Annotated in this window: 105 protein-coding genes and 2 pseudogenes; 64 read left to right on the forward strand and 43 right to left on the reverse strand. The window is 59.4% G+C overall.

Features of this window, described 5'->3' with window-relative positions; genetic code table 11:
* Positions 1-422 precede the first annotated feature (422 nt).
* A complete protein-coding gene (locus TU80_RS07955; RefSeq protein ID WP_225441876.1) occupies positions 423-767 on the forward strand; it encodes a hypothetical protein in 345 nt (114 codons plus the stop codon).
* Positions 764-2356, forward strand: a complete 1593-nt coding sequence (locus TU80_RS07960) for a relaxase/mobilization nuclease domain-containing protein (protein ID WP_057004220.1) — start codon at positions 764-766, stop codon at positions 2354-2356. Before TU80_RS07955 ends, TU80_RS07960 begins: the two co-directional genes overlap by 4 nt.
* Positions 2357-2373: 17 nt before the next feature.
* Here the strand turns inward: TU80_RS07960 and TU80_RS07965 are convergent, their stop codons facing one another.
* The 3 genes from TU80_RS07965 to TU80_RS07975 form a co-directional block, all read right to left on the reverse strand.
* Entirely contained in the window at positions 2374-2925 is a 552-nt protein-coding gene (locus TU80_RS07965) for a hypothetical protein (RefSeq protein WP_057004221.1), read from the reverse strand.
* Between the two features lie 61 nt (positions 2926-2986).
* Complete coding sequence (locus TU80_RS07970; RefSeq protein WP_057004222.1) at positions 2987-3472, reverse strand: hypothetical protein; 486 nt, start codon at positions 3470-3472, stop codon at positions 2987-2989.
* A 27-nt stretch (positions 3473-3499) separates the two neighbouring features.
* Entirely contained in the window at positions 3500-4330 is an 831-nt protein-coding gene (locus TU80_RS07975; RefSeq protein WP_057004223.1) for a TIR domain-containing protein, read from the reverse strand.
* A 314-nt stretch (positions 4331-4644) separates the two neighbouring features.
* Between TU80_RS07975 and TU80_RS07980 the strand changes: the two genes are divergently transcribed.
* The 11 genes from TU80_RS07980 to TU80_RS08030 all read left to right on the forward strand — a co-directional run bounded on the left by TU80_RS07980 (position 4645) and on the right by TU80_RS08030 (position 23299).
* Positions 4645-6234, forward strand: a complete 1590-nt coding sequence (locus TU80_RS07980) for a peptide chain release factor 3 (RefSeq protein WP_057004224.1) — start codon at positions 4645-4647, stop codon at positions 6232-6234.
* A gap of 296 nt (positions 6235-6530) precedes the next feature.
* Positions 6531-6749 (forward strand): hypothetical protein, encoded by a 219-nt coding sequence (locus tag TU80_RS07985; protein ID WP_232566240.1) that lies wholly within the window; start codon positions 6531-6533, stop codon positions 6747-6749.
* Between the two features lie 459 nt (positions 6750-7208).
* Entirely contained in the window at positions 7209-8234 is a 1026-nt protein-coding gene (locus TU80_RS07990) for an ABC transporter ATP-binding protein (protein ID WP_057004226.1), read from the forward strand.
* Positions 8231-9022: an ABC transporter permease gene (locus TU80_RS07995; RefSeq protein WP_134939554.1), complete on the forward strand. Its 792-nt coding sequence runs from the start codon at positions 8231-8233 to the stop codon at positions 9020-9022. The genes TU80_RS07990 and TU80_RS07995 overlap by 4 nt, the downstream gene beginning before the upstream one ends.
* Positions 9022-9804 (forward strand): ABC transporter permease, encoded by a 783-nt coding sequence (locus TU80_RS08000; RefSeq protein WP_057004228.1) that lies wholly within the window; start codon positions 9022-9024, stop codon positions 9802-9804. The genes TU80_RS07995 and TU80_RS08000 overlap by 1 nt, the downstream gene beginning before the upstream one ends.
* A gap of 32 nt (positions 9805-9836) precedes the next feature.
* Positions 9837-15947: a non-ribosomal peptide synthetase gene (locus TU80_RS08005; RefSeq protein ID WP_082643814.1), complete on the forward strand. Its 6111-nt coding sequence runs from the start codon at positions 9837-9839 to the stop codon at positions 15945-15947.
* On the forward strand, positions 15904-16857 hold the full coding sequence (sbnA, locus tag TU80_RS08010; protein WP_057004230.1) for a 2,3-diaminopropionate biosynthesis protein SbnA: 954 nt from the start codon (positions 15904-15906) through the stop codon (positions 16855-16857). Before TU80_RS08005 ends, sbnA begins: the two co-directional genes overlap by 44 nt.
* A gap of 50 nt (positions 16858-16907) precedes the next feature.
* Positions 16908-18659 carry a non-ribosomal peptide synthetase gene (locus tag TU80_RS08015; protein ID WP_057004231.1) on the forward strand — a complete coding sequence of 584 codons (1752 nt, stop codon included), beginning with the start codon at positions 16908-16910 and terminating at the stop codon, positions 18657-18659.
* Positions 18660-18662: 3 nt separating this feature from the next.
* A complete protein-coding gene (locus TU80_RS08020) occupies positions 18663-19949 on the forward strand; it encodes a condensation domain-containing protein (RefSeq protein WP_057004232.1) in 1287 nt (428 codons plus the stop codon).
* A gap of 47 nt (positions 19950-19996) precedes the next feature.
* Positions 19997-21007: a 2,3-diaminopropionate biosynthesis protein SbnB gene (sbnB, locus tag TU80_RS08025; protein ID WP_234427220.1), complete on the forward strand. Its 1011-nt coding sequence runs from the start codon at positions 19997-19999 to the stop codon at positions 21005-21007.
* A gap of 60 nt (positions 21008-21067) precedes the next feature.
* Positions 21068-23299 (forward strand): PhpK family radical SAM P-methyltransferase, encoded by a 2232-nt coding sequence (locus tag TU80_RS08030; protein WP_057004234.1) that lies wholly within the window; start codon positions 21068-21070, stop codon positions 23297-23299.
* A 32-nt stretch (positions 23300-23331) separates the two neighbouring features.
* Here TU80_RS08030 and TU80_RS08035 read toward each other — a convergent pair whose 3' ends face one another.
* The 12 genes from TU80_RS08035 to TU80_RS08095 all read right to left on the reverse strand — a co-directional run bounded on the left by TU80_RS08035 (position 23332) and on the right by TU80_RS08095 (position 41155).
* Positions 23332-23763: a DUF2087 domain-containing protein gene (locus TU80_RS08035; protein ID WP_057004235.1), complete on the reverse strand. Its 432-nt coding sequence runs from the start codon at positions 23761-23763 to the stop codon at positions 23332-23334.
* An 825-nt stretch (positions 23764-24588) separates the two neighbouring features.
* Entirely contained in the window at positions 24589-25560 is a 972-nt protein-coding gene (locus TU80_RS08045) for a peptide ABC transporter ATP-binding protein (RefSeq protein WP_057004237.1), read from the reverse strand.
* A complete protein-coding gene (locus tag TU80_RS08050; protein WP_046488134.1) occupies positions 25560-26528 on the reverse strand; it encodes an ABC transporter ATP-binding protein in 969 nt (322 codons plus the stop codon). Before TU80_RS08050 ends, TU80_RS08045 begins: the two co-directional genes overlap by 1 nt.
* Before the next feature lie 10 nt (positions 26529-26538).
* Complete coding sequence (locus tag TU80_RS08055; protein ID WP_026139829.1) at positions 26539-27450, reverse strand: ABC transporter permease subunit; 912 nt, start codon at positions 27448-27450, stop codon at positions 26539-26541.
* A gap of 10 nt (positions 27451-27460) precedes the next feature.
* On the reverse strand, positions 27461-28471 hold the full coding sequence (locus TU80_RS08060; RefSeq protein WP_046384710.1) for an ABC transporter permease subunit: 1011 nt from the start codon (positions 28469-28471) through the stop codon (positions 27461-27463).
* A 76-nt stretch (positions 28472-28547) separates the two neighbouring features.
* Positions 28548-30146, reverse strand: coding sequence for an ABC transporter substrate-binding protein (locus tag TU80_RS08065; protein WP_057004238.1), 1599 nt, complete (start codon positions 30144-30146; stop codon positions 28548-28550).
* Positions 30147-30226: 80 nt separating this feature from the next.
* Entirely contained in the window at positions 30227-31621 is a 1395-nt protein-coding gene (locus TU80_RS08070; RefSeq protein ID WP_057004239.1) for an OprD family outer membrane porin, read from the reverse strand.
* Between the two features lie 169 nt (positions 31622-31790).
* Positions 31791-33335, reverse strand: coding sequence for an ABC transporter substrate-binding protein (locus TU80_RS08075; protein ID WP_411828465.1), 1545 nt, complete (start codon positions 33333-33335; stop codon positions 31791-31793).
* A gap of 363 nt (positions 33336-33698) precedes the next feature.
* On the reverse strand, positions 33699-35327 hold the full coding sequence (locus TU80_RS08080; protein ID WP_057004240.1) for an ABC transporter substrate-binding protein: 1629 nt from the start codon (positions 35325-35327) through the stop codon (positions 33699-33701).
* Positions 35328-35585: 258 nt separating this feature from the next.
* Positions 35586-37187 carry an ABC transporter substrate-binding protein gene (locus TU80_RS08085; RefSeq protein ID WP_046384705.1) on the reverse strand — a complete coding sequence of 534 codons (1602 nt, stop codon included), beginning with the start codon at positions 37185-37187 and terminating at the stop codon, positions 35586-35588.
* A gap of 92 nt (positions 37188-37279) precedes the next feature.
* Positions 37280-40051: a hypothetical protein gene (locus TU80_RS08090; RefSeq protein ID WP_186355021.1), complete on the reverse strand. Its 2772-nt coding sequence runs from the start codon at positions 40049-40051 to the stop codon at positions 37280-37282.
* Between the two features lie 393 nt (positions 40052-40444).
* Entirely contained in the window at positions 40445-41155 is a 711-nt protein-coding gene (locus TU80_RS08095) for an SIMPL domain-containing protein (RefSeq protein ID WP_017845432.1), read from the reverse strand.
* 204 nt (positions 41156-41359) lie between these two features.
* On the opposite strand from TU80_RS08095, the gene TU80_RS08100 reads away from it, so the two are divergent.
* The 3 genes from TU80_RS08100 to TU80_RS08110 all read left to right on the forward strand — a co-directional run bounded on the left by TU80_RS08100 (position 41360) and on the right by TU80_RS08110 (position 45000).
* Complete coding sequence (locus TU80_RS08100; RefSeq protein WP_017845431.1) at positions 41360-42622, forward strand: ATP-binding protein; 1263 nt, start codon at positions 41360-41362, stop codon at positions 42620-42622.
* The gene (locus tag TU80_RS08105; RefSeq protein WP_004372278.1) at positions 42615-43175 is read left to right on the forward strand and encodes a response regulator transcription factor; all 561 of its coding nucleotides are present in this window, start codon (positions 42615-42617) and stop codon (positions 43173-43175) included. Before TU80_RS08100 ends, TU80_RS08105 begins: the two co-directional genes overlap by 8 nt.
* A 100-nt stretch (positions 43176-43275) precedes the next feature.
* Positions 43276-45000 carry an ABC transporter ATP-binding protein/permease gene (locus TU80_RS08110; RefSeq protein ID WP_057004242.1) on the forward strand — a complete coding sequence of 575 codons (1725 nt, stop codon included), beginning with the start codon at positions 43276-43278 and terminating at the stop codon, positions 44998-45000.
* Between the two features lie 198 nt (positions 45001-45198).
* Here the strand turns inward: TU80_RS08110 and TU80_RS08115 are convergent, their stop codons facing one another.
* Positions 45199-45636 carry a Z-ring associated ZapG family protein gene (locus tag TU80_RS08115; protein WP_003171734.1) on the reverse strand — a complete coding sequence of 146 codons (438 nt, stop codon included), beginning with the start codon at positions 45634-45636 and terminating at the stop codon, positions 45199-45201.
* 147 nt (positions 45637-45783) lie between these two features.
* Here TU80_RS08115 and TU80_RS08120 point away from each other — a divergent pair, with 147 nt between their 5' ends.
* The 3 genes from TU80_RS08120 to zapE all read left to right on the forward strand — a co-directional run bounded on the left by TU80_RS08120 (position 45784) and on the right by zapE (position 48967).
* Positions 45784-46413, forward strand: a complete 630-nt coding sequence (locus TU80_RS08120; RefSeq protein WP_026139827.1) for an alpha/beta hydrolase — start codon at positions 45784-45786, stop codon at positions 46411-46413.
* Between the two features lie 24 nt (positions 46414-46437).
* Entirely contained in the window at positions 46438-47793 is a 1356-nt protein-coding gene (locus tag TU80_RS08125) for a tryptophan--tRNA ligase (protein WP_057004243.1), read from the forward strand.
* Positions 47794-47872: 79 nt separating this feature from the next.
* On the forward strand, positions 47873-48967 hold the full coding sequence (gene zapE / locus TU80_RS08130; RefSeq protein WP_046384701.1) for a cell division protein ZapE: 1095 nt from the start codon (positions 47873-47875) through the stop codon (positions 48965-48967).
* A gap of 129 nt (positions 48968-49096) precedes the next feature.
* On the opposite strand, the gene TU80_RS08135 is transcribed toward zapE, so the two are convergent.
* Complete coding sequence (locus tag TU80_RS08135) at positions 49097-50017, reverse strand: GlxA family transcriptional regulator (RefSeq protein WP_169850558.1); 921 nt, start codon at positions 50015-50017, stop codon at positions 49097-49099.
* A gap of 220 nt (positions 50018-50237) precedes the next feature.
* Here TU80_RS08135 and TU80_RS08140 point away from each other — a divergent pair, with 220 nt between their 5' ends.
* Entirely contained in the window at positions 50238-51374 is a 1137-nt protein-coding gene (locus TU80_RS08140) for an acyl-CoA dehydrogenase family protein (protein WP_057004244.1), read from the forward strand.
* Positions 51375-51488: 114 nt separating this feature from the next.
* Here TU80_RS08140 and TU80_RS08145 read toward each other — a convergent pair whose 3' ends face one another.
* Positions 51489-52529, reverse strand: coding sequence for an NADP(H)-dependent aldo-keto reductase (locus tag TU80_RS08145; protein WP_057004245.1), 1041 nt, complete (start codon positions 52527-52529; stop codon positions 51489-51491).
* Between the two features lie 248 nt (positions 52530-52777).
* Here TU80_RS08145 and rplM point away from each other — a divergent pair, with 248 nt between their 5' ends.
* The 8 genes from rplM (at position 52778) to TU80_RS08185 (ending at position 58573) form a co-directional block, all read left to right on the forward strand.
* Positions 52778-53206, forward strand: coding sequence for a 50S ribosomal protein L13 (gene rplM / locus TU80_RS08150; RefSeq protein WP_010568039.1), 429 nt, complete (start codon positions 52778-52780; stop codon positions 53204-53206).
* A 14-nt stretch (positions 53207-53220) separates the two neighbouring features.
* The gene (gene rpsI, locus TU80_RS08155; protein ID WP_003171743.1) at positions 53221-53613 is read left to right on the forward strand and encodes a 30S ribosomal protein S9; all 393 of its coding nucleotides are present in this window, start codon (positions 53221-53223) and stop codon (positions 53611-53613) included.
* Between the two features lie 267 nt (positions 53614-53880).
* On the forward strand, positions 53881-54474 hold the full coding sequence (gene petA / locus TU80_RS08160) for a ubiquinol-cytochrome c reductase iron-sulfur subunit (RefSeq protein ID WP_026139825.1): 594 nt from the start codon (positions 53881-53883) through the stop codon (positions 54472-54474).
* On the forward strand, positions 54474-55685 hold the full coding sequence (locus tag TU80_RS08165) for a cytochrome b (protein ID WP_017845421.1): 1212 nt from the start codon (positions 54474-54476) through the stop codon (positions 55683-55685). The genes petA and TU80_RS08165 overlap by 1 nt, the downstream gene beginning before the upstream one ends.
* The gene (locus TU80_RS08170) at positions 55685-56464 is read left to right on the forward strand and encodes a cytochrome c1 (RefSeq protein ID WP_017845420.1); all 780 of its coding nucleotides are present in this window, start codon (positions 55685-55687) and stop codon (positions 56462-56464) included. Before TU80_RS08165 ends, TU80_RS08170 begins: the two co-directional genes overlap by 1 nt.
* Before the next feature lie 146 nt (positions 56465-56610).
* Positions 56611-57228: a glutathione S-transferase N-terminal domain-containing protein gene (locus tag TU80_RS08175; RefSeq protein WP_010568030.1), complete on the forward strand. Its 618-nt coding sequence runs from the start codon at positions 56611-56613 to the stop codon at positions 57226-57228.
* 17 nt (positions 57229-57245) lie between these two features.
* Positions 57246-57665 (forward strand): ClpXP protease specificity-enhancing factor, encoded by a 420-nt coding sequence (locus TU80_RS08180; protein ID WP_017845419.1) that lies wholly within the window; start codon positions 57246-57248, stop codon positions 57663-57665.
* A gap of 158 nt (positions 57666-57823) precedes the next feature.
* Entirely contained in the window at positions 57824-58573 is a 750-nt protein-coding gene (locus tag TU80_RS08185) for a FadR/GntR family transcriptional regulator (protein ID WP_017845418.1), read from the forward strand.
* On the opposite strand, the gene TU80_RS08190 is transcribed toward TU80_RS08185, so the two are convergent.
* From TU80_RS08190 to TU80_RS08200, 3 genes are all read right to left on the reverse strand, one after another.
* Positions 58570-58764, reverse strand: coding sequence for a hypothetical protein (locus tag TU80_RS08190; RefSeq protein ID WP_032804233.1), 195 nt, complete (start codon positions 58762-58764; stop codon positions 58570-58572). The two genes, TU80_RS08185 and TU80_RS08190, sit on opposite strands and share 4 nt — an antisense overlap.
* Positions 58765-58903: 139 nt before the next feature.
* Positions 58904-59266: a hypothetical protein gene (locus TU80_RS08195; protein ID WP_057004246.1), complete on the reverse strand. Its 363-nt coding sequence runs from the start codon at positions 59264-59266 to the stop codon at positions 58904-58906.
* A 114-nt stretch (positions 59267-59380) separates the two neighbouring features.
* Positions 59381-60544, reverse strand: a complete 1164-nt coding sequence (locus tag TU80_RS08200) for a hypothetical protein (protein WP_046384695.1) — start codon at positions 60542-60544, stop codon at positions 59381-59383.
* 223 nt (positions 60545-60767) lie between these two features.
* Between TU80_RS08200 and kdgD the strand changes: the two genes are divergently transcribed.
* From kdgD to TU80_RS08225, 7 genes and pseudogenes are all read left to right on the forward strand, one after another.
* Positions 60768-61679, forward strand: a complete 912-nt coding sequence (kdgD, locus tag TU80_RS08205) for a 5-dehydro-4-deoxyglucarate dehydratase (RefSeq protein ID WP_017845414.1) — start codon at positions 60768-60770, stop codon at positions 61677-61679.
* 54 nt (positions 61680-61733) lie between these two features.
* Positions 61734-63179 carry an aldehyde dehydrogenase family protein gene (locus TU80_RS08210; RefSeq protein ID WP_057004247.1) on the forward strand — a complete coding sequence of 482 codons (1446 nt, stop codon included), beginning with the start codon at positions 61734-61736 and terminating at the stop codon, positions 63177-63179.
* A 99-nt stretch (positions 63180-63278) separates the two neighbouring features.
* Positions 63279-63389 (forward strand): annotated as a pseudogene (locus tag TU80_RS33785) (hypothetical protein); the annotation flags it as partial.
* Positions 63390-63488: 99 nt separating this feature from the next.
* A pseudogene (locus tag TU80_RS33790) lies at positions 63489-63599 on the forward strand (hypothetical protein); the annotation flags it as partial.
* A gap of 316 nt (positions 63600-63915) precedes the next feature.
* Positions 63916-65280 carry an MFS transporter gene (locus TU80_RS08215; protein WP_046384693.1) on the forward strand — a complete coding sequence of 455 codons (1365 nt, stop codon included), beginning with the start codon at positions 63916-63918 and terminating at the stop codon, positions 65278-65280.
* Positions 65281-65292: 12 nt separating this feature from the next.
* Positions 65293-66846 (forward strand): galactarate dehydratase, encoded by a 1554-nt coding sequence (gene garD, locus TU80_RS08220; protein WP_046384692.1) that lies wholly within the window; start codon positions 65293-65295, stop codon positions 66844-66846.
* A gap of 237 nt (positions 66847-67083) precedes the next feature.
* On the forward strand, positions 67084-68025 hold the full coding sequence (locus TU80_RS08225) for an AEC family transporter (RefSeq protein ID WP_046384691.1): 942 nt from the start codon (positions 67084-67086) through the stop codon (positions 68023-68025).
* 27 nt (positions 68026-68052) lie between these two features.
* Here the strand turns inward: TU80_RS08225 and TU80_RS08230 are convergent, their stop codons facing one another.
* The 6 genes from TU80_RS08230 to gatC form a co-directional block, all read right to left on the reverse strand.
* On the reverse strand, positions 68053-68436 hold the full coding sequence (locus TU80_RS08230; protein ID WP_017845409.1) for a carboxymuconolactone decarboxylase family protein: 384 nt from the start codon (positions 68434-68436) through the stop codon (positions 68053-68055).
* Complete coding sequence (locus TU80_RS08235; protein WP_057004248.1) at positions 68433-69479, reverse strand: calcium/sodium antiporter; 1047 nt, start codon at positions 69477-69479, stop codon at positions 68433-68435. Before TU80_RS08235 ends, TU80_RS08230 begins: the two co-directional genes overlap by 4 nt.
* 58 nt (positions 69480-69537) lie before the next feature.
* Complete coding sequence (locus tag TU80_RS08240; protein WP_046384689.1) at positions 69538-69909, reverse strand: septal ring lytic transglycosylase RlpA family protein; 372 nt, start codon at positions 69907-69909, stop codon at positions 69538-69540.
* Positions 69910-70066: 157 nt separating this feature from the next.
* Positions 70067-71512, reverse strand: coding sequence for an Asp-tRNA(Asn)/Glu-tRNA(Gln) amidotransferase subunit GatB (gene gatB / locus TU80_RS08245; RefSeq protein WP_017845406.1), 1446 nt, complete (start codon positions 71510-71512; stop codon positions 70067-70069).
* A gap of 10 nt (positions 71513-71522) precedes the next feature.
* Complete coding sequence (gene gatA, locus TU80_RS08250) at positions 71523-72974, reverse strand: Asp-tRNA(Asn)/Glu-tRNA(Gln) amidotransferase subunit GatA (RefSeq protein WP_057004249.1); 1452 nt, start codon at positions 72972-72974, stop codon at positions 71523-71525.
* A 16-nt stretch (positions 72975-72990) separates the two neighbouring features.
* Positions 72991-73278, reverse strand: a complete 288-nt coding sequence (gene gatC, locus TU80_RS08255) for an Asp-tRNA(Asn)/Glu-tRNA(Gln) amidotransferase subunit GatC (protein WP_017845404.1) — start codon at positions 73276-73278, stop codon at positions 72991-72993.
* 210 nt (positions 73279-73488) lie between these two features.
* Between gatC and mreB the strand changes: the two genes are divergently transcribed.
* The 8 genes from mreB to tldD all read left to right on the forward strand — a co-directional run bounded on the left by mreB (position 73489) and on the right by tldD (position 84675).
* The gene (mreB, locus tag TU80_RS08260) at positions 73489-74526 is read left to right on the forward strand and encodes a rod shape-determining protein MreB (RefSeq protein ID WP_002555108.1); all 1038 of its coding nucleotides are present in this window, start codon (positions 73489-73491) and stop codon (positions 74524-74526) included.
* 140 nt (positions 74527-74666) lie between these two features.
* A complete protein-coding gene (mreC, locus tag TU80_RS08265; protein ID WP_082643815.1) occupies positions 74667-75764 on the forward strand; it encodes a rod shape-determining protein MreC in 1098 nt (365 codons plus the stop codon).
* Positions 75764-76252: a rod shape-determining protein MreD gene (gene mreD, locus TU80_RS08270; RefSeq protein ID WP_046384686.1), complete on the forward strand. Its 489-nt coding sequence runs from the start codon at positions 75764-75766 to the stop codon at positions 76250-76252. Before mreC ends, mreD begins: the two co-directional genes overlap by 1 nt.
* 51 nt (positions 76253-76303) lie before the next feature.
* On the forward strand, positions 76304-76900 hold the full coding sequence (locus TU80_RS08275) for a Maf family protein (protein WP_057004251.1): 597 nt from the start codon (positions 76304-76306) through the stop codon (positions 76898-76900).
* 70 nt (positions 76901-76970) lie between these two features.
* Entirely contained in the window at positions 76971-78428 is a 1458-nt protein-coding gene (gene rng / locus TU80_RS08280) for a ribonuclease G (RefSeq protein ID WP_046384684.1), read from the forward strand.
* A gap of 75 nt (positions 78429-78503) precedes the next feature.
* Positions 78504-82319, forward strand: coding sequence for a YhdP family protein (locus TU80_RS08285; protein WP_057004252.1), 3816 nt, complete (start codon positions 78504-78506; stop codon positions 82317-82319).
* Between the two features lie 48 nt (positions 82320-82367).
* A complete protein-coding gene (locus TU80_RS08290) occupies positions 82368-83216 on the forward strand; it encodes a carbon-nitrogen hydrolase family protein (RefSeq protein WP_046384682.1) in 849 nt (282 codons plus the stop codon).
* 16 nt (positions 83217-83232) lie between these two features.
* The gene (gene tldD / locus TU80_RS08295) at positions 83233-84675 is read left to right on the forward strand and encodes a metalloprotease TldD (RefSeq protein WP_057004253.1); all 1443 of its coding nucleotides are present in this window, start codon (positions 83233-83235) and stop codon (positions 84673-84675) included.
* Between the two features lie 45 nt (positions 84676-84720).
* Here the strand turns inward: tldD and yjgA are convergent, their stop codons facing one another.
* Positions 84721-85242 (reverse strand): ribosome biogenesis factor YjgA, encoded by a 522-nt coding sequence (gene yjgA, locus TU80_RS08300; protein ID WP_010567685.1) that lies wholly within the window; start codon positions 85240-85242, stop codon positions 84721-84723.
* Positions 85243-85350: 108 nt separating this feature from the next.
* Here yjgA and pmbA point away from each other — a divergent pair, with 108 nt between their 5' ends.
* The 6 genes from pmbA (at position 85351) to TU80_RS08330 (ending at position 90606) form a co-directional block, all read left to right on the forward strand.
* Entirely contained in the window at positions 85351-86697 is a 1347-nt protein-coding gene (pmbA, locus tag TU80_RS08305; RefSeq protein ID WP_017845992.1) for a metalloprotease PmbA, read from the forward strand.
* A 148-nt stretch (positions 86698-86845) separates the two neighbouring features.
* On the forward strand, positions 86846-87241 hold the full coding sequence (locus tag TU80_RS08310) for a hypothetical protein (RefSeq protein WP_057004254.1): 396 nt from the start codon (positions 86846-86848) through the stop codon (positions 87239-87241).
* On the forward strand, positions 87234-88610 hold the full coding sequence (locus TU80_RS08315; protein WP_017845990.1) for a class II fumarate hydratase: 1377 nt from the start codon (positions 87234-87236) through the stop codon (positions 88608-88610). The genes TU80_RS08310 and TU80_RS08315 overlap by 8 nt, the downstream gene beginning before the upstream one ends.
* Before the next feature lie 27 nt (positions 88611-88637).
* Entirely contained in the window at positions 88638-89066 is a 429-nt protein-coding gene (locus TU80_RS08320; protein WP_017845989.1) for a DUF2753 family protein, read from the forward strand.
* 1 nt (position 89067) lies between these two features.
* A complete protein-coding gene (locus tag TU80_RS08325) occupies positions 89068-89679 on the forward strand; it encodes a superoxide dismutase (protein WP_057004255.1) in 612 nt (203 codons plus the stop codon).
* 33 nt (positions 89680-89712) lie between these two features.
* Positions 89713-90606: a ZIP family metal transporter gene (locus TU80_RS08330; protein WP_057004256.1), complete on the forward strand. Its 894-nt coding sequence runs from the start codon at positions 89713-89715 to the stop codon at positions 90604-90606.
* Between the two features lie 38 nt (positions 90607-90644).
* Here the strand turns inward: TU80_RS08330 and TU80_RS08335 are convergent, their stop codons facing one another.
* From TU80_RS08335 to TU80_RS08380, 10 genes are all read right to left on the reverse strand, one after another.
* On the reverse strand, positions 90645-90917 hold the full coding sequence (locus TU80_RS08335) for an HPr family phosphocarrier protein (protein WP_046384677.1): 273 nt from the start codon (positions 90915-90917) through the stop codon (positions 90645-90647).
* A 16-nt stretch (positions 90918-90933) separates the two neighbouring features.
* A complete protein-coding gene (gene rapZ / locus TU80_RS08340) occupies positions 90934-91791 on the reverse strand; it encodes an RNase adapter RapZ (RefSeq protein WP_017845985.1) in 858 nt (285 codons plus the stop codon).
* 2 nt (positions 91792-91793) lie between these two features.
* The gene (ptsN, locus tag TU80_RS08345; RefSeq protein ID WP_057004257.1) at positions 91794-92258 is read right to left on the reverse strand and encodes a PTS IIA-like nitrogen regulatory protein PtsN; all 465 of its coding nucleotides are present in this window, start codon (positions 92256-92258) and stop codon (positions 91794-91796) included.
* 12 nt (positions 92259-92270) lie between these two features.
* Positions 92271-92576: a ribosome hibernation-promoting factor, HPF/YfiA family gene (gene hpf / locus TU80_RS08350; protein ID WP_017845983.1), complete on the reverse strand. Its 306-nt coding sequence runs from the start codon at positions 92574-92576 to the stop codon at positions 92271-92273.
* Between the two features lie 75 nt (positions 92577-92651).
* Entirely contained in the window at positions 92652-94145 is a 1494-nt protein-coding gene (locus tag TU80_RS08355) for an RNA polymerase factor sigma-54 (protein WP_026139902.1), read from the reverse strand.
* A 197-nt stretch (positions 94146-94342) separates the two neighbouring features.
* A complete protein-coding gene (lptB, locus tag TU80_RS08360) occupies positions 94343-95068 on the reverse strand; it encodes an LPS export ABC transporter ATP-binding protein (RefSeq protein WP_017845981.1) in 726 nt (241 codons plus the stop codon).
* The gene (gene lptA, locus TU80_RS08365) at positions 95068-95601 is read right to left on the reverse strand and encodes a lipopolysaccharide transport periplasmic protein LptA (protein ID WP_046384676.1); all 534 of its coding nucleotides are present in this window, start codon (positions 95599-95601) and stop codon (positions 95068-95070) included. The genes lptB and lptA overlap by 1 nt, the downstream gene beginning before the upstream one ends.
* A complete protein-coding gene (gene lptC / locus TU80_RS08370) occupies positions 95588-96160 on the reverse strand; it encodes an LPS export ABC transporter periplasmic protein LptC (RefSeq protein ID WP_046384675.1) in 573 nt (190 codons plus the stop codon). Before lptC ends, lptA begins: the two co-directional genes overlap by 14 nt.
* Before the next feature lie 8 nt (positions 96161-96168).
* Complete coding sequence (locus tag TU80_RS08375) at positions 96169-96693, reverse strand: KdsC family phosphatase (RefSeq protein WP_017845978.1); 525 nt, start codon at positions 96691-96693, stop codon at positions 96169-96171.
* Positions 96694-97668 carry a KpsF/GutQ family sugar-phosphate isomerase gene (locus TU80_RS08380; protein ID WP_017845977.1) on the reverse strand — a complete coding sequence of 325 codons (975 nt, stop codon included), beginning with the start codon at positions 97666-97668 and terminating at the stop codon, positions 96694-96696.
* A 314-nt stretch (positions 97669-97982) separates the two neighbouring features.
* Between TU80_RS08380 and TU80_RS08385 the strand changes: the two genes are divergently transcribed.
* The 10 genes from TU80_RS08385 to hisC all read left to right on the forward strand — a co-directional run bounded on the left by TU80_RS08385 (position 97983) and on the right by hisC (position 106213).
* On the forward strand, positions 97983-98792 hold the full coding sequence (locus TU80_RS08385; RefSeq protein WP_003171811.1) for an ATP-binding cassette domain-containing protein: 810 nt from the start codon (positions 97983-97985) through the stop codon (positions 98790-98792).
* The gene (mlaE, locus tag TU80_RS08390) at positions 98792-99589 is read left to right on the forward strand and encodes a lipid asymmetry maintenance ABC transporter permease subunit MlaE (RefSeq protein WP_017845976.1); all 798 of its coding nucleotides are present in this window, start codon (positions 98792-98794) and stop codon (positions 99587-99589) included. The genes TU80_RS08385 and mlaE overlap by 1 nt, the downstream gene beginning before the upstream one ends.
* The gene (mlaD, locus tag TU80_RS08395) at positions 99589-100056 is read left to right on the forward strand and encodes an outer membrane lipid asymmetry maintenance protein MlaD (RefSeq protein ID WP_017845975.1); all 468 of its coding nucleotides are present in this window, start codon (positions 99589-99591) and stop codon (positions 100054-100056) included. Before mlaE ends, mlaD begins: the two co-directional genes overlap by 1 nt.
* Before the next feature lie 11 nt (positions 100057-100067).
* Positions 100068-100715 (forward strand): MlaC/ttg2D family ABC transporter substrate-binding protein, encoded by a 648-nt coding sequence (locus tag TU80_RS08400; protein ID WP_046384674.1) that lies wholly within the window; start codon positions 100068-100070, stop codon positions 100713-100715.
* Complete coding sequence (locus tag TU80_RS08405; protein ID WP_017845973.1) at positions 100712-101017, forward strand: STAS domain-containing protein; 306 nt, start codon at positions 100712-100714, stop codon at positions 101015-101017. The genes TU80_RS08400 and TU80_RS08405 overlap by 4 nt, the downstream gene beginning before the upstream one ends.
* Before the next feature lie 114 nt (positions 101018-101131).
* The gene (locus TU80_RS08410; RefSeq protein WP_057004258.1) at positions 101132-101371 is read left to right on the forward strand and encodes a BolA family protein; all 240 of its coding nucleotides are present in this window, start codon (positions 101132-101134) and stop codon (positions 101369-101371) included.
* A 23-nt stretch (positions 101372-101394) separates the two neighbouring features.
* Complete coding sequence (murA, locus tag TU80_RS08415) at positions 101395-102660, forward strand: UDP-N-acetylglucosamine 1-carboxyvinyltransferase (RefSeq protein WP_017845971.1); 1266 nt, start codon at positions 101395-101397, stop codon at positions 102658-102660.
* A gap of 156 nt (positions 102661-102816) precedes the next feature.
* On the forward strand, positions 102817-103452 hold the full coding sequence (gene hisG / locus TU80_RS08420; protein WP_017845970.1) for an ATP phosphoribosyltransferase: 636 nt from the start codon (positions 102817-102819) through the stop codon (positions 103450-103452).
* A 379-nt stretch (positions 103453-103831) separates the two neighbouring features.
* Positions 103832-105157, forward strand: a complete 1326-nt coding sequence (hisD, locus tag TU80_RS08425; protein ID WP_017845969.1) for a histidinol dehydrogenase — start codon at positions 103832-103834, stop codon at positions 105155-105157.
* Between the two features lie 3 nt (positions 105158-105160).
* On the forward strand, positions 105161-106213 hold the full coding sequence (hisC, locus tag TU80_RS08430) for a histidinol-phosphate transaminase (protein WP_057004259.1): 1053 nt from the start codon (positions 105161-105163) through the stop codon (positions 106211-106213).
* Positions 106214-106343: 130 nt separating this feature from the next.
* Here hisC and TU80_RS08435 read toward each other — a convergent pair whose 3' ends face one another.
* On the reverse strand, positions 106344-107618 hold the full coding sequence (locus TU80_RS08435; protein WP_017845967.1) for a uracil-xanthine permease family protein: 1275 nt from the start codon (positions 107616-107618) through the stop codon (positions 106344-106346).
* Positions 107619-107620: 2 nt separating this feature from the next.
* A complete protein-coding gene (gene upp, locus TU80_RS08440; protein WP_017845966.1) occupies positions 107621-108259 on the reverse strand; it encodes a uracil phosphoribosyltransferase in 639 nt (212 codons plus the stop codon).
* 163 nt (positions 108260-108422) lie between these two features.
* Between upp and TU80_RS08445 the strand changes: the two genes are divergently transcribed.
* The 4 genes from TU80_RS08445 to TU80_RS08460 all read left to right on the forward strand — a co-directional run bounded on the left by TU80_RS08445 (position 108423) and on the right by TU80_RS08460 (position 110451).
* Positions 108423-108980 carry a hypoxanthine-guanine phosphoribosyltransferase gene (locus TU80_RS08445; protein WP_010567709.1) on the forward strand — a complete coding sequence of 186 codons (558 nt, stop codon included), beginning with the start codon at positions 108423-108425 and terminating at the stop codon, positions 108978-108980.
* Positions 108981-108983: 3 nt separating this feature from the next.
* Positions 108984-109451, forward strand: a complete 468-nt coding sequence (locus tag TU80_RS08450; protein ID WP_057004260.1) for a WbuC family cupin fold metalloprotein — start codon at positions 108984-108986, stop codon at positions 109449-109451.
* 35 nt (positions 109452-109486) lie between these two features.
* Complete coding sequence (locus TU80_RS08455) at positions 109487-109972, forward strand: hypothetical protein (RefSeq protein WP_046384672.1); 486 nt, start codon at positions 109487-109489, stop codon at positions 109970-109972.
* Positions 109973-110163: 191 nt separating this feature from the next.
* Positions 110164-110451, forward strand: coding sequence for a PA4642 family protein (locus tag TU80_RS08460; protein WP_017845962.1), 288 nt, complete (start codon positions 110164-110166; stop codon positions 110449-110451).
* Between the two features lie 62 nt (positions 110452-110513).
* Here the strand turns inward: TU80_RS08460 and mqo are convergent, their stop codons facing one another.
* Together mqo and TU80_RS08470 are read right to left on the reverse strand one after the other, a co-directional pair.
* The gene (mqo, locus tag TU80_RS08465; RefSeq protein WP_057004261.1) at positions 110514-112022 is read right to left on the reverse strand and encodes a malate dehydrogenase (quinone); all 1509 of its coding nucleotides are present in this window, start codon (positions 112020-112022) and stop codon (positions 110514-110516) included.
* A gap of 718 nt (positions 112023-112740) precedes the next feature.
* Positions 112741-112974, reverse strand: a complete 234-nt coding sequence (locus TU80_RS08470; RefSeq protein WP_046384669.1) for a hypothetical protein — start codon at positions 112972-112974, stop codon at positions 112741-112743.
* A 193-nt stretch (positions 112975-113167) separates the two neighbouring features.
* Here TU80_RS08470 and TU80_RS08475 point away from each other — a divergent pair, with 193 nt between their 5' ends.
* Positions 113168-113752, forward strand: a complete 585-nt coding sequence (locus TU80_RS08475; protein ID WP_046384668.1) for a YajG family lipoprotein — start codon at positions 113168-113170, stop codon at positions 113750-113752.
* Positions 113753-113807: 55 nt separating this feature from the next.
* Here the strand turns inward: TU80_RS08475 and TU80_RS08480 are convergent, their stop codons facing one another.
* The gene (locus TU80_RS08480) at positions 113808-114017 is read right to left on the reverse strand and encodes a hypothetical protein (RefSeq protein WP_017845958.1); all 210 of its coding nucleotides are present in this window, start codon (positions 114015-114017) and stop codon (positions 113808-113810) included.
* Positions 114018-114145 lie beyond the last annotated feature (128 nt).

The following is a 114145-nucleotide window of genomic DNA, read 5'->3' on the forward strand; positions in this document are numbered from 1 at the left end:
TCTCGGCGGGTTTGCTTGCGCTTGCCGGCGTACTCAAAGTCGGAAAAGCTCATCTGGCTCATGGGCGGCTCGGATCAGGTGTTGCGGGGATTCTCGCATAACTGAAGGCTTGTTCGGAGATTCCCTAAGCGCAAATGTTCTAGGGAACATTTTTGCTAAGGGATTAGACGCAACGTTTCGCCGTTGCACACGATCAGGGAGACTTCGGCTCTCCCTGAACCCATCGAGTAAGGGGCACTTCGTAGCCCCTTGCGACCCTTGATCAGGACTTTCGCGCCCTGAACCACGACCGGGTTTCGGCCCGGTGCCGACCAAAGAGAGATGTCAGCTCTCCCTTTGGAATTCCATCGACCACTGCGCGGTGCTGAAGACGAGAGGAAACCAGGAGGCGACGGCTTTTTAGGAGCAGCTATGTTGGCGGCATGACCAGATCAAAGAAAAAACGCGATGCGCCGATCTCTTACCGCCCACCCGAAAGGTTGCGCGATGAGTTTCACGCGCGGGTGCAGAACTCAGGTCAGTCCATTAACGGCTATATCACCGAGGCTATTTTCGGCAGGGCCGCTCCCCGGTCTAAACGCGTTTCGCCGCTGGATCAAAAGATGATTGCCATGCTGCTGTCGCAAGCAGCCCGCATTAACGACCGGCTGGAGCAAGCTGGCCGCTCGTCCACTGATAGCGATCCCAGCCTGATTTTCCAGGAGTGCCGGGATGAGCTCGCTGAAATCAGGAGCTATCTGATGCTGGCCTTGGGGAGGGACCCATGATCCCTTTCGCGTCGCAGCGGGGAAGTGGCCAAGACCTCGCCACTCACCTTCTAAATGCCTACGACAACGAGCTGGCAGAGGTGGCTGATCTGCGAGGAGCCATTGCCGGGGATCTGCACGGTGCTTTCAAAGAGTGGCAGGTGCAGGCCGATACGTTGACCCGGTGCGAGAAGTATCTCTACAGCCTGTCGATCAATCCTGATCCCGCGCAGGGGCCGTTGACGCGCGATCAGTACCTGGACTATATCCGGCGTACCGAGGATGTCCTGGGGTTAGGCGATCAACCCCGCGCGGTGGTGTTCCATATCAAGGATGGTCGTGAGCACTGCCATGTGGTCTGGTCACGGATTGATGCTGATAATCAGAAAGCTGTCCATCTGGCTTTTGACCGGGACAAGCTGATGCGGGTGACGCGGGGTTTCGCCCGTGATCACGGTCTGACGCTTCCCGAAGGGTATGAAAAATCCAGGAAGGTCGGGCAGATCTCCCTTTACGAGCAGGCGCAATTACGGCAGACCGGGCTCTCCAAAGAAGACCATAAGCAGCAGGTTACGGAGGCCTGGCAACAGAGTGACGACGCCCGCTCGTTCGTGCATGCGCTCGCCGAACGGGGCTACATGCTGGCTACCGGAAACCGTCCCTATGTTCTCGTCGATCTTTACGGCAACGTGAACGCGCTGCCAAAGCTCATTGATGATAAGTCCATCCGTACAAAGGACATCCGTGAGTTTCTTGAGAAGGAGTTCCCGTGTGAATCACTGCCGACCGTTCAGGAGGCTGAGAAGCTTGTTGCGGCGCACCGCAAGCTGATCGAGCGAGCCGTTAAGGAAGATAACTACGCCGACCGGCTCGCCGAACTGAAGCACGGCCAGATGGAGCGGCGGCGCGCGATAGAGCACGAGCGAGAAGCACTCAAGCACCGCCAGCATTGCCTGCGTCTTGCGCAGCAGGAAAAGCACCGGGCAGAGCGGGACAATCTGCGTACAGGCCACCTTGCCATGATGAAAGCCGTTCGCCGGGAGCGGTATCAAAACCGCCCCACGGGCTTGTCTGAGTTCTTGGGCCGGGTCAGCGGTGTCAATTTCTTGCGCCAGAAATTGCACCACTATCAAGATGCCAAACGCGTTCGCGCTCATCTCGAACAGCAGGCTCAGCTGAAAGCTCGCCAAACACAGGATGCCAAGATTCTGGATTTCCGCCTCAAGCTTCAGGCATTCGGCATTGAACGCAAGGCAGCATCCCTTGAAAAAGTGGATAGACGAGAGCTGGCCGCATTCATGCGGGATAACAAGCGCGATCAGCGTGTCAGAGCTCGTGGCGAGGATGGTGTTATGCCGTCATTGGTTGAAATCGTTGATGTTGATCTTGCGCAAAACGAAAAAGCCGCCCCTGATGTGCTCGCGGCTTTTGAGAAGGCAAAGCGAGAACCAAAAAGAGAAGTTCCCGATCTTATGGCGGCGTTTGAGCGGGCTACCGCTGTATTCCGCAAGGATAGACGGGAGCAGCGCGAAGGAGATGGGCCGGAGAGATCTCGACCGCTAACGCCACCACCTCACCGCGAGGGTCATGAGCCTGATCGAGAGCGGTGACTTGTTAACGTGTTATTTTATTTGGCGTCGTAATGTATCCATTGCATCCGGGCGTCTGAGGCAATCAGATCATAGCGCTCGACGAAGGAATCTATTTTTTCGCGCTGCTCGTCGTATGTTAAGCACCACTTCCCACAGGCACTACCTACCACTTGAATTAATGAATAAAGATTGTAGTAGCCTGTTTTCTCTTGATCCAATTTTACATCTGGATGCATTTCGCCGATGTAGGCAACTAAGGCCCTTTCTTTACCGTCAACTACTTTTCTGGAACTCAAACTGCTCATGTGAAGGAGCGAGTTTCTGTGCTCCCATAACTCCTCCGCAGTAATGCCAAGAGTTTTTATTTCTGAAAACTCTTTTAGCCATTTTATGAAAGTGTTCTCTTTAATGTTGCCGTATTCTATGTAGCTTATTGAGTCTATAGCCACCACCAGCAATTTCGAAGCAGAGACGTAATGCTTTGCGTTGAAAAGAATTCGTACAGGCTGGAAGAAATCATCATTCAAAAGACGCGTGAAGTCGAATCCCTCGTCGTTGAAGTATTTTCCAAAGTAATCGACAGACATATCTAGTGTCTCCGCTTAATAGGTGTGATGGTAAAGATCTTGAGTGGCCGGTTTTATTTTTCTACATGCATCTCAGTAAGAATGATGTTGCGTTCCTGAAATTTTGTTCTTGCTCGCGCAATTCGTAATGCCATTTCGCGCCATGGAATAAATTATTCCTCAGTCTGAATACTACACCTAAGCAGCCTATCAATATTGTTTTTTCATCGGCGCTATCATCTTGTAGTGCTGCAATGATTTCCGGCGGGTTGTTGCTGAGTTCAATATGCAGATTATTAAATCTATAGTTAAGTTGTCCGTTTTCGATGTAGCGCTGCTTTAAATAATGAAGATATGCATTTGTATTGCATTTTTCGATAGCGCCCTGCATCTCAAGGCTTTCGGCAAGCGCCCTTATTGTGGTCATGTTTCCGAAGCCATTCAATCTGGTGCCCTCAAAAAAACTCCAGATTAGAGAGAAGTCGGCTATAGCGTCGCGTTCCTCTAACGATAATTGGCCAAAGCCGGGAGCTTGCTTTGAGATCCACTCTAAAATTTCAGGGCTCATAAAATATTCCTTCAAGAGAGAGAAACGTCAAATAAGTTTATTCATGTCGATGTCATACCCAGACTGTTTCATTTCCTTGGCAAGCTGCAAATGCCATGCTGAAGCCTCATCCAGGCTTATATAGACGACACCGCTTATGTCGTTGGGAAGCTCCAGCTTACCATCGACAAGTGCGGCCACGTTTTGCCGTCCCAGTTTTCCGATCAGATATCCGTGCTCAAACACTACGTTCTGGCGGGCGCGTAGATTTAGATTGTCAGCTGCTGATTTTACGTTTCCCACATCGTCGGGGGTGTAAAGAACTACGGCAAAACCTACGTCAGAGTAGTGTTCTATTTTTTCAATAATAGTCCGTCCAGAGCTAGCCTTCTCATGTAGAATGACTGCTTCGAACCCGAGTTTTTCAATAAATCTGGCGGCTTTGTTTTGAGCACTTTCATCGTGGCCATGCACAATAAAAATCTTCTTCTGATTGCCGGTGTTTTTAGATGATTTTGACGTGGCTTCTTTCTTCAATGTCTTTTTGTAACCAACTGCACCTTCAATGAAATCATCCGTTACATCTTTGGCGCGACCGATTGCCTGGTACGTATAGGACGGGCCACCAATGAATGCTACAGAAGATTGTTGGTCATCAAATTTAACCTGGGCGATAAAGGACTCAATTGTTTTCTCGCTTTCGGAGATTTTTATTCTTTCTAGATCGTCTGGTTGTACAGTTTTTCCATTAATGATGATTGGCGAGCCTTGCTCATAAGGCTCAACAAATCGTGATATTAACTGTTCCTTAGTAAGGTCGGTTTTGTATTCGCCATAATATTGGTCCGACTTTGGTTTCACAATCACATGATAGTACATCGCTACAATTATCCTTTTGGGCAATCAGCATTAGAGTGTCTGTAGTTTCTTTGTACGGTGCCGCTACAGACGTTTCTTGGACGCTACCTATTTGCCATCATGCTGTCCACTCTCATTACCGGCAGCATTCCGAGCGGCTCAGCGCTTGCTACTGGCAGGCGTGAGGGGGGCGTCGCGCCCGATTGACTGCTGTCTCGGGCATTCCCCATCACCATTTGGTACAATGCGCGGTTCTCTGTGTTGGCCTTTGCAATCGGCCAAAGGTACTTTTTTAACTGTGTACATATCAGCGTACACAATCGAGATTTTAAGCGATGTCCGATAGTAAAATTGTCAATGAAGTCAACGCCAGACGCACGTTTGCCATCATTTCCCACCCCGATGCCGGTAAAACCACCATCACCGAGAAGCTCTTGCTGATGGGCAAGGCGATCGCAGTGGCCGGCACGGTGAAATCCCGCAAATCCGACCGCCATGCCACCTCCGACTGGATGGAAATGGAAAAACAACGGGGTATTTCCATTACCACGTCGGTCATGCAGTTCCCGTATCGCGATCACATGATCAACCTGCTCGACACCCCGGGCCACGAAGACTTCTCCGAAGACACCTACCGCACCCTGACCGCGGTGGACTCGGCCTTGATGGTCCTCGACGGCGGTAAGGGCGTCGAGCCACGCACGATTGCGTTGATGGACGTCTGCCGCCTGCGCGACACGCCGATCGTCAGCTTTATCAACAAACTCGACCGCGACATCCGCGATCCGATCGAGCTGCTCGACGAAATCGAAGCAGTGCTGAAGATCAAGGCGGCGCCGATTACCTGGCCGATCGGTTGCTACCGCGACTTCAAGGGCGTGTACCACCTGGCCGACGACTACATCATTGTCTACACCGCCGGCCACGGTCACGAACGCACCGATGTGAAAATCATCGAGAAGCTCGACTCCGACGAAGCCCGCGCCCACTTGGGCGATGAGTACGACCGCTTCGTCGACCAGCTGGAACTGGTGCAGGGCGCCTGCCACGAGTTCAACCAGCAGGAATTCCTCGACGGCCAACTGACCCCGGTGTTCTTCGGTACCGCATTGGGCAACTTCGGTGTCGACCACGTGCTCGACGCCGTGGTGGACTGGGCCCCGCGCCCGCTGGCCCGGGTCGCCAACGAGCGCACCGTGGAGCCGGTGGAAGAGAAATTCTCGGGCTTCGTGTTCAAGATCCAGGCGAACATGGACCCCAAACACCGCGACCGTATCGCCTTTATGCGAATCTGCTCCGGCAGGTACGAAAAAGGCATGAAGATGCGCCACGTTCGCACCGGCAAGGACGTGCGAATCGGCGATGCCCTGACGTTCTTCTCCTCCGAGCGTGAACAGCTCGAAGAAGCCTACGCCGGCGACATCATCGGCTTGCACAACCACGGCACCATCCAGATCGGCGACACCTTCACCGAAGGCGAAACGCTGGGCTTCACCGGCATCCCGCACTTCGCCCCGGAACTGTTCCGCCGCGTGCGCCTGCGCGACCCGCTGAAATCCAAGCAACTGCGCCAAGGCTTGCAGCAACTGGCGGAAGAGGGCGCGACCCAGGTGTTCTTCCCCGAGCGCAGCAACGACATCATCCTCGGCGCCGTCGGTGTGCTGCAGTTCGATGTGGTCGCCAGTCGCTTGAAAGAGGAATACAAGGTCGAATGCTCCTACGAGCCGATCACCGTGTACTCCGCGCGCTGGATCGAGTGCAGCGATAAGAAGAAGTTGGAAGAGTTCTCCAACAAAGCCGTGGAAAACCTCGCGGTCGACGGCGGCGGTCACCTGACCTACCTGGCGCCGACCCGGGTCAACCTGGCGCTGATGGAAGAGCGCTGGCCGGATGTGAAATTCCGTGCGACCCGCGAGCACCATTAAGCTCTGAGCGGTTGATGGAAGGGCGAAGCTGTCATGGCTTTGCCCTTTTTTATGTCTGCCGAAAATCCAAAATGTGGGAGCAGGCTTGCCTGCGATGCAGGCACCTCAGTCCATCAGGCACACCCAGTGGATGCCATCGCAGGCAAGCCTGCTCCCACAGTCAGGTTTTCATTAGTCAGGGGAATTGGCGCTAACCCCGCTTCCGGTCTAGCGTTTCGACTACGACACCCACTCACCGACGGAAATAGGAGACAAGGGGGCGTATAACTAAACGTGCCATTCCCCTGGTGCTACTGGTGTCCTTGGGGATCTCAAGCGCCGGGGCACATGGGCTGCAACTGGCCGACGCCGGAACGCCCCAGTGGAAAGACACTGGCCCCGTCACCAAGAAAAAACAGAAGGAGGTCAACTCCGGCGGCTGGCAGCCGCAGTCCCAACCCGCGCCCAAGGAGGATGCGGAAAACCCTTATAATGAAGGCGAAGACAGTGAAACCTACGACGATGGCGACAGCTAGTCGTAAATTCCGGGCAATAGAAAACCCCTTCTTCCCCGGCTGATGCGCAACAAGGGAGAAGGTTTTTTCAACGGATCAAAATCACGCTGTAGGATTTTTCTGTACGATCTTTCCCTGTCATTTGTGGTTCTACTCTTCTTTTGCGTGACCTCGCGTTTTGCTCTCGACGCTGAAGTCACTATCGATTAGTTTCTAATCCATTGGCAAATCTGAAAAAGCAAAGAGCCGCGGGCTAGAGTGTTCCGCGTTACTATCATCGAGTCTGGCTTCATTAATCGATGGGCTTGCGCGAGATGTCAATCAAGCGTCGATAAGTGCAATCATAAATCAGTACTGTGAATTCAGAATTTAAATGTGTAATAACGTTTCTTGATGACGTGGATCGGTGCGTGATATTCAAGTCGGCGTTGAAACGATATGCGCAATGGATAGCTCATTTTCTTCAAGGTCTCGCATGCGATGGATTATATTAGTGTAAAAAATTTGTCCAAAACCTACCTGATTAAAGAGCGCTCGGAAGGGCCGCTCGGTTGGCTGACAAGTCTGGTATCTCCCAAGAGTTCAGAGAAGACGGCTGTTGACGATATTTCATTTACGGTCAAGCAGGGTGAGGTCGTAGGCTTTCTCGGACCGAATGGCGCAGGTAAAACCACTACATTGAAAATTCTGTCGGGGCTGCTCTATCCGACGGCAGGACAAATATCGGTTCTCGGTTATCAACCACAATTGCGGAGCAAGGAATTTCTCAAGTCCATCTCGCTGATCATGGGGCAACGTCAACAGTTGATCTGGGACTTGCCGGCCATGGAAACTTTCCGGCTGAATCAGAAGATATTCGAAATCTCCGATGAACAGTTCAAGCAGACCTATGGCTATCTGGATGAATTGCTTAAGGTATCGAAGTTGGCCAAGGCGCCGGTGCGAACCCTGTCGCTTGGCGAAAAAATGAAGTGTGAGCTGGTCGCATCGTTACTTCATGACCCCAAGGTTCTTTTTCTCGACGAGCCGACTATCGGACTCGATGTCGGGGTGCAAAGGATAGTTCGTTCATTTATTCGGGACTATGGCCGCGAGCGCAATGTGAGCGTTCTGCTGACGTCGCATTACATGCAGGATATTGAAGCCCTGTGTGAGCGAGTCGTTGTCGTTTCCGATGGCAAGATCTCCTTCGATGACACCCTGGAGTCGCTGCGTAAACGCATGTCGGATCACCGTATCATTACGGTGGAATTGTCTGAAAGCGTTATGGCTTCGGCACTTGGCCGGTACGGTCTGGTGCGCTCCGCAGACGGCTTTGTGCATGAGTTGCTGGTGCCGGCTGCCGAGGTGGTGGGTGTCTGTTCGCAGGTTCTGGCCGAGCAGCCGGTCATCGACATTTCCATCGGTGATCCACCGATCGAAGAGGCTCTGCTGAAGCTGTTCATGGCCTCTCAGGCCGACGCCGGGCAAAAGGTCAAGGGTGCGCCCGGGGAGTATGTCGCGTGAGCCGGTTTGCCATGAAAGTCGCAGGCGTTGCGCGCACAGCCATTCGTCGCAAGGTTGCGCATCGCGCAGAGTTGTTTGTATTGGTACTCGCCTCTTTGGTGCCGTTATTCATGATGGTCATCTGGATGGGCATTGCAAAGGATGCCGCACTGGAAGGTTTTACCCCGGCCAGGTTTGCCGCTTACTTTGCGCTGGTATTTCTGGTTGGCGAAATCGTCTCCAGTACAGCTGCTGAAGAAGTAGAGAGTGACATTCATTCGGGGGATATTGGCAGTTTCCTGTTGAAGCCGTTCAATATTGCCTTCTATTACTTTCTGGGTGAAATGGCTTCGGCGATGGTCAGAGTCATACCGATATTTTTCCTGGTGGCTGGCGTATTCCTATTTTCCGAAGCGGGTAAGTATTTGCACCTGAGCTATCTGATGCCTGCACTGCTCGGAGTCATACTGGGTTTTGCCATCAACTATTTACTTTATTTCATCGGCGGGCTTGCGGCGTTCTGGTCCGATCAGGCAAGTGCCTTTGATCTGGTGTTGACTTACATGCTCACGCTGTTTGGTGGGGTCCTTGCTCCGTTGACGCTTTATCCGGGCTGGATGCAGTCGGTACTTGAGTGGTCACCGTTCCCTTACATTATTAACTTTCCAATCAGAATCATCATGGGCGAGTTGACAAACGAACAGTTGGTTAATGGATTACTATTTCAGGTTGTGCTGGTTGCTGCACTTTCGTTGTTGGCTAATTTTATCTGGGCCAAAGGTGTAAAACGTTATTCGGTGTTCGGATAATGAAGACGTTGAGCGCAGTCAAGGCGCTTCTGACAGCAAGGTTGCAGGCCAATATGAAAGACCGCGTGCCGGTCTTTGTCAGCCTGTTGAATACAGCCCTACTGGGATTGTCCGTTTATGTCGTGATTGAGATTTTCTTTGGGAATGTCGAGACAATTGGTGGCTGGAATAAACAGCAGTCGATTGTGTTGTATGGTGCCTTTATCCTTATTCGCTCCTTTGTACAAATGGTGGTATTGCCCAACTGCGAGGCCGCCTCGAAGTTGATCATCAGCAAGTCCATTGATACTTATTTGTCCAAACCGGTTGATGTGCAAACCATTCTGGCCTTTGGGCAGTTGCGCCTCTGGCATATTTTCGGGGTCCTGCTGGGGCTGGGTCTGATGCTGGGTGGCAGTCATGCGCAAGGGCAACTGACATTGCAGACGCTCGGCGCTTTCTTGGTCTTCATGGTCCTCGCGTGTGCGCTGGTTTATTCGGTCTGGTTCAGCATTGCCAGTCTGGCGTTCTGGACCAAGAAAACCGGCAACATTTCCCACCTGTTGTTTATGTTTCTGACCACCGGACGGTTCCCGTCCGGCGCGTATCCGGAGTGGATCCAGGTCGTGATCATGACCGTAGTCCCTGTCTTTTTCATCATGGAAGTGCCCGCGCAATCAGCGATGGGGATGACGACGGGGCGGTCTTTGGCGGGCGCTGTACTGGCGACTCTGGCCTTCTTGCTGTTGTCTCGATTGCTTTGGCATTGGGGGGTCAAGAAATACCTTCGAGAGGGCGCCTGACACTCGCAACACCGAAATTTAGACCATAAGACATGGATGATATGGACAACTTTCTGGATTTATTCGCCGACCAGGTTCGGTGGGCGCCTGGCGCCATTGCAGCTTCGGATGGCTGCGACAGCCTGAGCTATCAAGACCTTGACGAGATATCCGACGGCTTCGCCCGCAGGCTGAGCGCGGCATCCGTCAAGCCCGGCGACATTGTCGCCATCGGTCTGGAACGGGGGCTTGGATTTCTGGTTTCGATGATCGGCCTGTTCAAGATTGGTGCCGCTTATCTGCCACTGGATCGCTCGCTGCCGCTGGATCGGCGGGCCTACATGCTGGAGCAATGCAGTTGCCGCTACCTGATAGCGGAGAACGACAGCCAGTTGCTGTTCGACGGCATTGCTCTTCTGACCATGCCCGGCCAACTCGACGAACTCAAGGGTGGCGCACTGTTCGGGCGTTGCGTACTGAAAGACGACAGCCTTGCTTATGTGATTTTCACCTCTGGCTCCACGGGGATGCCCAAGGGGGCTATGGTCCATCACGCGGGAATGCTCAATCACCTGCTGGCCAAAGTCGAAGACCTGGGGATGCACAAGGCCCCCAACGTGGCGCAAACGGCACCACAGAGTTTCGATATCTCCGTCTGGCAATTCCTCGCGCCGCTCATCTGCGCCGGACGAACGGCAATTCTGACCCGTTCGGAGTTTCTGGATCTGGATCGCCTGGGTGCGCGGATCGTGCACGATGAAATCGATATCCTGCAGGTGGTGCCGAGCCATCTGCTGGCCATTCTGGATGCGATCAGTGTGGATGCGCAGAATGCGCGCTTCGATCGTCTGAGCTGCCTGGTCGCTACGGGCGAAGTGCTGCCCGTTTCGCTTGCCCGACGCTGGTTGGCGACCAAGCCTCATGTGCCATTGGTCAATGCCTATGGGCCGACTGAGTGCAGTGATGATGTGACCCACCACGTTATCTCCCGGATGCCTTCTGCTGATCACGCCATTCCGATCGGGCGGGCGGTACGCGGTGTTCGGCTGGTGGTGCGTGACGCTGACCAGGTGGCGTTGCCCGTGGGCGAAGTCGGGGAACTCTACGTCGAAGGGATTGCGGTGGGGCTGGGCTACATCGGTCGCCCCGACCTGACCTCCAAGGCGTTTGTCACCGTCGACGGCCAGCGAGCCTACAAGACCGGCGACCTCGTCAGTTATGATGATGAGGGTGTCTTTCACTATCACGGTCGAACCGATGATCAGGTCAAGGTACGAGGTCACCGAATCGAACTGAGCGAGGTCGAATTCGGCATTTTGCGGCTGCCTTACATCAAACAGGCGGCAGTGGTGCTCAACACTTCGCACCCCCGAGCCTTTCTGACGGCTTTCCTCGTCGAGCAGGAGGGCGCCGCAACCGATCTCGACACGCTGCGTCTGGATTTGCGTGAGCTCTTGCCGGAACACATGATTCCATCCGAGTTCCGCGTGCAGTCGTCTCTGCCCGAAACGCCCAATGGCAAAATCGACAAGAAAAAACTCACCGCTATCGCCAATCAAACACCGGCGCCTGACACGTTACAGAGCGTTGCGGCAACGACGTCTGGCGGCGGACGGGAACTGCTCGAGACCTGGCGTGATTTGCTGTGTAACCCGACGTTGCAACCCGTGGACGATGTTTTCAAACAGGGTGCCGATTCGATTCTCGCCTTGCAGTTCATTGCACGGGCGAAGTCCCTGGGACATGCCTTCACGCTGGGGGATGTCTTCCGCAACCCGACCACGCTGGGGCTGCTCAAGGTGGCCAGAACCCAGGCCGGCCCCGCCGTTGCCGGGGGCGTAAACCATCTGCACCTGCAACCGGCGCAGGGTGATTCGTCATCGTTCAAACCGGTTTCGCAGGCACAGAAGGGTATTTACGTTCAGTCGCTGCGAACCCGTCATCGCACCACTTACGTTCTGCAGTTTGTGTTCCTTATGGTGCTGCCCGATGACGGCGTCGCGCTGGAAGAAGGGTGGCGCAAGGCTCATCAACACCATGAACTGTTGCGTAGCGCGTTCGTTCTGGCGCCGTCGGGCCAGCCGGTGCGCGTCGTTGCCGAGGACGCTCCTCTGAGATGGTCGCGGACCTCTCTTGTGCACCTCCATCAAGTGCAGCAGCGCCAGTACATCAAAGACTTCCTCATCGAGGACAAACAGAGCGGTTTCGAGCTGGATCAGCCCACGCTTTATCGATTGCATCTGTTCCATCTGGGGGGCAACAACTATCAGTTTGTCCTCAGTGCGCATCATCTCGTGCTTGATGGCGCATCGATTTTTTCGCTGATGAGCGAAGTATTCTCGGGTTTGCCGGCGGCGCCGGATGCGTTTCCAACCTATATCGACGGTCAGGAAAAATTCCACCTGCAACCTCAGGATCAACAGCGCTGGGCGGATCTCCTCGAGCCTTTCGAGGTGCCGGTCTGCGTCGCTGACAAGCTTGTCGAGCCCTCCTTGAAACCGGTGCAACATCAACTCTTCGAAAGACGTCTGCCCGCGACTCTTGAACAGGCCATCGTGCGTCTCTGTGGCCGTGCCGGGGTCACGATTGCTTCGGTTGCGGCAACGGCCTGGGCCATGGCGCTCAATGCAGTAAACGGCGGGCAGCACCAGTTGTTCGGAATGATCGTTTCGGGACGCGCCGACACCGGGGTTGGCCTGGATGACATCGGGATGTACGCCAATACCTTGCCGATGCCCTTGGCACTGGCGGCGGCGCAGAATCCCGAGGTCAGCCTGCAGGCCGCAAGTGCACGCATCGCCGAGTTGCTTCGCTTCGAATCGATTTCGATGAACGATACGTTGTTCAGTACGCGTTCGCGGTTTGCCAACGGCGCGTTTGATACGGTGCTCAACGTCGAGACGCTGGCAAACTGGGCTGCGCTGGAGGCCCCCGGCGTCACGGTCGAACTCACACAGGTGACGGACCTCACCGAGTTTGTCTTTGCCGTTGAAGTCCTCAGCACCGGCGATGGCATCACTGTGGATTTCATTCGCGATCCCGAGCATGTATCCAAGGAACGGGCAGAGCTGCTGTGTGAACATTTTCTCAGTGCACTGACGTATATCTGTGAAGCACAGCGCCCGTTGCAGGAGTGGCAGAACTGGCAAGGCGTGCCCGTGGTCGGGGATGACGCTCCGGTTGCGATAGAACTGCCCCCGTCTTCCTCGCAGCACACGCCTTTCGACACGCTGGTGCTGGCTGCCACGCGTGCGATCATCGGCAGTGACTCGATCACCCTGAAGCAGAATTTCTTCTCGGCAGGCGGTGACTCGATCAGCGCGCTGCAACTCATTGCACGTCTGAGAAGCGAGGGGATGACGATTGATCTTGATCGCATCTTTGCCAGTCGATCGCTAGCCGAAATTGCCCAGGCTGTGCGGCTGCTGCAGAGTGCGGCCAGCGGGGAAAGCGATCCGCCGACCGGCGCAACGGCGCTGGTGCCGGTACAGCGTTGGTTTGCCGAACAGCGACTGGTCAATGCTGCCCATTGGTGTCTCGGCACGGCGATCGAGATTCACCGTCCCGTTGCGGCCGACACCCTGCTCATGGCGACTCGCAAGATACTCGAGCGCTATCCGGTACTGAGCGCGCAGTTCAAAGTCGATCAAGGATTCGCCCAGACCATTCCGGCGAGTCCGGTCGATGCGCAGGCCAGTTGCAGGACAGTACAACTGGCGGCAACGATCGATCAATCACTGGAGTCTATCCGGGCCGTGCTGGATGAATCCCTGTCCGGTCTCGACCTCGAACAGGGCGATCTGTTTCGCGCGGTGCTGTTCCGTACCCCGGATCCCGATGTCAGTCTGCTGGTACTGGTGGCGCACCACCTGGTGGTCGATGCGGTGTCCCTGCGCATCCTCGTCGAGGACTATCTGCACCTTTGCGCAGGCACCGCGGTGCCAGCGCGGGTCACCTCGTTTCGGGGGTGGGCGCAGCAGTTGGCGAGGGACGGGCAGGTCTTCAAGAATGAGGTTCTGGCGCAGACTGCCTACTGGTCACGGGTCATCGAAACGGTTCCGGCCGCGATACCTTTTGACCTCAACCGGCGAGCGTCGGGGCGCACCGCAATACTGTCCCGCGGACTGAGCAGCGCAGCAACCAGTGCATTGATCCGGGAGGTGCCTGCGGCTTACAACACCCGTATCAATGACATCCTGATCTCGGCACTGGCCCGGGCGTTTTCCGCCTGGCGCGCGAGTCCGGACATTGCAATCAACCTCGAAGGACATGGTCGCGAAAGCATCCTGGAAGGCGTCGACGTATCCCGCACGATCGGCTGGTTCACGTCGGTGTTCCCGGTGTGTCTGCATGACCCTCAAGAGGGACTCGGGAGTCTGATTCAGGCAACCAAACGCACACTCGCGGACATCCCGCAACGAGGTGTCGGGTATGGACTGCTGCGTTATCTGTTCAATGAGTCCCGGGTGATTCCTGCTGCCGAACCCATGGTGCAGTTCAACTACCTCGGGCAGTGGGACAACGTATCGTTTGACGATCCGGATGTGTCGATGCCATCTGCCCAAGTCTTGAGTCTGGTTGATCAGGTGTCGGTGGACCCGCGTAACGGACGCCAGCATGCACTGGAGATCGAGGCACGGATTGCCCAGGGTCGATTTGAAATCGACTGGTATTACGACGACGGGATCCTGTCGCCGCAGGAGGCCGAAAGTCTTGCGACGCACTACGTCGATGCACTGACGCAAATCATCGAGCATTGCACAGCGGGCGCCGTGGTGCGCGTGCCTGGCGACTATCCGGATGTCGATCTGACAGATGATGAGTTGCAGTCGCTGATTGCCAGCGCCGGCGCCATACCGGTGGATATCTATCCCTTGTCACCGACGCAAGAGGGGATCCTGTTCCAGCACCTGATGAGCGATGACGACACCTATACCCTGCAATACGTCATGGACATCAACGGTGAGGTCGACATCAGCGTGCTCGAAGCGGCCTGGCAATTGCTAGCCGAGCGTCATCCGATCCTGCGCACGGGGTTCTTCTGGGATGCGGTGGCGGGCCCGGTGCAATATGTGGTTCCAGAAGCAAGTTGCAGCTGGCAGGTTATCGCACACAGCGGCGGGTCGACAGAGCATGAACGGCTGATGCACGACGATCGCTCGCGGATCTTTGATCTGGCGACGCCTGCGCTGACCCGCTTCACGTTGCTGTCCAGGGGTTCGCAGACCTACAAGTTGATCTGGATCTACCATCACATCCTTCTGGATGGCTGGTGTGTGGCCAAGGTCATCAAGGCGCTGTTTGCCCTCTACGATCAGATGATCTGCGGCGTGCAGCCCGAGCCGGCGTTCAGCCATGTCTATCGCGATTACATCGAGTGGCTGGCCAATCAGCATGAACGGGAGAAACGTCCGTTCTGGCGACGTTATCTGGCGGGCGTCAGCCCCACTCTGTTCTCCAGTCCGGTTGCCTATCAGCCGTCCTCGCCTGCGGATCACAACGTCTATCGCTTCAACCTCGGGCGCGACCTGTCGGACGGCATCGAGCGATTCAGCAGCGGGCTGGGTGTGACCGTTGCTGTGCTATTCCAGCGTATCTGGGCGCAGATCCTGGCAGAAAACACTCAGAGTCTCTCGCCGGTTTTCGGCTGGGCGATTTCGGGACGGCCTGCAGACCTTGAGGGCTCGCAAGACATCATCGGACTCATGACCTCAATCGTCCCGTGCAAGGTTGATGTACGCGCGCCGCTCTCGGCCGAGGCTCTTCGGCAGTTGCAGCGCAGCAGTGCAGCGCTGCAGGACGAAGGGCATATCTCGATGAGTCATTTCCAGAATGCTGCCGGCCTTGGCCAGGAGGCATTGTTTAATACCGTTCTGGTGGTCGAGAACTTCGAGCTTCAGGACAACCTGCCGGTCGGTGATCGCTACCGGCTGAGCAATCTGCAATGGGTCGAGAGGTCAGAGTTTCCTTTGGTTCTCGGTCTGGTACCGGCAGATGATTTTCTGATCGAACTCAACTTCAACCCCGAAAAATTCTGCGTTGCGCAAATGGCCGATCTTCAACAACGGATTGTTTTCCATGCGCGTCAAATGTCTTCTCTTGGAAATGGATACCTCGAGCATGATGCAAATTTACAGTGCGAATCAGTATCACAAGCTGGATAACTTTATTGGTGATGTGCCGGTCTACCTGAAAATAGAAGGGTTGAATCCGGCCGGGTCGATAAAACTCAAGACTGCAATCTCGCTGATCGAAGAAAGTGAGCGCCTGGGGCTGCTTTCACCCGGGCGAAAAGTCATCGAGTCCAGCTCGGGAAATCTCGGTGTCGCGTTATCGATGATCTGTGCGCAGCGCGGTTATCCGTTTACCTGCATAACCGACCCCAACGTCAACCAGGTCAGCGTCAACCTGATGAAGGCTTATGGGGCCGAAGTCATTGTTTGCGACACCCGCGATCGCAATGGCGGTTTTCTCGGCGCGCGCATTGCTCTGATTCAGGAAATGATCCGTCAGGATCCGAGGTATTTCTGGACCAATCAGTACGCCAACCCGGCCAATCCGTTGGCGCACTACAACAGGACTGCGCCGGAAATCCTGCAGCAGCATCCCAACTGCAAGTGGTTGTTTGTCGGTGCCGGCACCACCGGGACGCTTGTCGGTTGCGCGCAATATCTGCGTGACCATGCGCTGGATGTAAAGCTGATTGCCGTCGATACCGTGGGGTCGATCAACTTTCAGGAAGTGCCGAAGAAACGCCTGATTCCCGGTTTGGGAACGAGTCGGCGCCCGGAAATTCTCGATCGCGATCTGGTCGGGCATATCGAGTTCGTCGATGAGGTCGAGACGATCCGCATGTGCCGCAGTGTTGCGCTGGACTACGGCCTGCTGGTCGGTGGTTCCACGGGGACCGTTCTGGTTGCGCTCAAGCGCTTGTGGAAACAGATTCCGGCTGGCGACGAAGTTGTCGTGATCAGTCCCGATATGGGCGAACGGTATCTCGAAACGATCTATTCGGATAAGTGGTGTGACGCCAACTTTGGCAGCCAGATGTATCAACACGCAATGGTGGGTTGAGTCTCGGCGGTGCATTGGTTGATGTTTTCTCAGAGCGGAAGGAACCTAGCTTGTCACAACTACAATTTCCCCCGAGCGGTATCGCGCAAACACAGATCTTTCTCGATCAATGGGCCCGCGTCAGCCACGATCTCAAGGATGCACTCGCCATGGAAGATGGCGGTGTTTCATATACCTATGCCGAAGTGGACGCAGACAGTCAGCGGATCGCGGCCTATCTGGCACACCACGCGATTGGTGCCGGCGCGATAGTTGTCATTGGTTGTCCGCGCGGCAAGGATTTGCTGGTGGCCTTGCTGGGCGTCATGAAGAGCGGCGCAGCCTTCGTTCTGATGGATCTGGACGCCGCGCCAGCGCGCTTGTCCGTCCAGCTGGACGCTGCCACTGCGAAGCTGGTTCTGGTCCCTGACGGGTACAGGGTCGGCGACAATCGCGCTCTGGCCGCTGAAAAGGTCGTGACCCTCGGTCAGGTTCGCGATGCCGAGCAGTCCCTGCACTTCGAGCCACCGCGGATAATGCCACAAGACCTGGCGTATGTCATCTTCACTTCGGGCTCTACCGGGCAACCGAAAGGGGTACGGGTTTCGCACCGGGGCATCCCTAACCTTGCGCGTCATGCATTGCCATACGGCATCACGCAGGGCACTCGGGTGCTGATGTTTTCTCCTGTGTGTTTCGACGCGATCATCGCCGAAATCGTCATGACCCTGTTTGCCGGCGGCTGTCTGGTCGCGGTCAGCGACCATGAACTGCGGGACTTCGACTGCCTGCAAGACTTGCTGTGCAATCGTCGGATCGACGTCGCCACGTTGCCGCCATCACTGGTGTCGATGTTGCCGGCCGAGCTGCCGATCAGCCTGAGTACATTGATCGTGGCCGGCGAGAGGTGCAGCAAGCAAGTGATTGCAAACTGGGCGGGCCGAACCCGACTGATCAACGCCTACGGGCCTTCCGAAGCAACCGTCGCGACAACGGTCAAACTCTGCAACCTCGAGACCTCACCCGCGAATATTGGTCAGGCAATTTCAAACGTCACGGTGCGCCTGCTCGACGAGACGCTGGAAGAAGTACCGGATGGCGAACTCGGCGAGATCTACATCAGCGGAGTGAGTGTTGCCTTGGGCTATCTGGACAATCCGGACTTGAGTGACGCACGGTTTGTCCGTGGTCTGGACGGTGATGACAGCCTGAGCTTTCGCACTGGCGATTTCGCCAGGCGCGATGTGAACGCAGACATCCTATTCGAGGGCCGCAAGGACGATCTGCTCAAGATCAACGGAAACCGCGTCGAGCTTGCGGAGATCGAGGCCTGCGCCACGGCCACAGGGCTCGTTCGAAGTTGCCATGTCTGTTGCGTCGATGCTGACAACTCGGGTGTGAGCATCGCGCTTTTTGTCACCCCGTCGGACAAGGTTGATGGTTCGCAGCTGAGGGCCAGAATCAGCGCCGAGTTGCCGATTTACTTCATGCCTGCGCGCATCCTGGTTCTGGATGAGCTCCCGAGTAATCCGGCGGGCAAAGTCGATCGGGCTGCGTTGATCGCGCAGTTGGGCGAGGTGACCGACGAAGGCGGAGCGGCCGAGGCCATGAGCCCTCAGGAGGAAACCCTGGCGTTGATCTGGGCGCAGATTCTTGGTCGTCCGATCGATAACCGTGAGGCGAACTTCTTTGCCCTGGGCGGCAACTCTCTTCTAGCGATGCGTCTCGTCGCACTAATGAAACGCAGTGGTATTCAGATCAATCTCAAGCGCGTGTTTGGCGCTCCGACACTGGCGCAAATGGCCTGTCTGATCAAGGAGTAGGTGATGACGGGCAAAGGATTGAATCCTTATCAACGCTATTACTGGAGTGCATCGAGCGCTTACGATCTTACGGAAACAGCCTGCGTAAGCATCGGGTTTGTGCTGGACGGGCCATTGCACATTGCGCAGTTCAGCAGCGCGGTGGATACGGTGGTCAATCGCCACGAACAGTTGCGATCGCACTTCCACGAAACACCCGAGGGTGCGCGACGGTTTCCCGGAGCACCGGTACGCGATGTACTGAGCGTAGACAGCGAGCCGTTCGAGTTATCCCGGCTGGAGGACTGTATCGAGGACCTGTGCCGGCGGCCGCTTGATCTGAAGGTGGACATACCGTTCAAGGCCTATCTGAAAAAGCTCGGACATGATCGTCATTTGTTTGCGCTGATCATTCACCACATCGTTGTCGACTCATGGTCGCTGGAAGTGATCCTCGACGATCTGGCGACCGCCTACAACGGCGCGATATCCGTCGCGCCGGAACCGTTGCTGGAGCCACTGAGCTTCGATCATGAAACGCTGGCAATGCCTTTGGAACATGATGAGTATCAGCGCCAGGCGCAGTTCTGGCGTGAGTATCTCAAGGGCGCGAAGATTCCCCTGATTCCGGACTTGCTGACCGGCGAGAGTGCGCAAGGCAAATCGACCTTCGATGTGATGACCCCAGGTGCCGAAGTCCATGGGGCCATCAACCGACTCTGTCATGCGCTGGATGTCACTCCCTTTGTGGTTTACACCGCAGCGGCGTCCATCGCTCTCGCAGGTTTTTGCGCCAGCAACGATTTGTTGATTCAGACCAATGTGACGCCGCGCTGGACGGAGGGCACGCAAACCGTTGTCACCTATCTGTCTGCGCGCATTCCATTACGGGTACGTGTTGATTCGAAACTGTCGTTGCAGACTCACATTCTCAATGTCGCTGATTCCCTCTACGAAACCTTCGACAGCGTCGGTCTTTCGATCGGCGAAATCATGGCCGAATCTGACATCACCCAGAGCCTGCCGATTCATATCGGTGCCGAAAGCCCGTTTGAAGGTTGGGACCTGGAAGGCGTCGCCGTCTCCCAGGTCCAGCTGCCCGACTATCAGCCGTGGCCGCTGTTCATGTGGGTGCCTGTCACGGCTGACCAGTGCTTTATCAAGCTGCAATACCAGGCCGACCGAATTTCACCTGAAAACATGCTGAATCTAAAACACCTGCTGAACGAAACGTTAGATCAATTCTGTCTCCTGGAGGCCGAAGTAAGCGCTCGTGACACAGCGGTTTTAAAACACGAAGCCATTCAATGAGACCTCCCATGAAAGACTCCCAACACCTGTCATCCCATGCATTGACCGTGGTTTCCGGTTCGCAGATCGCCAACCTGATGCCTGCGTTGCGCCAAGACATTCTGCGTCTGGTCGAAGAGACCTACCTGCAGCACGACGCTGGCCTGACCAACAACCCCGACAGCTATTTCCTGAGGTTCGAGGAGCGTCAATCGGATCGGATCATTGCCCTGCCTGCTGCGATTGCCAATGACACGCCCATTTCGGGCATCAAGTGGATTGCCAGTTACCCGAAGAACATTGAGCGCAATCTGCAGCGCGCCTCGGCCGTCCTGCTGCTCAACGATTACGAAACGGGATACCCGGTGGCTTGCCTGGAAGCCTCGCAAATCAGTTCGGCCAGAACGGCGGCTTCAGCGGTGGTCGCCGCGCGGGCGCTGGCGGCGGATCCGAAGAAAGCACTGAAAATCACATTCGTCGGCGCCGGAGTCATCTCCCGCGCGATCTTTGATTTTTTCATGGCCGATGGCTGGAAGTTCGATCAGGTCACCGTTTGCGATCTGGACGCAGCGTCGGCCACCGAGCTTTGTCACCACGTTGAAGCGGGGACGGGCCAGCAAGCGCTTTTCGTCGAGGACTGGAAGGTTGCGATCAGCGCTGCCGACATCGTTGTTTTCGCCACCAACGCCGGTACGCCTTACGTGTCGGGAGATGATGCCTTCGCCCCCGGCCAGATCATTTTGAATGTCTCGCTGCGCGATATCAGCCCGGACATCATCTGGCAGGCGTTCAACGTCTTCGATGACGTGGAACATTGCATGAAGGCCAATACCTCGCCCCATCTGGCGGAACTGAAATACGGCGACCGCTCGTTCGTGCATGGCACGCTCGCGCACATCCTGAACAACCCGAGCTTGATTGACCGCTCGCGTTCGCTGATTTTTTCACCATTCGGGCTGGGGGTTCTGGACCTAGTGGTGGGACAACTTTTCGTCGACAAGTGCCTGGCGGCCGGTGCCTATACCAATATCGCGGACTTCATTCCCGATACGCGACGTTGGGCCGTGTCCCACGGCTGAACGACTCAAGGCGCATAGACGCGAGCCTTCGCACGTTCCATTCCAGGGAGGAGTGACCCGATGCAGAACAAAAAATGCATGATCATCGGCTTCAATGATTTCTCGTTTGACGACTATTGTCAGATGCTCGATCAACTAGCACCTGAGGCGGCAGCGAAACGTGACTTACGCCTGGCGTTTGTCAATTACGAAGGCTCGCGGTTTCACGCATTGGGCGTGCTGAACAAGACACGTGAGCGGCAGGGGCTGGCAAACCTGAACCTGAACAATGCCGACTTTCTGTGGCCGGTGGTGATGGTGCTGGGGACCTATCTCGAAAAGCACGGCCTCGCCTTTGACTACGTCAATCTGTTTCAGAACGAGAAGGACGTCCTGGGGCAAAAACTGGCGTCCGGCATGATCAACACGGTGGTCATCACCACGACCCTCTATGTGATGCCCCATCCGGTGCAGGAAATCGTCGACTTTGTGCGCGCCCGCGCTCCCCAGGTGCAGATCATCATCGGCGGCCCTTATATCAGTGGTTTGTTCAAGGCGCACGATCGCGAGATGCTAGGTGATTACCTGAGTGTTCTTGGCGGCGATATCTATATCAACAGCAATGAAGGCGAAGACACGCTTCGCCAGGTGCTGGAGGCGCTCAACCAGAACCGTTCGGTTATCGGTTTGAGCCGCACGGCAGCGCTCGACGGCGATACATGGGTGTTCGGTGCGGATGAGCCGGAATACAACGAGCTGAAGGAGAACTTCGTCAATTACAGGTTGTTCGAACCGCGCGGCATCGGGCGTTTTCTGTCCACGCGTACAGCTAAATCCTGTCCGTACGCCTGTGCGTTCTGCGGGTTTCCCCAGCGCGCCGGCAAGTACCGTTACCTGTCCACCAGCGATGTAGAACGCGAACTGGACGCGGTGAAGGCGATTGGCACCGTGGATACGCTGACGTTTCTGGATGACACATTCAATGTGCCCAAACAGCGATTCCGGGAAATCATGCAGATGATGATCGACAACCAGTACAACTTTAAGTGGAACTCCTTCTACCGCTCTGATCAGGGCGATCCGGAAACCATCGCGCTGATGGCGCGCGCAGGGTGCGAAGGGGTTTTTCTGGGTATCGAGTCGGCTTCCGACAAGATGCTTGCGCTGATGCGCAAAACGTCACGCCGCAAAAACTATGAACAGGCCATCAACGCATTCCGCTCGGTGGGCATTGCGACTCACGCCTCGTTCATCATCGGCTTTCCAGGGGAAACCCTCGACACGGTGCAAGAGAGCCTGGACTTCATCGAAACCTTTCGGCCGGATACATTCCGTGCACAGGTCTGGTACTGCGACCCGTTGACGCCCATCTGGAATGACCGAGAAAAATACGGCATCACCGGGTCGGGCTTCGACTGGTCGCATGACACGATGAACAGCGAACTGGCCGCCTCCATCACCGAGCGGTTCTTTCTCACCGCTCAACACTCTACATGGTTGCCGCAATTCGGCTTTGAGCAGTGGAGTCTGTTTTACCTTCATCGCCAGGGAATGGAGCAGGGCAATATCCTCGGGTATCTGGACGGCTTCAATGCGGCAGTCAAGCATCAACTGTTGCACGGTGATGACGCTGAGTTGCCCGCCTCGATCATTGACTGCTTCAAATTCAGTTCCCACCTGCCTGCGCAGAGTCCTGCGGTGCCGCAGCCCGGGTTATCGATGGAGTCGGCGACGCACTTCAAGGCGGCCGAGGCCCGCTTGCAGGCTTGGGTCGCGTGGCTGGACCCACAGAATCTCGGATCCTTGCCGGTGAACACCGGTGAGCAGACGAAGACAGTGCTGAGCCGGCCCGAGTGCATGGTCAGTGGTAGCGATCAGACCGTCGCCTGGATCGTGACTTTTTTGAAACACGCTTTTAGCGTTCTGCAGGGCGAGCGATTTCTGGTGCACTACGTCGTCGAAGGAAACGCCCGGCTGATGGCGGTCGACGATGTGGGCGGCTGCAGTGAGGCGGCTCTGTACGATCGTGTCGCGACATCACTTGTCCAGCCGTCGGTGCTCGATAGCCATGACAACTATCTGCTGTTACGCAATTCACGGTTGAGTGCTTGCGGCATTGTTTTGCGTCAGCCGGTTCTGCGGGTGTTCGTTGACGATGTCGTCGCCCCTTCGTTCGACAGCGGGCTTTACATGCACTTGCTGCTGCCGAGTACCGGACAGGTTCGGGTACTGAGCAACTTTGTCCGATGGGCCCCCGAGCTTCACGCCGCGAATGCGCTTACCGAGCAGGCCGTGTTCGTCAGAGTGCAATAGACCATACCAGGGAGCGCTCCTCCCTGGTCTCCTCAGCCTTGCAGCGCTGCTTTCTTACGCTCCTCGCGGGCGCGGGCAGCCGTCAGCAGTTGCTCGGCGATGCGCAGTTGCAGACGCTCCTCGATGAGGCGGATGAACAGTGGATGGCCGGAAATGGCTGAATCGAGTTCATAACCGCGTCCGTCGGGTTCCCGCATCCAGTAATGGCCGTCAATCAGCGTACGCCGCAGCTCCACCACATCGCTGCGCAGCATGGGGGCGTACTGGGTTTTCCATTGATCCAGCTGCGCGGTCGCGTCGCGCTCGCTATGGCGTTCGCCGGGTTTGAGCGCGGCGCTTATATACAAGAGCATGACCGCCAGCTCCTGACGACTCAGCCGTCCCAGGGTCAAACCGTTCTTGCTGCTCAAGCGCGTAAGAGTCTCGACGAACTGTTCAAAATCCGTTGGAAGTTCCTTGTCCAATGTTTTGCTCCTTGGGTATGAAAAGGTTCCCGCAGTTTAGCGTGTGTGCCTGACACGAGTTAGCCAGTATGGCGGCTGCCGTGCAATGTTGCGTGGGGCTGCCCGCAAAAGAAAACCCCTTCTGCCTCGACTGATGCGCAATCGAGGTAGAAGGGGCTTGTTTAATGCTTCAATTACAACTCAAGCTGCCTCTTATCAAACATAAAATAAATTGCTGATTTTAAAAGATTAAATTTCTCAATTGAACCTGGAGTTTCACATTCAAAGATCGTTCCCACGCAGAGCGTGGGAACGATCCCCTCAGCCGCCAAAATCCGCAACATTCGACTTGGAATTTTATAGGTGCCCCAGTTTTCTGCGCGACAGCGCTAAGTCGAAGATTTGGCGGGGACTCCCACATTTTTGGTCTCCAGCAGGCATGTGGTTGGCGAGAAGTCGGCATCGGGTTTAGTGTGTATTCACCGACTGTAAAGGAGACCACCGTGCGAATGGCTCAACGCGTAATCCCTCTGGTGTTGCTGGCCGCCCTGGTGCTGACGGCCCTGGCGGGCGCGGGCGCGCCCTAGTGGAAAGACACCGGCCCCGTCACCAAGAAGAAACAGAAGGAGGTCAACTCCGGCGGCTGGCAGCCGCAGGCCCAACCCGCGCCCAAGGAGGATGCGGAAAACCCTTATAACGACGGCGAAGACAGTGAAACCTACGACGACGGCAACAAATAATCCACGCAAAAAAAAGCCCCTCCCGCCAGGCTGATGCGCAACCTGACGGGAAGGGCTGTAGAACGCTGTGTCACCGCGCCCCCCACAGGGGAGTGCGACGCTCGTTTCAGGCGACGAACTGCTCCGCATAGTGGCAAGCCACCTGGCGGTTATCCAACTCCCGCAACTGCGGCTCCTCGCTGCTGCACCGCGCCGTCGCATACGGGCAGCGCTTGTGGAAAGCGCAGCCGGACGGCGGGTTCAGCGGGTTGGGCAACTCGCCGACGATCTTGATCTTCGGCTTGTTCGGGTCCGGGTGGATGGTCGGTGTGGCCGACAGCAGCGCCTGGGTGTACGGGTGCAGGGGGCGCGCGTAGATGTCGCCCTTGGGGCCGACTTCCACCGGGCGCCCGAGGTACATCACCATCACGTCGTCGGCGACGTGTTGCACCACCGCGAGGTTGTGGGAAATGAACACGTAGGCGGTGTTGAATTCCTGCTGCAAATCCATGAACAGGTTGAGCACCTGGGCCTGGATCGACACGTCCAGTGCCGAGGTCGGCTCATCCGCCACCAGCACTTTGGGTTGCAGCATCATCGCCCGGGCCAGGGCGATCCGTTGGCGCTGGCCGCCGGAGAACATGTGCGGGTAGCGCTGATAGTGCTCAGGGCGCAGGCCCACCTGCTTCATCATCGCCTGGACCTTTTCGCGGCGTTCGGCGGCGGACAGGTGGGTGTTGATCAGCAGCGGTTCAGCCAGTTGGTCGCCGACTTTCTGCCGCGGGTTCAACGAGGCATACGGGCTCTGGAATACCATCTGCACGTCTTTGCGCAATTGCTTGCGCTGCGCCTTGTCGGCGCCGGCGACTTCCTGGCCGGCGATTTTCAACGAGCCCGACGACGGCTCTTCAATCAGCGTCAGCGCACGGGCCAGGGTGGATTTGCCGCAGCCCGACTCGCCCACCACGGCGAGGGTCTTGCCGGCTTCCAGTTCGAAGGACACGCCATTGAGGGCGCGCACGGTGGCGTGGCCCTTGAACAGGCCTCGGGACACTTCGTAGTGACGGGTCAGGTCGCGGGCGGTAAGAACGACGGCCATTACGCCACCTCCTGGTTCAAGGGGTAGAAGCAGCGCGCGAGGCTGTTCGATTTAGGGTCCAGGCCCGGGCGGGTCTGGCGGCAGCTGTCTTGCACGTAGGGGCAACGCGGCGACAACAGGCAGCCTTGCGGGCGGTCATAACGGCCGGGCACGATGCCGGGCAGCGTGGCCAGGCGCGCGGCACCGAGGCTGTGTTCCGGAATCGCCTTGAGCAGTGCTTCGCTGTAGGGGTGCGCCGGAATGTCGAACAGTTGCGGTACCTGGCCGACTTCCACGGCTTGGCCGGCATACATCACACACACGCGCTGGGCGGTTTCCGCGACGACCGCGAGGTCGTGGGTGATCAGCACCAGGCCCATGTTCTGCTCTTTCTGCAGGGCCAGCAGCAGGTCCATGATCTGGGCCTGGATGGTCACGTCCAAGGCGGTGGTCGGTTCGTCGGCGATCAGCAACTTCGGCTCGCCGGCAATCGCCATGGCGATGGCCACGCGTTGGCTCATACCGCCGGACAGTTGGTGCGGGTAGGCATCCATCCGGCTGGCGGCGCCGGGGATCTCGACTTTTTCCAGCAGTTCGATGGCACGCTTGCGCGCTTGCTTGCCGGACATCTTCAGGTGCAGGCGCAGCACTTCTTCGATCTGGAAACCCACGGTGTAGCTGGGGTTCAGCGCGGTCATCGGGTCCTGGAACACCATCGCCAGGTCTTTGCCGACGATCTGCCGACGCTGGCGGTTGCTCAGCTTGAGCATGTCCTTGCCGTCGAAGTTCAGGGCGTCGGCGGTGACGATGCCGGGGTGTTCGATCAGGCCCATCAGCGCCATCATGGTCACGGATTTACCCGAGCCCGACTCGCCCACGATCGCCAGGACTTCGCCTTTGTCGACGCAAATGTCGAGGCCATCGACCACCGGCACGGCGGTCTTGTCGCCGAAGCGCACGTTGAGATTCTTGATTTCTAACAGTGACATGGGAATCTCCTCAGGCGGCGTTCTTGAGTTTCGGGTCCAGCGCGTCGCGCAGGCCGTCGCCCATCAGGTTGATTGCCAGCACGCTGAGCAAAATGGTCAGACCCGGCAGGCTCACGACCCACCAGGCGCGTTCGATGTAGTCACGGGCCGAAGCCAGCATGGTGCCCCACTCCGGCGTTGGCGGTTGCACGCCCAGGCCGAGGAAGCCCAGCGCGGCGGCATCGAGGATCGCCGAAGAGAAACTCAAGGTCGCCTGCACGATCAGCGGCGCCATGCAGTTGGGCAGCACGGTGATGAACATCAGGCGCGGCAGGCCGGCACCGGCCAGGCGGGCGGCGGTCACGTAGTCGCGGTTGAGTTCGCCCATCACCGCAGCGCGGGTCAGACGCACGTAGGACGGCAGCGACACGATGGCGATGGCGATCACGGTGTTGATCAGGCCAGGGCCGAGGATCGCGACAATGGCGACGGCCAGCAGCAGCGATGGCAGGGCCAGCATGATGTCCATCAGGCGCATGATGGTCGGGCCGAGCAGGCGCGGGAAGAACCCGGCGAACAGCCCGAGCAGGATGCCCGGAATCAGCGACATCACCACCGACGACAAACCGATCAGCAGCGACAGGCGCGAGCCTTGGATCAAGCGCGAGAGCAAGTCACGGCCGAGTTCGTCGGTGCCGAGCAGGAACTGGATCTGCCCGCCTTCCAGCCACGACGGCGGGGTCAGCAGGAAGTCGCGATATTGTTCGCTGGGGTTATGCGGCGCCACCCACGGGGCGAACAGCGCGCAGAACACGATCAGCAACATGAACAGCAGGCCGGCAACCGCACCTTTGTTCTTGGAGAAGGCTTGCCAAAATTCTTTGTACGGCGACGGGTACAGCAGGCTCTGATCGACTGCTGACACTGGAGTAGGTGTGGTCATGGTCATGATCTCAGCGCTGGTGACGGATACGTGGGTTGACGAAGCCGTAGAGGATATCCACCACGAAATTCACCAGGATCACCAGGCAGGCGATCAGCAGGATGCCGTTTTGCACCACCGGGTAGTCCCGCGCGCCAATGGCTTCGATCAGCCATTTGCCGATGCCGGGCCACGAGAAGATGGTTTCGGTCAATACCGCACCGGCCAGCAGGGTGCCGACTTGCAGGCCGACCACGGTGAGCACCGGGATCAGCGCATTCCGCAGGCCATGCACGAACACCACACGCGCCGGCGACAGGCCTTTGGCCTTGGCGGTGCGGATGTAGTCTTCGCGCAACACTTCGAGCATCGACGAACGGGTCATCCGCGCAATCACCGCCAGCGGGATGGTGCCGAGCACGATGGCCGGCAGGATCAGGTGGTGCAGGGCGTCCCAGAACGCATCTGGCTCGTTGGCCAGCAGGGTGTCGATCAGCATGAAGCCGGTGCGCGGCTCGATGTCGTAGAGCAGGTCGATACGCCCGGAAACCGGGGTCCAGCCCAGGCTCACCGAGAAGAACATGATCAGGATCAGGCCCCACCAGAAGATCGGCATCGAATAGCCCGCGAGGGAGATGCCCATCACCCCATGGTCGAACAGCGATCCTCGCTTCAAGGCCGCGATCACCCCCGCCAACAGGCCCAGGATACCGGCGAACAACAGGGCGGCCATGGACAGCTCCAGGGTCGCCGGGAAGAGTGCGGTGAACTCGGTCCACACGCTGGTGCGCGTGCGCAGGGATTCGCCAAGGTCGCCTTGGGCCAGCTTGCCGATGTAGTCCAGGTACTGCGCATACAACGGCTTGTTAAGGCCAAGGCGTTCCATTGCCTGTGCGTGCATCTCGGGGTCGACCCGGCGTTCGCCCATCATGACTTCTACGGGGTCGCCTGGAATCATGCGGATCAACGCAAACGTCAGCAACGTGATGCCGAAGAAGGTGGGGATCAATAACCCCAATCGGCGGGCAATAAAACTAAACATCTTGTGGTGTACCTCAATCAGCCGGTTAGGCAGGTTCGACACCGTCAACGTCGACGGTGTCGAGCGTTCTTCTTATTTACTTCACCTGGGTGGTGGCGAAGTTATTGGTACCTAGAGGGCTTTGGGTAAAGCCCTCTACGTTTTTGCGCATAGCGGCGAACAGTTTCGGGTAAGCCATGGGAAGCCATGGTTGGTCCTTGTCGAAAATGTCCTGTGCTTGTTCATAGAGTGCAGCGCGCTGGGTGGGTTCAGCGATGGCTCGCGCCTTGTCGATCAGGTCCTGAAATTCCTTATTGCACCAACGGGCGTAGTTTTCGCCGTTCTTGGCCGCATCGCAACTCAGGTTGGGCGTGAGGAAATTATCCGGGTCGCCGTTATCACCTACCCAGCCTGCGGAAACCATGTCGTGCTCACCCGCTTTGGCGCGCTTTAGCATCTCGCCCCACTCCATGACCTTGATGTTGACCTTCAGGCCAACCTGGGCTAGATCCGCCTGCATACGCTGGGCGCCCATCATTGGGTTGGGGTTGGTCGGGCCGCCGTTGGCGCGAGTGAACAGGGTGAACTCGGTGCCTTCCGGCACGCCGGCTTCCTTGAGCAGGGCGCGAGCCTTGTCCAGGTCACGTGGCGGGTTTTTCAGCTTGTCGCTGAAGCCCAGCAGCGTTGGCGGATACGGGCCGGTGCCCACGACTGCGTTGCCTTCGCCAAACAGTGCTTTGGTATAGCCGGCCTTGTCGAACGCGATGTTGATCGCATGGCGCACCCGCGCGTCGCTCATGTATTTGTGGGTGGTGTTCAAGGCAGTGTAGCTGGTGGTCATGGCCGCCAGTCCATCGATCTTCAGGTTCGGGTCTTTCTTGATGCTCGGGATGTCGTCGGGCTTCGGATACAGCGCGATCTGGCATTCGTTGGCCTTGAGCTTCTGCAGGCGCACGTTGTTGTCGGTGGTGATCGCCAGGATCAGCGGGTCGGCCGGCGGCTTGCCGCGGAAGTAGTCCGGGTTGGCCTTGAAGCGCACCTGGGCGTCCTTGGCGTAGCGGGTGAAGATGAACGGGCCGGTGCCGACCGGCTTGGCGTTGAGGTCATCGGTCTTGCCGGACTTGAGCAACTGGTCGGCGTATTCGGCCGAGTGGATCGACGAAAACGCCATGGCCAGGTCGGCCAGGAACGGTGCTTCCGGACGGGTCAGGGTGAAGACCACGGTGTGATCGTCGGTCTTCTCGACGCTCTTGAGCAGTTCCTTGAAGCCCATGCTTTCGAAGTACGGGTAGCCCACGTTGGACTTGGTGTGCCACGGGTGTTTCGGGTCCAGCTGGCGCTGGAAGCTCCAAAGCACGTCGTCGGCGTTCAGGTTGCGCGTGGGTTTGAAGTAGTCGGTGGTGTGGAACTTGATGTCGTCACGCAGGTGGAAGGTGTAGGTCAGGCCATCGGCGCTGATTTCCGGCAGGGCCTTGGCCAGCGCCGGGATCACTTCGGTGGTGCCGGGCTTGAAGTCCACCAGGCGGTTGAACAGGGTTTCGGCGGCGGCGTCGGCGGTGACGGCCGTGGTGTACAGGACCGGATCGAAACCTTCCGGGCTGGCTTCGGTGCAGACCACCAGCGGTTTGGCCGAAATGCCGACCGCCACGCTCAACAGCGCAGCGGCAATGGCAGCTTGTAACGGGAGCATGTTCATTCGGAGCCCTCTGCAATCGATGGGACCAGACGAGCATAGAGGGCGGGCTCGTCCTGAGCCCGCCGTCTACCTGGCGCTGATTAAAGGATGTTGAACGGGATGGTGGTGACCAAACGGAACTCTTTGATGCTGCCGTCGGACTGGAACTCACTGCCACGGTGCTCAACGTAGGTCGCACGAATGGCCGTGGCTTTGAGTGGGCCGCTCTGGATTGCGTAAGAGGCGCCTACACCGTATTCCTGGTGTTTTTCGCCGTCTTGGCTCTGGATGCCGTCATAGGCGAACTTGGCCCGACCACCGTTGCCGGTGTAGTGGGTGCCGTCGATGCCCCAGCCGCGCGCCGAGTAAGCGTTGAACTTCAGGCCTGGCACGCCGTATTCGGCCATGTTGATGGCGTAGGCGATCTGGAAGGACTTCTCGTTCGGGCCGTTGAAGTCCGAGGTCAGGGAGTTGGCCAGGTAGATGCCGTTGGTTTCGTGCAGGTAGTCGAAGTACTCGTTACCGTTCACTTCCTGGTACGCGAAGGTCAGGCTGTGCGCCTGATGGGTCAGGCCGAGCGACAGCGAGTAGGTGTCGTTGTCGATTTCGCCCATCAACTTTTTGCCTTCGTCGACGGTCTTGTAGTAGTTCAGGCCGGTGGTCAGGCCCAATACCGAGCTGTCGCCCAGTTCATGGGTCGCGCCGAAGTAGTACTGGTTCCAGAAGTCTTTGACGTTGGCGGCGAAGATGCTGGTTTTCAGGCTTTTCAGCGGCTGGTAGTTCAGGCCCAGGGTCGACACCTTGTCGGTTTCAGCGCCGTTGCCGTATTCACTGCGGAATTTCGACAGGCTCTGTTCGGTACGTGGCGAAACGCGGTCGAACACGCCGCCCTGGAACGACAGGTTACTGAACTCTTCGCTGTTGAAACTCACCCCTTCGAAGCTCGAAGGCAGCGCACGGTTGCCGATGGTATCGACGATGCCGCTGCTGAAGTTCTGGCGACCGGCGGTCAGGGTGGTGTTGGAGACGCGGAACTGCACGTTGGCCAGGCCCAGTTTGCTCCACTGGTCGACTGCATCGCCGTTGGAGTCGGCCAGGGTACGGTTGGAGCCGCCCTTGATGTCACGCTTGCTGCGGTCCAGGACCAGTGCGTTGTAGACCGCCAATTCGGTCTTGACGCCCACGGTACCCTGGGTGAAACCCGAGCTGGCGTTGAGGATGGTGCCCTGTACCCAGTTGGTACGATTGCGGTCGGTGCGGGTTTCGCCGTGCTTCTTGTACTCGAAGGTGCCCCCACGGTACTTGCTTTCATGGGAGTACCAGTTACGCGTGGTGCCGCCCAGGCTGAAGTCCTCGATAAAACCCTTGGCTTCGCTTTGAGCGCTGGTGCCGGCCAGTGTGGTGGGAACGAAGTCCTGGCTCTGGGTTTCCGCGTAAGCGGTCGCCGTGATGCTGCTGATGGCCAGGGCCAGAAGCGCTTTGCTGCTCAGTTTCATGGGTGAAGCTCCTTTGGTTCTCTTTTTTTATGCCGGTCTTTTAGGTGATCCGGCTATTGGTGTGTAACTCGTTCAAGCATTTGCAAACGTTTGCTGTAGGAAATTTCCCAACAGAAGGCTGCAAGTTTGCCGGAGAGTGTTATCCACTCCCCGCAATCCGGTTATTTTCTTATGGGGTGATACTGACGCCCGAGAACACGTTGCGGCCGAAGGGGCTCACTTGGAAACCTTCGACTTTGGCGCTTAACGGCTGGTTGACCGTCGAGTGGGCGACTGGCGTGATCGGCACCTGCGCTTTGAGCAGTTGCTGTGCCTGTTTGTACAGAACAGTCCGTTGTTCGCGGTCGGTGACGACCTTGGCTTGCTTGATCAGCTTGTCGTATGCCGGGTCGCACCACATGGAGTAGTTGTTCCCGCCGATGGCGTCGCAGCTGTAGAGGGTGCCCAACCAGTTGTCCGGGTCGCCGTTGTCGCCGGTCCAGCCGATCAGGCTGATATCGTGCTCACCGTTCTTGGTGCGCTTGATGTACTCGCCCCACTCGTAGCTGACGATCTTGACCTTGAGGCCGATCTTGGCCCAGTCGTTCTGCAGCATCTCGGCCATCAGCTTGGCGTTGGGGTTGTACGGCCGTTGTACCGGCATCGCCCACAGGGTGATCTCGGTGCCTTCCTTCACGCCGGCGGCCTTGAGCAGTTCCTTGGCTTTTTCCGGGTTGTAGGCGGCGTCTTTGATGCTGTCGTCGTAAGACCACTGCGTCGGTGGCATGGCGTTGACCGCCAGTTGCCCCGCGCCCTGGTACACGGCGTTGAGGATGCTCTGCTTGTTCACCGCCATGTCCAACGCCTGACGCACTTCGAGCTGGTCGAACGGTTTGTGGCGCACGTTGTAGGCGATGTAGCCGAGGTTGAAACCTGGCTTGGTCAGCAGTTGCAGCTTGGGGTCGGCCTTGAGAGCGTCGACATCCGCCGGACGCGGATGCAGGGTGATCTGGCATTCGCCGGCCTTGAGCTTTTGCACGCGCACCGACGCGTCGGTGTTGATGGCGAAGATCAACTGGTCGAGCTTGACCCGGCTCGGGTCCCAGTACTGTTTGTTGCCGGCGTAACGGATCTGCGAGTCTTTCTGGTAGCGCTGGAAGACGAACGGGCCAGTGCCGATCGGCTTCTGGTTGATGTCGCTGGGCTTGCCCTGCTTGAGCAACTGCTCGGCGTATTCGGCCGACAGAATGGAGGCAAAGCTCATGGCGATATTTTGCACGAACGCCGCGTCGACCGAGTTCAGTGTCATCACCACGGTGTGCGGGTCGGTTTTCTCGACCTTGGCGATGTTCTTGTTCAGGCTCATCCCGTTGAAGTACGGAAACTCGGTGGGGTAGGCCTTGCGAAATGGATGGTCGGGGTCAAGCATGCGGTTGAAAGTGAACAACACGTCGTCGGCGTTGAAGTCCCGCGTGGGCTTGAACTCTTTATTGCTGTGGAATTTCACCCCTTCGCGCAGGTGGAAGGTGTAGGTCAGGCCATCTGGCGAAATATCCCACTTGGTTGCCAGCCCCGGTACGACGCTGGTCGCGCCCTTTTCAAACTCAACGAGGCGGTTGTACAGCGGCTCGGCCGCATCGTTGTCGGTGGCGGTGGTGTACTGCGCGGTGTCAAAGCCCGCCGGGCTGCCTTCAGAGCAAAACACCAGGCTCTTTTTTTCGGCGGCGTGGCCCATCGTGGCCACAGCCAGCAGGCTGGTGCCAAAAATTGCGGATAGAACGGTGGTATGGCGCATGACGATCCCGATCCTTGTTTGTAGTTGTCATCAGCGAGCAATCCCCCCGGCATACGGCCAGGGGGACATCACTGATTCCACGCACAGCAAGTGCCCATCAGATTGGAGCCTCTGCTGTCCTACGACGTTAGGGGTCGAGGACTTCGCAGTAAATGCGCAAAATCTGACTGACCTTGTAGGCAACGGAGCCGCGAATCGAAGTTCATTGCCGTAGGACGGCAGCGAGCGCGAATGTGGTCTGTTTCCTACTGGCCTGGCGGATGCAATAACGGCGACGTTATGAAACGTCGCCGCCATCGTTCCTTACTTGCCGCTCACGCTCACGCCGTAGAACGAGTTCAGGCCAAACGGGCTGATCTTGAAGTCCTGTACGGTGTTGCGCATGGGTTGATACACCGTCGAGTGCGCGATAGGTGTCATCGGGACTGCATCTTTGAGGATGTGTTGCGCCTGCTTATACAGCTCGGTGCGTTTGGCCACATCCGAGGTGGCCTTGGCTTCTTTCACGATGCCGTCGAATTTCTTGTCGCACCATTTGGAGAAGTTGTTACCGGACAGCGAGTCGCAGCCGAACAGCACGTTCAGCCAGTTGTCCGGGTCCCCATTGTCGCCGCTCCAGCCAATGATCATGGCCTGGTTCTCGCCGCCTTTGGAACGCTTGATGTACTCGCCCCATTCGTAGCTGACGATGTTGACCTTCAGGCCGATCTGTTTCCAGTCGTTCTGCAGCATCTCGGCCATCAGCTTGGCGTTCGGGTTGTACGGACGCTGGACCGGCATGGCCCACAGGGTGATCTCGGTGCCGTCCTTGATCCCGGCTTCCTTGAGCAGTTCCTTGGCTTTGGCCACGTCGTGCGGGGCATCTTTGATGGTGGTGTCGTAGGACCACTGGGTCGGCGGCATGGCGTTGACCGCCAATTGGCCCGCGCCCTGGTACACCGAGTCGATGATCTGCTGCTTGTTCACCGCCATGTCCAGCGCCTGGCGCACGCGCAGGTCGGACAGCGGGTTAGGCGCGGTCTGGCCCTTGAGCACCGGCATGACGTTGTAGGCGATGTAGCCCAGGTTGAAACCGGCCTGGTTGGGCAGTTTTAAGTCCTTGTCGTCGCCCAGTGCCTTGAGGTCGGCCGGACGGGGGAACAGGGTGATCTGGCATTCGTTTTTCTTGAGCTTCTGGATACGCACCGACGGGTCGGTGGTGATGGCGAAGATCAGGTTGTCGATCTTCACGTCTTCAGGTTTCCAGTAGTCCTTGTTGCCGGTGTAACGAATGTTCGAGTCTTTCTGGTAGCTCTTGAACACGAACGGGCCGGTGCCGACAGGTTTCTGGTTGATGTCCTGCGGCGTGCCGTTTTTCAGCAGTTGCGCGGCGTACTCGGCCGACTGGATCGACGCGAAGCTCATCGCCAGGTTCTGGATGAAGGCGGCGTCCACGGTGCCAAGGGTGAACTTGACGGTGTGGGCATCGACTTTCTCGATGTTCTTGATGTTGGTGTCCATCCCCATGTCCGTGAAGTACGGGAACTCGGTGGGGTAGGCCTTACGGAACGGATCGTCTTTGTTGATCATCCGGTTGAAGGTGAACAGTACGTCGTCGGCCGAGAACTCGCGAGTGGGCTTGAAGTACGGGGTGGTGTGGAACTTGACGCCTTCGCGCAGGTGGAAGGTGTACGTCAGGCCATCCGGGGACACGTCCCAGCTGGTGGCCAGGCCAGGAACGACGGCGGTGCCGCCACGTTCGAACTGGCTCAGACGGTTGAACATGGTTTCGGCCGAAGCATCGAAGTCTGTTCCGGTGGTGTACTGGCCTGGATCAAAACCGGCCGGGCTCCCTTCGGAGCAGAACACCAGGTTAGTCGCCGCTTGGGCGAAAGGCGCTGCGGCCATAAGGCCAGCGCTAACAAGTAACGGAATGACTGCGTGTTTAAGCATGTTGGCCTCATGATTTGTTGTCATTTTTGGTAGTGAGGGCGACCTCGTGAGTCGGCCTGCGGATACTTATGCAGGGGCCATACCCATTGCAAGATGCTGAACGGTTGCAAGGATGAAAGAGTGGTACGAACGTACAAGAATGTCGCAAATATGAAAGTTTCGACATAAATGCGTACATTTGGAGGGCTTTTTCGGTGCCGCACGAGCACTAAAAAGGCCCAACCGAGGCGTGTTATGCACTCGATTGGGGCGTTGCTGTTACTTATCGAGACTCACGCCGTAGAACGGCGTCAGGCCAAAGGGGCTGATTTTGAAGTCCCGCACTTCCTTGCGAAGTGGCTGGAAAACCGTCGAGTTCGCAATAGGCGTTATAGGTACTTGTTCTTTAAGGATTTTTTGTGCCTGCTGATACCACTTGATACGCTGCTCGCGGTCGCTGCTGACCTTGGCCTGTTGCACCAGCTTGTCGTAGGCCGGGTTACACCATTTGGCGTAGTTGCTGCCCTTCACCGCGGCACAGCTGTAGAGCACGCCGAGCCAGTTATCCGGGTCGCCGTTGTCGCCGGTCCAGCCGTAAATCATCGCATCGTGCTCGCCATTCTTGGCGCGCTTGATGTATTCGCCCCACTCATAGCTGACGATGTTGGCCTTGATGCCGATGTTGGCCCAATCCTGTTGGATCATTTGTGCTGACATTCGCGCATTCGGATTGGACGCGCGTTGTACGGTCATCGCCCACAAGTTGATGGTCGTACCGGGTGCAACCCCTGCTTCTTTTAGTAGCGCCCGCGCTTTGGCCGGGTCGAAGGGGGCATCCTTGATCGTCGGGTCATAAGACCACTGCGCCGGAGGCAATGCGTTCTGCGCCAGTTGCCCGGCGCTCTGGTACACGGCCTTGATGATCGCCGGTTTATCGATGGCCATGTCCAGGGCCTGGCGCACCTTGAGTTGATCCAGCGGCGGATGCGTCACGTTGTAGGCCAGAAAACCCAGGTTGAACCCTGCTTGCTGCAACACGCGCAGGTTGGGGTCTTGTTTCATCACCTCGATGTCGGCAGGGCGCGGGTAACCGCTGACCTGGCATTCGCCGGCCTTGAGTTTCTGCAGGCGCGACGCGGCGTCCGGGGTGATCGCGAACACCAGGTTGTCGAGCTTCACATCCTCGGGTTTCCAATACTGTTTATTGGCGACGTAGCGAATCTGCGAGTCCTTTTGGTAACGCTTGAACACAAAAGGCCCGGTGCCCACCGGTTTTTGGTTGATGTCTGCGGCGTTGCCGGTCTTCAGCAGTTGCGCGGCGTACTCGGCCGATTGCACCGAGGCGAAACTCATTGCCAGGTTCTGTACGAACGAGGCATCGACGTTGTTCAGGCTGAAGCGCACGGTGTGCTCGTCCAGTTTGTCGACGCTTTTGATCGTGGTGTTCAAACCCATGTCGGTGAAATACGGCGACTCGGACGGGTAGGCCTTGCGAAACGGGCTGTCGGCATCCAGCAGGCGGTTGAAGGTGAACAACACGTCATCGGCGTTGAAGTCGCGGGTGGGCGTGAAGAAATCGGTGGTGTGGAACTTGACGCCATCACGCAGGTGGAAGGTGTACGTCAGGCCGTCGTTGGAGACCTCCCAACGGGTCGCCAGGCCGGGTTCGACCTCGGTGCCGCCGCGCTTGAACTGGGTCAGACGGTTGAACACGGTTTCGGCGGAGGCATCGAAATCGGTGCCGCTGGTGTACTGGCTGGGGTCGAAGCCGGCGGGGCTGGCTTCGGAGCAGTAGACCAGGGTGCTGGCCGCCTGGGCCATGGGCATAAAGGCCAGCAGGCCGGCAGCGAGGAGCAGCGGTTTGAAGATGGTTCTTTCCATGGAGACCCCTGAAGTGGCGGCATATGGCTGCCCAAACGAAAACGACGGTCCCCGAGGTTACCGCCGTTCAGGTTTATCAGGTAGGGGCTCACTTATATATGTGTTGGCGTCGACACTTCAATCAGGGTTGGCGCGGACGGGTCGATGGTGTAAGTGTCACCACTCAGTTCATTACTTTCACGTATCGTGAATGCCCGCGTGCTGGTGATATCCAAGTCTCGATTAGGTACTGTGCCGTCTTCGGTTCTGAGTTTAAGAACCCATTTGGTCGTGGCCTTGACCGTGTGCGTATTCAGTGAAGGATCATACTCTATGATGAAATGTTTTTGACCTGCCGAAACACCGTAGTTGTCTTTAAGTTGCGGTGGCATTAATTCCAGATAGGCTGGATGCGTGGCGCCTTGGTGAGCCACCTCTGAAATACGCGCTCTCAGATCAGCGTCGGGAATAGTCTCTTCAAGTACGGCCAGCCTGCTTTGTATGGTTTCATGTGCTTCGCCTCCCCTGAAATCAAGTTCGGTTCGCACGATATGACCATTCTCTCTTTTTATGATGGAGTAAATTTCTCGGTTCAAGTCAGGCGCAAAACTTTCGGAGTATCCAGTGTCAGGTTTGGCTCTCTCTCCTTCGGTGACGGCGAAATTACCGTCGTCGATTGTCCAGGAAACAGACAGTTTTCTTTTTATGTTTGAGCCTTCTTCGTACACGTCGTCGTAGAATCGGTAGTTTTTGCTTTCGTCCAGGTTCAAGTAGTCGTCAAACTTCTCGGCGCCGAGAATTTTCGAGCCCTTATCATCAACAAAGCGCTCTGAGAACTTGGGGGTGGATGTTGATTCGGTGCTGGGGGTTGGCGAAGGCGAGCGCTGCCATGGCCATTTCACTCCGCCATCGCCACTCGCGGACTTCCACTGCCCAGCACCTGCAGCATGGACCGTCAGCACGGGTTTGCGAGTGCCTGGGTTAATGACTTGAACATAATTGTCGCTGAGTTTGAAATCGCTTCTGATCTCATACACGTTGCTCGAACCTGTGCCGTCGGTATAGCGGATAAACCATTGATCCTCACCGCTGGTTTTATTCTTGACCTGATAAATACCTTTCGCATTGGGTTGGATATGTTCAATAAGTTGCTCACCGTTCGGCATTGCATGCTCGCTGATATTCTCCGATTCGCTGGGGCGCAACAAGTTGACCTCAGGCTCTAGAGTATGGGAACGCGGAACTTCAGCGTCATTGCTCGATACCTTGGGGGTTCGCACCAAATCAATGTCGTTCGAACGCTCGTTATATTCCCAGCTGTAGCGTTCAACGACCGGGGTCTTACCTAAACCAGACTCCAGCCCTATTGTCGCAAGTTCGTGTCCCAGTTGCAGAGTTGATATCACCGCTGCGGCAGTGCCGCCAACCCGATCATTGGCGGTCATGCCATAGATCGAGTCATGGGCGCCGAAAAAAATATTGCCTGCGTTGCCGACGACGGGGATATAACCGAAAGTATTACCCCAAAAGTCCTTCGCAGCCTTCCAGCTTTGTTGCGTGGAACCAAACACCTCAGTTTGGTCGGACCATACTGAATTGTTTGTGTTCACCTCTTGGTATTTACCTGCAAGACCCGAATCCAGATTGCCGTATTTCAACCGGTAATCGCCACCTCGCGATTCGGTATAGTTGAATGTCTCTGCCACTGGCACGGCTTTATCGGCGAATATACTGGAATACCCTGGGTAGGTTGCATGAGGGTCGACAATCAAATTGTTGAGTACGTCCCCCGCCTTGGGCCAATGTGCATCTGTGCCGCCTTGCCGGTCGCTGGCGTTGAAACTGCGCTGCACATTTTCCCGGTTGTCTTTTGCCCAGTTGGCAAAATCCGCATCGCCGTGTATTTCACGAACTGCGCCGTTCTTCAAATCAAGCATCAAACCCTTGTTGGGCCGATGCTCATAATTGCCGTCAAAAGGGGTATGAGGAATAAATGCATAGCCTGCCAGTGGATAGCCGTAGATGTTGGGAATAATGACTTGTGCATTATTTTCTAATGTACGCTTTACGGCCGCTTGGCTGGCAGGCGTGAGTTTTTCAAAACTGTCTTTATTATTCGCCAGGCTCTGCAAGGTGCCCCGTACAACATAGGCGTCTGCTTTCCCTGAACGTATCGCCAGTGCTCCCGACTCGTGGCTCATGGGCTTGGCTATTTCATGTGTCCAATGATTTTGAAGATTCTGCCCGTGCAATTCCAAGTCGGCGACCTTGCTGCGGTCTTGTGGCGCGATCTCCATGAACTGGAAGTTGAGCGGGCCTCCTCGCTGCACTTTGTCGTGCGCAAAAGCACCCGCCGCGATTTCCCATGCAAAGTAAGTGCGTTTTTCGGTGTCGGTCAGCACCTCGGGTTTTCCGACCCCTTTGTAGGAGGTGAACGTCACTGTGATTTTTTCATGCGGGTCGTACCCGGCCGCCATTAACCCTCCGCTAAAGTAACCAGCAGGTTCGAGGAACTGGCGAGTCTTCTGAAATTTGATGTTGCGTTCGCCTTCGTTACCACGTTCTATCGTATTTGTCTGCGTGACGACGCGCCCGGCATAGGCATCAATGCGCTGCGTGCGCTCCCGCTGCGTATAGCTCGCCGTTGGTGGAGAAGGGGAGACTGATCCAAAAATGACTTGCTTGGAAAAATCAAATTCGTTTTCAGGCGTAGGACCTTTAATCGGTGTGTCGCCCGCTGAAACGCCAAGCGTTCCCTGAGGCGTATTAGTTTGTGACGAAGTTGAGGTCTCAACTTCTCGTTTTTGACGATTATGTACAGGAGTAGGCGGGATAAACGGAGCGTTGGTAGTGACGGCAAGTGGCGGTAGGGATGACGGACACATATTTATTCTCGGCTGATTTTATTCATGAGTTTCATGAGGTTAATTATCTGGCGCGAAGCAATAGCATTCGATACGCGACACTGCTTTATGGCGCCTTTCAGTGGTTTGGTTTTTCTCTAAGTGCTGTTGAGTTACATGAGTGCTGTAGGGCGGCGGATGAAGCCTTTATAACTGGGTGGCGGCATGGCTACTAAAGGTTCCCATGCCTGCTTTATGCTCTGTGACGTAACGACAGTAGCTTTGTGGGGTGCCTACAACTTTAGAAAGAAGTCTTATGCCAAGATATGAGCGACCCACTTATGATTCAAAATGTTTAGATGAGTTGAATGAAACTGCTCGCGAAAAAAAACGGCGCCAGCCTTGTCGGGCCGCGCCGTTTTTTGTTGATAAGACTTATTGCAAGACTTCGATGACCCCGTCGGCGCTCATGCTCACTTGACTGGTCCCCGCCTCAACTTCCGGCGTCGGCGCCGAATCCATCATGGCGGCTTTCATCATCATCCCGCCGCGTGCGTAAGGTTGTGGATAACCATTGGTGTTGAAGTTCAGGTTGACGATCTTATAACCCTTGCCGCCCAACGCATCGGTGGCCAGTTGGGCGCGAGCCTTGAATGCGCTGACCGCGTCCTTGAGCAGGGCGTCTTCGCTGGACCTGCGCGTGGTGTCAGCGATGGCGAATTCCATGTTTTGCATTTTCAGGGTGTTGAGCAACTCGCCGGTGAGCTTGGACAGCGCCGGGAAGTCTGCGCTCTCCAGGCGCAGTTCGGCGCGTTCACGCCAACCGGTGATCTTCTGGTTCTTATTGTCGTAGATCGGGTAGCTGTTGCGGCTGCCCTGACGCAGGGTCACGGCCTTGACTTCGCGGGCCTGGCCCAGGGCCTGGTTCATGGTGGTGGTGATGTCGGCGGCGAGCTTGGCGGGGTCGGCGTTCTGGGATTCGGTATAGAGCGTCACGATCATCTTGTCGCGGGCCACTTCCTGGCTGACTTCGGCGCGCAGGGCGATCTGGTTGTAATGCAACTCATCGGCGGCGACGGCCGGGAGGCTGGCCAGGGTGCTGGCGCTGAGGGTGAGAGCGGCTGCGTTGCGAATGAAACGGGACATGGAAGCTCCTTGGATTGTTCGTATCGGTATGACTGTAGACGGTGGTGCCAGGTTCTTCGGGTTTACACATTCACTACAAGTTGTCGCAGTGCCGACGAACGGTCATTCAGCGCGCCTGCGTCAAAGAGCCACACGCGCCGTGTCTGCCGGTCGGCTTCGTTTATACTCCTGCCGATCCGCCTGCAGCGCTCACCGGGAGAGCTCATGCTCGCCGCCGTAAAACTGACTTCCGCCACCCGCCAGAACCTCTGGCGCCTGACGTTCATTCGCACCTTGGTATTGGCCGCGCAGGCCGGTTCCGTCGGGCTTGCCTATTGGTTCGACCTGCTGCCGCTGCCGTGGCTGCAACTGAGCGTGACCCTGGGTTTTTCCACCGTGTTGTGTGCGTTTACCGCCATCCGGTTGCGTACCACCTGGCCGGTGACCGAGTTGGAATACGCCCTGCAGTTGGCCTGCGACCTGTTTATCCACAGTGTGTTGCTGTATTTCTCCGGTGGTTCCACCAATCCGTTCGTTTCGTATTACCTGGTGCCCTTGACCATCGCGGCCGTGACCTTGCCGTGGCGCTACTCGGTGATACTCTCCGGCATTGCCCTGACCCTGTACACCTTGCTGCTGGCGCAGTTCTACCCGTTGCAGACGTTCCCCATCGCCCGGGAAAACCTGCAGATCTACGGGATGTGGCTGAGCTTCGCGCTGTCGGCCGCAGTCATCACCTTTTTTGCTGCGCGCATGGCCGAAGAACTGCGCCGCCAGGAAGAATTGCGCGCCATCCGCCGCGAAGAAGGCCTGCGCGACCAGCAACTGCTGGCCGTCGCGACCCAGGCCGCCGGTGCGGCCCATGAGTTGGGCACGCCCCTGGCGACCATGAGCGTGCTGCTCAACGAAATGACCCAGGACCATCACGATCCGGCGCTGCAAGAAGACCTCGGCGTGCTGCGCGAACAGGTCAAGCAGTGCAAGCAAACCTTGCAGCAACTGGTGCGCGCCGCCGAAGCCAACCGCCGCCTGGCGGTGGAGATGCAGGACGTGACCCAGTGGCTCGACGAAGCCCTGAACCGCTGGCACCTGATGCGCCCCGAAGCCAGTTACCGTTTCCACCTGCTGGGGCAGGGCAGCGTGCCGCGCATGGCGCCGCCGCCGGACCTGACCCAGGCCCTGCTCAACCTGTTGAACAATGCCGCCGATGCCTGCCCCGAAGGCCTGGAAGTGCAGCTGGACTGGGACACGGAAAACCTCACCATCAGCATTCGTGACCACGGCGCAGGCGTGCCGCTGGCTATTGCCGAGCAGATCGGTAAACCTTTCTTTACCACCAAGGGCAAAGGCTTCGGCCTCGGCCTGTTTTTGAGCAAGGCCAGCGTGACCCGCGCGGGCGGCTCAGTGAAGCTCTATAGTCATGAGGAAGGCGGCACGCTCACCGAGCTGCGCCTGCCCCGTGTCGCACGAGGAGATATCGATGAGTGATGAGATCCAAGTCGAAGGCGAAGAACTGCCGCACCTGTTGCTGGTAGATGATGACGCTACCTTTACCCGCGTCATGGCGCGTGCCATGAGCCGTCGCGGTTTCCGCGTCAGCACCGCGGGCTCCGCGGAAGAGGGCCTGAGCATCGCCCAGGCCGACCTGCCGGACTACGCCGCGCTCGACCTGAAAATGGACGGCGACTCCGGCCTGGTGCTGCTGCCCAAGCTGCTCGAACTCGATCCGGAAATGCGTGTGGTGATCCTCACCGGTTATTCCAGCATTGCCACCGCTGTCGAAGCCATCAAGCGTGGCGCCTGCAACTACCTGTGCAAACCGGCGGACGCCGACGACGTGCTGGCCGCCTTGCTCTCCGAGCATGCCGACCTCGACACCCTGGTGCCGGAAAACCCGATGTCGGTGGACCGCCTGCAGTGGGAACACATCCAGCGCGTGCTGACCGAGCATGAAGGCAATATCTCGGCCACCGCCCGCGCGCTGGGCATGCACCGGCGTACCCTGCAACGCAAGCTGCAGAAGCGCCCGGTACGGCGCTGAACGCCGGCTGAACAATCTACTTCAGGCCGCACGGCGCCTTGAACCGATGCTCTATGATCGGTTCAAACGCCTGCCATCTATTTCCTACCGAGCCTGAACGATGAATCAGAACGCTGAGTATTCCGCGGTCAACGACGCGGTGCGTGGGCACTTTTTTCGCCGAACCTGGGCGATGATCACGCCCTATTGGCGCAGTGAAGAAAAGGGCAAGGCATGGTTGCTGTTGTTGGCGGTGATTGGTTTGTCGCTGTTCAGCGTCGCGATCTCCGTGTGGATCAACCACTGGTACAAGGATTTCTACAACGCCCTGGAACATAAGGACACGGCGGCCTTCTGGCAACTGATCGGCTATTTCGGCGGCATCGCTGCGGTGGCCATCCTCGGTGCGGTTTATCGCTTGTACCTGACCCAGATGCTGACCATCCGTTGGCGGGCCTGGTTGACCGAAAAACACTTCGCACGCTGGCTCAGCGACAAAAACTACTACCAGTTGGAGCAGGGCGGTTATACCGATAACCCGGACCAGCGGATCTCCGAAGACCTCAATAACTTCACCTCCAGCAGCTTGAGCCTCGGCCTGGGCCTGCTGCGCAATGTGGTCAGCCTGGTGTCGTTTTCGATCATCCTGTGGGGTGTGTCGGGCAGCATCGAAGTGTTCGGTATCACCATTCCCGGCTACATGTTCTGGTGTGCATTGCTCTATGCCGCTGTGGGCAGTTGGCTGACGCACCTGATCGGGCGTCGCTTGATCGGGCTGAACAATCAACAACAACGCTTCGAGGCGGATTTGCGCTTCTCGATGGTCCGGGTCCGCGAGAATGCCGAGAGCATTGCCTTGTACAACGGCGAGCCCAACGAAAATCGCCGTTTGAGCCAACGCTTCGGCCGGGTCTGGCATAACTTCTGGGACATCATGAAAGTGTCCAAGCGCCTGACTTTCTTCACCGCCGGCTACAGCCAGATCGCAATCATCTTCCCGTTCATCGTCGCCGCGCCGCGCTACTTCACCGGCAAGATCGAGCTGGGCGAGCTGATGCAAATCAACTCGGCGTTCGGCAACGTCCAGGAGAACTTCAGCTGGTTTATCGGCGCGTACACGGAGCTGGCCAGTTGGCGCGCCACCAGTGATCGTCTGCTGAGTTTCCAGCAGGCCATGAGCGATAACGAGCAGCGCCCCGCAGCCATCGACGTGCGCCCGGAAGGCGAGCGCCTGGTGGTAGAGAAGCTCGGCATGGACCTGGCCGATGGCCGCCACTTGCTCGCCGGCGCCGACATGGTCGTCGAGCCGGGCCAGCGCCTGATGCTCAGCGGGCGTTCCGGCAGCGGTAAAAGTACGTTGCTGCGTGCCATGGGCCAGCTGTGGCCGGCGGGCCATGGCAGCATCCGCCTGCCGGCGGCGCGTTACCTGTTCCTGCCGCAGAAGCCGTATCTGCCGATCGGCACGTTGAAGGCCGCGTTGAGTTATCCACAGGACGACGGCGTGTACATGGACGAACGTTATGCACAGGTCCTGGAAACCTGCCGCTTGCCGCATCTGGTCGCGCGGCTGGACGAAGCCAACCACTGGCAGCGCATGCTCTCGCCCGGCGAGCAACAGCGCCTGGCCTTTGCCCGTGCGTTGTTGTTCGCACCGCAGTGGCTGTACATGGACGAAGCGACATCGGCCATGGATGAAGAGGATGAGGCGACGTTGTACCAGGCGTTGATCGATGAGCTGCCGGGGCTGAGCATCGTCAGCGTCGGCCATCGCAGCAGCCTCAAGCGCTTCCATGGGCGGCATGTGCGGATCGAAAGCGGCCACCTGCAAGAACAACCCGTGTCCTGAGGGCCGTACTCGGTCAGTGTGGGAGGGAGCTTGCTCCCGATAGCAGTGTGTCAGTCAGCCTATATATCAACTGATCCGCCGCTATCAGGAGCAAGCTCTCTCCCACAATGGCATCCCCGCTGGTCTGGAGATTGAGGCCCAACAAAAAGCCCGGCTGATCATCGATCAGCCGGGCTTTTTTACAGCGCCTGAAAAGACTTACTTCTTCAAGCCGTAATGCTCATCCAGCATGCCAGGGGCGTTCGGCGTTTTTGGCGCGTAGTCCCGTGGCGGCTCCTGGTTTTCCCGTGGCGGGGTCAGGCGTTCCCGTGGGGTTTGCGGTGCATCGGAATGCAGCGCGGCCAGCAGGCGCTGACGGGTGATGTCGTCGAGCGCCAGGCGGTTGGCGCCGTCGGCGAGGTGATCCTGTACTTCCTGGTAGCTCTGGGTGAGCTTCTTGACCAGGGTCGCGGTGCTGTTGAAGTGGGTAACAACCTCGTTCTGATAACTGTCAAAACGTTCCTGAATGTCATCCAACTGACGCTGCGTGCGGTTAGGCGCGGCATTCGGCAGCAAGCGAGCAACCAGGAATCCAATGGCGACACCGGCAACCAGGGCAAGAGTCGGCAACAACCAAACTAAGAGCGAGTGTTCCACGAGTCCTTCCTCTATAAACGGCTTTGCTTTACGTTAACGGCTCGGACCTGCGCTGTATACCGCGATTAAGCTCGCAATGATGCCATGCACAGACTTTTAGCTAGACGAGTCGACCCTTTGAGAGGTCACGGAGTTCATTCCTTGCTCATGCGTGAAACCCCTGTTTTGATCGATGGCCCGGTAGGCCAATTGGAAGCCCTGTACCTGGATCAGCCCGCGCCACGTGGCCTGGCGCTGATCTGCCACCCTAACCCGGTGCAGGGTGGGACCATGCTCAATAAAGTTGTTTCGACCCTGCAACGCACCGCCCGCGATGCCGGTTTGATCACCTTGCGATTCAATTACCGTGGCGTCGGTGCCAGCGCCGGCACCCATGACATGGCCAGCGGTGAAGTGGACGATGCCGAAGCGGCCGCCACCTGGTTGCGCAAGAAACACCCCGACCTGCCGATCACCTTGCTCGGTTTTTCGTTTGGTGGCTATGTCGCCGCCAGCCTCGGCGGTCGTCTGGAAGCCAAGGGCGAAAAGCTCGCGCACCTGTTCATGGTCGCCGCCGCGGTGATGCGCCTGGGCGATGCCGACCTGCTGCCGCAGAACTGCCCGCTGACCCTGATCCAGCCGGAAACCGACGAAGTGGTCGACCCGCAATGCGTCTACGACTGGTCCGCCGCCCTGAAACGCCCCCATGAGCTGCTGAAAGTGGCAGAATGCGGACACTTTTTTCATGGCAAGCTCACCGATCTCAAGGATCTGGTGCTGCCGCGCCTCTCGAATTGATAGCAGTCTGATAAGCGATTACCCATGACGACTCGTACCCGTATCCTCACCGGCATCACCACCACCGGCACGCCGCACCTGGGCAACTACGCCGGTGCGATCCGCCCGGCGATCCTTGCCAGTCAGGACGCCAATGCCGACTCCTTCTACTTCCTGGCCGACTACCACGCCCTGATCAAATGCGATGACCCGCAGCGCATCCAGCGCTCGCGTATGGAAATCGCCGCGACCTGGCTGGCCGGTGGCCTGGATGTGAACCGGGTGACGTTCTATCGCCAGTCCGACATTCCCGAGATCCCCGAGCTGACCTGGCTGCTGACCTGCGTCGCCGCCAAGGGCCTGCTCAACCGCGCCCATGCCTACAAGGCGTCGGTGGACAAGAACGTGGAAAACGGCGAAGACCCGGATGCGGGCATCACCATGGGCCTGTACAGCTACCCGGTGCTGATGGCGGCGGACATTTTGATGTTCAACGCGCACAAGGTGCCGGTGGGCCGCGACCAGATCCAGCACGTGGAAATGGCCCGCGACATCGGTCAGCGCTTCAACCACCTGTTCGGCAACGGTAAAGAGTTCTTCACCCTGCCCGAGGCGGTGATCGAAGAAAGCGTCGCCACCTTGCCGGGCCTGGACGGTCGCAAGATGTCGAAGAGCTACGACAACACCATCCCGTTGTTCACCAGCGCCAAGGACATGAAAGACGCGATCTCGCGGATCGTCACCGACTCCCGCGCGCCCGGCGAAGCCAAGGACCCGGACAATTCGCACCTGTTCACCCTGTACCAGGCGTTTGCCAGCAAGGCCCAGGAACAGGAATTCCGCGCCGAGTTGCTGCAAGGCCTGGGCTGGGGCGAGGCGAAGAACCGTCTGTTCCAACTGCTGGACGGGCAACTGGGTGAAGCCCGTGAGCGTTACCACCAATTGATGTCGCGCCCGGCGGACATGGAAGACCTGCTGCTGATCGGCGCCCAAAAAGCCCGCGCCGTGGCCGCGCCGTTCCTCGCCGAGCTGCGTGAGGCCGTTGGCCTGCGTTCGTTCGTCAACCAGGCCGCGGCGCCGGTCAGCACCAAGAAAAAGGCCGCGAAAGCCGCGCGCTTCGTGAGTTTCCGCGAAGACGACGGCAGCTTCCGCTTCCGCCTGTTGGCGGCCGATGGCGAGCAACTGCTGCTGTCGCGCAACTTCGCCGACGGCAAGGCGGCTGGCGCCGTGACCAAGCAATTGCAAAGCGGCGCCGCGCTGGACGTGCGCCCTGAAGCCCTGAGCTTCAGCGTATGGCTGGACGACGCTGCGGTTGCCGACAGCGCGCCATTCGCCGACACCGCGTCGCGCGATGCCGCCATCGAAGCCCTGCGCGTCGCGCTGACCCCCCTCGAGGATTAACCCGACCAAGGGTTGATTGCCATTATCCAGGGCCGTCGTTACAGTGACGGCCCGTTTTTGTTGCCTTGCTAACGAAATTATGACGCCCCTAGAACGATATCAAGCTGATCTGAAACGCCCTGAATTCTTCCATGACGCGGCCCAGGAAACGGCGGTGCGTCATTTGCAGCGTCTGTACGAAGACCTGGTCGCGGCCTCGCAGAGTAAGCCAGGGATGCTCGGCAAGCTGTTTGGCAAGAAAGACCGCACGCCGGTCAAGGGCCTGTACTTCTGGGGCGGCGTGGGTCGCGGCAAGACCTACCTGGTGGACACGTTCTTCGAAGCGCTGCCGTTCAAGGAAAAGGTCCGCACGCACTTCCACCGCTTCATGAAGCGCGTCCATGAAGAGATGAAAACCCTGCCGGGCGAGAAAAACCCGTTGACCATCATCGCCAAGCGGTTCTCCGCAGAGGCGCGGGTGATCTGCTTCGATGAGTTCTTCGTCTCCGACATCACCGACGCCATGATCCTCGGCACCCTGATGGAAGAGCTGTTCAAGAACGGCGTGACCCTGGTCGCCACCTCGAACATCGTGCCCGATGGCCTGTACAAGGACGGCCTGCAACGCGCGCGCTTCCTGCCGGCCATTGCGCTGATCAAGCAGAACACCGAGATCGTCAACGTCGACAGCGGCGTCGATTACCGCCTGCGGCACCTGGAGCAAGCGGAGTTGTTCCACTTCCCGCTCAACGACGCGGCGCAAGATAGCCTGCGCAAAAGCTTCCGCGCCCTCACGCCGGAATGCACCCAGGCGGTGGAAAACGACAAGTTGATCATCGAAAACCGCCAAATCATCGCGCTGCGTACCTGCGATGACGTGGCCTGGTTCGACTTCCGCGAACTGTGCGACGGCCCGCGCAGCCAGAACGACTACATCGAACTGGGCAAGATCTTCCACGCCGTGATCCTCAGTGGCGTGGAGCAGATGAGCGTCAGCACCGACGACATCGCGCGCCGCTTTATCAACATGGTCGACGAGTTCTACGACCGCAACGTCAAGTTGATCATCTCGGCGGAAGTCGAGCTCAAGGACCTCTACACCGGCGGTCGCTTGAACTTCGAATTCCAGCGCACCCTGAGCCGCCTGCTGGAGATGCAATCCCACGAGTTCCTGTCGCGGGCGCACAAACCCTAAGCACGACGCAGTAAAAAGTGTGGGAGGGGGCTTGCCCCCGATAGCGGTGTATCAGTGCCAGATGTACTGACTGATACACCGCTATCGGGAGCACGCTCCCTCCCACATTTTGTCTCTGTACAGCCCTGATTACGCGGCTTGCTGGAACTGCTGGCGGTACTGGTTCGGTGACAGCTCGGTGTGCTGCCTGAACAGCCGCGCAAAGAAACTCGCATCGTCGTAGCCCACCTCATAACTGATGGTCTTGATGCTCTTGCGGCTGCCCGAGAGCAGCCCTTTCGCCGTCTCGATGCGCAAGCGTTGCAGGTAATGCAGCGGCTTGTCGCCGGTGGCGGTCTGGAAGCGGCGCATGAAGTTGCGGATGCTCATGCCGTGCTCCCGGGCCACGTCCTCGAAGCGGAACTTGTCGGCGAAATGCTCTTCGAGCCAGTGCTGGATCTGCAGGATGATCACATCCTGGTGCAGCTTCTGCCCGCCGAAACCGATCCGTCCCGGCGAATAGTTGCGCTGCACTTCGTAAAGAATATCGCGGGCCACGGCCTGGGCGATGTTGGCGCCGCAGAAGCGTTCGATCAGATAGATATAGAGGTCACAGGCCGAGGTGGTGCCGCCGGCGCAGTACAGGTTGTCGGCGTCGGTCAGGTGCTTGTCCTGGTTGAGCTGGACCTTGGGGAAGCGCTCGCTGAAGGCAGTGAAGAAACGCCAGTAGGTGGTCGCCTCCTTGCCATCGAGCAGCCCGGCTTCGGCCAGCCAGAACACCCCGGTCGCTTCGCCGCAGAGCACCGCGCCGCGGGCGTGCTGTTCGCGCAGCCACGGCAGCACTTGCGGGTAGCGCGTACTCAGGGCATCGAAGTCATCCCAGAAGGCCGGCAGCACGATGATGTCGGCGTCTTCCAGGCCGCCGTCCACCGGCATGATCACATCACTGAAGCTGCGCACCGATTGCCCGTCGGGGCTGACCAGGCGCGTTTCGAACGCTGGGGTCAGGCCCAGGCCTTGTTGTTTGCCGTAACGCAGGCTGGCGAGGTGGAAGAAATCCTTGGCTTGCATGAGGGTGGAAGCGAACACCCGATCAATGGCCAAAATGCTGACGCGCCGCAAGGGCGTGGAGATTTGGTTAGACATAATTTCATTTATTCTTATAGGGGAAAGTGGTCACCAGACGGCTGGATCGTCTTATTTTTTGTCGCATGTGTCCAGTGTCCTGTGACGCCTTCGCGGCATAGGCTCTGTGGTTCGTCTTTGTCCGACAATCCACGCAGGTGACCTCATGATCCCCAGAACGTTGTTCAGCCCGGAACACGAACTCTTCCGCCAGAGCGTGCGTACCTTCCTTGAAAAAGACGCTGCGCCGTTCCATGCGCAATGGGAGAAGCAGGGCTATATCGACCGTGCGCTGTGGAACAAGGCCGGCAAGGCGGGGATGTTGTGTTCCCATCTGCCGGAGGAGTACGGCGGCCTGGGCGCGGACTTTCTCTACAGCGCGGTGGTGATCGAAGAAATCAGCCGCCTGGGCCTGACCGGCATCGGTTTCTCCCTGCATTCGGACATTGTCGCGCCGTATATCCTGCATTACGGCAGTGAAGCGCTGAAGCACCAATACCTGCCCCAATTGATCTCCGGCGAGAAGGTCACGGCCATCGCCATGACCGAGCCGGGCGCCGGGTCCGACCTGCAAGGGGTCAAGACCACGGCGGTGCTGGACGGTGATGAGTATGTGATCAACGGCTCCAAGACCTTTATCACCAACGGTTTTCTCGCCGATCTGGTGATCGTGGTCGCCAAGACCGACCCCAAGGCCGGCGCCAAGGGCACCAGCCTGTTCCTGGTGGAGGCCGCTACGCCGGGCTTCGACAAGGGCAAGCGCCTGGAGAAGGTCGGCATGAAGGCCCAGGACACTTCGGAGCTGTTCTTCCAGGATGTCCGTGTGCCCAAGGAAAACCTGCTGGGCCAGGCGGGCATGGGCTTCGCCTACTTGATGCAGGAGCTGCCGCAGGAGCGCTTGACCGTGGCGATTGGCGCGCTGGCGTCAGCCGAAGCGGCGCTGCAATGGACCCTCGACTACACCCGTGAGCGCAAGGCCTTCGGCAAGGCGATTGCCGACTTCCAGAACACCCGCTTCAAATTGGCGGAGATGGCCACCGAGATCCAGATCGGCCGCGTGTTCGTCGATAAGTGCCTGGCGTTGCACCTGGAGGGCAAGCTCGACGTGCCCACCGCCGCCATGGCCAAGTACTGGGCCACGGACCTGCAATGCAAGGTGCTCGACGAGTGTGTGCAATTGCACGGCGGCTACGGCTTCATGTGGGAATACCCGATCGCCCGCGCCTGGGCGGATGCGCGGGTGCAGCGGATTTATGCGGGGACCAATGAGATCATGAAGGAGATTATTGCGCGGGCGCTTTGATTTCGATGGTGTGGCTGAGGGCCTCATCGGGGGCAAGCCCCCTCCCACGTTTTACTGGGTTCACACGGCTAAGTGTGGGAGGGGGCTTGCCCCCGATAGCGGTCTAGAGATCAATCAAGGTGCTGGATTAGGATGATCCTTCTGAATCGCCTCAATCCCCTCCAGCACCTCTTTCGACAGTTTCAGGTCAGCGCTGGCAAGGTTGCTGTCCAGTTGCTCCAGGCTCGTCGCACCAATGATGTTGCTGGTCACGAACGGCTGCTGCGTGACGAACGCCAACGCCATCTGCGCCGGGTCCAGGCCGTGTTTGCGGGCCAGGGCCACATAACGGCTGCACGCTGCTTCCGACTGCGGGTTGAAATAGCGGCTGAAGCGGCTGTATTCGGTCAGGCGGGCTTTTGCCGGGCGCGCACCGCCTTCGTATTTGCCGCTGAGCATGCCGAATGCCAGGGGCGAATAAGCCAGCAGACCGCACTGTTCGCGAATGGCGATTTCCGCCAGGCCCACTTCAAAGCTGCGGTTGAGCAGGTTGTAGGGGTTCTGGATCGACACCGCGCGGGTCCAGCCGCGGGCTTCGGCCAGGGCGAGGAACTTCATGGTGCCCCACGGCGTTTCGTTGGACAGACCGATGTGGCGGATCTTGCCGGCCTTCACCTGCGCGTCCAGCGCTTCGAGGGTTTCCTCCAGCGGCGTCAGGTCGTCTTCGTCCTTGTGCTTGTAGCCCAGCTGGCCGAAGAAGTTGGTGCTGCGCTCCGGCCAGTGCAACTGGTAGAGGTCGATCCAGTCGGTCTGCAGGCGCTTGAGGCTCGCATCCAGGGCTTCGACGATGTGCTGGCGGTTGTGGCGCAGGTGGCCGCCGCGGATATAGTCGATGGTGTTGCCGGGGCCGGCGATCTTGCTGGCGAGAATCCAGTCGGCGCGGTCGCCGCGGCTTTTGAAGTAATTCCCGATGTAGCGTTCGGTGGTGGCATAGGTGTCGGCCTTGGGTGGCACCGGGTACATTTCCGCCGTGTCGAGGAAGTTGATCCCCGCGGCCTTGGCCCGTTCGATCTGCGCGAAGGCCTCTGCCTCGCTGTTCTGCTCGCCCCAGGTCATGGTGCCCAAGGCTATCGCGCTTACGTGCAGATCGGTACGGCCCAGCTGTCGATAATCCATCGGGTGCTCCTTCGGGGAAAACAATCATAAAAGCAGGTTGAATTTTTTTTCGCAATCTGCATAATTGCCCACCTCTTTCTGCAGTGGAAGTGATGCGCCGCCTGCCGAAGAATCTTGCCGTTGAACGGACGCGCCGACCCGAGCCCCCGATAGCGTCTGTATCCGGCTGCCTTTGACTTGTCAAAGTACGCACTATTCAGTAAGATCCGCCGTCTAATTTACAGGGCGGCCCCTGAGGCTATTAAAGAATGACAACTTTTACTGCAAAACCGGAAACAGTTCAGCGCGACTGGTTTGTCGTCGACGCCGCTGGTCAGACTCTGGGTCGTCTGGCCACTGAAGTCGCCAGCCGTCTGCGTGGCAAGCACAAGCCTGAATACACCCCTCACGTTGACACCGGTGACTACATCGTGATCATCAACGCTGAGCAGGTACGTGTTACCGGCAACAAAGCGCAAGACAAAATGTACTACCGTCACTCCGGTTTCCCAGGCGGCATCAAGTCTTCCAATTTCGAAGGTCTGATCGCCAAGAAGCCTGAGGCCCCGATTGAAATCGCGGTTAAAGGCATGCTGCCGAAGGGCCCACTGGGTCGCGATATGTTTCGCAAGCTGAAAGTCTATGCGGGCGCTGCTCACCCTCATGCTGCTCAGCAGCCCCAAGAACTGAAGTTTTAACGGAATAGTTCATTATGTCGGCGACTCAAAATTACGGCACTGGCCGTCGCAAAACCGCAACCGCACGCGTTTTCCTGCGTCCGGGCACTGGTAACATCTCGATCAACAACCGCACTCTGGACAACTTCTTCGGCCGCGAAACTGCCCGCATGGTAGTTCGTCAGCCGCTGGAATTGACCGAGACTGTTGAAAAGTTCGACATCTACGTCACCGTTATCGGTGGCGGTGTAAGTGGTCAAGCTGGCGCAATCCGCCACGGTATCACTCGCGCTCTGATGCAGTACGACGAAACCCTGCGTGGCGCTCTGCGCAAAGCTGGCTTCGTGACTCGTGATGCTCGTGAAGTTGAACGTAAGAAAGTCGGTCTGCGTAAAGCGCGTAAGCGTCCGCAGTACTCGAAGCGTTAATTCGCTTTACGTTCCACAAAAAACGCCCAGCCTCCTTACGGAGCTGGGCGTTTTTTATTGCCTGCTATTTATGCATAAATTTCGGCGTGACAACTTGCCACAGCCGTAGACCCCCTATACTACAAGGCTTGGAGCTGGAGCTCCGGGTAATTCCCTTGTCAGGGGTGGGGCTTTTCATTACCATTCGGCAAAATTTTTATAAGTTCAGATTTAATACTTAGTAGACGCCTGATTTAACAGGCCAAAAAGCTGATGGGAGAGGACTGAATGAGCAATGACGGCGTGAATGCAGGCCGGCGTCGCTTCTTGGTAGCAGCCACATCCGTGGTGGGTGCTGCAGGAGCGGTGGGGGCTGCGGTCCCGTTCGTGGGGTCATGGTTTCCCAGTGCCAAGGCGAAAGCCGCAGGTGCACCGGTGAAGGTGAATATCAGCAAGATCGAGCCAGGCCAGCAGATGATTGCTGAGTGGCGCGGTCAGCCGGTCTTCATTGTTCGTCGAACGGAGGAAATCCTGGGAAATCTGAAAAAGATCGAAGGCCAGTTGTCTGACCCCAAATCTGAGTTTTCCGACCAACCCGCCTACGCCAAAAACGAAGCACGTTCGATCAAGCCAGAGATTCTGCTGCTGGTCGGGCTGTGTACCCACCTGGGATGCTCACCTACTTTCCGCCCTGAAGTGGCGCCGGTCGACCTGGGCAAAGATTGGGTCGGCGGCTATTTCTGCCCCTGCCACGGTTCGCACTACGACCTGGCCGGACGCGTCTACAAGTCGCAACCTGCTCCACTGAACCTACCCGTGCCTCCGCATAACTACGAATCTAACGACATCATTGTCATTGGCCTCGACAAGGAGAACGCGTGATGAGTAAGTTCATGGATTGGGTGGATGCGCGCTTCCCCGCCACCAAAATGTGGGAAGACCATCTCAGCAAGTATTACGCGCCAAAAAACTTCAACTTCTTCTACTTCTTCGGCTCCCTGGCACTGCTGGTGCTGGTCAACCAGATCGTCACCGGCGTCTGGCTGACCATGAGCTACACCCCTTCGGCGGAGGAGGCATTCGCTTCCGTCGAATACATCATGCGTGACGTCGAGTACGGCTCGATCCTGCGCCTGTTGCACTCCACCGGCGCCTCGGCGTTCTTCATCGTGGTCTACCTGCATATGTTCCGTGGTTTGCTCTACGGTTCGTACCAGAAGCCTCGTGAGCTGGTGTGGGTGTTCGGCATGCTGATCTACCTGGCGCTGATGGCTGAAGCCTTCATGGGCTACCTGCTGCCGTGGGGCCAGATGTCGTACTGGGGCGCCCAGGTGATCATCTCGCTGTTCGGTGCGATCCCGGTGATCGGCAACGACCTGACGCAGTGGATCCGTGGTGACTACCTGATCTCGGGCATCACCCTGAACCGCTTCTTCGCCTTGCACGTAGTGGCCTTGCCGATCGTGATTCTCGGCCTGGTGGTGCTGCACATCCTGGCGCTGCACGAAGTGGGTTCCAACAACCCCGACGGTGTGGACATCAAGAAGCACAAGGACGAGAACGGCATCCCGCTGGATGGCATCCCGTTCCACCCGTACTACACCGTGAAAGACATTGTCGGTGTCGTCGTGTTCCTGTTCGTGTTCTGCTCGATCGTGTTCTTTTTCCCGGAGATGGGTGGTTATTTCCTGGAAAAACCTAACTTCGAACAGGCCAACGCCTTCAAGACACCTGTGCATATTGCCCCGGTCTGGTACTTCACGCCGTTCTACGCGATCTTGCGGGCGATCCCCGACAAGCTCATGGGCGTAATCGCCATGGGTGCGGCCATCGCGGTGCTGTTCGTGCTGCCTTGGCTCGACCGAAGCCCGGTCAAGTCCATGCGCTACAAGGGCTGGCTGAGCAAGATCTGGCTGTGGGTGTTCTGCATTGCGTTCGTGATTCTGGGTGTACTGGGCGTACTGGCGCCAACCCCTGAGCGCACGTTGCTGTCGCAGGTTTGCACCTTCCTGTACTTCGCCTACTTCATTCTGATGCCGTTCTATACCCGGCTAGAGAAGACCAAACCGGTTCCGGAAAGGGTGACTGGCTGATGAAAAAATTATTCGTTGCATTGATGCTTGCGGCGCTGCCGCTACTGTCCTTCGCTGCCGAGCAAGGCCCTGAGTTGGAAAAAGTCGCTATCGACGTGTCTGACAAAGCGGCCATGCAGGACGGCGCACGCACGTTCGCCAACTATTGCATGGGTTGCCACAGCGCCAAGTTCCAGCGTTACGAGCGTGTTGCCGATGACCTGGGCATCCCGCACGAGGTGATGCTCGACAAGCTGGTGTTCACCGGCGCCAAGATTGGCGACCACATGAATATCGGCATGCAACCAGCGGACGCCAAGAACTGGTTTGGCGCTGCGCCGCCCGACCTGACTTTGGTGGCGCGGGTTCGCGGCACCGATTGGCTCTACGGCTACCTGAAATCCTTCTACGAAGACCCTGCGCGTCCATGGGGCGTGAACAACGTGGTGTTCCCGAACGTCGGTATGCCTAACGTTCTGGTCGGCCTGCAGGGTCGCCAAGTGATAGGATGCAAGCAGGTTCAGGTAGTCGAGGGCGGCAAGAAGCAATTTGACCCGTTGACCGGCACGCCGCTGACACATGAAGCGTGCGATCAACTGACCATCGTGCCCAAGTCCGGCGCGCTGAACGAAGAGCAGTTCGACGAGAAGGTCAAGAATCTCGTGACCTTCCTGGCCTACTCGGCCAACCCGGTCAAACTGCAGCACCAGCGCATTGGTACGTATGTCTTGCTGTACCTGGCTTTCTTCTTCGTATTCGCTTATCTGCTCAAGCGCGAATACTGGAAGGATGTGCATTGATCCAACCGTAAGCAATTGCTGTTAATCTTGCGCGCCCAGCGGCATCTCTAACCCGTAGCGACCTGGTCATCAGGTACTACTGAGATGCTCTCTGGGCGCGCTCGTTTTTGAGCTTTCGATAATTTCAACAAGCGAGGAGGACCGCCATGGGCGTGACCAATCGGTTGGCCTGTTACTCCGACCCCGCCGACCACTATTCCCACCGAGTACGCATCGTGCTCGCAGAGAAGGGTGTCAGCGCCGAGATCATCAGTGTGGAGGTGGGTCGTCACCCGCCGAAGCTGATCGAAGTGAACCCTTACGGCAGCTTGCCCACCCTGGTCGATCGTGACCTGGCGTTGTGGGAGTCAACCGTGGTGATGGAATATCTGGATGAGCGTTACCCGCATCCGCCTTTGCTGCCGGTGTACCCGGTGGCGCGTGCCAACAGCCGCCTGCTGATCCATCGGATTCAGCGCGACTGGTGCGGGCTGGTGGATTTGATTCTGGATTCGCGCAGCAAAGAGGCGGCCCGTGTCGTGGCGCGCAAGGAATTGCGCGAGAGCCTGACGGGCGTTTCGCCATTGTTCGCCGACAAGCCTTTTTTCCTCAGTGAGGAACAAAGCCTGGTGGATTGCTGCCTATTACCCATACTCTGGCGCTTGCCGATTATGGGCATTGAACTGCCGCGGCCGGCCAAGCCGCTGCTTGATTACATGGAGCGCCAGTTTGCGCGTGAGGCTTTCCAGGCGAGTCTGTCTGGTGTCGAACGCGATATGCGCTAAGGCTTAAGGAGCCGTTGATGAACTCCAGTCGACCCTACCTGGTTCGCGCGCTCTATGAGTGGATTGTGGACAACGATTGCACCCCGCACATGCTGGTCAATTCCGAGTTTCCTGCGGTTCAGGTTCCGCAGGGTTTTGCCAGCGACGGGCAGATTGTGCTGAACGTATCGCCCAGCGCAGTGCGCCACCTGCACATGGACAACGAGGCAGTCAGCTTCGAAGGGCGTTTCGGCGGTGTGCCGCATACGCTGTACGTGCCGATTGGCGCCATCCTCGGGATCTACGCCCGGGAAAATGGCCAAGGCATGGTGTTCGATCTGGAGTCGCCTTTCGAGGATGACGAAGCGATCGACGGGGAAGACGGCGATGATGTGCCGCCACCGGATACCGAGCCACCGCGTCCAAGCGGCCGGCCGAGTCTGAAAGTGGTGAAGTAAGCGGCTTTTGCCTTCGGGCGCGGCTGAAAAATGCCTCGGCGGTTGCCGGGGCATTTTTTTGCCTGGCCGTTGTAGATGAAAGTCATGCCTGGAACGGTGATCGTACAACCGCCATGGGCTATGATGCCTGTTCAGTTCACCAAGAAAGATGACCCAACATGGAAAACACCAACACCGCCCCTCGTCTTCCCCGCAAGCGCCGCAGCCTTGCCCAGGAATTGGTCACGGTGTTGTCCGAGCAGATCCGCGACGGCCAACTCAAGCGTGGCGACAAACTGCCTACCGAATCGGCGATCATGGACGCCCATGGCGTCAGCCGCACGGTGGTGCGTGAAGCCATCTCACGCTTGCAGGCGGCGGGGCAAGTGGAAACCCGTCATGGTATCGGCACCTTTGTCTTGGATACGCCAAGCCCCAGCGGTTTCCGCATTGACCCGGCCACCATCGTGACCCTGCGCGATGTGCTGGCGATCCTGGAGCTGCGTATCAGCCTGGAAGTGGAATCCGCGGGCCTGGCCGCGTTGCGCCGCAGCGACGAACAACTGGCCGGCATGCGTGCCGCCCTCGACGCCTTGAATGAAAGCGCCGCCCATGCCGGCGATGCGGTGGCGTCGGACTTCCAGTTCCACCTGCAGATTGCCCTGTCCACCGGCAACCGTTACTTCACCGACATCATGACGCACCTGGGCACCAGCATCATTCCGCGTACCCGCCTGAACTCGGCACGCCTGGCCCAGGATGACCAGCAGCACTACATGAAGCGCTTGAGCCGCGAGCACGAAGAAATCTACGAAGCGATCGCGCGCCAGGATTCGGATGCGGCGCGGGCGGCGATGCGCTTGCATTTGACCAACAGTCGCGAGCGGCTGCGCCATGCTCACGAAGAAGCAGAGGCGCAGCGGGGTTAAGGGTAGGTCACGACCTCAAGCGCCACATCAGTGATGGGCTCGTTAAGATCGAACGGGACGGTGAGGAATCGTTTAACTACCTCGTATTGGGTAGCGGCACCTTCAAATTCGAGAATGTCTCCTTTGTAAATCACGCCATCAAAGGTGATCTGCTTTTTTTTGCCGTCCGGCATATTGAGCTCGTATTTCATGGTCTTCACACGCCAGTGTTGGAGGGTGGAGTGTTGCTTTATCTGCATGCGCAAACGGCCGTGAATACCGGTCCAGATACGTCCCCGGGGCAGGTCTGGTGCCTGCGACGAGAGCGATGCGGTGCGGATAAGCGCTGTGTCACTGCGAGACCGTTATCATCAACGGATCAGAATAGAACCTTCCCGATTCGCTGTTTATCGCGTATCGCACCTGCACCGTTTGGTTGACGAATTTCTTCAAGTCATCGGCAGCGATATCGAGCTTGAGATTCGACTCCTTCACGTAATCTTCCTTGTTGGGGTCGTACTGTCCGGCGTTCTTTTCCTGCCCTTCGGCTTCCGGGGACTCGGGGTCCGGTCCTACGATGATAGATACCTGGGCGCTTGCGGAAACCTCATTGGGCTCGGGGATGGAAAACTCTATGCGTGCGCCGCTTGCCAGGCTCACTTGAGCCGGGCAAGAAGCGTCGCCGCCGACAAGGCTCGGGGCTTTAATGGCCATGATTGAGTGCTCCTTTGCACAGAAGCCAGAGAGCCTGGCTCCTATGCGGGGTTATCGCCCTCGTTGAAAATCGGCGTAACTGTTAGAAATCACAGTCACGACAAACGGTACGGCTCAAGCCGGCGTATTGGGTGTGTAGTCCTTCAGCAGCAAGTACGTACTCCACCCCCACCAATCAGCGGTCCAGTGTTTGTCGTTCAGGTCATTCACGTCCTTGCGTCGCAGCACCTTGTCGCCTTCCATCTTGAACAGCGGCGAAAAGTTATTCGCCGGGTTCTGTGCTGCATTCAGGTCCGGCACATACAGCGGCGCCTTGAAGGTGGCCGGGGAGGGCGCGACACCGCTGATAAACGCGTCGAAGACCTCATCGGCCGACGCCTGCACGGCGCGTTTGACCTGCGCCCGGTTGGCCGCGTCGCCGGCGTCGAAATAGCGTTTATCGCCGTAGGCATGCCATTCGTCACCGACTGCATTGCGCACCTTGAGCCCGAACTTGCTGTCTTCATCGTGCATGAAGCGACTGATCAGCGAGCCCAGCTCCCCAGGCGTCACCACGGCGGCCAGCTGTTTGCGCGGCACGCGCAGGTGGCCGGCGGAAAACAGATCGGTCAAGAAGTGATCGGCAAAACTGTTCATCGCATAGGCCAGCTCCAGCGCCTGGTCGGTGCCGCTTTGATGGGCGATGACGGCTTGTTGCAGCGCCGCCGTATGCCCGGCCAGGTAAGCCGACAACGCCCATTCGCCAAAGTGGTCGGCGTTGTCCGCCGCCAGCTTCAAGTAGCGGCCCAGGGGGAACAGTGCCGAGACCGCGCTGCCGCCGCCGGTGATGCGGTTCCACTCTTCAGACAACGTATCTCCGAGCAAGGCGTAGGCGTCGTGGGCGGATTTGCCGTCCTTGATCGCCTGGTTGACCGCGTTGATCTCCTTTTGCATCACCGCCAGGATCTTGTGTGCTTCCTCCCGTGACGCCGGCAGTCCTGCCAGTGAGTTGAATGCGGCGTTAAAGCGTTGCACGCGTTCGGCAGGCGAGGCGCCATCACTGATGGGTTGGCCCGGGATGCCATAAAAGTCACCGCCCAGGGCGATCACTTGCCCGTAAGTCAGCGCCAGGCCGTTGGGCAGGTGCAGCTCGACGAGTCGGGCGGCAATCGCCGGGGCGTCTTTGGCGAAGCGCAACAGTGTGTCGTCGCCGATGGCAGTGTGTTCACCGCCTTCGAAACGCAGGGAGGGTAGGTTTTTTGCGGGTGCTGCGGGTGCTGCGAGTTCAAGACCGGACATGTTAGCTCCTTGCTATGTCGTAGGAATCTTCCTTTATTACTGTATGTATATACAGCTATTCGAGCATAGAGGAAAAAACTCCTACGTCAATGCGCTCTCTCTCAACAGGCGGTTCGATGAATTGCAGTTGACGAAATATTTTATGGTTGTACGATGACGTATGACATAAGCAAAACCAACAACAACCTTTCGCCAGAAAGTCTTTGCCCAGGGTGTTCGAATAATGAATCCACAAGAACTGAAGTCCATCCTCTCCCACGGTCTGCTGTCTTTTCCCGTGACCGATTTCAACGCCCAGGGTGATTTTCACCAGGCCGGCTATATCAAACGTCTGGAGTGGCTGGCCCCCTACGGCGCCACTGCGTTGTTCGCCGCCGGCGGCACCGGTGAGTTTTTCTCCCTCGCGGCCAGCGAATATTCTCAGGTTGTGAAGACCGCGGTGGATACCTGCGCCACCAGCGTGCCGATCCTCGCCGGTGTCGGCGGTTCGACCCGCCAGGCCATCGAATACGCTCAGGAAGCCGAGCGTCTCGGTGCCAAAGGCTTGCTGCTGCTCCCGCACTATTTGACCGAAGCCAGCCAGGACGGGGTTGCCGCCCACGTGGAAGCGGTGTGCAAGTCGGTCAAGATCGGCGTGGTGGTTTACAACCGCAACGTCTGCCGCCTGACTGCGCCTTTGCTGGAGCGCCTGGCCGAACGTTGCCCGAACCTGATCGGCTACAAGGACGGCCTGGGTGACATTGAATTGATGGTGTCGATCCGCCGTCGTCTGGGCGACCGTTTCAGCTACCTGGGCGGCCTGCCGACTGCAGAGGTTTACGCCGCTGCCTACAAGGCCCTGGGCGTGCCGGTGTATTCCTCGGCGGTGTTCAACTTCATCCCGAAAACTGCGATGGATTTCTATCACGCCATCGCCCGCGACGATCACGCCACCGTCGGCAAGATCATCGATGACTTCTTCCTGCCGTACCTGGACATCCGTAACCGCAAGGCCGGCTACGCGGTGAGCATCGTCAAGGCGGGCGCCAAAATCGTTGGCTATGACGCCGGCCCGGTTCGCACGCCACTGACCGATCTGCTGCCGGAAGAATACGAAGCCCTGGCCGCGCTGATCGACAAGCAAGGCCCGCAATAACTTATCTATAAGGCCGCTGAGCAATCAGCGGCCTTTTGCGTCAGGAGAAGATTCGTGTCCCAAGCCAAACGTTTTGAAAACTACATCAACGGCCAATGGGTGGCTGGCGCTGATTATTGTGTCAACCTCAACCCGTCGGAGTTGTCCGATGTCATTGGCGAATATGCCAAGGCGGATGTCGCCCAGGTCAACGCTGCCATCGATGCCGCCCGCGCTGCGTTCCCGGCCTGGTCGACGTCCGGTATCCAGGCTCGCCACGACGCACTCGATAAAGTCGGCAGCGAAATCCTCGCCCGGCGCGAAGAGCTCGGCACGCTGCTGGCTCGGGAAGAGGGCAAGACCCTGCCTGAAGCCATTGGCGAAGTGACCCGCGCCGGTAATATCTTCAAGTTCTTCGCCGGCGAGTGTCTGCGCCTGTCCGGCGACTACGTGCCGTCGGTGCGACCGGGCGTCAATGTCGAAGTCACCCGCGAAGCCCTCGGCGTGGTCGGCCTGATCACCCCGTGGAACTTCCCGATTGCCATCCCCGCGTGGAAAATCGCTCCGGCCCTGGCCTACGGCAACTGCGTGGTGATCAAGCCGGCGGAGCTGGTGCCGGGCTGTGCCTGGGCCCTGGCAGAAATCATCTCCCGCGCCGGTTTCCCCGCCGGTGTGTTCAACCTGGTGATGGGCAGCGGGCGGGTAGTGGGCGATGTGTTGGTCAACAGCCCGAAAGTCGACGGCATCAGCTTCACTGGTTCGGTCGGCGTCGGGCGTCAGATCGCGGTCAGTTGTGTCTCGCGCCAGGCCAAGGTGCAGTTGGAAATGGGCGGCAAGAACCCGCAGATCGTTCTCGATGACGCCGACCTCAAGCAAGCCGTCGAGCTGTCGGTACAGAGCGCGTTCTATTCCACCGGCCAGCGTTGCACCGCCTCCAGCCGCTTGATCGTCACCGCCGGTATTCACGATCAGTTCGTCGCGGCCATGGCCGAGCGCATGAAGTCGATCAAGGTCGGCCACGCGTTGAAAAGCGGTACCGACATTGGCCCGGTCGTCTCCCAGGCCCAGTTGGACCAGGACTTGAAATACATCGACATCGGCCAGTGCGAAGGTGCGCGGCTGGTGAGCGGTGGCGGCCTGGTGACCTGCGACACCGAAGGCTACTACCTGGCGCCGACGCTGTTCGCCGACAGCGAGGCGGCCATGCGGATCAGCCGCGAAGAGATCTTCGGCCCGGTGGCCAACGTGGTGCGCGTGGCGGACTACGAGGCGGCGCTGGCCATGGCCAACGACACCGAGTTCGGTTTGTCGGCGGGCATCGCCACCACCTCGCTGAAATACGCCAACCACTTCAAGCGCCACTCTCAGGCCGGAATGGTGATGGTCAACCTGCCGACTGCCGGCGTGGACTATCACGTTCCGTTCGGTGGGCGTAAAGGTTCATCCTACGGTTCGCGTGAGCAAGGTCGCTATGCGCAAGAGTTCTACACCGTGGTGAAAACCAGCTACATCGGTTCGTAACACTGTAGGAGCGAGCTTGCTCGCGAAAAATCTCAACGAATACGCAGGCATTCAGGGGGCACGCGGTGCCTTTGAGTTTTTCGCGAGCAAGCTCGCTCCTACAACGTTCCGTTCGGTGGGCGTAAAGGTTCATCCTACGGTTCGCGTGAGCAAGGTCGCTATGCGCAAGAGTTCTACACCGTGGTGAAAACCAGCTACATCGGTTCGTAACACTGTAAGAGCGAGCTTGCTCGCGAAAAATTTCAACGAATACGCAGGCATTCAGGGGGCACGCGGTGCCTTTGAGTTTTTCGCGAGCAAGCTCGCTCCTACAACGTTCCGTTCGGTGGTCGTAAAGGTTCATCCTACGGTTCGCGTGAGCAAGGTCGCTATGCGCAAGAGTTCTACACCGTGGTGAAAACCAGCTACATCGGTTCGTAACACTGTAGGAGCGAGCTTGCTCGCGAAAAATTTCAACGAATACGCAGGTATTCAGGGGGGCACGCGGTGCCTTTGAGTTTTTCGCGAGCAAGCTCGCTATGCGCAAGAGTTCTACACCGTGGTGAAAACCAGCTACATCGGTTCGTAACACTGTAGGAGCGAGCTTGCTCGCGAAAAATTTCAACGAATACGCAGGTATTCAGGGGGCATGCGGTGCCTTTGAGTTTTTCGCGAGCAAGCTCGCTCCTACAGGGGCAGCGTCCAGCAACACATAAATATCACCCGCAAAAAAAATAATTAGTGGGAGTACTTCTACATGCAAGCGACCAAACCGACCCATGTCCGCTATTTGATCCTGCTCATGCTGTTTCTGGTGACCACGATCAACTATGCCGACCGGGCCACCATCGCAATTGCGGGTTCCAGCCTGCAAAAAGACCTCGGCATCGACGCGGTCACCCTCGGTTACATCTTCTCTGCATTCGGTTGGGCCTACGTGGCCGGGCAAATCCCCGGCGGCTGGCTGCTCGATCGGTTCGGCTCGAAAAAAGTCTATGCCCTGAGCATCTTCACCTGGTCACTGTTCACCATATTGCAAGGCTATGTCGGTGAGTTCGGTGTCTCCACGGCAGTCGTGGCGCTGTTCATGCTGCGCTTTATGGTGGGTCTGGCCGAAGCGCCATCCTTCCCGGGTAACGCGCGCATCGTGGCCGCCTGGTTCCCCACCGCCGAACGCGGCACGGCCTCGGCGATCTTCAACTCGGCGCAGTACTTCGCCACGGTGCTGTTCGCGCCGCTGATGGGCTGGATCGTCTACAGCTTCGGCTGGCAGCACGTGTTTATCGTGATGGGCGTGATCGGCGTCCTGTTCTCGCTGGTCTGGCTGAAAGTTATCCACAGCCCGCGCCAGCATCCGCTGATCAACGAAGCCGAGTTCAATCACATCGCGGCCAACGGTGCGATGGTCGATATGGACCAGGACAAGGGCAAGGGTAAGAAAACCGACGGTCCGAAGTGGGATTACATCCGCCAGTTGCTGACCAACCGCATGATGCTCGGCGTGTACCTGGGCCAGTACTGCATCAACGGCATCACCTACTTCTTCCTGACCTGGTTCCCGGTGTACCTGGTGCAGGACCGCGGCATGACCATTCTCAAGGCCGGGTTCATTGCCTCATTGCCGGCGATCTGCGGGTTTATCGGCGGTGTGTTGGGCGGGGTGATCTCCGACTACCTGCTGCGCAAAGGTCATTCCCTGACCTTCGCCCGCAAGGCGCCGATCATTGGCGGCCTGCTGATCTCCAGCAGCATCGTGGCCTGCAACTACGTGGATATCGAGTGGATGGTGGTGGGCTTCATGGCCTTGGCCTTCTTCGGCAAAGGCGTTGGCGCACTGGGTTGGGCGGTGGTGTCCGACACCTCGCCGAAACAGATCGCCGGGCTCAGTGGCGGCCTGTTCAACACCTTCGGTAACCTGGCGTCGATCACCACGCCGATTGTCATCGGTTACATCATCAGCACCACCGGTTCGTTCAAATGGGCGCTGGTGTTTGTCGGCGCGAACGCGCTGGTGGCCGTGTTCAGTTACCTGGTGATTGTCGGCCCGATCAAACGCGTGGTGCTCAAAGAGCCGCCAAGCCAAGGGCCTGAGTTGACCAACCTTACCCAAGCGCATTCCTGAAGGGGCCGTGTGATGCAGTTGATTGAACATGCCGACTCGCCGCGCTCGATTCGTTTGCACGAGCGCGACAACGTGGTGATCGTGGTCAATGACCAGGGTGTACCGGCCGGGACCGAGTTCCCGGACGGCCTGGTGACCGTGGATTTCATTCCACAAAGCCACAAAGTGACCCTCGAAGATATCCCCGAAGGCGGTCGGATCATTCGCTACGGCCAAACCATCGGTTACGCCCTGGCGCCGATCCCGCGTGGCAGTTGGGTGCAGGAAGATCAACTGCGCATGCCCACCGCGCCGCCGCTGGACAGCTTGCCGCTGTCCACCGAGGTGCCAGCGGCCCAGGCGCCGCTGGAAGGCTTTACCTTCGAGGGCTATCGCAATGCCGACGGCACCGTGGGCACGCGCAATATCCTCGGCATCACCACCACCGTGCAGTGCGTCACCGGTGTGCTGGACCATGCGGTCAAGCGCATCAAGGACGAGTTGCTGCCCAAGTACCCGCATGTCGATGACGTGGTGGCGTTGACCCACAGCTACGGCTGCGGGGTGGCGATCACCGCGACGGATGCGTATATCCCGATCCGCACCGTGCGCAACCTGGCGCGCAACCCGAACCTGGGGGGCGAAGCCCTGGTGATCAGCCTGGGCTGCGAGAAATTGCAGGCCGGGCAGGTGATGCACGACAACGACAGCTCCGTCGACCTGAGCGAACCGTGGCTGTATCGCCTGCAGGATTCCAGCCACGGGTTTAGCGAGATGATCGAGCAGATCATGGCCCTGGCCGAGGTGCGCCTGAAGAAGCTCGACCAGCGCCGCCGGGAAACCGTGCCGGCGTCCGAGCTGATCCTGGGCATGCAGTGCGGCGGCAGTGATGCGTTTTCCGGCATCACCGCCAATCCGGCGCTGGGGTTCGCTTCGGACTTGTTGCTGCGAGCGGGGGCGACGGTGATGTTTTCCGAAGTCACGGAGGTGCGTGATGCCATCTACCTGCTGACTTCTCGTGCGCAAACCAAGGAAATCGCCGAGGAACTGGTACGGGAAATGGACTGGTACGACCGTTATCTGGCCAAGGGCGAGGCGGATCGCAGCGCCAATACCACGCCGGGGAACAAGAAGGGCGGGTTGTCGAACATTGTCGAGAAGTCCCTGGGCTCCATCGTCAAGTCCGGCAGCAGCGCGATCAACGGCGTGCTCGGCCCGGGTGAACGCTTCAAGGGCAAAGGCTTGATCTTTTGCGCCACGCCGGCCAGCGACTTCGTGTGTGGCACCTTGCAACTGGCGGCGGGGATGAACCTGCATGTGTTCACCACCGGGCGTGGCACGCCTTACGGGCTGGCGATGGCGCCGGTGGTGAAGGTCTCGACCCGCACGGAGCTGGCGCAGCGCTGGCCGGACCTGATCGATATCGACGCCGGGCGCATCGCCACCGGGCGTGCGAGCATTGAGGAGTTGGGGTGGGAGTTGTTCCACTTCTACTTGGATGTAGCCAGCGGCAGGAAGCAGACGTGGGCGGAGCAGCACAAGCTGCATAACGACATTACGTTGTTCAACCCGGCGCCGATTACCTGAGACCGAGTCGCCGTTATCGGGGGCAAGCCCCCTCCCACATAGGGTCTGCGGTGTTCATCCGTTGTGTGTCTGACGCAGATTCAGTGTGGGAGGGGCGGTGCGACGACTCGACTTGCCCCCGATAGCGGCGACCCTATGTGGGAGGGGGCTTGCCCCCGATAGCGGTCTATCAGGCGCCATTGGGCCGTATGGCTTATCATTAGCCCCCTAACGACGCCCACCAAGGTTCTCCCCGGCATGCTGGCTATCTTCCTCACCACCCTCACCATCACCGCGCCGGTGTTTGCCATGTTGTTCCTCGGTGTGCTGCTCAAGCGCATCAACTGGATCAACGACAGCTTTATCCACACGGCATCGTCCCTGGTGTTCAACGTCACCATGCCGGCGCTGCTGTTTCTCGGCATCCTGCATGCCGACCTGCATTCGGCGCTCAAGCCGGGTTTGCTGATCTACTTCGCCGTCGCCACGCTGTTGAGCTTTGCCCTGGCCTGGGGCTGGGCGATTTTGCGCTGCAAGCGTGAAGACCGGGGCATCTACACCCAGGGCGCGTTTCGCGGCAACAACGGGGTGATCGGCCTGGCGCTGGCGGCCAGTATGTACGGTGATTACGGCATCTCCCTCGGCGCGATCCTCGCGGCGCTGGTGATCCTGTTCTACAACACGCTGTCGACCATTGTGCTGGCGGTGTACAGCCCGGTGATCAAGTCCGACCCGTGGAGCATCTGCAAAAGTGTGCTGGCCAACCCGCTGATCATCAGCGTGATTGCGGCCGCGCCGTTCGCCTATTTCCAGATCGGCTTGCCGGGCTGGCTGGAAAAATCCGCGCAGTACCTGGCCGACATGACGTTGCCGTTGGCGCTGATCTGCATCGGCGGCACCTTGTCGCTGGCGGCGTTGCGCAAGAGCGGCAACATGGCGCTGAGCGCGAGCTTGATGAAGATGGTCTGGCTGCCGGTGGTCGCCACCCTGGGGGCGTGGTTGCTCGGGTTTCGCGGGCCGGAACTGGGGATTCTGTTCCTGTACTTCGGCGCACCGACGGCGGCCGCGAGCTTTGTGATGGCCAGGGCGGCGCAGGGGAATCATGAGCTGGCGGCGGCGATTATCGTGATCACCACCTTGATGGCGGCGGTGACCACGAATATCGGGATTTTTGTGTTGCAGGCGGGCGGGTGGATCTGAGCTGTGCCGGTGATAGCTACCTGACCATCACTGCTTGTCCGCCTGATACGCCTCAATCACTTCCTGCGCCGCGCGAAACGCCTCGATCGCCGCCGGCACACCGGCATACACCGCGCAATGCAGCAGTGCTTCGCGGATTTCTTCGACGGTGCAGCCATTGTTCAGCGCGCCGCGCACATGGCCTTTGAGTTCCTGCGGGCACTTGAGCGCGGTGAGGGCGGCGAGGGTGATCAGGCTGCGCGTCTTCAGCGGCAAGCCTTCGCGGTTCCACACGCTGCCCCAGGCATGTTCGTTGACGAAGTCCTGCAGCGGCTGGGTGAATTCGGTGGCGTTGCCCAGGGCGCGATCGACGAACGCATCGCCCATCACCTGACGACGCATTTCAACTCCGGGCTTTTTCTGATCGGTCATTGCGATTCCCTCTTGTGTTGGCGGCGCCAGGCTCGCAGCGTGCTGAACAACAGGAAAGCCACCAGCACTGGCAGGACGTAATACAGCATCAGTTGTTCAAGTTTGTTGGCCAGGCCCATGCCGGTGGTGAACGCCATCACATGCAGCCCATACGCCAGGTACAAGCCCAGCAGCACCAGGCCTTCGGCACGGGTCACGCGGTAGCCGGTATAAAACACCGGCAGGCACAACACCACCACGCCGAGCATCACCGGCAGGTCGAAATCCAGGGCATTGGGCGACACCGACAGCGGCGAGGGCGCGAGCAGGGCGGTCAGCCCCAGTACGCCCAGCAGGTTGAACAGGTTGCTGCCGATCACGTTACCCACGGCGATATCCCGCTGACCGCGCAGGGCCGCGATCAGCGAGGTGGCCAGGCACGGCAGTGAAGTGCCGACGCCGATCAGCGTCAAGCCGATGATGCGTTCCGACAGGCCCAGGTCGCTCGCCACATCCACCGCCGCACCCAGCAACAAATGCCCGGCCAGCACCAGCACCAGCAAGCCGCCGAACATCAGCAATACGCTGCTCAACCAGGGCGCCTTGGCCACCGTGTCCAGCGTGCGCGGGCGCCGTGAATGGCGGGTCTGGTAGTGCAGCACGCCGAGGTAGGCCAGCAGGGCCGCGAGCAGCAGCGAACCGTCGAGTGGCGTCAGTTCTTCATTGGCCGCCAGGGTAAACACCAGCAGGCCGGCGAGGATCATCACCGGGATATCCAGGCGCACCAGTTGCCGCGAGACCCGCAGCGGAATGATCAGCGCCGACAGGCCCAGGGTGACGAGGATGTTGAAAATGCTGCTGCCGATCACACTGCCCACGGCAATGTCGGTATTGCCGGCGAGGGTGGCTTGCAGGCTGACGGTCATCTGCGGCGCACTGCTGCCGAAGGCGACGATCGTCAGGCCGATGATCAGCGGGCGGACCTTGAGGCTGGCAGCCAGGCGCACCGCGGCGCGCACCAGGATTTCGGCGCCGACGATCAGCAGCAGCAGGCCGCTGATCAATTCGATCAGGCTCCAGGGCGAGAGGGCGGTTAATCCGAAAATGGCCAGGGCTCCGTCGTCAATTGCTCAGGGCTTGCACACGAACCCGTGCGGTGCCGCTGCTCAGCATGCCCAGTTGCGCGGCGGCCTGGCGCGACAGATCGATTAGCCGCCCACGGGTGTGCGGGCCGCGATCATTGATGCGTACCACCACGGATTTGTCGGTATCGAGATTGGTCACCTTGACCTGCGTGCCGAAAGGCAGGCGCCGATGGGCGGCGGTCAGGGCGTTCTGGTTGAAGGGTTCACCGCTGGCGGTTTTTTTGCCATGGTGCTTGGCGCCGTAGTAAGACGCGGTGCCGGTTTCGTCGTAGCCGTTGGGGTCGATGAGGCTGCTGGCGCAACCGGCCAGCAAAGAGAACACGGCTAAAAGGCCAAGTAAGCGCTTCATTCAAGGTATCCCCTTATCAAATGTGGGAGGGGGCTTGCTCCCGATAGTGGAGTGTCAGTCATTGGTGTTTTGACTGAATCACCGCTATCGGGAGCAAGCCCCCTCCCACAGGAGGTCCGAGTCGAGCATGAAATCTCACTCGGCCCTTTCATCGCGATCAGCCTTCGAGCTTGCTTTTCAGCAGTTCGTTCACCTGTTGCGGGTTGGCCTTGCCCTTGGAGGCTTTCATGGCCTGGCCGACAAAGAAGCCGAACATTTTGCCGCGCTTGGCTTCGTCTGCCGCGCGGTACTGTTCGACCTGCTCCGCGTTGGCCGCGAGCATTTCATCGAGCACCGCCGAGATGGCGCCGCTGTCGGTGACTTGCTTGAGGCCGCGCTTCTCGATGATCTCGTCGCTGCTGCCCTCACCGCTGGCCATGGCTTCGAACACAGTCTTGGCGATTTTGCCGGAGATGGTATTGTCTTTGATGCGCAGCAGCATGCCGCCCAACTGCTCGGCCGAGACCGGTGCTTCGTCGATTTCCAGGCCCTGTTTGTTCAGCAGGCTGCCCAATTCCACCATCACCCAGTTGGCCGCCAGCTTGGCGTCCCCGGCGATGCTCACGACTTTTTCAAAGTAGTCGGCTTGCTCACGGCTCGACGCGAGGACGCTGGCGTCGTAGACCGACAGGCCGAACTGCGCCTGGAAGCGCTCGCGTTTCTGCGGCGGCAATTCCGGCAGGGTGGCGCGCACGTCATTGAGGAACGAGTCCTCGATGACCACTGGCAACAGGTCCGGATCGGGGAAGTAACGGTAGTCGTTGGCTTCCTCTTTGCTGCGCATGGCGCGGGTTTCGTCTTTGTTCGGGTCGTACAGGCGAGTTTGCTGGATCACCTTGCCGCCGTCTTCGATCAGTTCGATCTGGCGACGCACCTCGGTGTTGATCGCCTTCTCGATGAAACGGAACGAGTTGACGTTCTTGATCTCGCAGCGGGTGCCGTACTCGACCTGGCCCTTTGGCCGGACCGACACGTTGCAGTCGCAGCGCAGCGAGCCTTCGGCCATGTTGCCGTCGCAGATGCCCAGGTAGCGCACCAGCGCGTGGATCGTCTTGACGTAGGCCACGGCTTCCTTGGCGCTGCGCATGTCTGGCTCGGACACGATCTCCAGCAGCGGCGTGCCGGCGCGGTTCAGGTCGATGCCGGTGGCACCGTTGAACTCTTCATGCAGGCTCTTGCCGGCGTCTTCTTCCAGGTGCGCGCGGGTTACGCCGACACGCTTGATGGTGCCGTCTTCCAGCGGGATATCCAGGTAGCCTTTGCCGACAATCGGCAACTCCATCTGGCTGATCTGATAGCCCTTGGGCAGGTCCGGGTAGAAGTAGTTCTTGCGCGCGAACACGCTGTGCTGGCCGATCTCGGCGTCAATCGCCAGGCCGAACATCACCGCCATGCGTACCGCTTCCTGGTTCAGCACCGGCAACACACCGGGCATGCCCAGGTCTACCAGGCTCGCCTGGGTGTTGGGTTCTGCGCCGAACGTGGTGGCGCTACCGGAGAAAATCTTCGATTGGGTGGCGAGCTGGGTATGAATCTCCAGCCCGATCACGACTTCCCATTGCATAGTGTTCTCCTCAGAAGCCGGTAGGGGTGCGAGTGTGCCAGTCGGTGTTCAACTGGTACTGGTGCGCCACATTGAGCAGGCGGCCTTCCTGGAAATACGGGGCAAGCAATTGCACGCCGACCGGCAGGCCATCGACGAAACCGGCGGGCATGGACAAGCCCGGCAAGCCCGCGAGGTTGGCGGTGATGGTGTACAGGTCTTCCAGGTACTCGGCGATCGGGTCGCCGGTCTTGGCGCCGATCTTCCAGGCCGGGTTCGGCGTGGTTGGGCCGAGGATCACGTCGACTTCTTCGAACGCCGCCATGAAGTCGTTCTTGATCAGGCGACGGATTTTTTGCGCCTTGAGGTAGTACGCGTCGTAGTAACCGGCCGACAGGGCGTAGGCACCGACCATGATCCGGCGCTGCACTTCGACACCGAAGCCTTCGCCACGGGAACGTTTGTACAGGTCGTTGAGGTCTTTCGGGTTTTCGCAGCGGTAACCGAAACGCACGCCGTCGAACCGCGACAGGTTGGAAGACGCTTCGGCCGGCGCGATCACGTAGTACGCCGGAATCGCGTGCTGGTTGTTCGGCAGGCTGATTGGCTTGATCACGGCGCCGAGCTTTTCCAGCTCCTTGACGCTGTTGTGGACCAGTTCGGCGATACGCGGGTCGAGGCCGGCGCTGAAATATTCGTTCGGTACGCCGATGCGCAGGCCTTTGAGCGAGGTATTGAGGCTGGCGCTGTAGTCCGGCACCGGCTCGTCGACGCTGGTGGAGTCCTGTGCGTCGAAGCCCGCCATACCTTGTAACAATATTGCGCAGTCTTCGGCAGTGCGTGCCAGGGTACCGCCCTGATCAAGGCTGGAGGCATAGGCGATCATGCCCCAGCGGGACACGCGACCGTAGGTCGGCTTCAGCCCGGTGAGGTTGGTGAACGCGGCGGGCTGGCGGATCGAGCCGCCGGTGTCGGTGGCCGTGGCCGCCGGCAGGAAGCGCGCGGCAACCGCCGCCGCCGAACCACCGGACGAGCCGCCTGGCACGCAGTCCAGATTCCACGGGTTTTTCACCGCGCCGTAGTAGCTCGACTCGTTGGCCGAGCCCATGGCGAATTCGTCCATGTTGGTCTTGCCCAGGGTCACGGCCCCGGCGGCGGCCAGCTTGGACACCACGGTGGCGTCGTAGGGCGCCTTGAAGTTGTCGAGCATCTTCGAGCCGCAGCTGGTGCGAATGCCCTGGGTGCAGAACAAGTCCTTGTGGGCGATCGGTGCGCCCAGCAGCGCGCCGTTCTCACCGTTGGCGCGACGTGCGTCGGCGGCCTTGGCCTGGCTCAAGGCCAGCTCCTCGGTGATGCTGATGAAGCTGTTGACCTTGGGGTCGAGCTCGGCGATACGCGCCAGCAAGGTCTTGGTCAGCTCTTCGGAAGAAAACTTTTTGTCGGCGAGACCGCGGGCGATCTCGGCCAGAGTCATGTGATGCATGAAAGGCTCTTTCCCTTTAGTCGATGACTTTCGGAACCAGATACAGGCCGTTTTCGACCGCTGGCGCGATGGACTGGTAGGCCTCGCGATGATTGACTTCGGTCACGACGTCTGCGCGCAGGCGCTGGGTGGCTTCCAGCGGGTGAGCCAGGGGCTCGATGCCGTCGGTATTCACGGCCTGCATTTGGTCAACCAGCCCGAGAATGCTGTTCAGGGCTGCGGTGGTCTGTGGAAGATCGGCATCATTCAGGCCAAGCGAGGCCAGATGTGCGATTTTTTCCACGTCGGAGCGTTCAAGCGCCATGGGATTCTCCAGTGGAAAACAGAACGGAGGGCGTCCGTGTGTTAGATTGTCGGAACACTACCGCATTTCTACGGTCATATGGCCGCGATTGTGGGGGTTGGTGCGTAGAAAGTCGGCCAATTTAGCACATTGGCGCCTTGCCCAAAATCCCTGTCGTTGTTAGAGTTTGCCGCACTTTTTTACCCACGCGTTGCCTAGGGTCCTTTCCCCATGTTCAAGAAACTGCGTGGCATGTTTTCCAGCGATCTTTCCATTGACCTGGGCACTGCCAACACCCTTATTTACGTGCGCGAGCGCGGTATCGTCCTGAATGAGCCATCGGTTGTGGCTATTCGGACCCATGGTAATCAGAAAAGTGTCGTTGCCGTCGGCACCGAGGCCAAGCGCATGCTCGGCCGAACACCAGGCAATATCGCGGCCATTCGTCCGATGAAAGACGGCGTGATCGCCGACTTCAGTGTCTGCGAGAAGATGCTGCAGTACTTCATCAACAAGGTTCACGAAAACAGTTTTCTGCAGCCCAGCCCTCGTGTGCTGATCTGCGTACCGTGCAAGTCCACCCAGGTGGAGCGTCGTGCCATCCGTGAATCGGCCCTTGGTGCCGGTGCCCGTGAAGTGTTCCTGATCGAAGAGCCGATGGCTGCTGCGATCGGTGCCGGCCTGCCGGTTGAAGAAGCGCGCGGTTCGATGGTGGTGGATATCGGTGGTGGTACCACTGAAATCGCCCTGATTTCCCTGAACGGTGTGGTGTATGCCGAATCCGTCCGTGTGGGCGGTGACCGCTTCGACGAAGCGATCATCACTTATGTGCGTCGCAACTACGGCAGCCTGATCGGCGAATCCACCGCCGAGCGCATCAAGCAGGAAATCGGTACCGCTTATCCGGGCGGCGAAGTGCGCGAAGTTGATGTGCGCGGTCGCAACCTGGCCGAAGGCGTGCCACGTGCCTTCACCCTGAACTCCAATGAAGTGCTCGAGGCTCTGCAAGAGTCCCTGGCCACCATCGTTCAGGCGGTGAAGAGCGCGCTGGAGCAATCGCCGCCGGAGCTGGCTTCCGATATCGCCGAGCGTGGCCTGGTACTGACCGGTGGTGGCGCCTTGCTGCGCGACCTCGATAAGTTGCTGGCCCAGGAAACCGGCCTGCCGGTGATCGTCGCCGAAGACCCGCTGACCTGCGTCGCCCGTGGCGGTGGCCGTGCACTGGAAATGATGGATAAACACACCATGGACCTGCTCTCCAGCGAATAAGTGATTGCTGGTAAGCCCATGTTTCGCCCGCAGGCAGCACTTTGCAGTGCTGCCTGTTGGCGTTTATCTTCTTCAATCTGCATCCAGGCCGGTTAGATGCCGTATGAATAGAGAGAACATTTGCCTGGGAGGAGCGGCCTATTAAACCGCTTTTCGCCAAAGGCCCCTCATTGGGCGTGCGCTTATTGGTGCTGGTCGTGCTTTCGGTCGCGCTGATGGTGGTCGATGCTCGCTTTGCACTGCTCAAGCCCGTGCGTAGCCAGATGTCGCTGGTGTTGATGCAGACTTACTGGATCACCGACCTGCCGCAACGTCTCTACCAGGGCGTGGCCAGCCAATTCGGCAGCCGCACCGAGCTGGTCGCCGAGAACGAAAAACTCAAGACTGAAAACCTGCTGCTGCAGGGGCGCATGCAAAAGCTGGCGGCCCTCACCGAGCAGAACGTTCGGCTGCGCGAGTTGCTCAACTCCTCCGCACTGGTCAACGAGAAGGTCGAAGTCGCCGAGTTGATCGGCATGGACCCCAACCCCTTTACCCATCGCATCATCATCAACAAGGGTGAGCGCGACGGTGTGGTTCTTGGCCAGCCGGTACTCGATGCCCGTGGCCTGATGGGGCAGGTGGTCGAGTTGATGCCCTACACATCGCGGGTATTGCTGCTGACGGACACCACCCACAGCATTCCGGTGCAGGTCAACCGCAACGGCCTGCGCGCGATTGCCAGCGGTACGGGTAACCCGGAGCGGCTGGAACTGCGTCATGTGGCCGACACCGCGGATATCAAGGAAGGCGACCTGCTGGTCAGTTCCGGCCTGGGTCAGCGCTTCCCGGCGGGTTATCCGGTGGCGACGGTCAAGGAAGTGATCCACGACTCCGGCCAGCCTTTCGCGATTGTCCGCGCCGTGCCGACGGCCGCGCTGAACCGCAGCCGCTACCTGTTGCTGGTCTTCAGCGACAACCGCACCCCGGAAGAGCGCGCCAACGACGCCGCTCAGGCCCAGGAAGCGGAAGACAAACGCAACGGCACCACGCCGATCATCCCGGCGACCGTACCCAAGCCCGCGCCAGCCACACCGCCTGCAACAGCGCCGGCGGTGACTGCGCCCGTGGCCACGCCAGCCAAGCCGGCCGCTCACAGCGCTCGCCCGGTGAAACCGGCGGCGACCAAACCGCCGGCCGCCGCGCCTGCGCCCGCGACGCCCGCCGCCCGGGCAACCACGCGGCAGAGGGAGGAATAATGGCCGGTACTCATTCGCGCAATGGCTGGATCGTCTGGCTGACCTTTGCTCTCGGCTTGCTGCTCAGTGTTTCGCCGCTGCCGCAGTTCATGGAAATCCTGCGTCCGCTCTGGCTGGCCCTGCTGCTGGCATTCTGGTCGCTGAACCTGCCGCATAAAGTGGGCATGGTCACCGCAATGTTTCTGGGCTTGGCGGAAGATGTGCTCTATGGCACCTTGCTGGGGCAGAACGCGTTGATCCTGACCTTGATCACCTTCCTGGTGCTCTCATTGCAGCAGCGCCTGCGCATGTTCCCGATGTGGCAACAGTGCCTGGTGATCCTGGTGATCTTCGGCCTGGCGCAGTTGGTGCAGCTGTGGCTCAGTGCCTTGACCGGCAACCGACAGCCGACCTTGGCACTGGTGTTGCCGGCCCTGGTCAGCGCGTTGCTGTGGCCGTGGGTCAGTTTCGGTCTGCGCGGGTTATGTCGCCGCTATAAAATCAATTGAATGGATTGCGAGGCTCTGCCTGGTTATCGAACCCCACAGGGAGAGTCTGCAATGAATTCGCTTTATCTGGCCTCGGGCTCCCCAAGGCGGCGTGAACTGCTGACCCAGATCGGTGTGCCGTTCACTGTGGTCAGCGCCGCGATTGATGAAACGCCTCTTACCAACGAATCTCCCGTTTCCTACGTCGAGCGTCTGGCGCGCGCCAAGGCCGCGGCGGGTTTCGCTGCCCTCGGGGAAACCTCCGGGGCCTGTGTGCTGGGCGCCGACACGGCGGTGATCGTCGACGGCCAGATCCTTGGCAAACCGGTGGATCAGGCCGACGGCCTGGCCATGTTGCTGGCGCTGGCAGGGCGTGAACATGAAGTGCTGACGGCGGTTGCTCTCACGGACGGTCAGCGCTGTGACACCCGATGTGTAAGCAGTCGCGTACTTTTTCGTGGGATTTCTGTCGAGGAGGCTACAAGCTACTGGCACAGTGGCGAACCTCAGGACAAGGCCGGGGGTTATGCTATCCAGGGGCTGGGCTCGGTGTTCGTGGCCGGGCTCAATGGCAGTTATTCCGCCGTGGTCGGCTTGCCGGTGTGCGAAACCGCGCAGTTGCTTGGACAATTCGGCATACCCTGTTGGCAAAACCTTACCGCGCGCTGAACGCCGTACACCAGCGCCCAGCCTTAAGCGACCGGCCACTATTGTGAAAACGCCTGAACGAGACCCAGCCATGAGTGAAGAGATTCTGATCAATATCACGCCGATGGAATCGCGCGTGGCGGTGGTAGAGAACGGTGTTCTGCAGGAAGTTCACGTCGAGCGCACCCAGAAGCGCGGGATCGTCGGCAACATCTATAAAGGCAAGGTCGTGCGCGTATTGCCCGGCATGCAGGCCGCCTTCGTCGATATCGGCCTGGATCGCGCCGCGTTTATCCATGCCTCGGAAATTTCCCTGCGTGAAGGCCCGGCGGTGGAAAGCATCAGCGCCCTGGTGCATGAAGGGCAGAGCCTGGTGGTGCAAGTCACCAAGGACCCCATCGGCTCCAAAGGTGCGCGGCTGACCACGCAACTGTCGATTCCTTCGCGCTACCTGGTGTACATGCCGCGCACCGCCCATGTCGGCATTTCCCTGAAGATTGAAGACGAAGCCGAGCGCGAGCGTCTGAAAAAAGTGGTCAGCGACTGCGTTGCCGCCGAGGGCATCAAGGAAGCGGGTGGGTTTATCCTGCGCACCGCCGCCGAAGGCGCCGGTGCCGATGAAATCCTCATGGATATCCGCTATCTGCGGCGCCTGTGGGACCAGATCGGCACACAGATCAAGACCGTCGGCGCCCCCAGCGTGATCTATGAAGACCTGGGCCTGGCCCTGCGCACCTTGCGTGACCTGGTCAGCCCCAAGATCGAGAAAATTCGCATCGACTCGCGGGAAACCTTCCAGCGCACCACGCAATTTGTTGCCGAACTGATGCCGGAAATTGCTGACCGCCTGGAGCATTACCCTGGCGAGCGGCCGATCTTCGACCTGTATGGCGTCGAAGACGAAATCCAGAAAGCCCTCGAACGCAAAGTGCCGCTCAAGTCCGGTGGCTACCTGGTGGTGGACCCGGCCGAAGCCATGACCACCATCGACGTCAACACCGGTGCGTTCGTGGGGCACCGCAACCTTGAAGAGACCATCTTCAAGACCAACCTCGAAGCGGCCACTGCGATTGCCCGCCAATTGCGCCTGCGCAACCTGGGCGGGATCATCATCATCGACTTCATCGACATGGAAGATGAAGAGCACCAGCGTCAGGTGCTGCGCACCCTCGAGAAGCAGCTGGAACGTGATCACGCCAAGACCAACATCATCGGCATCACCGAGCTGGGCCTGGTGCAGATGACCCGCAAGCGCACCCGCGAAAGTCTCGAGCAAGTGCTGTGCGAGCCGTGCAGCAGTTGCCAGGGGCGCGGTAAATTGAAGACCCCTGAAACGGTTTGCTACGAGATTTTCCGGGAAATCCTACGAGAGGCGCGAGCCTACCAGGCTGAAGGTTATAGAGTGCTTGCCAACCAGAAAGTGGTCGACCGCTTGCTGGATGAAGAGTCCGGTAACGTGGCTGAACTGGAAGGATTTATCGGGCGCACCATTCGTTTTCAGGTCGAAACCATGTACTCCCAGGAACAATACGACGTGGTGCTGCTCTGATTTTCATTCATTGGCTTTCCCTGAACCCGACAGACCTGGATCTGCGGTCCGACTACTGCCTGAGGGTCGCTTGACATGGAGCGTCTGACACGCTTTTTTGCCGCTTTGACCCGCTGGGGCCTGGGCCTGTGCGCCCTGCTGCTGGTATTGGCGGCGGTGTACGTGAGCCTGGGGCGTGAATTGACCCCGCTGGTCGCCGAATACCGCGCAGAAATCGAAGCCAAGGCCCAGGCCGCGGTGGATATGCCGCTGCAGATCGGTCGCCTTGAAGGTCGCTGGAGCGGTTTCGCCCCTGTGTTGCTGGCCCATGACGTGATGGTGGGCGAGGGCAGCAATGCCTTGCGCCTGGATCAGGTGCAGGTGGTGCCGGACATCTGGGCCAGCCTGATGGCGCGCGACGTGCGTATTGCCCACCTGGAAGTCAGCGGCCTGCAACTGAGCGCCAGGGAAGACAAGGATGGCCACTGGGCGCTGCAAGGCCTGCCGGTGCAGGACGACCAGCCGCTGGACCCGGAACAGTTGCTCAAGCGTATGCAGAGTGTCCAGCGCGTGTCGTTGCTGGATAGCCAGGTCACGTTGCAGCCGTTCGACCAGGCGCCGCTGACCTTCACGTATGTGGGCCTGAGCTTGCAAACGGGCGCGACCCGCCAACGCCTGGACGCCCGCCTGACCCTGCCGGATGGCCAACCCCTGGCCCTGAGCCTGCGCACGCAGATCCGCGCCAGTGCCTGGAAAGACGCTGAGGTCCAGGCCTACCTGAGCCTGCCCCAGAGCGATTGGGCCAAATGGGTTCCGGCCAGGTTGACCCAGCAGTGGAAACTCACGCAGTTCAAGGCTGGCGGTGAATTCTGGCTGACCTGGGCCAAAGGCACCGTGCAAAGCGCGGTGGTGCGCCTCAACTCGCCGCAAGTGAAGGGCAGCTATGCCGACCGCAAGCCGGTCCACATTGAAAACCTCGCCCTGACCGCCTACCTGCAACGCAGTGAGAGCGGCCTCAAGGTGCTGTTCGATTCGTTGGCGATGAACATCGGCGATAGCCGTTGGGAGTCGCGTCTGCAATTGCAGCAACGCTTGGCCACCGACAAGGCGCAGGAAGTCTGGAACCTGCAGGCCGACCGCCTCGACCTGACCCCGATCACCCCGTTGCTCAATGCCTTGGCGCCGTTGCCGGAAGGCTTCGCCAAGACGATCGAACACCTCAAGGCCACCGGCCTGCTGCGCAATGTGCTGGTGGATTTTCGTCCGCAGGACACGACCGATCAGAAAGTCAGCTTTGCCGCCAACCTCGAGCGGGTGGGCTTCGACGCCTACTTCGGCGCTCCTGCCGCACGCAACGTTTCCGGCAGCATCAGCGGCGACCTGGGGCAGGGCGAGCTGCGCATGGACAGCAAGGACTTTTCCTTGCACCTCGACCCGATCTTCGCCAAGCCCTGGCAGTACATCCAGGCCAATGCGCGCCTGACCTGGAAGCTCGATCAGCAAGGTTTCACCCTGATCGCGCCGTATATCAAGGTGCTGGGCGAGGAAGGCAAGGTCGCCGCCGACTTCCTGATTCGCCTGCATTTCGACAATAGCCAGGAAGACTACATGGACCTGCGGGTCGGCATGGTCGATGGCGATGGACGTTTCACGCCTAAATACCTGCCGGCGGTGCTGAGCCCGGCGCTGGATGAATGGCTGCGTACCGCGATTCTCAAAGGCGCGGTCGATGAAGGCTTCTTCCAGTACCAAGGCTCGCTGAATCACGGTGCGTTGCCGGCTTCGCGCAATATCAGCCTGTTTTTCAAGGTGCATGACGCTGAGTTGGCGTTCCAGCCGGGCTGGCCCCATGTGAGCAAGGTCAGCGGCGAAGTGTTTGTCGAGGAGAGCGGTGTCCGCATCCTGGCCAGCAAGGGCCAACTGCTCGATACCGGCGTCAAGGACATCTACGTCAATATCCCCCACGCGCCCGCGGGCAAGGACAGCCACTTACTGCTCACCGGTGAGTTTGCCGGCGGCCTGGGTGATGGCCTGAAAATCCTCCAGGAAGCGCCGATAGGCACCGCTTCGACCTTTGCCGGTTGGAAAGGCGAGGGCGATCTACAGGGCAAGCTGGACCTGGATATCCCGCTGGTCAAGGGCACCGAACCGAAGATCGTGGTGGATTTCCAGACCGACAAGGCGCGCCTGCAATTGGCTGAGCCGCCTCTGGACCTGAGCCAGCTCAAGGGGGATTTCCGCTTCGACAGCGCCAAGGGCCTGAGTGGGCAGAACATCACAGCGCAAGCCTTCGATCGGCCGATCACCGCGCAGATCTTCGCGGATGGCAAGCCGGGCAGTATCAGCACCCGCGTTACCGCCAAAGGCCAGGTCACGGTCAAGCGCCTGACGGACTGGTTGAAAATCAGCCAGCCGCTGCCGGTGTCCGGTGATATACCGTACCAGTTGCAGCTCAATCTGGACGGTGCCGACAGCCAGTTGAGGGTCAGCTCCAACCTCAAAGGCGTGGCCGTGGACCTGCCGGCGCCGTTCGGCATGGCGGCCAGCCAGGGCCGTGACAGCGTGTTCCGCATGACCTTGCAGGGCGCCGAGCGCCGCTACTGGTTCGATTACGGCGACCTGGCGAACTTCACCTTTGCTGCGCCGCCGGATAAATTCAGCGACGGCCGCGGCGAGTTGTTTCTCGGCGATGGCGATGCGCTGCTGCCCGGTGGCAAGGGCCTGCGCATTCGCGGTGTGCTGTCGGAACTGGACATCGATCCGTGGAAGAAACTCATTGATCGCTACGCGGGCAACGACCCGGGAGGCAGCGCGAAACAGCTGTTGAGCGGCGCCGACTTCAAGGTGGGCAAGTTGACTGGCTTTGGGCAGCAGTTCGACCAGGTCAACCTCCAGCTTGACCGCAAACCCTCGGCTTGGGGCCTGCAGTTCGACAGCCAGCAGGCCAAGGGCACGGTCAACCTGTCGGACGCCAAGGGCGCACCCATCGCGGTCAACCTGCAGTACGTGAAGCTGCCGGCGGTGGACCCGACGGTACAGGCGGATGAAAATGCGCCGGACCCATTGGCCGACATCGATCCCAAGGATATTCCAGCGCTGGACATCAGCATTGATCAGCTGTTCCAGGGGCCGGACCTGATCGGCGCGTGGTCGCTGAAGATCCGACCGACCGCCAAGGGCCTAGCCTTCAACAACCTGGACCTGGGCCTCAAGGGCATGCTGCTCAAGGGCGCTGGTGGTTGGGAAGGCGCGCCGGGCGACAGCAGCAGTTGGTACAAAGGGCGCCTGGATGGCAAGAATATCGCCGATGTCCTCAAGGGCTGGGGCTTTGCGCCTACCGTGACCAGTGAAGATTTCCACCTGGACGTGGACGGTCGTTGGCCGGGCTCCCCCGCCTGGGTCGGGCCCAAGCGTTTTTCCGGCAGCCTGGATGCAACATTCCGCAAAGGCCAGTTCGTTGAAGTGGAAGGTGGCGCCCAGGCGCTGCGGGTGTTCGGCCTGCTTAACTTCAACTCCATCGGCCGTCGGTTGCGCCTGGACTTCTCCGACCTGCTCGGCAAAGGCTTGAGTTATGACCGGGTCAAAGGCTTGCTCGCGGCCAGCAACGGGGTGTTCGTGACCCGCGAGCCGATCACCCTGACGGGGCCGTCGAGCAACCTGGAGCTTAATGGCACCATGGACCTGGTGGCTGATCGCGTGGATGCCAAGCTACTGGTGACACTGCCGGTGACCAACAACCTGCCGATCGCTGCGTTGATTGTTGGCGCGCCGGCCATTGGCGGCGCGCTGTTCCTGATCGACAAGCTGATCGGCGACCGGGTTTCGCGGTTTGCCAGCGTGCAGTACAAAGTCGAAGGGCCATGGAAAGACCCGAAAATCAGCTTCGACAAGCCATTTGAAAAACCAAACTGAGAGCCTGTGGAGTAGCATGGCTGCATGCCATTTATGGAGTGTCGGCCCATGTCCTTTGCGGTAATTCAAATGGTCAGCCAGAGCGATGTGCTGGCCAACCTGGCCCAGGCCCGGCGCCTGCTGGAGCAAGCGGCGGCAAAGGGGGCGCGGCTGGCGGTGCTGCCGGAAAACTTCGCCGCCATGGGCCGCCGCGATGTGGCTGACATCGGCCGCGCCGAGGCGTTGGGTGAAGGACCGATCCTGCCATGGTTGAAACAGACCGCCCGCGACCTCACCTTATGGATAGTGGCTGGCACTTTGCCGCTGCCGCCCAAGGATCAACCGAACGCCAAGGCTAACGCCTGCTCGTTGCTGATCGATGAGCATGGCGAGATCGTCGCCCGCTACGACAAGCTGCATTTGTTCGATGTCGACGTGGCGGACGCGCGCGGTCGCTATCGTGAATCCGATGACTATGCTTTCGGGAGCAACGTTGTGGTGGCGGATACGCCGGTCGGCCGCGTGGGCCTGACGGTGTGTTACGACCTGCGCTTCCCGGAGTTGTACAGCGAGTTGCGCGCGGCGGGGGCTGAACTGATTACCGCGCCCTCGGCCTTCACCGCGGTCACCGGCGCCGCCCATTGGGATGTGCTGATTCGCGCACGGGCCATCGAGACCCAGTGTTATCTGCTGGCGGCCGCCCAGGGCGGGGTGCATCCGGGGCCACGGGAGACTTATGGCCACGCGGCGATTGTCGACCCCTGGGGGCGCGTACTGACGCAACAGGATCAAGGCGAAGCGGTGTTGCTGGCCGAACGCGACAGCAGTGAACAGGCGTCGATACGGGCGCGCATGCCGGTGGTCAACCATCGGCGCTTTTTCTCGCAGGGCGCGCAGCGGCCTGCTTCAGAACGATGAATTTAAGGCCAAACCTATGAGCGAGTTGTTGTCCTCAGTCAGCGAACATCTCCTGGCACCCGGTGGCGTGACCATCGAAAGCCTGCAAACCGTGCTGGGCGATCTGGCCGGGCCGGGCATCGACGCGGCCGACCTGTATTTCCAGGGGCAGATTTCCGAGTCGTGGGCTTTGGAAGACGGGATCGTCAAGGAAGGCAGTTTCAACCTCGACCAGGGTGTCGGCGTGCGCGCGCAATCCGGTGAGAAAACCGGTTTCGCCTACAGCAACGCGATCACCTTGGAAGCCTTGGGCCTGGCCGCCCGGGCTGCTCGTTCGATTTCCCGCGCCGGCCAGAACGGTACGGTGCAGGCATTCAGCACCCAGGACGTGGCCCAGTTGTACGCGCCGGATAACCCCCTGGAGGTGATCAGCCGCGCAGAAAAAGTCGATCTGCTCAAGCGTATCGATGCCGCGACCCGCGCCCTCGACCCGCGTATCCAGCAAGTCACGGTGAGCATGGCCGGGGTGTGGGAACGCATCCTGGTGGCGTCCACCGACGGCGGCCTGGCGGCGGATGCGCGGCCGCTGGTGCGTTTCAACGTCAGCGTGATCGTCGAACAGAACGGCCGCCGCGAGCGCGGTGGGCACGGCGGCGGCGGGCGTACCGACTACCGTTATTTCCTCGCCGAGGACCGCGCCATGGGTTATGCCCGTGAAGCGCTGCGCCAGGCGCTGGTCAACCTGGAAGCCATCCCCGCACCGGCTGGCACCTTGCCGGTGGTGTTGGGCTCGGGCTGGTCTGGCGTACTGCTCCACGAAGCCGTGGGCCATGGCCTGGAAGGCGACTTCAACCGCAAGGGCAGTTCGGCCTACAGCGGGCGCATGGGCGAGATGGTCGCCTCCAAACTGTGCACCATTGTCGATGACGGCACCCTCGCCGGTCGCCGTGGCTCGTTGAACATCGATGACGAAGGCACGCCGACCGAATGCACCACGCTGATCGAAAACGGCGTGCTCAAGGGTTACATGCAAGACAAGCTCAACGCCCGCCTGATGGGCGTGGCGCGTACCGGTAACGGCCGTCGCGAATCCTACGCGCACCTGCCGATGCCGCGCATGACCAACACTTACATGCTCGCTGGCGAAAGTGACCCGGAGGAAATCATCGCCTCGGTGAAACGCGGGATCTACTGCGCCAACCTCGGCGGCGGCCAGGTGGACATCACCAGCGGCAAGTTCGTGTTCTCCACCAGCGAGGCGTACCTGATCGAAGACGGCAAGATTACCGTGCCGGTCAAAGGCGCGACGTTGATTGGTAACGGGCCGGAAGCGATGAGCAAGGTGTCGATGGTCGGTAACGACCTGGCGCTGGACAGCGGCGTGGGTACGTGCGGCAAGGATGGGCAGTCGGTGCCGGTGGGCGTGGGTCAGCCAACCTTGAAAATTGATGCGATCACCGTGGGTGGCACGGGGTCGTAAGAGCGGGAGCTTCGGGTGGCGAAGACCGCCACCCGGGGAAGAGGATCAACGCAGGCCGCGTTGAGTCTCGTCCAGCTCACGGATGTACTTGAAGATTTTACGGCTGGTGGCCGGCGCCTTGTTTTGCGCCAGTTCGTGCTGGGCCTGACGGATCAGGGAGCGCAGTTGCTGGCGGTCCGCGTCCGGGTAGTCCAGTACGAATTTCTCCAGCACCGCGTCATCGCCCGAGATCAGGCGGTCACGCCAACGTTCCAGGTTGTGGAAGCGTTCGTTGTACTGGCGAGTGGAGGCATCGAGTTGATCGAGCAGGGTCAGAATCGCGTCAGTGTCCTGATCGCGCATCAGCTTGCCGATGAACATGATGTGCCGTTTACGCGCGATATTCGCGGTGTGCTTGGGTGCATCCGCCAGAGCCCGGCGCATTTCGTCGGTCAGAGGCAGTTTTGCAATCAAGTCCGGCTTGAGCGTTGTAAGGCGCTCGCCGAGGTCAACCAGAGCATGCAGCTCGCGTTTGACCTGGGTTTTGCTTTTCTCCCCATCGAGGGAGTCGTCGTAAGAATCAACCATGGTGGCAGTCCGCAAAGAAACGCCGCCATGATAACCAGTCGGGGGCCGCTTGTCCGGCCCGGTCGCTCGATGGCCTTAACCGAAAGCAGAATTTGAGTGGAGAAAACCATGAGTGCAGCCCAAAGCGTCGGTCCGCAAGCGTTACCGGCACTGCAGGAACAAGTCGAGCAGATCCTTGCCGAGGCCAAGCGCCAGGGGGCCAGTGCCTGCGAGGTGGCTGTGTCCCTGGAGCAGGGGCTGTCGACGTCGGTACGTCAGCGGGAAGTCGAAACCGTCGAATTCAACCGCGACCAGGGGTTTGGCATCACCTTGTACGTCGGCCAGCGCAAAGGCTCGGCCAGCACCTCGGCGAGTGGGCCGGAAGCGATTCGCGAGACGGTGGCCGCCGCATTGGCGATTGCCAAGCACACGTCCGAGGATGAAAGCTCGGGCCTGGCCGACAAGGCGTTGATGGCCAAGGATCTGCAGGATTTCGACCTGTTCCATGCCTGGGACATCACCCCGGAACAAGCCATCGAACAAGCGCTGACCTGCGAAGCGGCGGCGTTCGATGCCGACCCGCGGATCAAGAATGCCGACGGCACCACCTTGAGCACCCACCAGGGCTGCCGCGTGTACGGCAACAGCCATGGTTTTATCGGCGGTTATGCGTCGACGCGTCACAGCCTGAGTTGCGTGATGATCGCCGAAGCCAACGGCCAGATGCAGCGCGATTACTGGTACGACGTGAATCGTCAGGGCGAGTTGCTGGCCGACCCGGTCAGCATTGGCCGGCGTGCCGCGCAACGTGCCGCGAGCCGCCTGGGCGCGCGCCCCGTGCCGACCTGTGAAGTGCCGGTGCTGTTTTCGGCGGAGCTGGCCGGCGGTCTGTTCGGCAGTTTCCTGGGGGCGATTTCCGGCGGCAACCTGTACCGCAAATCGTCGTTCCTCGAAGGTGCGATTGGCCAGAAGCTGTTTCCGCAGTGGCTGACCATCGACGAGCGTCCACACCTGATGCGGGCCATGGGCAGTTCGTCGTTCGACGGCGATGGCCTGGCGACCTATGCCAAGCCGTTCGTCGAAAACGGTGAGTTGGTCTCCTACGTGCTGGGCACGTATGCCGGGCGCAAACTGGGCCTGCCGAGCACCGCGAACGCTGGCGGCGTGCATAACCTGTTCGTGACCCACGGCGAGGAAGACCAGGCGGCGCTGTTGCGACGCATGGGGCGTGGCCTGCTGGTGACTGAATTGATGGGTCAGGGCTTGAACATGGTCACCGGTGATTATTCCCGTGGCGCGGCGGGTTTCTGGGTAGAAAACGGTGAGATTCAGTTTGCTGTCCAGGAAGTGACCATCGCCGGCAATATGCGCGACATGTTCAAGCAGATCGTTGCCGTGGGTAACGACCTGGAGCTGCGCAGCAATATCCGTACAGGTTCGGTCCTGATCGAGCGGATGACAGTCGCCGGCAGTTAATCCTTCCGACGCTTCACCAAAAGGCGCGCCATCTGCAGGATGGCGCGCCTTTTTTTGTGGCTGCATTCCCGGTTGATTGGCTTGTCACTCTTGTGTTGATTATCAATATCATTTAATAATAAATATCATTATCGAATGAGTGCGGATCATGAATGCTGTCCTGCATGAGGACCCCTACCTGGAAAGCTGGCGTTGGATGAGTCGTCAGATTCGCTGCTGCCTCGAGCCCAATGAACCGCGCCTGATCGAACATTACCTCAATGAAGGTCGATACCTCGCCTGTTGCACCGCGACTCATCCGTGGACGATCGCTGAAACGGCTTTCCGCCTGCTGATCGACACCGCCACGGACATTGCCTTGCCGTGGCATTGGCGGTCCCAGTGCCTGGACCAGGCCTGGCGCCCGCTGCGCGACCTGGAAACACTCTCCCATTGTGCCTGCCGCCTCAAGCGCTGGCAGGCCTTTGCCTGGCAATTGGCGACGTGCGAATTGCTGCCTTCGATTTCCGTTTCTGACTGGGTGCAAGGATCTTCCGATGAGTAATAACCGTATCGAACGCGACAGTATGGGTGAACTGCAAGTCCCTGCCGAGGCCTTGTACGGCGCGCAAACCCAGCGCGCGGTGAACAACTTTCCGATCAGCCACCAGCGCATGCCGGCGCCGTTCATTCGTGCGCTGATCCTGGCCAAAGTGGCAGCGGCCAAGGTCAACGTCGACCTCAAGCAGATCAGCGAAGGGCAGGGCAAGGCCATTGTCGATGCTGCCCTGGGCTTGCTGGACGGTGACTTCATGCCGCACTTTCCGGTGGATATCTTTCAGACCGGTTCCGGCACCAGTTCCAATATGAACGCCAACGAAGTGATCGCGACCCTGGCCAGCCGTTTGCTTGGTGAGGCGGTCAACCCCAACGATCACGTGAACTGCGGCCAAAGCAGCAACGACATCATCCCGACCACCATCCACGTCAGTGCGGCGTTGGTGCTGCATGAGCAAACGCTGCCGGCGTTGCTGCATCTGGTGCAGGTCATCGAACGGAAGGCCGAAGAGGTCCACCCCTTCATCAAGACCGGTCGCACGCACCTGATGGACGCCATGCCCGTGCGTATGAGCCAGGTGCTCAATGGCTGGGCGCAGCAGCTCAAGGCCAATATCGCGCACCTGCAGGACCTGTTGCCCAGCCTGCAAGCCCTGGCCCAGGGCGGCACGGCTGTCGGTACCGGGATCAACGCGCATCCGGAGTTTGCGCTGCGTTTCAGCCAACAACTGAGCAGCCTGACCGGCGTGCAATTCACGCCGGGCAAGAACCTCTTCGCGTTGATCGGCTCCCAGGACACCGCCGTCGCCGTCTCCGGCCAGTTGAAAGCGATCGCTGTGTCATTGATGAAAATCGCCAACGACTTGCGCTGGATGAATTCCGGGCCCCTGGCGGGCTTGGGCGAAATCGAACTGGAAGGGTTGCAGCCCGGTTCTTCGATCATGCCGGGCAAGGTCAACCCAGTGATTCCGGAAGCGACGGCCATGGTCGCCGCACAGGTCATCGGCAATGACACGGTGATCACCATTGCCGGGCAATCCGGCAACTTCGAGCTGAACGTGATGCTGCCGATCATCGCCCAGAACCTGCTCGGCAGCCTCGAACTGCTGGCCAATTCCAGCCGCCTGCTGGCGGACAAGGCCATTGCCAGTTTCAAGGTCAACGAGGCCAAGCTCAAGGAAGCGTTGTCGCGCAATCCGATCCTGGTGACCGCACTCAACCCGATCATTGGTTACCAAAAGGCCGCTGAAATCGCCAAGCAAGCCTATCAGCAAGGTCGCCCGGTGATTGATGTCGCCCTCGAGCACACCGACTTGCCGCGTAGCCAACTGGAAGTCCTGCTGGACCCGGAAAAGCTCACAGCCGGCGGCGTGTAATCACCGACCCTGCTTTGGAGGCTGACCATGGAGCATTGGAAACGCACGATCGAACGGGCCAATCGCTGCTTTATGCAGGGCGAGTTGGTCGACGCTCGCGAAGCCTATTTACAAGCGCTGGCCCTGGCTCAAGTGTTGTTCGAGCGCTGGGCGAACGCCGACGAAGCAGTGGCGGCTTGCGTCATTTCCCATCACAACCTGGCGGACCTGCACCTGCGCCTGAACCAGCCGGAAGAAAGCGCGGAATACCTCTGTGCCATCCACCAACGGCTGTTACAGGCGCTGCAGGACCAGCGCCTCAGCCCGCAACTGCGCGACGCGGCGTTGCGCCAGAGCAGCAAGACCTACGTCGAACTGTTGAATTTCATCAGCGATCACGGCGAATACCCCCGTACCCATCGCTTGCTGGGCGGTACTGCGGCGCAACCGACCCCTCCTCAATACGGAGCACACTGATATGTCCTACACCTTGCCTGCCTTGCCTTACGCCTACGATGCCCTGGAACCGCATATCGATGCACAAACCATGCAAATTCACCACACCAAGCACCACCAGACTTACATCAACAACCTCAATGCCGCCGTGGAGGGCACCGAGTTTGCGGGCTGGCCGGTAGAGAAGCTGGTGTCGAGCGTCCAGCAACTGCCCGAGCAACTGCGCGCCGCGGTGATCAATCAGGGCGGTGGGCATGCCAACCACTCGTTGTTCTGGGCGGTGATGTCACCCAAAGGCGGCGGCAAACCCGATGGCGCGCTGGGCCAGGCGATCGATGAGCAACTGGGCGGTTTCGACAGCTTCAAGGAGGCCTTCACCAAGGCCGCATTGACCCGCTTCGGCAGCGGCTGGGCCTGGTTGAGCGTGACCCCGCAGAAGACCCTGGTGGTGGAGAGCAGCGGCAATCAGGACAGCCCGCTGATGAGCGGCAACACACCGATCCTCGGCCTGGATGTGTGGGAACACGCCTACTACCTGCTGTACCAGAACCGGCGTCCTGAATACATCAATGCCTTCTACAGTGTCATCAACTGGCCGGAAGTCGCCGCCCGCTACCAGGCCGCCCTGGCCTGATGTCACGCCGTATAACACGACCTAAGGCCGACCATGGGTACTGAAACACTGGCGATCAGCAGCGTGCGAATGTTTCGTTACGCATTTGGCTCGCTGCTGCTATTGGCAGGTATTGCATTGCTGGTGGCTCAAGGATTCGCCTGGCTGGACCTGGAGCCGCGCATCCTGCGGGCCCTGCAAGGTGGGGCGATCTGTGCGCTCGGCACCGCGTTGGGCGCCGTACCGGTGTTGGTTATCCGGCGCATGCCAGCAGCAGTGAGCGATACCTTGCTGGGCTTTGGTGCCGGCGTGATGCTCGCGGCCACGGCGTTTTCGTTGGTCGCGCCGGGCATTGCCGCCGCTGAAGGCCTGGGGCTCAGCCCTTGGGGCGCGAGTGGCTTGATCAGCATTGGCATCATGCTGGGAGCGTTCGGCTTGTACCTGGTCGATCGCAAGGTCTCCGGGGCCAGCCCGGAAATGCTGGTCGGTACGCCGGAGCATCCGGTGATCCCGCCACGTATCTGGCTGTTCGTGTTTGCCATCATCGCGCACAACATCCCGGAGGGTATGGCGGTTGGCGTGTCGGCGGGCGGCGGCATGCCGGATGCCGACAGCCTGGCCATGGGCATCGCTTTGCAGGATGTGCCCGAAGGCTTGGTGATTGCGTTGGTGCTGGCCGGAGCAGGGATGTCGCGGTTCAAGGCGTTCCTGATCGGTGCGGCTTCGGGCTTGGTCGAGCCGATATTCGCAGTGCTTTGTGCCTGGTTGGTGAGTCTGGCGCAGGTGCTGCTGCCGTTAGGCTTGGCGTTGGCTGCTGGCGCGATGCTGCTGGTGGTCACTCACGAGGTGATCCCCGAATCGCGGCGCAATGGCCATGAAAAGCTCGCCAGCCTGGGACTGTGCATCGGGTTTTGCTTGATGATGGTGATGGATACTGCATTGGGCTGAAGCTGTTGCGGCTTCAGCCTCTGTCTCGTCGGGTGGGTTTATTCACCCTCATCAAAGAAGTTATTGATCAGCTTGGTCAAGGCCGCCATCGCTTCCTGCTCTTGCTCACCTTCGGTCTTCAAATGAATCTTGGTGCCCTTGCCGGCGGCGAGCATCATCATCGCCATGATGCTCTTGCCGTCGACCATGGTTTCCGGAGTGCGTCCAGCGCGAACCTGGCAGGGGAACTGCCCGGCAATGCCGACGAACTTGGCTGAGGCGCGGGCGTGCAGGCCCAGCTTGTTGATGATTTCAATTTCCAGAACGGGCATCGCGGGGGTGTTCCTTTCAGCTAAGGTCGCGGTGGCGAACCTGGACGTTCTTGAGGGTTTGTTGCAGCATCTGGCCCAGGCGTTCGGTCAGGTAGACGGAACGGTGGTGGCCGCCGGTGCAGCCGATGGCAATGGTGACATAGGCTCGGTTGCTGGCGGCAAAGCGCGGTAGCCATTTGAGCAGGTAGCTGGAGATGTCCTGGAACATCTCCTCGACATCCGGTTGCGCGGCCAGGTAGTCCGCCACCGGCTGATCCAGCCCCGACTGGTCCCGCAACTCCGGCTTCCAGTAAGGATTGGGCAGGCAGCGCACATCGAATACCAGATCGGCGTCCACCGGCATGCCACGCTTGAAGCCAAACGACTCGACCAGAAAGGCCGTGCCGGGCTCGGGCTGGTTCAGCAGGCGGAGCTTGATGGCATCGCGCAGTTGGTACAGGTTGAGGCTGGTGGTGTTGATCTTGAGGTCGGCGAGGTCAATGATCGGCCCCAACAGCTTGGTCTCGTCCTCGATGGCTTCGGCCAGCGAACGATGCGGGCTGCTGAGGGGGTGACGTCGACGGGTCTCGGAGAAGCGTTTGAGCAGGGTTTCTTCGTCTGCGTCCAGGTACAGCACATCACAGTGAATGTGCTTGGCGCGCACTTCCTCAAGCAGTGCCGGGAACCGCGAGAGGTGGCTGGGCAGGTTGCGGGCGTCGATCGACACGGCGACCAGTGGCTGTGCCAGTTCGGTGTGGATCAGCGCGCGCTCCGCCAACTCCGGCAGCAGGCCGGCGGGCAGGTTGTCGATGCAATAGAAGCCGTTGTCCTCAAGAACGTTGAGGGCGGTGCTTTTACCTGAGCCGGAGCGGCCACTGACGATGATCAAACGCATGATTACTGCTCGATTTGTTCAGCCAGGACAACCTGATACAACGCCTCATTGCTGCTGGCACTGCGCAGTTTGTCGCGTACTTCCTTGCGGTCAAGCATGCTGGCGATCTGCCGGAGCAGTTCCAGGTGTGCATCGGTGGCGGCTTGCGGGACCAGCAACACGAACAGCAGGTCGACCGGGGCACCGTCGATGGCGTCGAAATCGATGGGAGCGTCCAGGTGCAGCAGGGCGCTGACAGGTGTCTCGCAGCCTTTGAGGCGGCAGTGAGGAATGGCGATGCCGTTACCAAAACCGGTCGAGCCGAGTTTTTCACGGGCAATCAGAGCCTCGTAGACATCTTGCATCTCCAGCTCAGGCACTTGTTTGCTGATCAGGTTGGCAATCTGTTCGAGGGCTTTCTTCTTGCTGCCCCCCGGCGCGTTCACAAGGGAACGGCCGGGAGTCAGGATGGTTTCAAGTCGGATCATGGGTGGGGAGTGTTAGCGGCCGGTGCCCTGTAGGAGGCTCTGCTGCTTTTCCTTATGCTTTTTGATTTGGCGATCCAGCTTGTCGGTCAGGTCGTCAATGGCGGCATACATATCAGAATGCTCAGCATTGGCGACGACTTCTCCGCCGGGTATACGCAAGGTGGCTTCGATTTTCTGCTTCAGCTTTTCGACAGTCATAATGACTTGCACGTTGGTGATCTTGTCGAAATGCCCCTCAATTCGTTTGAGTTTTTCGCCGATATAGGTGCGCAGCGCGTCGGTCACTTCCAGTTGGTGTCCACTGATATTGACTTGCATACAGCTTCTCCTTCGTTGCCAGTGCATAAAGCGGCAGGCAGAGATGCCTGCCACTGGAACGCTGTGGCCTGCCCGTCACATCAAACGCTTACGCTCGCTGGAAGGCGCGATCCCAAGGGACTCGCGGTACTTGGCGACGGTTCGACGGGCGACCTGAATGCCTTGTGCCTCCAGTAAACCAGCGATCTTGCTGTCACTCAACGGCTTTTTCTGATTTTCCGCGGCAACCAGTTTTTTGATGATTGCGCGGATCGCCGTGGACGAGCATTCGCCGCCTTCGGAGGTGCTGACATGGCTGGAGAAAAAGTATTTCAGCTCATATATACCCCGTGGGGTATGCATGAATTTTTGCGTCGTTACCCGGGAAATCGTCGATTCGTGCATGCCCACCGCTTCTGCGATGTCGTGCAGGACCAGCGGTTTCATCGCTTCGTCGCCGTACTCAAGGAAGCCGCGCTGGTGCTCGACGATTTGCGTGGCCACTTTCATCAGGGTTTCGTTGCGGCTTTGCAGGCTCTTGATGAACCAGCGCGCTTCCTGCAACTGGTTGCGCATGAAGGTGTTGTCGGCGCTGGTGTCGGCGCGACGCACGAAACCGGCATATTGCGGGTTGACCCGCAGGCGCGGCACCGATTCCTGGTTCAGTTCCACCAGCCAGCGTTCGTTGTCTTTGCGCACGATCACATCGGGGACGACGTATTCGGCTTCGCTGGACTCGATCTGCGAGCCCGGGCGCGGGTTGAGGCTCTGCACCAGCTCGATGATGTGGCGCAGGTCGTCTTCCTTGAGCTTCATGCGGCGCATCAGCTGGCTGTAGTCGCGGCTGCCCAGCAGGTCGATGTAGTCGGTGACCAGGCGTTGGGCTTCAACGAGCCAAGGGGTCTTGGCGGGCAGCTGGCGCAATTGCAGCAGCAGGCACTCGCTGAGGTTGCGCGCGCCAATGCCGGCGGGCTCGAACTGCTGGATGCGGTGCAGGACGGCTTCGATCTCGTCCAGTTCGATGTCCAGTTCCGGGTCGAAGGCTTCAAGAATCTCTTCGAGTGTCTCGTCCAGATAACCCTGGTTGTTGATGCAGTCGATCAGGGTCACAGCGATCAGGCGATCGGTGTCGGACATCGGCGCCAGGTTCAATTGCCACAGCAAGTGGCTCTGCAGGCTCTCGCCGGCGGAGGTGCGGGTGGTGAAATCCCACTCGTCGTCATCATTGCTGGGCAGGCTGCTGGCGCTGGTCTGGTAGACGTCTTCCCAGGCGGTGTCCACGGGAAGTTCGTTGGGAATACGTTCGTTCCATTCGCCTTCCTCCAGGTTGTCCACCGTAGGGGCGGTTTCCTGGTAAGAGGGTTCCTGCACGTCGGAATTGGGTTTTTGCTCGATGTTGTCGGCCAGCGGGTCTGCATTATCGAAGTCGTCGCCTTCTTCCTGGCGTTCGAGCATCGGATTGGACTCCAGGGCTTCCTGGATTTCCTGTTGCAGGTCCAGTGTCGACAATTGGAGCAGGCGGATGGCCTGTTGCAGCTGCGGTGTCATCGTCAGCTGCTGGCCCATTCTCAGGACTAGCGATGGTTTCATGGCAGGGGCTTAACACCTTATTCGCCGGCGCAATGCGCCATCCACGACAGGGCGCGTGAGCGCCAAACATAAGCAAATTATATGCCTGATATCGGGGGCTTTGCCTAGAGCGCGGTAACAATAAAAATCCGGAGGTTTTCATTGACTCCCGCGCACCTTGGCGAACGGCCTGCCACCGCCTTTTTTTCCAGGCAGGCTTACAGGCGGAACTCGTGGCCCAGATACACTTCCTTGACCAGTTCGTTGGCCAGGATCGTGGCCGAATCGCCTTCGGCAATCAGTTGCCCATCGTTGACGATATACGCGGTTTCGCAGATATCGAGGGTCTCGCGGACGTTGTGGTCGGTGATCAGTACACCGATGCCCTTGGCCTTGAGGTGATGGATGATCTGCTTGATGTCGCCGACCGAGATCGGGTCGACACCGGCAAACGGTTCGTCCAGCAGGATGAACTTCGGTGCAGTGGCCAGGGCGCGGGCAATCTCCACGCGGCGGCGTTCACCACCGGACAAGCTCATGCCGAGGTTGTCGCGAATGTGGTTGATGTGGAATTCCTGCAGCAGGCTTTCCAGCTCCTTGCGGCGGCCGTCGCGGTCGAGTTCCTTGCGGGTCTCGAGGATCGCCATGATGTTATCGGCAACCGACAGTTTGCGGAAGATCGACGCTTCCTGGGGAAGATAGCCGATACCGGCGCGCGCACGGCCGTGCATCGGCTGGTGGCTGACGTCGAGGTCGTCGATCAGGATGCGACCTTGGTCCGCCTGGACCAGGCCGACGATCATATAGAAACAGGTGGTCTTGCCGGCACCGTTGGGGCCAAGCAGGCCGACGATCTGGCCGCTGTCGATCGACAGGCTGACGTCGCGCACGACCTGACGGCCTTTATAGGCCTTGGCCAGATGCTGGGCTTTCAGGGTTGCCATTACTCGGCCTTCTTCTTCGGCTGGATAACCATGTCGATACGTGGACGCGGTGCGGTGACCTTGGTGCCGTTGGCGCGACCGGCGTTGGCAACCTGCTTCACGGTGTCATAGGTGATTTTTTCACCTTCCGTGGAGTTGCCGTCGGGGCTGAGTACCTTGGCCTGGTCGATCAGCACGATGCGATTTTGCTGGGCGTGATACTGGATGGTTTTGCCGTAGCCCTTCATCGGGGCGGTGTCGGTGGCAGCCTGCTTCTGTTCGAAGTAGGCCAGGTTGCCCACCGAGGTCACGACGTCAATGTCGCCAGCAGGGGTGCGAGTCAGCGTCACCGTGTTGCCGGTGATCTTCATCGAGCCCTGGGTAATGATCACACCGCCGGTGTAGGTCGCGACGCCTTGCTTGTCATCGAGCTGTGCATCGTCGGCCGAAATGTGGATCGGTTGCTGGCTATCGTTCGGCAGAGCCCAGGCGCTCACGCTTCCCAGTGCTGCGCCCAGACTGAGCAAAATAGGGAGGGTTTTAACGAGCCTCATACTGTCCTCTTACGTTCGATAGCAGGTGTATCCTGCTTTCTTTCAAATACGCTTTCATTCCCTTGCCAGTCGATACACCGCCAGCGCCGTCGATTCTAACGTCTTGCTCGGTCTGCGCATATTGCTTCTGTGGGAATACGGTCATGCGACTGCTGGTGATGATGGTGTCGCGGTTCTGTGCGTCGGTCCGTGCGACGCGCACTGAGTCGATCAGTTCCACTTCGGTGCCGTCCGGGTTGACTTCGCCACGCTTGCTGGTGACGTGCCAGGGGAATTCGGTGCCGCGATACAGATTCAAATCGGGGTTGGTCAGCAGGGTCACTTCGGACGCTTTCAGGTGCTCGACCTTGTCCGAGTTCATTTCATACTGCACCTTGCCATCGGGCAGGAACTGCACGCTGTAGGCATTGGTGGCGTAATAGTCGATAGCGCCTTGGTCAACCTGCGCCACAGGCTGGTCGAGAAAGCGCTCCGGGCTGATATTCCAGTAGCCAACCGCCAGGAGCAGCGCGGCGATGACCCCGAATAGCAGGAAGTTGCGAATCTTTTTGCTCAGCATAAAACGCTCTATAGGTAGGCGGCGTGGGCCGCTTCAAGGCTGCCCTGGGCACGCAGGATCAACTCGCAGAACTCGCGGGCGGCGCCTTCGCCGCCACGGGCCGTGGTGATGCCGTGGGCATGCTCGCGAACAAATGCCGCCGCATTGGCGACAGCCATGCCCAGGCCCACCCGGCGGATCACCGGCAGGTCGGGCAGGTCGTCGCCCAGGTAGGCAACCTGCTCATAGCTTAGGTTCAGTTGGCCAAGAAGCTCGTCCAGAACGACTAGTTTATCCTCCCTGCCTTGATACAGGTGAGGAATCCCCAGGTTTTGTGCGCGGCGTTCCACAACCGGGGTTTTCCGACCGCTGATAATCGCGGTTTGCACGCCCGCCGCCATGAGCATCTTGATGCCCTGGCCGTCGAGGGTGTTGAACGACTTGAATTCGCTGCCGTCCTCGAGGAAGTACAGGCGGCCATCGGTCAGCACGCCGTCAACGTCGAAAATCGCCAATTTGATGTGCTTGCCGCGTTGCAACAGGTCGCTGGTCATTTACATCACTCCCGCACGCAGCAAGTCGTGCATGTTCAGGGCGCCGATCGGGCGGTCATTGCCATCGACCACCACCAGCGCGCCGATCTTATGGTCTTCCATGATCTTCAGGGCTTCGGCCGCCAGCATTTCTGCGCGTGCGGTCTTGCCGTGGGGAGTCATCACCGCATCAATGGTGGCGGTGTGGATATCGATAGTGCGGTCCAGGGTGCGGCGCAGGTCACCGTCGGTGAATACGCCGGCCAGGCGTCCGTCGGCTTCCAGGATCACGGTCATGCCCAGGCCCTTGCGGGTCATCTCCATGAGTGCGTCCTTCAGCAGGGTGCCGCGCTGTACGTGGGGCAGTTCATCGCCGGAATGCATGACGTTTTCCACTTTCAGCAGCAGGCGTCGGCCCAGTGCGCCGCCCGGATGGGAAAACGCGAAGTCTTCCGCCGTAAACCCACGTGCTTCCAGCAGCGCCACGGCCAGGGCATCGCCCATGACCAGCGCGGCGGTGGTGGAAGAGGTTGGCGCCAGGTTCAGCGGGCAGGCCTCAGCGGTCACATGAACATTCAGGTTCACTTCGGCGGCCTTGGCCAGCGTCGACTCCGGGTTGCCGGTGATGCTGATCATCTGGATGCCCAGGCGTTTGATCAACGGCAGCAAGGTCACGATTTCGTTGGTGGTGCCGGAGTTGGACAGTGCAAGGATGATGTCATCCTTGGTGATCATGCCCATGTCGCCGTGGCTGGCTTCGGCCGGGTGGACGAAAAACGCCGTGGTCCCGGTGCTTGCCAGGGTGGCGGCGATCTTGTTGCCGACGTGACCGGACTTGCCCATGCCGACCACGACAACGCGGCCTTTGCTGGCCAGAATCATCTCGCAGGCGCGTACGAAATCCACGTCGATATGGGCCAGCAAGCCTTCTACGGCTTCAAGCTCGAGGCGGATGGTGCGTTGTGCGGATTGGATAAGATCGCTGGATTGGCTCATGTCTGAAATCGTATAGCCTGACGAAAAGTCGGCGATTATAGCGGTAATGATCAATTCCCTCACGCAAGTTCGTCAGCCTTTAGTCGTCAGGCGCTTCAGATTCATTCCTCGGTAACATAGTCGGCAACTATTTTTCCCTGTCTCCAATCTGAACAAGCGCTGTTCCGGCCTTGGGGGCTCCGCACCAGCAGTGATATAGTTCGCCGCCAGTTCGGTCCGCCCAGCCCATGTGGCTAACTGTTGTTGCGCAACCGTTGCAAACGTTTGTCGCCAACGTGGTGTCTGAGTGAGAGGCTGCATCCCAAGGAGTTTAGATGAGTGCCGATAACGCCTACGCGGTCGAGCTGAAGGGCCTTACCTTCAAGCGCGGGACGCGCAGCATCTTCAATAACGTCGATATTCGCATTCCCCGCGGTAAGGTCACGGGCATCATGGGGCCTTCCGGTTGCGGCAAGACCACCCTGTTGCGCTTGATGGGCATGCAATTGCGCCCCAGTGCCGGTGAAGTGTGGGTCAACGGCCAGAACCTGCCGACGTTGTCGCGCAGCGATCTGTTCGATGCGCGCAAGCACATGGGGGTGCTGTTCCAGAGCGGTGCGTTGTTCACCGACCTCGATGTGTTCGAGAACGTAGCGTTTCCGCTGCGGGTACATACCCAACTGTCCGACGAGATGATTCGTGACATTGTGTTGCTGAAGCTGCAGGCCGTGGGCCTTCGCGGCGCCATCGACCTGATGCCGGATGAACTGTCCGGCGGCATGAAGCGTCGTGTCGCCCTGGCGCGTGCCATTGCCCTCGATCCGCAGATTCTCATGTATGACGAACCCTTCGTGGGCCAGGACCCGATCGCCATGGGTGTGCTGGTGCGCCTGATCCGCCTGCTCAACGATGCGTTGGGGATCACCAGTATCGTGGTCTCCCACGACCTGGCCGAAACCGCGAGCATCGCCGACTACCTCTATGTAGTCGGTGATGGCCAGGTGCTGGGGCAGGGTACGCCGGAAGAACTGATGAACGCCGACAACCCGCGCATTCGCCAATTCATGACCGGCGATCCCGATGGCCCGGTGCCTTTTCATTTTCCGGCAGCGGACTACCGCTCAGATCTTCTGGGGAAGCGCTGATGCGCAAGACATCTCTTATCGAAAAGGTGCGCCTTTTCGGGCGTTCCGGCATCGACATCATCGAAGTGCTCGGACGTTCGACGATATTCCTGTTTCACGCCTTGCTCGGCCGTGGCGGCATTGGCGGCAGCTTCGGCCTGCTGATCAAGCAACTGCACTCCGTTGGTGTGATGTCCCTGGTGATCATCGTGGTTTCCGGGGTTTTCATCGGCATGGTGCTGGCGTTGCAGGGCTTCAATATCCTGTCCAGCTACGGCTCGGAGCAGGCGGTGGGGCAGATGGTCGCCCTGACGCTGTTGCGTGAACTCGGCCCGGTCGTCACGGCCCTGTTGTTCGCCGGGCGTGCCGGTTCCGCGCTGACCGCCGAAATCGGCAACATGAAGTCCACCGAGCAGTTGTCCAGCCTCGAGATGATCGGCGTGGACCCGCTCAAGTACATTGTTGCCCCGCGCCTGTGGGCCGGCTTCATTTCCCTGCCGCTGCTGGCGATGATCTTCAGCGTGGTGGGTATCTGGGGCGGTTCGTGGGTGGCGGTGGACTGGCTGGGGGTCTATGAAGGCTCCTACTGGTCCAACATGCAAAACAGCGTGAACTTCAGCGGCGATGTGTTCAATGGCATCATTAAGAGCATTGTCTTCGCCTTTGTCGTGACCTGGATCGCCGTATTCCAAGGCTATGACTGTGAGCCCACTTCAGAAGGGATCAGTCGCGCCACCACCAAGACCGTTGTGTACGCCTCGCTGGCGGTACTGGGCCTTGACTTTATTTTGACCGCCTTGATGTTTGGAGATTTCTGATGCAAAACCGCACTGTGGAAATCGGTGTCGGCCTTTTCTTGCTGGCTGGCATCCTGGCTTTACTGTTGCTGGCCCTGCGAGTCAGCGGCCTTTCGGCCAGCCCCACCGCCGATACCTATAAACTTTACGCGTACTTCGACAATATCGCGGGTTTGACTGTCAGAGCTAAAGTGACCATGGCCGGTGTAACCATCGGCAAGGTCACGGCGATCGATCTGGACCGCGACAGCTTCACCGGGCGTGTGACGATGCAACTGGACAAGAAGGTCGATAATCTGCCGACTGACTCCACGGCATCGATCCTCACCGCAGGTTTGCTGGGCGAGAAATACATCGGTATCAGCGTAGGCGGGGAAACCGCTCTGCTCAAGGATGGTTCGACCATCCACGACACGCAGTCGTCGCTGGTGCTTGAGGACCTGATCGGTAAATTCCTGCTCAATACGGTCAATAAAGACGCTAAATGAGGAATCTGTTCATGATCTCTACCTTGCGACGTGGTCTGCTGGTACTGCTTGCAGCACTGCCGTTGATGGCCAACGCGGCAGGTTCTGCGCACGAACTGGTGCAGGACACGACCAGCAGAATGCTGGCTGACCTGAAGGCCAATAAAGAACAGTACAAGCAAGACCCTACCAAGTTCTACGACTCGCTCAACACCATTGTCGGCCCGGTCGTGGATGCCGAAGGCATTTCGCGCAGCATCATGACGGTGAAGTATTCGCGCAAGGCGACACCTGCGCAGATGCAGACATTCCAGGAAAACTTCAAGAAGGGCCTGTTTCAGTTCTACGGCAACGCCCTGCTCGAGTACAACAACCAGGGGATCACTGTCGACCCTGCCAAGGATGAGTCGGGCGATCGCACCAGCGTCGGCATGACCGTCAAGGGCAGCAACGGCGCCATCTATCCAGTGCAATACACTCTGGAGAAGGTCAGCGGTGAGTGGAAGCTGCGTAACGTGATCATCAACGGCATCAACATCGGCAAACTGTTCCGTGATCAGTTCGCCGACGCGATGCAGCGCAATGGCAACGACCTCGACAAGACCATCAATGGTTGGGCCGGTGAAGTGGCCAAGGCCAAGGAAGAGACCGATAAAGCCGCCGGGAAGCCCGCGCAATGACCGAGGCGGCTGTTCGTATCGGCGATGCCGGCGAGTTGTTCCTCAGCGGCGTGCTGGATTACCGCACCGGGCCCGACCTGCGCAAGCAGGGGCAGGCGCTGATCCAGGCGAGCACCGCACCGTCGCTGGTGCTCGATTGCTCGGCGGTGACCAAGTCCAGCAGCGTCGGCTTGTCGTTGCTGCTGTGCTTCATGCGCGACGCCGAGGCGGCCAAAAAGCCGGTGAGCATTCGTGCGTTGCCCGACGACATGCGTGAAATTGCCGACGTTTCCGGTCTGACCGAGCTGTTGGCGCATCCTTAATACACATATTCAAGAAAGCCCCCCGTCAGAGTCCTGCTATGCGGGGTTCGCAGGCGCGGGGCTTTTTTGTATGATGTGCGACCCGCGCGCACTGGGCGCCGATAGAGGTTGAGCATGCAGGCCCTAGAAGTTAAGAGCTTCCTTGAAGGAAAGCTGCCGGAAACGAAAGTAGAAGTTGAAGGCGAAGGCTGCAACTTCCAGCTGAATGTGATTAGCGATGAACTGGCGGCATTGAGCCCGGTCAAGCGTCAACAGCAGGTCTATGCCCATTTGAACCCGTGGATCACCGATGGCAGCATCCATGCGGTCACTATGAAATTTTTCAGCCGCGCGGCCTGGGCCGAGCGCACCTGAGCCCCCAAGGCGTCGAGATTCTTATGGATAAATTGATTATTACCGGTGGTGCCCGCCTTGATGGCGAGATCCGCATTTCCGGTGCGAAAAACTCCGCCTTGCCGATCCTGGCAGCGACCTTGCTGTGTGATGGCCCTGTGACCGTGGCCAACCTGCCGCACCTGCACGACATCACCACCATGATCGAACTGTTCGGTCGCATGGGCATTGAGCCGGTGATCGACGAAAAACTGTCGGTTGAAATCGACCCGCGCACCATCAAGACCCTGATCGCCCCGTATGAGCTGGTGAAAACCATGCGTGCGTCGATCCTGGTGCTCGGCCCGATGGTTGCCCGTTTCGGCGAAGCCGAAGTGGCCTTGCCTGGCGGTTGCGCGATCGGTTCGCGTCCGGTCGACCTGCACATCCGTGGCCTTGAAGCCATGGGCGCCACCATCGACGTCGAAGGCGGCTACATCAAGGCCAAGGCGCCGGAAGGCGGCCTGCGTGGCGCCAACTTCTTCTTTGATACCGTCAGCGTGACCGGTACCGAGAACATCATGATGGCCGCTGCCCTGGCCAACGGCCGCAGCGTCTTGCAAAACGCCGCGCGCGAGCCGGAAGTGGTCGACCTGGCCAACTTCCTGATCGCCATGGGCGCCAATATCAGCGGCGCCGGCACCGACACCATCACCGTCGAAGGTGTAAAACGCCTGCATTCGGCCACCTACAAGGTGATGCCGGACCGCATCGAGACCGGGACCTACCTGGTTGCCGCCGCCGTCACCGGTGGCCGCGTCAAGGTCAAGGACACTGATCCGACGATCCTTGAGTCCGTGCTGGAAAAACTCAAGGAAGCCGGCGCTGAAATCACCACCGGTGAAGATTGGATCGAGCTGAACATGCACGGCAAGCGGCCAAAAGCCGTCAACGTGCGGACCGCTCCGTACCCGGCGTTCCCGACCGACATGCAAGCGCAGTTCATCTCCCTGAACGCGATTGCCGAAGGCACCGGCGCAGTGATCGAGACCATCTTCGAAAACCGCTTCATGCACGTGTACGAACTGCACCGCATGGGCGCGAAGATCCAGGTCGAAGGCAACACGGCCATCGTGACCGGCATCGACAAGCTCAAGGGCGCGCCCGTCATGGCCACCGACCTGCGGGCTTCGGCCAGCCTGGTGATCTCCGCGCTGTGCGCAGAGGGCGACACCCTGATCGACCGCATCTACCACATTGACCGTGGCTACGAGTGCATCGAAGAAAAACTGCAGATGCTCGGCGCGAAGATCCGCCGCGTACCGGGCTAGTCCCCGCTGCACGGGCGCAGGGATGCGCCCGCCCGGGGTGTGCAATTGCGTATTCCGGCTGAATGTGTTTCAAATCGAGGCTGTAATGGCCTCGATCTGTGTCTGGCGCCGTTTGCGACCAGACCGCAATAGCCTGATGAAGGACTGACGTTTCCCATGTTGACCATCGCACTGTCCAAGGGCCGCATCCTTGACGACACTTTGCCGCTTCTGGCTGAAGCGGGCATCGTGCCGACCGAGAATCCGGACAAGAGCCGCAAGCTGATCATCCCTACGACCCAGGACGACGTTCGCCTGCTGATCGTGCGGGCTACCGATGTGCCGACCTATGTTGAACACGGTGCCGCCGACCTGGGTGTCGCCGGTAAAGACGTATTGATGGAATACGGCGGCCAGGGCCTGTACGAGCCGTTGGACCTGCGTATTGCCCTGTGCAAGCTGATGACCGCCGGCCGTGTCGGTGATGTCGAGCCTAAAGGTCGCCTGCGGGTGGCCACCAAGTTCGTCAATATCGCCAAGCGTTACTACGCCGAGCAAGGCCGTCAGGTCGATATCATCAAGCTGTACGGCTCGATGGAGCTGGCGCCGCTGATTGGCCTGGCCGACAAGATCATCGACGTGGTCGACACCGGCAACACCCTGCGCGCCAACGGCCTGGAGCCCCAGGATTTCATTGCTGACATCAGCTCCCGGCTGATCGTCAACAAGGCATCGATGAAGATGCAGCACGCGCGTATCCAGGCGTTGATCGACACCCTGCGCAACGCAGTGGAGTCTCGACACCGCGGTTGACTCACCCGCGTAGCCAAACGGCTGCGCCCGTCTATCCGCCTCATAGCCAGAATTCTCAGGTGCCCAAGCGGAAACGACTGCTGGGAAGGTGCGCTGACGTTCAATAACGAATCGCGCCTTACCCCAAAAGGCAAGTTATGTTAGTAGAAGATTTTTTTTCAATACCTAGCGACGCGTAGCAGCCTGCCTTTTGAGGCAAGGCTCTACGCGTTGGTACTGTGGCCGCGCCATGCCGCGTTGCGGGACTTGGTAAGGAAACAAACCCTTACCGGCGTCCCGCGCCTTGCCTGGCACGGCCACAGCACCAACGCGATTCGTTATTGAACGTCAGCGCACCTTCGGGCGCCTGAGTTTTTGCCAATCCTATGAGGCCCTCGCTATGACCACGTCCACTGCAATTGCCCGACTCAACGCTGCCGACCCGGATTTCGCCCATCATCTGGATCATCTGCTGAGTTGGGAAAGCGTGTCCGACGACTCGGTCAACCAGCGGGTGCTCGATATCATCAAGGCCGTGCGCGAGCGCGGTGACGCCGCGCTGGTGGATTTCACCCGCCAGTTCGACGGCCTGGACGTCAAGTCCATGTCAGACCTGATCCTGCCCCGCGAACGCTTGGAGCTGGCCCTGACGCGCATCACCGCGCCGCAGCGCGAAGCCCTGGAACTCGCGGCGGCGCGGGTGCGCAGCTACCACGAAAAACAGAAACAGGATTCCTGGAGCTACACCGAGGCCGACGGCACCGTATTGGGCCAGAAGGTCACGCCGCTGGACCGCGCCGGCCTGTACGTGCCGGGCGGTAAAGCCTCGTACCCGTCGTCGGTATTGATGAACGCGATTCCCGCCAAGGTGGCCGGTGTGACCGAAGTGGTCATGGTGGTGCCGACCCCACGCGGTGAGATCAACGAGCTGGTCCTCGCGGCCGCCTGCATCGCCGGTGTCGACCGCGTGTTCACCATCGGCGGCGCCCAGGCTGTCGCGGCGTTGGCCTACGGCACCGAAAGCGTGCCGATGGTCGACAAAGTGGTCGGTCCCGGCAACATCTATGTCGCCACCGCCAAGCGCCATGTATTTGGCCAGGTCGGTATCGACATGATCGCCGGTCCTTCGGAAATCCTCGTGGTGTGTGATGGCCAGACCGACCCGGACTGGATCGCCATGGACCTGTTTTCCCAGGCCGAGCACGACGAAGACGCCCAGGCGATTCTGGTCAGCCCAGATGCCGAGTTCCTCGATAAGGTCGCTGCCAGCATCAACAAGCTGCTGCCGACCATGGACCGCGCCGAGATCATCGAGAAGTCGATCAATGGCCGTGGTGCGTTGATCCTGGTGCGCGACATGGAGCAGGCCATCGAAGTGGCCAACCGCATCGCGCCGGAACACCTGGAGTTGTCCGTGGCCGACCCACAGGCCTGGCTGCCGTCGATTCGTCACGCGGGCGCGATCTTCATGGGCCGTCACACCAGCGAAGCCCTGGGCGACTACTGCGCGGGCCCCAACCACGTGTTGCCGACCTCCGGCACCGCGCGCTTCTCCTCGCCGCTGGGGGTGTACGACTTCCAGAAGCGTTCGTCGATCATCTTCTGCTCGCCACAAGGTGCTTCCGAGTTGGGCAAGACCGCTTCGGTACTGGCCCGTGGCGAATCCTTGAGCGCCCACGCCCGGAGCGCCGAATACCGCATCCTTGAAGACAATAAGGGGAACTGAGACATGAGCAAATTCTGGAGCCCCTTCGTCAAGGAGCTGGTGCCTTACGTACCCGGTGAACAGCCCAAGTTGACCAAGCTGGTCAAGCTCAACACCAACGAAAACCCCTACGGCCCGTCGCCCAAGGCGCTGGCGGCCATGCAGGTCGAGTTGAGCGACAATCTGCGCCTGTACCCGGACCCCAACAGCGACCTGCTCAAGCAGGCCGTGGCCCGCTATTACGGGATCGACGCCGGTAAAGTGTTCCTCGGCAACGGTTCCGACGAAGTCCTGGCACACATCTTCCACGCGCTGTTCCAGCACGACTCGCCGCTGCTGTTCCCGGATATCAGCTACAGCTTCTATCCGGTGTACTGCGGCCTTTACGGCATCAAATTCGACGCGGTGCCGCTGGATGAGCAGTTCCAGATCCGCGCGGCGGACTACGCCAGGCCGAACGGCGGGATCATCTTCCCCAACCCGAACGCGCCGACCGGCTGCGTGCTGGCCCTGGACGCGGTGGAGCAGATCCTCAAGGCCAGCCCGGATTCGGTGGTGGTGGTGGATGAAGCCTACGTCGACTTCGGTGGCGAAACCGCCATCAGCCTGGTGGATCGCTACCCGAACCTGCTGGTCACCCAGACCTTGTCCAAATCGCGCTCACTGGCCGGTTTGCGCGTGGGCCTGGCCGTGGGCCACCCGGACCTGATCGAGGCGCTGGAGCGGGTCAAGAACAGCTTCAACTCCTATCCGCTCGATCGCCTGGCGATTGTCGGCGCAGCGGCGGCGTTCGACGACCGCGAGTACTTCGAGAAGACATGTCGGTGGGTGATCGACAGCCGCAACAAGGTCGTCGCGCAATTGGAAGGCAAGGGCTTTGAAGTGTTGCCATCGGCTGCGAACTTCATCTTCGCCCGCCACCCACGGCACGACGCCGCCGGCCTGGCGGCCAAGTTGCGTGAGCAGGGCGTGATCGTGCGGCACTTCAAGCAGGCGCGGATTGATCAGTTCCTGCGGATCAGCATCGGTACGGCGGAGCAGAACCAGGCGCTGATCGATGGCCTAGGCGAGCTCTAAGTCACACTGAAGATCTAACAATGTGGGAGGGGGCTTGCCCCCCGATAGCGGCAGATCAGTCGATTAGATGTCGACTGGCACTCCGTCATCGGGGGCAAGCCCCCTCCCACATTCAGTTTTGCAGTGCTGGTTAGATCAACGGCTCATCCGGCTTCTTGTGCTTCCAGCCATCATTGCCCGGCAGCAGCAGGTTCAAGCCAATCGCTACCACCGCACACAGGGCGATGCCCTTCAGGCCGAAATCGTCCGGACCGGTGCCGGTGCCGATCAGCACACCGCCAATCCCGAACACCAACGTCACCGACACAATCACCAGATTGCGGGCTTCGCCCAGGTCGATCTTGTGGCGGATCAGCGTGTTCATGCCCACAGCGGCGATCGAGCCGAACAGCAGGCACAGAATCCCGCCCATCACCGGCACTGGAATGCTCTGCAGCAGTGCGCCGAACTTGCCGATAAACGCCAGGCTGATGGCAAAGATTGCCGCCCAGGTCATGATCTTCGGGTTGTAGTTCTTGGTCAGCATCACTGCGCCGGTCACTTCGGCGTAGGTGGTGTTCGGCGGGCCGCCAAACAGGCCGGCGGCCGTGGTGGCAATCCCGTCACCCAGCAGGGTGCGGTGCAGGCCGGGCTTCTTCAGGTAGTCGCGACCAGTCACGCTGCCCACTGCAATCACACCGCCGATATGCTCGATCGCCGGGGCCAGGGCCACCGGGACGATAAACAGAATCGCCTGCCAGTTGAATTCCGGCGCGGTGAAGTGAGGCAGGGCGAACCACGGTGCGGCGGCAATTTTGGCCGTATCGACCACGCCGAAGTAGAACGCCATGGCAAAGCCCACCAGCACGCCGGAGATGATCGGCACCAGGCGGAAAATGCCCTTGCCGAACACGGCCACGATCAGGGTGGTCAGCAGCGCCGGCATCGAGATCAGCATCGCCGTCTGGTAATGGATCAGCTCGGCGCCATCGCCGGATTTACCCATCGCCATGTTGGCGGCAATCGGCGCCATGGCCAGGCCGATGGAAATGATCACCGGCCCGATCACCACCGGCGGCAGCAGCCGGTCGATGAAACCGGTGCCCTTGATCTTCACCGCCAACCCCATGAAGGTATAAACGAAACCGGCCGCCATCACCCCGCCCATGGTCGCCGCCAGGCCGAACTGGCCCTTGGCGAGAATGATCGGGGTGATAAAGGCAAAGCTCGACGCCAGAAACACCGGCACCTGCCGCCCGGTCACCAGCTGGAACAGCAGCGTGCCCAGGCCGGCGGTGAACAAGGCGACGTTTGGATCAAGACCTGTGATCAGCGGCATCAACACCAACGCGCCAAATGCCACAAAGAGCATTTGTGCGCCAGACAGGATCTGGCGCCAAAGCGGGTCGTTGAATTCATCCTGCATGTTCACGCGTCCTTCTGCTTGGTACCGAAGATCTTGTCACCGGCGTCGCCCAGGCCTGGGATGATGTAGCCGTTTTCATTCAGGCGCTCATCGATGGACGCGGTGTAGATCTGCACGTCCGGGTGGGCCTTCTCGACGGCGGCGATGCCTTCGGGCGCGGCGACCAGCACCATGGCGCGGATGTCCTTGCAACCGGCCCTCTTCAGCAGGTCGATGGTGGCAACCATGGAACTGCCGGTGGCGAGCATCGGGTCGATGATCATCGCCAGACGCTCGTTGATTTCCGGTACGAGTTTTTCCAGGTAGGTGTGGGCCTGCAGCGTCTCTTCATTGCGAGCCACGCCCACGGCGCTGACCTTGGCGCCGGGGATCAGGCTGAGGACGCCTTCGAGCATGCCGATGCCGGCGCGCAGGATCGGCACCACGGTGATTTTCTTGCCGGCGATCTTCTCGACCTGGACGGGGCCGGCCCAACCGGGGATCTCGTAGCTTTCCAGGGGCAGGTCTTTGGTGGCTTCGTAGGTGAGCAACGCTCCGACTTCCTGAGCGAGCTCACGGAAGTTCTTCGTGCTAATGTCGGCGCGGCGCATAAGGCCGAGCTTGTGTCGGATCAGCGGATGGCGGATCTCGCGAGTGGGCATGGGAAAGGCTCCGGCGGCGGGCAAAAAAACCGGCCTAGATTAATCTATCCGAGGGTGTTGTCCTATAGACATCTAGCACGTTAGTCCATTAAGGCTTGAACGTTGCGCCTCACATGCGTACCTTTGCCCGCTTTTCTTGCCACAGCACCCCCTGGAGAGCGCCATGTCCGCTGATCTCGAGCATATCCGTCAAATCATGCGCGAGGCTGACTGCCTGTACACCGAAGCGCAAGTCGAAGAGGCGATCGCCAAGGTCGGCGCACAGATCACCCGCGAAATGGCCGACACCAACCCGGTGGTCTTCTGCGTGATGAACGGTGGTCTGATCTTCGCCGGCAAATTGCTGACCCATCTGCACTTCCCGCTGGAAGCGTCCTACCTGCATGCCACGCGTTATCGCAACGAAACCAGCGGCGGCGACCTGTTCTGGAAAGCCAAGCCGGAAGTCTCGTTCATCGACCGCGACGTGCTGATCATCGACGACATCCTCGATGAAGGGCACACCCTGGGCGCGATCATCGACTTCTGCAAACACGCCGGCGCGCGCAAAGTCCATACCGCCGTGCTGATCGACAAAGACCACGACCGCAAGGCGCGCCCGGAAATGAAGGCCGATTTCGTCGGCCTGCCGTGCATCGACCGCTACATCTTCGGTTACGGCATGGACTACAAAGGTTACTGGCGCAACGCCAATGGGATTTACGCCGTTAAAGGGATGTAATGTATGGCCCGCTTTCTTGATCAGACGCTGTTTGCTGAATTGGCCGAGAAGGCGGCCGCCAGCCCCCGTGGCCGACACCACCACAACTTCCATGAGATGGAAGAACCCTGCCATCGCCTGGCCGTGGGCTTGCAACCTAGCACCTACGTGCCGCCTCATCGGCATCTGAGCGCGGACAAGGCGGAAACCCTGCTGGTGCTCCAGGGGCGCCTGGGGGTGCTGTTGTTCAGCGACAGCGGTGCAGTGATCGCCAAGCGCGTGATGCAGGCGGGCGGCGAGTGTTCGGGCATCGATCTGCCGCCGGGGGTATTCCACGGTTTGGTGGTGCTGGCGCCTGACACGGTGATGTTCGAGTGCAAGGCCGGGCCGTACCGACCGGTGGGCGAGGGTGAATTGGCCGACTGGGCACCTCGCGAAGGCGATGCCGATGTGGCCAAGTATCAACGCTGGATGCTTGCCCAGTTCGATTGAGCTACAGTGCTGGGCCATCTTTCCCGGAGCGGCCCATGAGCCTGTTGATTCGCACCTGCGCCGCCCTGGCGCTGACCCTCAGCTTGCCGCTGGCCGCCGCCCCGGCGCCGATGCACAGCCAATTCCTGCCGCCCGACGACCTGGCCCTGCGCGCCGAAGCGCCCGACCAGCAGCAACTGTTGCAAGTCACCGAGTATGCCGTGGTGGTAGGTAATCAGCGCCAATCCACGCAGCAGCCGATCCCGGTGACGTCGCCGTTGATGATTCGCCTCAAGGGTAAGTCCTTGAACAAAGGCGCAAGCATCGCCCAGGTGATCGTCAATTTCGACGCCGAAAGCAAAAGCCTGAAAAAGCCGGTGTTCGATGACAAGACCAAGACCCTGACCTTGTCCTACCCCGCGACCCAATACCGCGTGATCGTCGACCTGCTGCGCAATGACACGGTGTATGTGCAGTTCCTCAGTTATGCCAATGGGCATATCTGGGCGGATCTGCATACCGGCGTGGTACGCACCAAGTAGCCAGCACCCTGACGAACCCAATGTGGGAGGGTGCTTGCTCCCGATGACGGTGTGTCAGTCGACATCTAATTGACGGATCCAGCGCAATCGGGAGCAAGCCCTCTCCCACAGTGGTTCTCAGCGCTTTCGCCGCCCGCGCCTCGCAGGTAGACTTCAAACCCCATGTAAATGTCCGCAGGCTGGAGTCGGTAATGCGTAAAGATAAGAAACAGGTGATTGGTGACGAGATCGGCGACGATCAGATCAAGTTGTTCCTGGACTTCGAACCCGTCGACGCGACTTCACCCTCCCTGCACAAACTGATCAAGGCCTATCGTGGCCTGCGTATCGACGACTTCGAGCGCTTCCTGGGCTTCTTCAAGGCCGCCGGCCTGGACCTCGATGGCAAGGACGAGCATGGCCAGACCTTCGTCGACCTGATCAAGGACCAGCGCAACGCCGCCGAGTACATTGAATTGATCGATAACGCCCGCGGCTGATCGCAGGCGAAAAAAAGCCCCGCTGCTCATATCGAGAAGCGGGGCTTTTTTATTTCGAGGCCTTAAGCGTAGCTTTGGGCTTCGTTGTTTTGCTCAACCAGTTCCAGGCTGATGTTGTTCTGCGCGTTGATCTTGCGGTACAGCTCGGCATCGGTCTCCAGGACCTTTTCACGGGCCGGGAAGATCTCGTGCAGTTTGGCCGCCCACTCGCCGGCAGCCTTGGTCGGGAAGCAGCGTTCGATCAGTTCGAGCATGATCGACACCGTCACCGAAGCGCCCGGGGACGCGCCCAGCAGCGCCGCCAGCGAGCCGTCTTTGGCCGCGACCAGCTCGGTGCCGAATTGCAGCACGCCGCCTTTTTTCGGGTCTTTCTTGATGATCTGCACCCGTTGGCCGGCCACTTCCAGGCGCCAGTCTTCGGCTTTGGCTTGCGGGTAGAAGCGGCGCAGGGATTCCAGGCGCTGTTCCATGGACTGCATCACTTCGCTGACCAGGTACTTGGTCAGGTCCATGTTGTCCCGGGCCACGGCCAGCATCGGGCCGATGTTGCCGGCGCGCACCGACAACGGCAGGTCAAGGAACGAGCCGTGCTTGAGGAACTTGGTGGTGAAACCGGCGTAAGGCCCGAACAGCAGGGACGTCTTGCCGTCGACCACGCGGGTGTCCAGGTGCGGCACGGACATCGGTGGCGACCCCACGGCGGCCTGGCTGTAAACCTTGGCCTGGTGGTGCTTGACCACTTCCGGGTTGTCGCAACGCAGCCACTGGCCACTGACCGGGAAACCGCCGAAGCCTTTGCTTTCTTCGATGCCCGAGGCTTGCAGCAGCGGCAGGGCCGCGCCACCGGCGCCGAGGAACACGAACTTGGCGTCCACGTCGCGGCTGTTGCCGCTGTTGACGTCCTTGATGCTCACGGTCCAGCCCGCGCCATTGCGCTTGAGGCCGGTCACGCGTTTGCTGTACTTGACCTGGGCATCGGGCGCGCTGGTCAGGTGGTTCAGCAACTGGTTGGTCAGGGCGCCGAAGTTGACGTCGGTGCCGTTCTGCACACGGGTCGCGGCGATTTTTTCGTCGAGCGGGCGGCCTGGCATCATCAGCGGCATCCACTCGACCATCTCGTTGCGGTCTTCGGTATAGCGCATATCCGAAAATGCATGATGCTGGCTGAGGGTTTCAAAGCGCTTCCTGAGGAAGGCTACGCCTTTGTCGCCCTGCACGAAGCTCAGGTGCGGCACCGGGGTGATAAAGGACCTGGACGAGCCAAAGGTGCCTTTTTTGGTCAGGTACGCCCAGAACTGCTTCGACACCTCGAACTGGGTGTTGATGTGGACAGCTTTCTTGATGTCGATGGAACCATCGGCGGCCTGGGGTGTGTAATTCAGCTCACACAGCCCGGCGTGGCCGGTACCGGCGTTGTTCCACGGGTTGGAACTCTCCGCGGCTCCCGAGTCCATCAGCTCAACGACTTCCAGCTTGAGGCCGGGGTCGAGCTCTTTGAGCAGTACGGCCAGGGTGGCACTCATGATGCCGGCCCCTACCAGTACTACGTCGACTGCTTCGTTATGCGCCATTTAACGCGTCTCCAAAATCTGCAGCACCAAATTGACGGCATGGCTGCCAGGAGTGACGGGGCGGTTCACGTGTTGCCCCAGGTTACCCATGGCCAGGATCGCCATGTCCGATTCGCAATTCTTTGCAAGTTCAGCGCACGCTTCCTGCCGGGCTAATCCGCCTATGAACGCATTCATGGGCTGCCGTGGCAATTCGACTTATGGTCAAAGCGTGCGATCCGTGCAATCAATCCGTAGCGGACAGGCTCAAGCCCCGGAGCACTCGGTCCTGTGTGATTGGGCTGTTCCAGACGCTGATGGTGCTTGTACAAACGCCAAACTATTCATTTGCTCGCCACACTCTTGTGAAGTTGTGAAAACCCGTTTTTTCACGCTCTTTTGAAGACGTGAACCTCAAAAAAGGGCTGCCCCAGCCTGGCACCTGGCCCGGAAAACCTTGCCGGCATGCGGCAAAACGGGCAAACAACTCAAGTGGCCGAGCGCAATGGCAGCTCTGGCAGATTCGGTAAAGGCGGGTGGTTTGCAAAGAAAACAGCAAGCGCGCCAGCTTCACACGATCTGTGTGGGCGGCTCTCTGTGGGCGATCTGGGGGGGCTAATACCGAAGCATTAACGATGTTGCGAGGCCCGATCAGGAGACGTCCTTATAATCGGGGGGAGATTGTAGCGAAGAACGCCAAGGAAATGGGCGTGTTTTATGACTTTTATTAGGCGTTCGGTCAGGCGGCCAACGGGTGGCGATGCGGCGACTGCGTCGCGCGTGGGCTGATACGGGCGCTGGCGGGCAGCGGGCGGTGCATCCAGCTCAAGCGGATTTCTTCGATTTCCACCCAGCCAGCGCCGACCGGAGGCTGGCTGCACTCTTTGAAAGCCTGGCAGCGACCTTGCACATCGAGCAGGGCAAATTGGCGAAGGGCGGGCTTGCGGGTAAACAGCGACCAGAGAAAATGCATGAAATCAGCCTCCTGAGATTGAGGCCAAGCATGCCTGCCGGGGATGACGGGCGCGTGTATCGGCTGTGACATATCGGTGACACCGAACCCCTACAATGCCTGCGGGTCTTAGGTTGTAACTGACGCTAGTTCCCGGCGAGGGCCGCCCGCTATACTGCCGGCCTGTCGGTACTCGATTTCTGGAGAGAAGAGCATGTTGCAACGCCTGTTGTTCGGTTTGATCACTGTGACCAGTTTGACCCTGGTTGGCTGCGCCAATAGCCCGCAACAACTTAGCCCGCAACCGAAGCTCACCACGCAGTTGGCCCCGGTGGGTCACGGTCAGCCGGTGTCGGTGCGTGTGGTGGATGGTCGTCCTTCGCCGACCCTGGGCTCCCGTGGTGGCCTGTATCCGGAGACCGCGCTGGTGTCGGTGAGCGGTGCCGATGTGCTCCCCAAGCTGCAAGCCCAGGCTGAAGCCGCGGTGCGGCTGCTCGGCTTTACCCCGGCCAACTCGCCGGGCGCGCCGCAGTTGACCATCACCCTGGCCGAGCTGAAATACCAGTCGCCCAAAGAAGGCCTGTACGTGACGGAGGCCACTATCGGCGCGACGTTCAAGTCCGACGTGAGCGCTGGCACCCGTCGCTACAGCGGCCGTTATGGTGCGTCCCTCAACCAGCGCTTCGGCATGTCGCCTAACCAGGAGACCAACACCAAGCTGGTCAGCGACGTCCTGAGCGACGCCTTGACCCGTCTGTTCAAGGACCCGAGCATCGGCCAGTTGCTCAGCTCGCAATAACGCTCAATAACAAGCCGGGCTCAGCGCTGAGCCCGGCTTTTTTGTGCCCGCCGTTTCATGCCGCGGTGTCGATACCGAAGTCGAGCAGGCTTATCCCGGTCAGCAGGTCCGTCTCCGGCAGGTCCGCATGCTGGTGCCCGCCAAGGGCGCAATACACCAGCCAGTGGCGGTCCTGGACGTTGAACGCGAGGCCGCCGATCAGCGCCTCTTGCTCATCGCTTGGGGCTATCAAATACAGTCGATCCTGGTTTTGCGCGTGCAACATGACAAGCTCCCGAGCGTTCGAAGGGCCACAGAGTGAACGGTTAAGGTGACGTTCAGGTGACGCCGTAAATTACTCGATACATTAGCTGTCAATGGGGGAAGGAGCTTTTAGGCGCAGGAGGCGACTTC

The organism is Pseudomonas veronii, assembly GCF_001439695.1.
GTDB classification, from domain to species: Bacteria; Pseudomonadota; Gammaproteobacteria; order Pseudomonadales; family Pseudomonadaceae; genus Aquipseudomonas; species Aquipseudomonas veronii.

What these genes read in the sequence shown, in the direction of transcription:
- TU80_RS07955 (WP_225441876.1), top strand. Translation starts at nt 423, where the DNA reads ATGACCAGATCAAAGAAAAAACGCGATGCGCCGATCTCTTACCGCCCA.
- TU80_RS07960 (WP_057004220.1), top strand. Translation starts at nt 764, where the DNA reads ATGATCCCTTTCGCGTCGCAGCGGGGAAGTGGCCAAGACCTCGCCACT.
- TU80_RS07965 (WP_057004221.1), bottom strand. Translation starts at nt 2,925, where the DNA reads ATGTCTGTCGATTACTTTGGAAAATACTTCAACGACGAGGGATTCGAC.
- TU80_RS07970 (WP_057004222.1), bottom strand. Translation starts at nt 3,472, where the DNA reads ATGAGCCCTGAAATTTTAGAGTGGATCTCAAAGCAAGCTCCCGGCTTT.
- TU80_RS07975 (WP_057004223.1), bottom strand. Translation starts at nt 4,330, where the DNA reads ATGTACTATCATGTGATTGTGAAACCAAAGTCGGACCAATATTATGGC.
- TU80_RS07980 (WP_057004224.1), top strand. Translation starts at nt 4,645, where the DNA reads ATGTCCGATAGTAAAATTGTCAATGAAGTCAACGCCAGACGCACGTTT.
- TU80_RS07990 (WP_057004226.1), top strand. Translation starts at nt 7,209, where the DNA reads ATGGATTATATTAGTGTAAAAAATTTGTCCAAAACCTACCTGATTAAA.
- TU80_RS08000 (WP_057004228.1), top strand. Translation starts at nt 9,022, where the DNA reads ATGAAGACGTTGAGCGCAGTCAAGGCGCTTCTGACAGCAAGGTTGCAG.
- TU80_RS08005 (WP_082643814.1), top strand. Translation starts at nt 9,837, where the DNA reads ATGGATGATATGGACAACTTTCTGGATTTATTCGCCGACCAGGTTCGG.
- sbnA (WP_057004230.1), top strand. Translation starts at nt 15,904, where the DNA reads ATGATGCAAATTTACAGTGCGAATCAGTATCACAAGCTGGATAACTTT.
- TU80_RS08020 (WP_057004232.1), top strand. Translation starts at nt 18,663, where the DNA reads ATGACGGGCAAAGGATTGAATCCTTATCAACGCTATTACTGGAGTGCA.
- TU80_RS08030 (WP_057004234.1), top strand. Translation starts at nt 21,068, where the DNA reads ATGCAGAACAAAAAATGCATGATCATCGGCTTCAATGATTTCTCGTTT.
- TU80_RS08045 (WP_057004237.1), bottom strand. Translation starts at nt 25,560, where the DNA reads ATGGCCGTCGTTCTTACCGCCCGCGACCTGACCCGTCACTACGAAGTG.
- TU80_RS08050 (WP_046488134.1), bottom strand. Translation starts at nt 26,528, where the DNA reads ATGTCACTGTTAGAAATCAAGAATCTCAACGTGCGCTTCGGCGACAAG.
- TU80_RS08055 (WP_026139829.1), bottom strand. Translation starts at nt 27,450, where the DNA reads ATGACCACACCTACTCCAGTGTCAGCAGTCGATCAGAGCCTGCTGTAC.
- TU80_RS08060 (WP_046384710.1), bottom strand. Translation starts at nt 28,471, where the DNA reads ATGTTTAGTTTTATTGCCCGCCGATTGGGGTTATTGATCCCCACCTTC.
- TU80_RS08065 (WP_057004238.1), bottom strand. Translation starts at nt 30,146, where the DNA reads ATGAACATGCTCCCGTTACAAGCTGCCATTGCCGCTGCGCTGTTGAGC.
- TU80_RS08070 (WP_057004239.1), bottom strand. Translation starts at nt 31,621, where the DNA reads ATGAAACTGAGCAGCAAAGCGCTTCTGGCCCTGGCCATCAGCAGCATC.
- TU80_RS08075 (WP_411828465.1), bottom strand. Translation starts at nt 33,335, where the DNA reads ATGGGCCACGCCGCCGAAAAAAAGAGCCTGGTGTTTTGCTCTGAAGGC.
- TU80_RS08080 (WP_057004240.1), bottom strand. Translation starts at nt 35,327, where the DNA reads ATGCTTAAACACGCAGTCATTCCGTTACTTGTTAGCGCTGGCCTTATG.
- TU80_RS08085 (WP_046384705.1), bottom strand. Translation starts at nt 37,187, where the DNA reads ATGGAAAGAACCATCTTCAAACCGCTGCTCCTCGCTGCCGGCCTGCTG.
- TU80_RS08090 (WP_186355021.1), bottom strand. Translation starts at nt 40,051, where the DNA reads ATGTGTCCGTCATCCCTACCGCCACTTGCCGTCACTACCAACGCTCCG.
- TU80_RS08095 (WP_017845432.1), bottom strand. Translation starts at nt 41,155, where the DNA reads ATGTCCCGTTTCATTCGCAACGCAGCCGCTCTCACCCTCAGCGCCAGC.
- TU80_RS08100 (WP_017845431.1), top strand. Translation starts at nt 41,360, where the DNA reads ATGCTCGCCGCCGTAAAACTGACTTCCGCCACCCGCCAGAACCTCTGG.
- TU80_RS08105 (WP_004372278.1), top strand. Translation starts at nt 42,615, where the DNA reads ATGAGTGATGAGATCCAAGTCGAAGGCGAAGAACTGCCGCACCTGTTG.
- TU80_RS08110 (WP_057004242.1), top strand. Translation starts at nt 43,276, where the DNA reads ATGAATCAGAACGCTGAGTATTCCGCGGTCAACGACGCGGTGCGTGGG.
- TU80_RS08120 (WP_026139827.1), top strand. Translation starts at nt 45,784, where the DNA reads ATGCGTGAAACCCCTGTTTTGATCGATGGCCCGGTAGGCCAATTGGAA.
- TU80_RS08125 (WP_057004243.1), top strand. Translation starts at nt 46,438, where the DNA reads ATGACGACTCGTACCCGTATCCTCACCGGCATCACCACCACCGGCACG.
- zapE (WP_046384701.1), top strand. Translation starts at nt 47,873, where the DNA reads ATGACGCCCCTAGAACGATATCAAGCTGATCTGAAACGCCCTGAATTC.
- TU80_RS08135 (WP_169850558.1), bottom strand. Translation starts at nt 50,017, where the DNA reads ATGCAAGCCAAGGATTTCTTCCACCTCGCCAGCCTGCGTTACGGCAAA.
- TU80_RS08140 (WP_057004244.1), top strand. Translation starts at nt 50,238, where the DNA reads ATGATCCCCAGAACGTTGTTCAGCCCGGAACACGAACTCTTCCGCCAG.
- TU80_RS08145 (WP_057004245.1), bottom strand. Translation starts at nt 52,529, where the DNA reads ATGGATTATCGACAGCTGGGCCGTACCGATCTGCACGTAAGCGCGATA.
- rplM (WP_010568039.1), top strand. Translation starts at nt 52,778, where the DNA reads ATGACAACTTTTACTGCAAAACCGGAAACAGTTCAGCGCGACTGGTTT.
- rpsI (WP_003171743.1), top strand. Translation starts at nt 53,221, where the DNA reads ATGTCGGCGACTCAAAATTACGGCACTGGCCGTCGCAAAACCGCAACC.
- petA (WP_026139825.1), top strand. Translation starts at nt 53,881, where the DNA reads ATGAGCAATGACGGCGTGAATGCAGGCCGGCGTCGCTTCTTGGTAGCA.
- TU80_RS08165 (WP_017845421.1), top strand. Translation starts at nt 54,474, where the DNA reads ATGAGTAAGTTCATGGATTGGGTGGATGCGCGCTTCCCCGCCACCAAA.
- TU80_RS08170 (WP_017845420.1), top strand. Translation starts at nt 55,685, where the DNA reads ATGAAAAAATTATTCGTTGCATTGATGCTTGCGGCGCTGCCGCTACTG.
- TU80_RS08175 (WP_010568030.1), top strand. Translation starts at nt 56,611, where the DNA reads ATGGGCGTGACCAATCGGTTGGCCTGTTACTCCGACCCCGCCGACCAC.
- TU80_RS08180 (WP_017845419.1), top strand. Translation starts at nt 57,246, where the DNA reads ATGAACTCCAGTCGACCCTACCTGGTTCGCGCGCTCTATGAGTGGATT.
- TU80_RS08185 (WP_017845418.1), top strand. Translation starts at nt 57,824, where the DNA reads ATGGAAAACACCAACACCGCCCCTCGTCTTCCCCGCAAGCGCCGCAGC.
- TU80_RS08190 (WP_032804233.1), bottom strand. Translation starts at nt 58,764, where the DNA reads ATGAAATACGAGCTCAATATGCCGGACGGCAAAAAAAAGCAGATCACC.
- TU80_RS08195 (WP_057004246.1), bottom strand. Translation starts at nt 59,266, where the DNA reads ATGGCCATTAAAGCCCCGAGCCTTGTCGGCGGCGACGCTTCTTGCCCG.
- TU80_RS08200 (WP_046384695.1), bottom strand. Translation starts at nt 60,544, where the DNA reads ATGTCCGGTCTTGAACTCGCAGCACCCGCAGCACCCGCAAAAAACCTA.
- kdgD (WP_017845414.1), top strand. Translation starts at nt 60,768, where the DNA reads ATGAATCCACAAGAACTGAAGTCCATCCTCTCCCACGGTCTGCTGTCT.
- TU80_RS08215 (WP_046384693.1), top strand. Translation starts at nt 63,916, where the DNA reads ATGCAAGCGACCAAACCGACCCATGTCCGCTATTTGATCCTGCTCATG.
- garD (WP_046384692.1), top strand. Translation starts at nt 65,293, where the DNA reads ATGCAGTTGATTGAACATGCCGACTCGCCGCGCTCGATTCGTTTGCAC.
- TU80_RS08225 (WP_046384691.1), top strand. Translation starts at nt 67,084, where the DNA reads ATGCTGGCTATCTTCCTCACCACCCTCACCATCACCGCGCCGGTGTTT.
- TU80_RS08230 (WP_017845409.1), bottom strand. Translation starts at nt 68,436, where the DNA reads ATGACCGATCAGAAAAAGCCCGGAGTTGAAATGCGTCGTCAGGTGATG.
- TU80_RS08240 (WP_046384689.1), bottom strand. Translation starts at nt 69,909, where the DNA reads ATGAAGCGCTTACTTGGCCTTTTAGCCGTGTTCTCTTTGCTGGCCGGT.
- gatB (WP_017845406.1), bottom strand. Translation starts at nt 71,512, where the DNA reads ATGCAATGGGAAGTCGTGATCGGGCTGGAGATTCATACCCAGCTCGCC.
- gatA (WP_057004249.1), bottom strand. Translation starts at nt 72,974, where the DNA reads ATGCATCACATGACTCTGGCCGAGATCGCCCGCGGTCTCGCCGACAAA.
- gatC (WP_017845404.1), bottom strand. Translation starts at nt 73,278, where the DNA reads ATGGCGCTTGAACGCTCCGACGTGGAAAAAATCGCACATCTGGCCTCG.
- mreB (WP_002555108.1), top strand. Translation starts at nt 73,489, where the DNA reads ATGTTCAAGAAACTGCGTGGCATGTTTTCCAGCGATCTTTCCATTGAC.
- mreD (WP_046384686.1), top strand. Translation starts at nt 75,764, where the DNA reads ATGGCCGGTACTCATTCGCGCAATGGCTGGATCGTCTGGCTGACCTTT.
- TU80_RS08275 (WP_057004251.1), top strand. Translation starts at nt 76,304, where the DNA reads ATGAATTCGCTTTATCTGGCCTCGGGCTCCCCAAGGCGGCGTGAACTG.
- rng (WP_046384684.1), top strand. Translation starts at nt 76,971, where the DNA reads ATGAGTGAAGAGATTCTGATCAATATCACGCCGATGGAATCGCGCGTG.
- TU80_RS08285 (WP_057004252.1), top strand. Translation starts at nt 78,504, where the DNA reads ATGGAGCGTCTGACACGCTTTTTTGCCGCTTTGACCCGCTGGGGCCTG.
- TU80_RS08290 (WP_046384682.1), top strand. Translation starts at nt 82,368, where the DNA reads ATGTCCTTTGCGGTAATTCAAATGGTCAGCCAGAGCGATGTGCTGGCC.
- tldD (WP_057004253.1), top strand. Translation starts at nt 83,233, where the DNA reads ATGAGCGAGTTGTTGTCCTCAGTCAGCGAACATCTCCTGGCACCCGGT.
- yjgA (WP_010567685.1), bottom strand. Translation starts at nt 85,242, where the DNA reads ATGGTTGATTCTTACGACGACTCCCTCGATGGGGAGAAAAGCAAAACC.
- pmbA (WP_017845992.1), top strand. Translation starts at nt 85,351, where the DNA reads ATGAGTGCAGCCCAAAGCGTCGGTCCGCAAGCGTTACCGGCACTGCAG.
- TU80_RS08310 (WP_057004254.1), top strand. Translation starts at nt 86,846, where the DNA reads ATGAATGCTGTCCTGCATGAGGACCCCTACCTGGAAAGCTGGCGTTGG.
- TU80_RS08315 (WP_017845990.1), top strand. Translation starts at nt 87,234, where the DNA reads ATGAGTAATAACCGTATCGAACGCGACAGTATGGGTGAACTGCAAGTC.
- TU80_RS08320 (WP_017845989.1), top strand. Translation starts at nt 88,638, where the DNA reads ATGGAGCATTGGAAACGCACGATCGAACGGGCCAATCGCTGCTTTATG.
- TU80_RS08325 (WP_057004255.1), top strand. Translation starts at nt 89,068, where the DNA reads ATGTCCTACACCTTGCCTGCCTTGCCTTACGCCTACGATGCCCTGGAA.
- TU80_RS08330 (WP_057004256.1), top strand. Translation starts at nt 89,713, where the DNA reads ATGGGTACTGAAACACTGGCGATCAGCAGCGTGCGAATGTTTCGTTAC.
- TU80_RS08335 (WP_046384677.1), bottom strand. Translation starts at nt 90,917, where the DNA reads ATGCCCGTTCTGGAAATTGAAATCATCAACAAGCTGGGCCTGCACGCC.
- rapZ (WP_017845985.1), bottom strand. Translation starts at nt 91,791, where the DNA reads ATGCGTTTGATCATCGTCAGTGGCCGCTCCGGCTCAGGTAAAAGCACC.
- ptsN (WP_057004257.1), bottom strand. Translation starts at nt 92,258, where the DNA reads ATGATCCGACTTGAAACCATCCTGACTCCCGGCCGTTCCCTTGTGAAC.
- hpf (WP_017845983.1), bottom strand. Translation starts at nt 92,576, where the DNA reads ATGCAAGTCAATATCAGTGGACACCAACTGGAAGTGACCGACGCGCTG.
- TU80_RS08355 (WP_026139902.1), bottom strand. Translation starts at nt 94,145, where the DNA reads ATGAAACCATCGCTAGTCCTGAGAATGGGCCAGCAGCTGACGATGACA.
- lptB (WP_017845981.1), bottom strand. Translation starts at nt 95,068, where the DNA reads ATGGCAACCCTGAAAGCCCAGCATCTGGCCAAGGCCTATAAAGGCCGT.
- lptA (WP_046384676.1), bottom strand. Translation starts at nt 95,601, where the DNA reads ATGAGGCTCGTTAAAACCCTCCCTATTTTGCTCAGTCTGGGCGCAGCA.
- lptC (WP_046384675.1), bottom strand. Translation starts at nt 96,160, where the DNA reads ATGCTGAGCAAAAAGATTCGCAACTTCCTGCTATTCGGGGTCATCGCC.
- TU80_RS08375 (WP_017845978.1), bottom strand. Translation starts at nt 96,693, where the DNA reads ATGACCAGCGACCTGTTGCAACGCGGCAAGCACATCAAATTGGCGATT.
- TU80_RS08380 (WP_017845977.1), bottom strand. Translation starts at nt 97,668, where the DNA reads ATGAGCCAATCCAGCGATCTTATCCAATCCGCACAACGCACCATCCGC.
- TU80_RS08385 (WP_003171811.1), top strand. Translation starts at nt 97,983, where the DNA reads ATGAGTGCCGATAACGCCTACGCGGTCGAGCTGAAGGGCCTTACCTTC.
- mlaE (WP_017845976.1), top strand. Translation starts at nt 98,792, where the DNA reads ATGCGCAAGACATCTCTTATCGAAAAGGTGCGCCTTTTCGGGCGTTCC.
- mlaD (WP_017845975.1), top strand. Translation starts at nt 99,589, where the DNA reads ATGCAAAACCGCACTGTGGAAATCGGTGTCGGCCTTTTCTTGCTGGCT.
- TU80_RS08400 (WP_046384674.1), top strand. Translation starts at nt 100,068, where the DNA reads ATGATCTCTACCTTGCGACGTGGTCTGCTGGTACTGCTTGCAGCACTG.
- TU80_RS08405 (WP_017845973.1), top strand. Translation starts at nt 100,712, where the DNA reads ATGACCGAGGCGGCTGTTCGTATCGGCGATGCCGGCGAGTTGTTCCTC.
- TU80_RS08410 (WP_057004258.1), top strand. Translation starts at nt 101,132, where the DNA reads ATGCAGGCCCTAGAAGTTAAGAGCTTCCTTGAAGGAAAGCTGCCGGAA.
- murA (WP_017845971.1), top strand. Translation starts at nt 101,395, where the DNA reads ATGGATAAATTGATTATTACCGGTGGTGCCCGCCTTGATGGCGAGATC.
- hisG (WP_017845970.1), top strand. Translation starts at nt 102,817, where the DNA reads ATGTTGACCATCGCACTGTCCAAGGGCCGCATCCTTGACGACACTTTG.
- hisD (WP_017845969.1), top strand. Translation starts at nt 103,832, where the DNA reads ATGACCACGTCCACTGCAATTGCCCGACTCAACGCTGCCGACCCGGAT.
- hisC (WP_057004259.1), top strand. Translation starts at nt 105,161, where the DNA reads ATGAGCAAATTCTGGAGCCCCTTCGTCAAGGAGCTGGTGCCTTACGTA.
- TU80_RS08435 (WP_017845967.1), bottom strand. Translation starts at nt 107,618, where the DNA reads ATGCAGGATGAATTCAACGACCCGCTTTGGCGCCAGATCCTGTCTGGC.
- upp (WP_017845966.1), bottom strand. Translation starts at nt 108,259, where the DNA reads ATGCCCACTCGCGAGATCCGCCATCCGCTGATCCGACACAAGCTCGGC.
- TU80_RS08445 (WP_010567709.1), top strand. Translation starts at nt 108,423, where the DNA reads ATGTCCGCTGATCTCGAGCATATCCGTCAAATCATGCGCGAGGCTGAC.
- TU80_RS08450 (WP_057004260.1), top strand. Translation starts at nt 108,984, where the DNA reads ATGGCCCGCTTTCTTGATCAGACGCTGTTTGCTGAATTGGCCGAGAAG.
- TU80_RS08455 (WP_046384672.1), top strand. Translation starts at nt 109,487, where the DNA reads ATGAGCCTGTTGATTCGCACCTGCGCCGCCCTGGCGCTGACCCTCAGC.
- TU80_RS08460 (WP_017845962.1), top strand. Translation starts at nt 110,164, where the DNA reads ATGCGTAAAGATAAGAAACAGGTGATTGGTGACGAGATCGGCGACGAT.
- mqo (WP_057004261.1), bottom strand. Translation starts at nt 112,022, where the DNA reads ATGGCGCATAACGAAGCAGTCGACGTAGTACTGGTAGGGGCCGGCATC.
- TU80_RS08470 (WP_046384669.1), bottom strand. Translation starts at nt 112,974, where the DNA reads ATGCATTTTCTCTGGTCGCTGTTTACCCGCAAGCCCGCCCTTCGCCAA.
- TU80_RS08475 (WP_046384668.1), top strand. Translation starts at nt 113,168, where the DNA reads ATGTTGCAACGCCTGTTGTTCGGTTTGATCACTGTGACCAGTTTGACC.
- TU80_RS08480 (WP_017845958.1), bottom strand. Translation starts at nt 114,017, where the DNA reads ATGTTGCACGCGCAAAACCAGGATCGACTGTATTTGATAGCCCCAAGC.